109 protein-coding genes, 3 tRNA genes, 1 rRNA gene and 1 riboswitch (2 of these 114 running past the window's edge) are annotated in these 109,916 nt (G+C 68.4%); of the genes, 55 read left to right on the top strand and 58 right to left on the bottom strand.

The annotated features are described in order from the left end of the window. Nucleotides 1–681, bottom strand: the 5' portion of a protein-coding gene (locus ACZ48Y_RS08285; protein WP_464740266.1) for a single-stranded DNA-binding protein. The gene continues 102 nt to the left of window position 1, outside the view; 681 of the gene's 783 nt are visible here — the first part of the coding sequence; it begins with the start codon at nucleotides 679–681; its stop codon lies off the left edge, out of view. Nucleotides 682–691: 10 nt separating this feature from the next. Next, a complete protein-coding gene (gene rpsF, locus ACZ48Y_RS08280) occupies nucleotides 692–1,021 on the bottom strand; it encodes a 30S ribosomal protein S6 (RefSeq protein ID WP_464742896.1) in 330 nt (109 codons plus the stop codon). Between the two features lie 209 nt (nucleotides 1,022–1,230). Here rpsF and trpE point away from each other — a divergent pair, with 209 nt between their 5' ends. The 4 genes from trpE to trpD are packed head-to-tail and all read left to right on the top strand — an operon-like array spanning nucleotide 1,231 to nucleotide 4,698. Further along, nucleotides 1,231–2,655, top strand: coding sequence for an anthranilate synthase component I (gene trpE / locus ACZ48Y_RS08275; RefSeq protein ID WP_464740264.1), 1,425 nt, complete (start codon nucleotides 1,231–1,233; stop codon nucleotides 2,653–2,655). A 3-nt stretch (nucleotides 2,656–2,658) separates the two neighbouring features. Next, nucleotides 2,659–3,042 carry a four helix bundle protein gene (locus tag ACZ48Y_RS08270; RefSeq protein ID WP_464740262.1) on the top strand — a complete coding sequence of 128 codons (384 nt, stop codon included), beginning with the start codon at nucleotides 2,659–2,661 and terminating at the stop codon, nucleotides 3,040–3,042. After that, on the top strand, nucleotides 3,039–3,686 hold the full coding sequence (locus ACZ48Y_RS08265; RefSeq protein ID WP_464740260.1) for an anthranilate synthase component II: 648 nt from the start codon (nucleotides 3,039–3,041) through the stop codon (nucleotides 3,684–3,686). Before ACZ48Y_RS08270 ends, ACZ48Y_RS08265 begins: the two co-directional genes overlap by 4 nt. A gap of 4 nt (nucleotides 3,687–3,690) precedes the next feature. Next, on the top strand, nucleotides 3,691–4,698 hold the full coding sequence (gene trpD, locus ACZ48Y_RS08260) for an anthranilate phosphoribosyltransferase (protein WP_464740258.1): 1,008 nt from the start codon (nucleotides 3,691–3,693) through the stop codon (nucleotides 4,696–4,698). Here the strand turns inward: trpD and ACZ48Y_RS08255 are convergent. Next, nucleotides 4,679–5,077, bottom strand: a complete 399-nt coding sequence (locus ACZ48Y_RS08255) for a hypothetical protein (protein WP_464740256.1) — start codon at nucleotides 5,075–5,077, stop codon at nucleotides 4,679–4,681. The two genes, trpD and ACZ48Y_RS08255, sit on opposite strands and share 20 nt — an antisense overlap. Before the next feature lie 102 nt (nucleotides 5,078–5,179). Further along, nucleotides 5,180–5,267: riboswitch (cyclic di-GMP riboswitch) on the bottom strand. 226 nt (nucleotides 5,268–5,493) lie between these two features. Here ACZ48Y_RS08255 and ACZ48Y_RS08250 point away from each other — a divergent pair. The 5 genes from ACZ48Y_RS08250 to ACZ48Y_RS08230 are packed head-to-tail and all read left to right on the top strand — an operon-like array spanning nucleotide 5,494 to nucleotide 9,525. Next, nucleotides 5,494–6,306, top strand: a complete 813-nt coding sequence (locus ACZ48Y_RS08250; protein WP_464740254.1) for a hypothetical protein — start codon at nucleotides 5,494–5,496, stop codon at nucleotides 6,304–6,306. Nucleotides 6,307–6,318: 12 nt separating this feature from the next. Next, nucleotides 6,319–7,101, top strand: a complete 783-nt coding sequence (locus ACZ48Y_RS08245) for a hypothetical protein (RefSeq protein ID WP_464740252.1) — start codon at nucleotides 6,319–6,321, stop codon at nucleotides 7,099–7,101. Beyond that, entirely contained in the window at nucleotides 7,101–7,868 is a 768-nt protein-coding gene (locus tag ACZ48Y_RS08240; RefSeq protein WP_464740250.1) for a hypothetical protein, read from the top strand. Before ACZ48Y_RS08245 ends, ACZ48Y_RS08240 begins: the two co-directional genes overlap by 1 nt. Then, nucleotides 7,865–8,593: a hypothetical protein gene (locus ACZ48Y_RS08235; protein ID WP_464740248.1), complete on the top strand. Its 729-nt coding sequence runs from the start codon at nucleotides 7,865–7,867 to the stop codon at nucleotides 8,591–8,593. Before ACZ48Y_RS08240 ends, ACZ48Y_RS08235 begins: the two co-directional genes overlap by 4 nt. Beyond that, nucleotides 8,590–9,525: a hypothetical protein gene (locus tag ACZ48Y_RS08230; protein ID WP_464740246.1), complete on the top strand. Its 936-nt coding sequence runs from the start codon at nucleotides 8,590–8,592 to the stop codon at nucleotides 9,523–9,525. The genes ACZ48Y_RS08235 and ACZ48Y_RS08230 overlap by 4 nt, the downstream gene beginning before the upstream one ends. On the opposite strand, the gene ACZ48Y_RS08225 is transcribed toward ACZ48Y_RS08230, so the two are convergent. From ACZ48Y_RS08225 to ACZ48Y_RS08155, 15 genes are all read right to left on the bottom strand, one after another. Continuing rightward, the gene (locus ACZ48Y_RS08225) at nucleotides 9,522–12,440 is read right to left on the bottom strand and encodes an MSCRAMM family protein (RefSeq protein WP_464740244.1); all 2,919 of its coding nucleotides are present in this window, start codon (nucleotides 12,438–12,440) and stop codon (nucleotides 9,522–9,524) included. The two genes, ACZ48Y_RS08230 and ACZ48Y_RS08225, sit on opposite strands and share 4 nt — an antisense overlap. A gap of 7 nt (nucleotides 12,441–12,447) precedes the next feature. Next, a complete protein-coding gene (locus ACZ48Y_RS08220) occupies nucleotides 12,448–13,350 on the bottom strand; it encodes an ROK family protein (RefSeq protein WP_464740242.1) in 903 nt (300 codons plus the stop codon). Beyond that, the gene (locus tag ACZ48Y_RS08215; RefSeq protein WP_464740240.1) at nucleotides 13,325–13,570 is read right to left on the bottom strand and encodes a hypothetical protein; all 246 of its coding nucleotides are present in this window, start codon (nucleotides 13,568–13,570) and stop codon (nucleotides 13,325–13,327) included. The genes ACZ48Y_RS08220 and ACZ48Y_RS08215 overlap by 26 nt, the downstream gene beginning before the upstream one ends. Then, the gene (locus tag ACZ48Y_RS08210; protein WP_464740238.1) at nucleotides 13,567–14,646 is read right to left on the bottom strand and encodes a M20 family metallopeptidase; all 1,080 of its coding nucleotides are present in this window, start codon (nucleotides 14,644–14,646) and stop codon (nucleotides 13,567–13,569) included. Before ACZ48Y_RS08210 ends, ACZ48Y_RS08215 begins: the two co-directional genes overlap by 4 nt. Then, the gene (gene rlmB / locus ACZ48Y_RS08205; protein ID WP_464740236.1) at nucleotides 14,646–15,359 is read right to left on the bottom strand and encodes a 23S rRNA (guanosine(2251)-2'-O)-methyltransferase RlmB; all 714 of its coding nucleotides are present in this window, start codon (nucleotides 15,357–15,359) and stop codon (nucleotides 14,646–14,648) included. The genes ACZ48Y_RS08210 and rlmB overlap by 1 nt, the downstream gene beginning before the upstream one ends. 19 nt (nucleotides 15,360–15,378) lie before the next feature. Then, nucleotides 15,379–16,704, bottom strand: a complete 1,326-nt coding sequence (locus ACZ48Y_RS08200; protein WP_464740234.1) for a KamA family radical SAM protein — start codon at nucleotides 16,702–16,704, stop codon at nucleotides 15,379–15,381. A gap of 61 nt (nucleotides 16,705–16,765) precedes the next feature. Further along, a complete protein-coding gene (locus ACZ48Y_RS08195; RefSeq protein ID WP_464742894.1) occupies nucleotides 16,766–17,614 on the bottom strand; it encodes an NAD(P)H-dependent flavin oxidoreductase in 849 nt (282 codons plus the stop codon). 14 nt (nucleotides 17,615–17,628) lie between these two features. Beyond that, nucleotides 17,629–18,159: a hypothetical protein gene (locus ACZ48Y_RS08190; RefSeq protein WP_464740232.1), complete on the bottom strand. Its 531-nt coding sequence runs from the start codon at nucleotides 18,157–18,159 to the stop codon at nucleotides 17,629–17,631. Continuing rightward, nucleotides 18,146–18,883, bottom strand: a complete 738-nt coding sequence (locus tag ACZ48Y_RS08185) for an NTP transferase domain-containing protein (RefSeq protein WP_464740230.1) — start codon at nucleotides 18,881–18,883, stop codon at nucleotides 18,146–18,148. The genes ACZ48Y_RS08190 and ACZ48Y_RS08185 overlap by 14 nt, the downstream gene beginning before the upstream one ends. A gap of 9 nt (nucleotides 18,884–18,892) precedes the next feature. Further along, nucleotides 18,893–20,095 (bottom strand): PEGA domain-containing protein, encoded by a 1,203-nt coding sequence (locus tag ACZ48Y_RS08180; RefSeq protein WP_464740228.1) that lies wholly within the window; start codon nucleotides 20,093–20,095, stop codon nucleotides 18,893–18,895. Nucleotides 20,096–20,164: 69 nt separating this feature from the next. Next, entirely contained in the window at nucleotides 20,165–21,118 is a 954-nt protein-coding gene (locus ACZ48Y_RS08175; RefSeq protein ID WP_464740226.1) for an acetyl-CoA carboxylase carboxyltransferase subunit alpha, read from the bottom strand. Further along, on the bottom strand, nucleotides 21,108–21,965 hold the full coding sequence (gene accD / locus ACZ48Y_RS08170) for an acetyl-CoA carboxylase, carboxyltransferase subunit beta (protein ID WP_464740224.1): 858 nt from the start codon (nucleotides 21,963–21,965) through the stop codon (nucleotides 21,108–21,110). The genes ACZ48Y_RS08175 and accD overlap by 11 nt, the downstream gene beginning before the upstream one ends. Next, nucleotides 21,965–22,354 (bottom strand): bactofilin family protein, encoded by a 390-nt coding sequence (locus ACZ48Y_RS08165; protein WP_464740222.1) that lies wholly within the window; start codon nucleotides 22,352–22,354, stop codon nucleotides 21,965–21,967. The genes accD and ACZ48Y_RS08165 overlap by 1 nt, the downstream gene beginning before the upstream one ends. A gap of 9 nt (nucleotides 22,355–22,363) precedes the next feature. Further along, complete coding sequence (locus ACZ48Y_RS08160) at nucleotides 22,364–23,281, bottom strand: peptidoglycan DD-metalloendopeptidase family protein (RefSeq protein ID WP_464740220.1); 918 nt, start codon at nucleotides 23,279–23,281, stop codon at nucleotides 22,364–22,366. Nucleotides 23,282–23,306: 25 nt separating this feature from the next. After that, on the bottom strand, nucleotides 23,307–24,590 hold the full coding sequence (locus ACZ48Y_RS08155; protein WP_464740218.1) for a thymidine phosphorylase: 1,284 nt from the start codon (nucleotides 24,588–24,590) through the stop codon (nucleotides 23,307–23,309). Between the two features lie 80 nt (nucleotides 24,591–24,670). On the opposite strand from ACZ48Y_RS08155, the gene ACZ48Y_RS08150 reads away from it, so the two are divergent. Together ACZ48Y_RS08150 and ACZ48Y_RS08145 are read left to right on the top strand one after the other, a co-directional pair. Next, entirely contained in the window at nucleotides 24,671–26,161 is a 1,491-nt protein-coding gene (locus ACZ48Y_RS08150; protein WP_464740216.1) for a hypothetical protein, read from the top strand. A gap of 66 nt (nucleotides 26,162–26,227) precedes the next feature. Continuing rightward, nucleotides 26,228–27,547, top strand: coding sequence for a hypothetical protein (locus ACZ48Y_RS08145; protein WP_464740214.1), 1,320 nt, complete (start codon nucleotides 26,228–26,230; stop codon nucleotides 27,545–27,547). Nucleotides 27,548–27,620: 73 nt separating this feature from the next. Here ACZ48Y_RS08145 and fba read toward each other — a convergent pair whose 3' ends face one another. The 3 genes from fba to panC are packed head-to-tail and all read right to left on the bottom strand — an operon-like array spanning nucleotide 27,621 to nucleotide 30,506. Continuing rightward, entirely contained in the window at nucleotides 27,621–28,541 is a 921-nt protein-coding gene (gene fba / locus ACZ48Y_RS08140) for a class II fructose-1,6-bisphosphate aldolase (RefSeq protein ID WP_464740212.1), read from the bottom strand. Nucleotides 28,542–28,572: 31 nt separating this feature from the next. After that, entirely contained in the window at nucleotides 28,573–29,640 is a 1,068-nt protein-coding gene (locus tag ACZ48Y_RS08135) for a type IV pilus twitching motility protein PilT (protein WP_464742892.1), read from the bottom strand. Nucleotides 29,641–29,651: 11 nt separating this feature from the next. Then, nucleotides 29,652–30,506 carry a pantoate--beta-alanine ligase gene (gene panC / locus ACZ48Y_RS08130; RefSeq protein WP_464740210.1) on the bottom strand — a complete coding sequence of 285 codons (855 nt, stop codon included), beginning with the start codon at nucleotides 30,504–30,506 and terminating at the stop codon, nucleotides 29,652–29,654. Between panC and ACZ48Y_RS08125 the strand changes: the two genes are divergently transcribed. The 7 genes from ACZ48Y_RS08125 to ACZ48Y_RS08095 all read left to right on the top strand — a co-directional run bounded on the left by ACZ48Y_RS08125 (nucleotide 30,505) and on the right by ACZ48Y_RS08095 (nucleotide 39,116). After that, the gene (locus ACZ48Y_RS08125) at nucleotides 30,505–30,765 is read left to right on the top strand and encodes a hypothetical protein (RefSeq protein WP_464740208.1); all 261 of its coding nucleotides are present in this window, start codon (nucleotides 30,505–30,507) and stop codon (nucleotides 30,763–30,765) included. The genes panC and ACZ48Y_RS08125 overlap by 2 nt on opposite strands. Nucleotides 30,766–30,777: 12 nt before the next feature. After that, entirely contained in the window at nucleotides 30,778–32,232 is a 1,455-nt protein-coding gene (gene guaB / locus ACZ48Y_RS08120) for an IMP dehydrogenase (RefSeq protein ID WP_464740206.1), read from the top strand. Between the two features lie 5 nt (nucleotides 32,233–32,237). Then, complete coding sequence (menC, locus tag ACZ48Y_RS08115; RefSeq protein WP_464740204.1) at nucleotides 32,238–33,338, top strand: o-succinylbenzoate synthase; 1,101 nt, start codon at nucleotides 32,238–32,240, stop codon at nucleotides 33,336–33,338. 77 nt (nucleotides 33,339–33,415) lie between these two features. Continuing rightward, nucleotides 33,416–35,182, top strand: coding sequence for an ABC transporter substrate-binding protein (locus ACZ48Y_RS08110; protein WP_464740202.1), 1,767 nt, complete (start codon nucleotides 33,416–33,418; stop codon nucleotides 35,180–35,182). A 69-nt stretch (nucleotides 35,183–35,251) separates the two neighbouring features. After that, entirely contained in the window at nucleotides 35,252–36,289 is a 1,038-nt protein-coding gene (locus tag ACZ48Y_RS08105) for an ABC transporter permease (RefSeq protein WP_464740200.1), read from the top strand. Nucleotides 36,290–36,298: 9 nt separating this feature from the next. After that, on the top strand, nucleotides 36,299–37,312 hold the full coding sequence (locus ACZ48Y_RS08100; protein WP_464740198.1) for an ABC transporter permease: 1,014 nt from the start codon (nucleotides 36,299–36,301) through the stop codon (nucleotides 37,310–37,312). A 76-nt stretch (nucleotides 37,313–37,388) separates the two neighbouring features. Beyond that, nucleotides 37,389–39,116 (top strand): ABC transporter substrate-binding protein, encoded by a 1,728-nt coding sequence (locus ACZ48Y_RS08095; protein WP_464740196.1) that lies wholly within the window; start codon nucleotides 37,389–37,391, stop codon nucleotides 39,114–39,116. 44 nt (nucleotides 39,117–39,160) lie between these two features. On the opposite strand, the gene trmB is transcribed toward ACZ48Y_RS08095, so the two are convergent. Further along, nucleotides 39,161–40,102 carry a tRNA (guanosine(46)-N7)-methyltransferase TrmB gene (gene trmB, locus ACZ48Y_RS08090; protein WP_464740194.1) on the bottom strand — a complete coding sequence of 314 codons (942 nt, stop codon included), beginning with the start codon at nucleotides 40,100–40,102 and terminating at the stop codon, nucleotides 39,161–39,163. Next, nucleotides 40,099–40,902 (bottom strand): hypothetical protein, encoded by an 804-nt coding sequence (locus tag ACZ48Y_RS08085; RefSeq protein ID WP_464740192.1) that lies wholly within the window; start codon nucleotides 40,900–40,902, stop codon nucleotides 40,099–40,101. The genes trmB and ACZ48Y_RS08085 overlap by 4 nt, the downstream gene beginning before the upstream one ends. Nucleotides 40,903–40,938: 36 nt before the next feature. Here ACZ48Y_RS08085 and ACZ48Y_RS08080 point away from each other — a divergent pair, with 36 nt between their 5' ends. Together ACZ48Y_RS08080 and ACZ48Y_RS08075 are read left to right on the top strand one after the other, a co-directional pair. Continuing rightward, entirely contained in the window at nucleotides 40,939–41,286 is a 348-nt protein-coding gene (locus tag ACZ48Y_RS08080) for a phage holin family protein (protein ID WP_464740190.1), read from the top strand. Further along, entirely contained in the window at nucleotides 41,283–42,074 is a 792-nt protein-coding gene (locus ACZ48Y_RS08075; protein WP_464740188.1) for a YwiC-like family protein, read from the top strand. The genes ACZ48Y_RS08080 and ACZ48Y_RS08075 overlap by 4 nt, the downstream gene beginning before the upstream one ends. Nucleotides 42,075–42,191: 117 nt before the next feature. Here ACZ48Y_RS08075 and ACZ48Y_RS08070 read toward each other — a convergent pair whose 3' ends face one another. From ACZ48Y_RS08070 to ACZ48Y_RS08060, 3 genes are all read right to left on the bottom strand, one after another. After that, nucleotides 42,192–42,635 carry a hypothetical protein gene (locus tag ACZ48Y_RS08070; protein ID WP_464740186.1) on the bottom strand — a complete coding sequence of 148 codons (444 nt, stop codon included), beginning with the start codon at nucleotides 42,633–42,635 and terminating at the stop codon, nucleotides 42,192–42,194. Beyond that, entirely contained in the window at nucleotides 42,635–43,456 is an 822-nt protein-coding gene (locus tag ACZ48Y_RS08065; RefSeq protein ID WP_464740184.1) for a universal stress protein, read from the bottom strand. Before ACZ48Y_RS08065 ends, ACZ48Y_RS08070 begins: the two co-directional genes overlap by 1 nt. An 84-nt stretch (nucleotides 43,457–43,540) precedes the next feature. Next, a tRNA-Arg gene (locus ACZ48Y_RS08060) sits at nucleotides 43,541–43,617 on the bottom strand. 44 nt (nucleotides 43,618–43,661) lie between these two features. On the opposite strand from ACZ48Y_RS08060, the gene ACZ48Y_RS08055 reads away from it, so the two are divergent. The 6 genes from ACZ48Y_RS08055 (at nucleotide 43,662) to ACZ48Y_RS08030 (ending at nucleotide 48,004) form a co-directional block, all read left to right on the top strand. Then, nucleotides 43,662–45,512: a peptidyl-prolyl cis-trans isomerase gene (locus tag ACZ48Y_RS08055; protein WP_464740182.1), complete on the top strand. Its 1,851-nt coding sequence runs from the start codon at nucleotides 43,662–43,664 to the stop codon at nucleotides 45,510–45,512. A gap of 60 nt (nucleotides 45,513–45,572) precedes the next feature. After that, nucleotides 45,573–45,908: a hypothetical protein gene (locus ACZ48Y_RS08050; RefSeq protein ID WP_464740180.1), complete on the top strand. Its 336-nt coding sequence runs from the start codon at nucleotides 45,573–45,575 to the stop codon at nucleotides 45,906–45,908. Next, the gene (locus ACZ48Y_RS08045) at nucleotides 45,909–46,400 is read left to right on the top strand and encodes a MogA/MoaB family molybdenum cofactor biosynthesis protein (RefSeq protein WP_464740178.1); all 492 of its coding nucleotides are present in this window, start codon (nucleotides 45,909–45,911) and stop codon (nucleotides 46,398–46,400) included. Nucleotides 46,401–46,416: 16 nt separating this feature from the next. After that, a complete protein-coding gene (locus ACZ48Y_RS08040; RefSeq protein WP_464742890.1) occupies nucleotides 46,417–47,550 on the top strand; it encodes an aminotransferase class I/II-fold pyridoxal phosphate-dependent enzyme in 1,134 nt (377 codons plus the stop codon). Between the two features lie 72 nt (nucleotides 47,551–47,622). Next, entirely contained in the window at nucleotides 47,623–47,910 is a 288-nt protein-coding gene (gene rpsT / locus ACZ48Y_RS08035; RefSeq protein WP_464740176.1) for a 30S ribosomal protein S20, read from the top strand. A gap of 10 nt (nucleotides 47,911–47,920) precedes the next feature. Continuing rightward, nucleotides 47,921–48,004: a 30S ribosomal protein THX gene (locus ACZ48Y_RS08030; RefSeq protein ID WP_464742888.1), complete on the top strand. Its 84-nt coding sequence runs from the start codon at nucleotides 47,921–47,923 to the stop codon at nucleotides 48,002–48,004. A gap of 76 nt (nucleotides 48,005–48,080) precedes the next feature. Here ACZ48Y_RS08030 and ACZ48Y_RS08025 read toward each other — a convergent pair whose 3' ends face one another. From ACZ48Y_RS08025 to deoC, 16 genes are all read right to left on the bottom strand, one after another. Continuing rightward, nucleotides 48,081–50,105, bottom strand: coding sequence for a UvrD-helicase domain-containing protein (locus ACZ48Y_RS08025; RefSeq protein ID WP_464740174.1), 2,025 nt, complete (start codon nucleotides 50,103–50,105; stop codon nucleotides 48,081–48,083). Then, nucleotides 50,077–55,752: a DEAD/DEAH box helicase gene (locus tag ACZ48Y_RS08020; protein ID WP_464740172.1), complete on the bottom strand. Its 5,676-nt coding sequence runs from the start codon at nucleotides 55,750–55,752 to the stop codon at nucleotides 50,077–50,079. The genes ACZ48Y_RS08025 and ACZ48Y_RS08020 overlap by 29 nt, the downstream gene beginning before the upstream one ends. 107 nt (nucleotides 55,753–55,859) lie before the next feature. Next, entirely contained in the window at nucleotides 55,860–56,459 is a 600-nt protein-coding gene (locus ACZ48Y_RS08015) for a sigma-70 family RNA polymerase sigma factor (RefSeq protein WP_464740170.1), read from the bottom strand. Further along, complete coding sequence (locus ACZ48Y_RS08010) at nucleotides 56,460–56,900, bottom strand: helix-turn-helix domain-containing protein (protein ID WP_464740168.1); 441 nt, start codon at nucleotides 56,898–56,900, stop codon at nucleotides 56,460–56,462. It abuts the gene before it with no gap. After that, on the bottom strand, nucleotides 56,897–57,094 hold the full coding sequence (locus tag ACZ48Y_RS08005) for a type II toxin-antitoxin system RelE/ParE family toxin (protein ID WP_464740166.1): 198 nt from the start codon (nucleotides 57,092–57,094) through the stop codon (nucleotides 56,897–56,899). Before ACZ48Y_RS08005 ends, ACZ48Y_RS08010 begins: the two co-directional genes overlap by 4 nt. Before the next feature lie 350 nt (nucleotides 57,095–57,444). After that, complete coding sequence (locus tag ACZ48Y_RS08000) at nucleotides 57,445–57,660, bottom strand: PIN domain-containing protein (RefSeq protein WP_464740164.1); 216 nt, start codon at nucleotides 57,658–57,660, stop codon at nucleotides 57,445–57,447. Between the two features lie 33 nt (nucleotides 57,661–57,693). After that, the gene (locus tag ACZ48Y_RS07995) at nucleotides 57,694–57,855 is read right to left on the bottom strand and encodes a hypothetical protein (RefSeq protein ID WP_464740162.1); all 162 of its coding nucleotides are present in this window, start codon (nucleotides 57,853–57,855) and stop codon (nucleotides 57,694–57,696) included. Beyond that, nucleotides 57,852–58,331, bottom strand: a complete 480-nt coding sequence (locus ACZ48Y_RS07990) for a hypothetical protein (protein WP_464740160.1) — start codon at nucleotides 58,329–58,331, stop codon at nucleotides 57,852–57,854. Before ACZ48Y_RS07990 ends, ACZ48Y_RS07995 begins: the two co-directional genes overlap by 4 nt. A 3-nt stretch (nucleotides 58,332–58,334) precedes the next feature. Further along, nucleotides 58,335–62,570: an Eco57I restriction-modification methylase domain-containing protein gene (locus tag ACZ48Y_RS07985; protein ID WP_464740158.1), complete on the bottom strand. Its 4,236-nt coding sequence runs from the start codon at nucleotides 62,568–62,570 to the stop codon at nucleotides 58,335–58,337. Next, entirely contained in the window at nucleotides 62,567–65,293 is a 2,727-nt protein-coding gene (locus tag ACZ48Y_RS07980; RefSeq protein WP_464740156.1) for a helicase-related protein, read from the bottom strand. The genes ACZ48Y_RS07985 and ACZ48Y_RS07980 overlap by 4 nt, the downstream gene beginning before the upstream one ends. 103 nt (nucleotides 65,294–65,396) lie before the next feature. Next, nucleotides 65,397–65,945, bottom strand: a complete 549-nt coding sequence (locus ACZ48Y_RS07975; RefSeq protein WP_464740154.1) for a septum site-determining protein MinC — start codon at nucleotides 65,943–65,945, stop codon at nucleotides 65,397–65,399. Further along, a complete protein-coding gene (locus ACZ48Y_RS07970) occupies nucleotides 65,935–67,659 on the bottom strand; it encodes a penicillin-binding transpeptidase domain-containing protein (RefSeq protein WP_464740152.1) in 1,725 nt (574 codons plus the stop codon). Before ACZ48Y_RS07970 ends, ACZ48Y_RS07975 begins: the two co-directional genes overlap by 11 nt. Next, entirely contained in the window at nucleotides 67,643–68,131 is a 489-nt protein-coding gene (mreD, locus tag ACZ48Y_RS07965; protein WP_464740150.1) for a rod shape-determining protein MreD, read from the bottom strand. Before mreD ends, ACZ48Y_RS07970 begins: the two co-directional genes overlap by 17 nt. Then, nucleotides 68,132–68,908 carry a rod shape-determining protein MreC gene (mreC, locus tag ACZ48Y_RS07960; RefSeq protein ID WP_464740148.1) on the bottom strand — a complete coding sequence of 259 codons (777 nt, stop codon included), beginning with the start codon at nucleotides 68,906–68,908 and terminating at the stop codon, nucleotides 68,132–68,134. Then, on the bottom strand, nucleotides 68,909–69,463 hold the full coding sequence (locus tag ACZ48Y_RS07955; RefSeq protein ID WP_464740146.1) for a Maf family protein: 555 nt from the start codon (nucleotides 69,461–69,463) through the stop codon (nucleotides 68,909–68,911). Next, on the bottom strand, nucleotides 69,460–70,107 hold the full coding sequence (gene deoC / locus ACZ48Y_RS07950; RefSeq protein WP_464740144.1) for a deoxyribose-phosphate aldolase: 648 nt from the start codon (nucleotides 70,105–70,107) through the stop codon (nucleotides 69,460–69,462). The genes ACZ48Y_RS07955 and deoC overlap by 4 nt, the downstream gene beginning before the upstream one ends. A 35-nt stretch (nucleotides 70,108–70,142) precedes the next feature. Here deoC and ACZ48Y_RS07945 point away from each other — a divergent pair, with 35 nt between their 5' ends. Continuing rightward, nucleotides 70,143–70,979, top strand: coding sequence for a Rossmann-fold NAD(P)-binding domain-containing protein (locus tag ACZ48Y_RS07945; protein WP_464740142.1), 837 nt, complete (start codon nucleotides 70,143–70,145; stop codon nucleotides 70,977–70,979). Here ACZ48Y_RS07945 and ACZ48Y_RS07940 read toward each other — a convergent pair. Together ACZ48Y_RS07940 and ACZ48Y_RS07935 are read right to left on the bottom strand one after the other, a co-directional pair. Continuing rightward, the gene (locus tag ACZ48Y_RS07940) at nucleotides 70,976–71,101 is read right to left on the bottom strand and encodes a hypothetical protein (RefSeq protein ID WP_464740140.1); all 126 of its coding nucleotides are present in this window, start codon (nucleotides 71,099–71,101) and stop codon (nucleotides 70,976–70,978) included. The two genes, ACZ48Y_RS07945 and ACZ48Y_RS07940, sit on opposite strands and share 4 nt — an antisense overlap. Nucleotides 71,102–71,200: 99 nt before the next feature. Continuing rightward, nucleotides 71,201–72,322 (bottom strand): N-acetylmuramoyl-L-alanine amidase family protein, encoded by a 1,122-nt coding sequence (locus tag ACZ48Y_RS07935; RefSeq protein ID WP_464740138.1) that lies wholly within the window; start codon nucleotides 72,320–72,322, stop codon nucleotides 71,201–71,203. 107 nt (nucleotides 72,323–72,429) lie between these two features. Here ACZ48Y_RS07935 and ACZ48Y_RS07930 point away from each other — a divergent pair, with 107 nt between their 5' ends. From ACZ48Y_RS07930 to ACZ48Y_RS07870, 13 genes are read left to right on the top strand one after another with little or no spacing between them, the layout of a single operon-like run. Continuing rightward, nucleotides 72,430–72,807, top strand: coding sequence for an NADH-quinone oxidoreductase subunit A (locus tag ACZ48Y_RS07930; RefSeq protein WP_464740136.1), 378 nt, complete (start codon nucleotides 72,430–72,432; stop codon nucleotides 72,805–72,807). Beyond that, the gene (locus ACZ48Y_RS07925; protein ID WP_464740134.1) at nucleotides 72,795–73,349 is read left to right on the top strand and encodes an NADH-quinone oxidoreductase subunit B; all 555 of its coding nucleotides are present in this window, start codon (nucleotides 72,795–72,797) and stop codon (nucleotides 73,347–73,349) included. The genes ACZ48Y_RS07930 and ACZ48Y_RS07925 overlap by 13 nt, the downstream gene beginning before the upstream one ends. Next, entirely contained in the window at nucleotides 73,346–73,810 is a 465-nt protein-coding gene (locus ACZ48Y_RS07920) for an NADH-quinone oxidoreductase subunit C (RefSeq protein WP_464740132.1), read from the top strand. The genes ACZ48Y_RS07925 and ACZ48Y_RS07920 overlap by 4 nt, the downstream gene beginning before the upstream one ends. Further along, a complete protein-coding gene (locus ACZ48Y_RS07915; RefSeq protein ID WP_464740130.1) occupies nucleotides 73,807–74,931 on the top strand; it encodes an NADH-quinone oxidoreductase subunit D in 1,125 nt (374 codons plus the stop codon). Before ACZ48Y_RS07920 ends, ACZ48Y_RS07915 begins: the two co-directional genes overlap by 4 nt. Nucleotides 74,932–74,936: 5 nt before the next feature. Continuing rightward, complete coding sequence (gene nuoH, locus ACZ48Y_RS07910; RefSeq protein ID WP_464740128.1) at nucleotides 74,937–76,112, top strand: NADH-quinone oxidoreductase subunit NuoH; 1,176 nt, start codon at nucleotides 74,937–74,939, stop codon at nucleotides 76,110–76,112. Continuing rightward, on the top strand, nucleotides 76,109–76,669 hold the full coding sequence (locus tag ACZ48Y_RS07905; RefSeq protein WP_464740126.1) for a 4Fe-4S dicluster domain-containing protein: 561 nt from the start codon (nucleotides 76,109–76,111) through the stop codon (nucleotides 76,667–76,669). Before nuoH ends, ACZ48Y_RS07905 begins: the two co-directional genes overlap by 4 nt. Beyond that, nucleotides 76,666–77,142, top strand: coding sequence for an NADH-quinone oxidoreductase subunit J (locus ACZ48Y_RS07900; protein WP_464740124.1), 477 nt, complete (start codon nucleotides 76,666–76,668; stop codon nucleotides 77,140–77,142). Before ACZ48Y_RS07905 ends, ACZ48Y_RS07900 begins: the two co-directional genes overlap by 4 nt. After that, on the top strand, nucleotides 77,139–77,447 hold the full coding sequence (nuoK, locus tag ACZ48Y_RS07895; RefSeq protein WP_464740122.1) for an NADH-quinone oxidoreductase subunit NuoK: 309 nt from the start codon (nucleotides 77,139–77,141) through the stop codon (nucleotides 77,445–77,447). Before ACZ48Y_RS07900 ends, nuoK begins: the two co-directional genes overlap by 4 nt. A gap of 4 nt (nucleotides 77,448–77,451) precedes the next feature. Beyond that, on the top strand, nucleotides 77,452–79,377 hold the full coding sequence (gene nuoL, locus ACZ48Y_RS07890) for an NADH-quinone oxidoreductase subunit L (RefSeq protein ID WP_464740119.1): 1,926 nt from the start codon (nucleotides 77,452–77,454) through the stop codon (nucleotides 79,375–79,377). Continuing rightward, nucleotides 79,371–80,834 carry a complex I subunit 4 family protein gene (locus tag ACZ48Y_RS07885; RefSeq protein ID WP_464740117.1) on the top strand — a complete coding sequence of 488 codons (1,464 nt, stop codon included), beginning with the start codon at nucleotides 79,371–79,373 and terminating at the stop codon, nucleotides 80,832–80,834. Before nuoL ends, ACZ48Y_RS07885 begins: the two co-directional genes overlap by 7 nt. After that, nucleotides 80,831–82,237 (top strand): NADH-quinone oxidoreductase subunit N, encoded by a 1,407-nt coding sequence (locus tag ACZ48Y_RS07880; protein WP_464740115.1) that lies wholly within the window; start codon nucleotides 80,831–80,833, stop codon nucleotides 82,235–82,237. The genes ACZ48Y_RS07885 and ACZ48Y_RS07880 overlap by 4 nt, the downstream gene beginning before the upstream one ends. Before the next feature lie 39 nt (nucleotides 82,238–82,276). After that, entirely contained in the window at nucleotides 82,277–82,912 is a 636-nt protein-coding gene (locus ACZ48Y_RS07875; protein WP_464740113.1) for a hypothetical protein, read from the top strand. A gap of 2 nt (nucleotides 82,913–82,914) precedes the next feature. Then, the gene (locus ACZ48Y_RS07870; protein WP_464740111.1) at nucleotides 82,915–84,462 is read left to right on the top strand and encodes a hypothetical protein; all 1,548 of its coding nucleotides are present in this window, start codon (nucleotides 82,915–82,917) and stop codon (nucleotides 84,460–84,462) included. Here ACZ48Y_RS07870 and ACZ48Y_RS07865 read toward each other — a convergent pair. Further along, nucleotides 84,431–84,661: a hypothetical protein gene (locus ACZ48Y_RS07865; RefSeq protein WP_464740109.1), complete on the bottom strand. Its 231-nt coding sequence runs from the start codon at nucleotides 84,659–84,661 to the stop codon at nucleotides 84,431–84,433. The two genes, ACZ48Y_RS07870 and ACZ48Y_RS07865, sit on opposite strands and share 32 nt — an antisense overlap. A 67-nt stretch (nucleotides 84,662–84,728) precedes the next feature. Between ACZ48Y_RS07865 and ACZ48Y_RS07860 the strand changes: the two genes are divergently transcribed. Both ACZ48Y_RS07860 and ACZ48Y_RS07855 read left to right on the top strand, forming a co-directional pair. Continuing rightward, a tRNA-Ser gene (locus tag ACZ48Y_RS07860) sits at nucleotides 84,729–84,818 on the top strand. Between the two features lie 9 nt (nucleotides 84,819–84,827). Then, nucleotides 84,828–84,920, top strand: a tRNA-Ser gene (locus ACZ48Y_RS07855). Between the two features lie 28 nt (nucleotides 84,921–84,948). Here ACZ48Y_RS07855 and ACZ48Y_RS07850 read toward each other — a convergent pair. After that, entirely contained in the window at nucleotides 84,949–85,341 is a 393-nt protein-coding gene (locus ACZ48Y_RS07850) for a hypothetical protein (RefSeq protein WP_464740107.1), read from the bottom strand. A gap of 21 nt (nucleotides 85,342–85,362) precedes the next feature. Between ACZ48Y_RS07850 and tyrS the strand changes: the two genes are divergently transcribed. Beyond that, a complete protein-coding gene (tyrS, locus tag ACZ48Y_RS07845) occupies nucleotides 85,363–86,679 on the top strand; it encodes a tyrosine--tRNA ligase (RefSeq protein ID WP_464740105.1) in 1,317 nt (438 codons plus the stop codon). A gap of 10 nt (nucleotides 86,680–86,689) precedes the next feature. Here the strand turns inward: tyrS and ACZ48Y_RS07840 are convergent, their stop codons facing one another. Further along, complete coding sequence (locus ACZ48Y_RS07840; protein ID WP_464740103.1) at nucleotides 86,690–87,268, bottom strand: QcrA and Rieske domain-containing protein; 579 nt, start codon at nucleotides 87,266–87,268, stop codon at nucleotides 86,690–86,692. A 38-nt stretch (nucleotides 87,269–87,306) separates the two neighbouring features. On the opposite strand from ACZ48Y_RS07840, the gene ACZ48Y_RS07835 reads away from it, so the two are divergent. Further along, entirely contained in the window at nucleotides 87,307–87,684 is a 378-nt protein-coding gene (locus ACZ48Y_RS07835) for a DUF2203 family protein (protein WP_464740101.1), read from the top strand. Between the two features lie 36 nt (nucleotides 87,685–87,720). Here the strand turns inward: ACZ48Y_RS07835 and ACZ48Y_RS07830 are convergent, their stop codons facing one another. The 3 genes from ACZ48Y_RS07830 to ACZ48Y_RS07820 form a co-directional block, all read right to left on the bottom strand. After that, nucleotides 87,721–89,019, bottom strand: a complete 1,299-nt coding sequence (locus ACZ48Y_RS07830) for a TRAP transporter large permease (RefSeq protein ID WP_464740099.1) — start codon at nucleotides 89,017–89,019, stop codon at nucleotides 87,721–87,723. Beyond that, nucleotides 89,016–89,597: a TRAP transporter small permease gene (locus tag ACZ48Y_RS07825; RefSeq protein ID WP_464740097.1), complete on the bottom strand. Its 582-nt coding sequence runs from the start codon at nucleotides 89,595–89,597 to the stop codon at nucleotides 89,016–89,018. Before ACZ48Y_RS07825 ends, ACZ48Y_RS07830 begins: the two co-directional genes overlap by 4 nt. A 63-nt stretch (nucleotides 89,598–89,660) precedes the next feature. Next, nucleotides 89,661–90,641, bottom strand: a complete 981-nt coding sequence (locus ACZ48Y_RS07820; RefSeq protein WP_464740095.1) for a TRAP transporter substrate-binding protein — start codon at nucleotides 90,639–90,641, stop codon at nucleotides 89,661–89,663. Nucleotides 90,642–90,735: 94 nt separating this feature from the next. Here ACZ48Y_RS07820 and ACZ48Y_RS07815 point away from each other — a divergent pair, with 94 nt between their 5' ends. After that, nucleotides 90,736–91,743: a threonine aldolase family protein gene (locus ACZ48Y_RS07815; RefSeq protein WP_464740093.1), complete on the top strand. Its 1,008-nt coding sequence runs from the start codon at nucleotides 90,736–90,738 to the stop codon at nucleotides 91,741–91,743. Here ACZ48Y_RS07815 and ACZ48Y_RS07810 read toward each other — a convergent pair. Beyond that, nucleotides 91,740–91,943, bottom strand: a complete 204-nt coding sequence (locus ACZ48Y_RS07810) for a CDGSH iron-sulfur domain-containing protein (RefSeq protein WP_464740091.1) — start codon at nucleotides 91,941–91,943, stop codon at nucleotides 91,740–91,742. The genes ACZ48Y_RS07815 and ACZ48Y_RS07810 overlap by 4 nt on opposite strands. 97 nt (nucleotides 91,944–92,040) lie before the next feature. Here ACZ48Y_RS07810 and ACZ48Y_RS07805 point away from each other — a divergent pair, with 97 nt between their 5' ends. Then, entirely contained in the window at nucleotides 92,041–92,361 is a 321-nt protein-coding gene (locus ACZ48Y_RS07805) for a winged helix-turn-helix transcriptional regulator (RefSeq protein ID WP_464740089.1), read from the top strand. Here ACZ48Y_RS07805 and ACZ48Y_RS07800 read toward each other — a convergent pair. Together ACZ48Y_RS07800 and ACZ48Y_RS07795 are read right to left on the bottom strand one after the other, a co-directional pair. After that, nucleotides 92,321–93,511, bottom strand: a complete 1,191-nt coding sequence (locus ACZ48Y_RS07800) for a tetratricopeptide repeat protein (RefSeq protein ID WP_464740087.1) — start codon at nucleotides 93,509–93,511, stop codon at nucleotides 92,321–92,323. The genes ACZ48Y_RS07805 and ACZ48Y_RS07800 overlap by 41 nt on opposite strands. Further along, nucleotides 93,508–93,702, bottom strand: coding sequence for a hypothetical protein (locus ACZ48Y_RS07795; RefSeq protein WP_464740085.1), 195 nt, complete (start codon nucleotides 93,700–93,702; stop codon nucleotides 93,508–93,510). Before ACZ48Y_RS07795 ends, ACZ48Y_RS07800 begins: the two co-directional genes overlap by 4 nt. A 41-nt stretch (nucleotides 93,703–93,743) precedes the next feature. Between ACZ48Y_RS07795 and ACZ48Y_RS07790 the strand changes: the two genes are divergently transcribed. Genes ACZ48Y_RS07790 through ACZ48Y_RS07780 form a run of 3 tightly spaced genes read left to right on the top strand, consistent with a single transcriptional unit; the run spans nucleotide 93,744 to nucleotide 96,748 of the window. Continuing rightward, nucleotides 93,744–94,388: a YcxB family protein gene (locus tag ACZ48Y_RS07790; protein WP_464740083.1), complete on the top strand. Its 645-nt coding sequence runs from the start codon at nucleotides 93,744–93,746 to the stop codon at nucleotides 94,386–94,388. Nucleotides 94,389–94,391: 3 nt separating this feature from the next. Continuing rightward, entirely contained in the window at nucleotides 94,392–94,706 is a 315-nt protein-coding gene (locus ACZ48Y_RS07785; protein WP_464740081.1) for a ComEA family DNA-binding protein, read from the top strand. Beyond that, nucleotides 94,703–96,748: a ComEC/Rec2 family competence protein gene (locus ACZ48Y_RS07780; protein WP_464740079.1), complete on the top strand. Its 2,046-nt coding sequence runs from the start codon at nucleotides 94,703–94,705 to the stop codon at nucleotides 96,746–96,748. Before ACZ48Y_RS07785 ends, ACZ48Y_RS07780 begins: the two co-directional genes overlap by 4 nt. Here the strand turns inward: ACZ48Y_RS07780 and ACZ48Y_RS07775 are convergent. The 4 genes from ACZ48Y_RS07775 to mnmG are packed head-to-tail and all read right to left on the bottom strand — an operon-like array spanning nucleotide 96,717 to nucleotide 100,612. Next, the gene (locus tag ACZ48Y_RS07775) at nucleotides 96,717–97,520 is read right to left on the bottom strand and encodes a ParB/RepB/Spo0J family partition protein (RefSeq protein WP_464740077.1); all 804 of its coding nucleotides are present in this window, start codon (nucleotides 97,518–97,520) and stop codon (nucleotides 96,717–96,719) included. The genes ACZ48Y_RS07780 and ACZ48Y_RS07775 overlap by 32 nt on opposite strands. Beyond that, the gene (locus ACZ48Y_RS07770; protein ID WP_464740075.1) at nucleotides 97,507–98,253 is read right to left on the bottom strand and encodes a ParA family protein; all 747 of its coding nucleotides are present in this window, start codon (nucleotides 98,251–98,253) and stop codon (nucleotides 97,507–97,509) included. Before ACZ48Y_RS07770 ends, ACZ48Y_RS07775 begins: the two co-directional genes overlap by 14 nt. Then, the gene (locus ACZ48Y_RS07765) at nucleotides 98,250–98,795 is read right to left on the bottom strand and encodes a 16S rRNA (guanine(527)-N(7))-methyltransferase RsmG (protein ID WP_464740073.1); all 546 of its coding nucleotides are present in this window, start codon (nucleotides 98,793–98,795) and stop codon (nucleotides 98,250–98,252) included. Before ACZ48Y_RS07765 ends, ACZ48Y_RS07770 begins: the two co-directional genes overlap by 4 nt. Then, entirely contained in the window at nucleotides 98,792–100,612 is a 1,821-nt protein-coding gene (mnmG, locus tag ACZ48Y_RS07760; RefSeq protein ID WP_464740071.1) for a tRNA uridine-5-carboxymethylaminomethyl(34) synthesis enzyme MnmG, read from the bottom strand. The genes ACZ48Y_RS07765 and mnmG overlap by 4 nt, the downstream gene beginning before the upstream one ends. A gap of 53 nt (nucleotides 100,613–100,665) precedes the next feature. Here mnmG and dnaA point away from each other — a divergent pair, with 53 nt between their 5' ends. The 4 genes from dnaA (at nucleotide 100,666) to pyk (ending at nucleotide 106,049) form a co-directional block, all read left to right on the top strand. Continuing rightward, a complete protein-coding gene (gene dnaA, locus ACZ48Y_RS07755) occupies nucleotides 100,666–101,991 on the top strand; it encodes a chromosomal replication initiator protein DnaA (RefSeq protein WP_464740069.1) in 1,326 nt (441 codons plus the stop codon). Nucleotides 101,992–102,267: 276 nt separating this feature from the next. After that, on the top strand, nucleotides 102,268–103,356 hold the full coding sequence (gene dnaN, locus ACZ48Y_RS07750; protein WP_464740067.1) for a DNA polymerase III subunit beta: 1,089 nt from the start codon (nucleotides 102,268–102,270) through the stop codon (nucleotides 103,354–103,356). Nucleotides 103,357–103,375: 19 nt separating this feature from the next. After that, on the top strand, nucleotides 103,376–104,647 hold the full coding sequence (gene eno, locus ACZ48Y_RS07745) for a phosphopyruvate hydratase (RefSeq protein ID WP_464740065.1): 1,272 nt from the start codon (nucleotides 103,376–103,378) through the stop codon (nucleotides 104,645–104,647). A gap of 40 nt (nucleotides 104,648–104,687) precedes the next feature. After that, nucleotides 104,688–106,049 (top strand): pyruvate kinase, encoded by a 1,362-nt coding sequence (gene pyk, locus ACZ48Y_RS07740; protein WP_464742886.1) that lies wholly within the window; start codon nucleotides 104,688–104,690, stop codon nucleotides 106,047–106,049. On the opposite strand, the gene ACZ48Y_RS07735 is transcribed toward pyk, so the two are convergent. Beyond that, entirely contained in the window at nucleotides 106,050–107,957 is a 1,908-nt protein-coding gene (locus ACZ48Y_RS07735; RefSeq protein ID WP_464740063.1) for a DNA gyrase/topoisomerase IV subunit B, read from the bottom strand. A 279-nt stretch (nucleotides 107,958–108,236) separates the two neighbouring features. Between ACZ48Y_RS07735 and ACZ48Y_RS07730 the strand changes: the two genes are divergently transcribed. Then, a 16S ribosomal RNA gene (locus tag ACZ48Y_RS07730) occupies nucleotides 108,237–109,757 on the top strand. Between the two features lie 145 nt (nucleotides 109,758–109,902). Beyond that, nucleotides 109,903–109,916 carry the start of an NUDIX hydrolase gene (locus tag ACZ48Y_RS07725; protein WP_464742884.1) on the top strand. The gene runs 448 nt beyond the window's last position, so the window shows 14 of its 462 coding nt (coding positions 1–14); its start codon is at nucleotides 109,903–109,905; its stop codon lies off the right edge, out of view.

Genomic DNA, 109,916 nt, shown 5'->3' with positions numbered 1-109,916 from the left:
AATGCGCTGCGCCTCGACGCGGGTGGCGAAGCGCCGGCTGCCGTCGGCCGCGGTCCAGGACTCGTTGACCAGGCGGCCGAAGACCAGCACCGGGGTGCCCTTCTTCAGCTCCCCGGCCCACTCGGCGAGCTCGCGCCAGGCGACGACGTCGACGAAGTGGGTCTTCTCCTGCTCCTGGCCGCGGGTGGTGAAGGTCTCGTTGACCGCGACCCCGAGCTTGGCCACCGCGGTGCCCTGCGGCGTGTAGCGCAGGTCCGCGTCGCGGGTGAGGTTGCCGATCAGGACCACCTGGTTGACCGCGTCGGTCATCCGCTCCTGGCCCCGGGCGTCGGCGACGGTGCGGCCCTCCTTGGGCTCGAGCACCTCGATGCGGTCCACGCGCACGTCGAGGGCGCTGCGGCGCTGCCCCTCGGCGCTGTCCCAGCTGCGGTAGTCGAGCCGCCCGTCGACGAAGACCGGCACCCCGGCCTTGAGCTGCTCGGCAAAAAGCTCGGCGTAGCGCCCGAAGAGCTTGACCCGGTGGTACCAGGGGAACTCCCGGACCTCGCCGCCCTCGGTCGTGACCTTGTCCTGCCCGGCGACCGTGGCCTCGAGCACCGCGAGCCCCCCGGGGGTGTAGCGCAGCTCCGGGGTCTGGGTGACGGTCCCCAGGAGCATGACCCGATTCAGACCTTTGGCCATACCTACAACTCTACTGTTTCTTGGTCCGCCACTCCGGGCGATCCTTGACGATCATCACCCGGCGCACGTTGTCGCGGATCAAAAGCTCGGATTCCAGCGGCTTGACCTCGGCCCCGGGCATCTCCACGGTGTAGAAGATGTAGTAGCCCTCGGTGTCCTTCTCGATGGGGTAGGCGAGCCGCCGGTTGCCCCACTCGTCGACGGCCTTGACCGTGGCCTGGTGCTTTTCCAGGGCGCGCTCGATGATGTCCTTTTCCAGCTTGAGCTTTTCCGGTTCCAGGTTGGGGTTGAGGATCAACCCCACTTCGTACGTTGCGTTTGCCACAACACCACCTCCCATGGCCTGATGGCTTCGGGCCTTACCCGAAGCAGGAAGGGCCAAGCAAGGAGTATAGCACACCGCTTGCCAAAGCCCCGAGGCCTGAATAAACTGACGGCAAGATGCAGGCCCTCGCCCTTCGCCGCTGGTGGCCCGGGTAGCCCGGGGGCGGCGCGGGCGTGCCCTCGGGGCGTTGGGATCCCGGGGCCTTTTTCTTTTAGGAGACCGCGATGAAGACCACGATCGTGCACCGCACCCTGCTCGCCGACCTCGAGACCCCGGTCGGCGCCTACCTCAAGCTCGCCGAGAAGACCACCCCGAGCTTCCTTTTGGAGTCGGTCGAGGCCGGCAAGCGCTGGAGCCGCTACTCGATCATCGGGGTCGGCGCCCGCCGCACCTTCCGCCTCAAGAACGGCGTCTTCACCATCAACGGCGAACCGGTGGAGACCGCGGACCCCTTGAAGACGCTCTATACCGCGGTGCACCGGGAGGTCGAGGCGGCGCTGCCCCTGCCCCCCTTCTTCGGCGGCGCGGTGGGGTACGCGGCCTACGACCTGATCCGCCACTACGAGGCCCTCCCCGACGAAAACCCCGACGACCTCGCGGCCCCCGACCTGCTCTTCGTGGAGCCCGAGGTCACTGCGGTCTTCGACCACTTCAAGCAGGTGCTGCACCTCCTGGCCCCGGCGGTCGGCGGCGGCGTGAGCGCGATCAAGGAGGCCCGCGAGCGCCTGGCCTGGGCCGAGGCCCGGCTCAAGGGCCCCCTCCCCGGCGTCCCCGGCGAGCAGGGCGGGCGGCGGCACGCGTTTTCGCCCTGGATGACCCGGGAGGCCTTCCTCGAAGCGGTCGAGCGGGCCAAGGCCCACATCTACGCCGGCGACATCTTCCAGGTCGTCCCCTCGATCCGCTACAGCGCCGCGCTCGGGGTGCACCCCTTTGCGATCTACCGGGCGCTGCGCACCGTCAACCCCAGCCCCTACATGGGCTACCTGGACCTCGGCGAGGTGACGCTGGTCTCGGCGAGCCCGGAGAGCCTCTTGCGCTCGGACGGGACGAAGGTCGTCACCCGGCCGATCGCCGGCACCCGCCCCCGGGGGAGGACCGAGGCCGAGGACCAGGCCCTCGCCGAGGAGCTCCTGGCCGACGAAAAGGAGCGCGCCGAGCACGTGATGCTGGTGGACCTCTCGCGCAACGACATCGGCCGGGTGGCCCGCCACGGCAGCGTCAAGGTGCCGGAGCTGATGGTCGTCGAGCGCTACTCCCACGTGATGCACATCGTCTCCACCGTCGAGGGGGTGTTGCAGCCGGACAAGACCCCCCTCGACGCCCTGGCCAGCGTCATCCCCATGGGGACGATCTCCGGGGCGCCGAAGATCCGGGCGATGGAGATCATCGAGGAACTCGAGCCCCTGCGCCGCGGCCCCTACGGCGGATCCTTTGGCTACTTCGCCTACGACGGCCACATGGACATGGCGCTGACCTTGCGCACCTTGGTGATCAAGGACGGCCGGGTGCACGTCCAGGCCGGCGCCGGCATCGTCGCCGACTCCGATCCCGAGCGCGAGTACGAGGAGATCCAGAACAAGGCGAAGGCGATGATGCGCGCGGTCGCGATGGCGGAGCGTGGGGTGTGGGAAGTAGGAGGTGGGGGGTAGGTAATGGCGGAAAAGCGTGGCGGGCTCGCGAGCATCAACCTGGGAAACCTCGAGGTTTGGCAGGAGGCGATGGAGCTGGCCGAGGCCATTTACCGCATCACCCATGACTGGCCGGACCAAGAACGCTACGGTTTGATCGCTCAGAGCCGACGGGCAGCGGTATCGGTACCCGCCAACATCGCTGAAGGCGTGGGGCGCAACCGTCCCGCCGAGCGCAGCCGGTTCGGCCAGATCGCGCTCGGCTCACTCTACGAGCTCGACACCCTTTTGGAGCTCGCCTATCGCCTGGGCTTTATGACGGATATGGAATTCGCCGCCGTGGACCGGAAGATCGCACGCCTGGCAAAGCGTCTACAGGCTTACGTGCTGCACTGGAGGGAAACATGATCGAAAACCATACCCACACCCCATCCCCCACCTCCCATCCCCCACGCCCCACCCCCCACCTCCTCATCATCGACAACTACGACTCCTTCACCTACAACCTCGCCGACTACCTGGGCCAGCTGGGGGCCAGGCTCACCGTCTGGCGCAACGACGCCTTTGCCCTCGAGGACGTCGCCGCGCTCGACCCCGACGGGGTGGTGATCGGCCCCGGCCCGGCCACCCCGGAGGCCGCGGGACTCTCCATCCCCCTGATCCAGCGCTACTCCGGCACCTACCCGATCCTCGGGGTCTGCCTCGGCCACCAGGCGATCGGCGCCGCCTTCGGCGCCCGGGTGCGCCCCAGCGGCCACCCCATGCACGGCAAGACGAGCCCCATCTTCCACCAGGGCGGGCCGCTCTACGCCGAGCTGCCCAGCCCCTTTACCGCGACCCGCTACCACTCGCTGGTGGTCGAGGACCTGCCCCCGGCGCTGATCGCCGAGGCCGTCAGCAAGGACCCTTGGGGGGAGACGCTGCAGGGCCTCAGGCACCGCGAGCACTCCACCTTCGGCGTGCAGTTCCACCCCGAGAGCATCCTCACCGGGGTGGGGCTCAAGCTTTTGGAGAACTTTCTGGCCATCGTGAACGAGGCGAAGAGGAGGTAAGGGCATGGACGCGCTGAAAAAGATCTTCGAAGGCGAAACCCTCAGCGAGGACGAGGCCTACCGGCTGATGCAGGCGGTGATGCGGGGGGCGCTCGGCGAGGCCGAGCTCGCGGGGATGCTGATCGGGCTCAAGCTGCGCGGCGAGCGCGAGGCGGAGATCGCCGGCTTTGCCCGGGCGATGCGCGAGGCGGCGCGGCCGGTCGCGCTGCCCTTCCCCGTCCTCGACGTCGTGGGCACCGGCGGCGACGGCCTGGGCACCTTCAACATCTCCACCGCCAGCGCCCTGGTCGCCGCGGCCGGCGGCGCCAAGGTGGCCAAGCACGGGAACCGGGCGGCGAGCTCGCGCTCGGGCTCGGCGGACGTCCTGGAGGCCCTGGGGGTGGCGATCGAGCTCGGCCCCGAGGCCGTGGCCCGGGTCATCGAGGAGGTGGGGGTGGGCTTCCTCTTCGCCCGCAGCTTCCACCCCGCGATGCGCCACGTCGCCCCGGTGCGCGCGGCGCTCAAGGTGCGCACCGTCTTCAACCTGCTCGGGCCGCTCACCAACCCGGCCCGCCCCGCCTACTTCCTACTCGGGGTCTACGACCCGGCCCTGGTCAGGCCCATGGCTGAAGCCCTAAAGGCCCTCGGGGTGCGGCGGGCGCTGGTGGTCCACGGCGAGGGGGCCGACGAGCTGGTCCTCGGCGCCAACCAGGTCGCCGAGCTCAAGGACGGCGAGATCACCACCTACACCCTCGACGTCCGCGACCTCGGCCTTGCCCCGGCGCCGCTTTCCGCGCTCAAGGGAGGGACCCCCGAGGAGAACGCGGCCCTGATCCGAAAGCTCCTCGCCGGCAAGGCCCGGGGCCCGGCGCGGGACGTGGTGGCGCTGAACGCTGGGGCCGCCCTCTACGCCGCCGAGCGGGCCCCCAGCCTGGCCGAGGGGGTGCGGCTGGCCGGGGCGCTCCTCGACGCCGGCGCGCCGCTGGAGGTGCTCGAGCGCCTCGCCGCGGCCACTAAGGCCGCGCAAGGTTGAAGGTCAGCACGGCCCGGTAGCCGTCTTTCGGCTCCCCGGGACCGAGCGCCACCGAGAGCGGAAAGACGAAGCGCGCCGGCCCCCTTCCCTTCGCCACCCGCTGGGGCAGGCTGGAGAGCGGCCGGCCGCCCAGAGAGAGCCGCGAAGGCGGCAGGGTGATGGGCCCGCTGAGCGGGGTGGCCTGGACGAAGAGCGTCCAGGCGGTGTTGGCGATCACCCGCACCTCGACCTCGTCGGGGATCACCCGCCCGTCCTCGACCCGCACCGGCAGCCGCCCGCCGGGCTGGCCGTTGACGTAGAGCATCAACACCTCGGGAATCTTGACCCGAACCGTGGTGGTGGCGCTTGGCGAGAGCGCCCCCGATGAACCGATGACCAATAACGCGGCGAGTAAGGTTGCGATCCAATATGCCCGCACCCCGACCACCTCCTTTCGTGGACGGGGTGCAACCGGGCAGGGCACACGGGGAAGGAAACGTTCCGTGCGTCCGGCCGGTTGCACCACTGGCTCCCCGCGCCACCCTGGTGCCCACCTTTGGCGGGCGCGGATCATCGCCTCCGAACGCAGGCCTCGCCTTCGAGGCCCAACTCGAGGATACGCCCCAGACCTCCCGAAGGGACCCCCCATTTGGACCCCCCCAAATGGGGGGTGACGGCCTCCACCCGCCGCCCTAAGATGAGCCCCGATGAGCCGTGGGAGGCGATGACCCCCGGAATCCCAAGACGGGCGCCAAGGGACCGGGGCGAGCCAGTGGCGCGACCGGCTTACGGCCTCTTCACCGGAGGTGGGAGATGATGAAGAGGCTGTTTTTGCTTTTGGGGTTGATGAGCGCGAGCTTGAGCTTTGCAGCACCGTCAACAAATCAAAGCCATAACTGGAACATAACATTCGATCAGTTTGCCTACATTTGGATAAACGTGGGCGATTTGAGCTTCGATTTCACTCAAAACCCCCTTGGTACTATTAATGTAGGCAACTTGGCGAGCTTATCCGATGTTTACGAGGGCACGCAGTCTGGTTTTGAAGCGTGCATTAGCGCCCCATCTTTCGGAAGTAGCACAACCACCTACAACGCCACACTCTCTAATACAAGCTCTACAGCTACCTGTTACTTTGCACCCGTAATTGGTAGCGGCGGATCCAACTACGACGCCTCCTACGACGATCCAGACACGACCAGCGAAGATTTTGATAATGAGGCCGATGCGGACCTCTTGGTACTGACCTACGACACGGGGTGGACTCTTAGTGCAGAAGTGGATACCAGTGCGGGCGCAATCCCTAATGGCATTGATTTAATGTTGTACCCGTATGCTTGGGATCCAGAGGAAGGTACTGAAGGTACTCTTGAGGATACCACCGGGACTAATAAAGGTCTAAGCGATGGTAAAGCGCTTAGCTCCTCGACGACTTCAGTAACCATTTCTACTGGCTTCGGTAGTGGGTCTGATCCAAACGCTTACCGCGTCAAGCTCTCAAGTGGCATTTCTCCTTTTCTTTACATGCAGCCGCTTAACTTTGCACTCAAAGTGGATTTCGCAACCGCATTAAACTCTGGCAATGTTAATAACACGATCACCGTCAAGTACACGATCAGCAACCCGTAAAGGAACTCTGCCTTGAAACGAAATTTACTGGCGCTTCTGCCCCCCCTGCTCCTCCTCGCGGGGGGGGTTTCGCTCGCGCTCCAGGGCATCGGCGTCGCCCCTCCGCGCGACGAGCTCACCCTAGCCCCCGGGGAGCAGAAGACCGTTGAGGTCAAGGTCTTCACCACCGAGGACACCCCGCTCCGGGTCTTTGCCCAGTTCGCCGATTGGACGATGAAGCCGGACGGCACCGTGGTGCTCCTCCCCCCCGGGCAAAACCCTTACTCGGCCCTCAACTGGCTCCAGGCTGGCCTCGACCCGTTCGAGATCAGCGCGGCCCGCTACCACCCGGTCAAGATCACCGTACGCGTCCCCAACGATCCCGGGCTCTCGGGAAGCTACTGGGCCGCGGCCCACTTCGTCACCACCCCGCCGAATCAAGACGAAAAGAGCACGGTCTTGATCCGTGTCGCGGCCAACTACATCATCTACGTCACGATCGCCGGAACCGAGCAGCCCTCCGCGCGCATCACCCGCTTCGAGCGGGAAGCGAACCAGCTTGTACTCGACGTCGAAAATACCGGCAACACCTACCTCCGGCTCCAGGGGGCGTTGAAGTTTTTAAACCCTCAGGGCGCTGTGGTTAAGCAGCTTAAGCTGCCCGAGCGCGTGGTGCTCCGCGAGGGCCTGGCCCGTATGCGCATTCGTCTGCCCGAGGACCTTCCAGCGGAGGCGATACTTGCTGCAGTCGAGGTCTGGGCGGAAAAACCCGTCCCGCTCCCCGCGCGTCTCTACGCCGAGGTAACCTTGAAATGATGCCTCGCTGGGTTTTGCTCGCCCTTGCCCTGAGCGGCCTCGCGCTGGGGCAGCAAGCCACGCTCGACTTCGCCTACAAACCCTACCTCTACCTCGCACTGAACGTGGACCAGGTCAACTTCGATTTCGTCGCCGGCCCCAATGCTTCCCATCCCCCTGGTCTCCTGAGCACGCTAAACGCGAACCGGTACCCGGACTACGCGATGCCGGTGGCCGGTCCGAAAGGGCTTTCGACCTGCCTCGGGCTCGACCAGGCACCGAGCGGCACCTACCAGGGGACCCTTTCCCCGAGCTCGTTGCCAAACGGTTTGCCGGCCTGCCGGTTCGCGCCCAGCGCCGTGCTACGCAACCCGAGCTTCTCCGTGGTCTACCACGGCTGCGAGGGCACCGCCCGCGCGGATGGGGACCTTCTTATCTTGAGCAATGACCGCTGGCGGCTGGACGTTCGCATTCGCGGGGCACCGCCCCCCACCGGCGTCAACTTCTACGTGCTTCCATTGTCCCTCTCAGAAGCGGGAACGCTCTGCGCGAAAAAGCCTCTCGCCAACAACAAGATTAAGCGTTACGCCAAACCCCTCCGCACCCAAAGGCGCAAGCTCGCCGAGGACCCCAGCAAGAACAACAGCGCCGCCTACGAAAGCCAGTACCGATCGGTGTTCGCCGTCCCCTTACTCTATTTCATGGAGCTCGATCTCAGCCAGCTTGACCCCCGTTTACTGGGGACGGAAACAACCATCGAGGTGGAGTATCTGGTGAGGCCGAGATGAAGCGCTGGCTGGCAGTGCTGGGCATTTTGGCCACGGGGGTCTTCGCCAGCGGGTTTGGGGTGACGCCACCCGCGGTTTGGCTCAACCTGGCGCCCGGTCAACGCGCGCTCGGCGCGTTGACGGTGTTCTCGCGCGCGCCAACACGAATCGAGGCTCAGCTCATGGACTGGCAAATGGACCCGGAGGGCACAGTTCAACTTCTTCCCCCGGGCATGATTCCCGAAACCTTAAGCCCTTATCTCCAGATCGCAACCGGCATTTTCGAGTTTCAGGCCTCGCGCCGATTGCGCTATCAGCTGCAACTCCCCGAGAACGCCAGTGGCTGCTACTACGGCGCGCTCCTCCTGACGCCTTCCCCAGGTGGCGTCCATGCATCCGCGCTGCAGCTCAAGCCTAAGGTGCACCTGATGATCCCCTTCTTCGTCAACGTCGAAGGCCGCAGCGACCCGAGCTACACGATTGCCCACGCTCGGTTTGCTGACAACGTCTTTAAGGCGGAGCTCGCCAATACCGGCGATGCCTGCCTCCACGTCCGTGCCAGTCTGGAGTTCCTCGATGCACGGGGGCAGGTGCTGGCCGAACCCTTGCGCTTTCAAGACTTCCTTTTGCCCGGTGGCCGCCGCATGTTCTCGGCTTCCATCGCCTGGCCTGCCGAAGCCGTGATCGCGCGTTTTGTGGTTTCGGCCCCAGGCGCGGGCACCAGCACCTGGGAGGTGGGCCAATGAAGCTGGTCTGGATGGTGGGTCTGGGCCTTGCCGTCCTTGCGTTGGCGAGCCCGGCGTTGCTGCCGGATGGAAACCACGCCTGGCTTCCCGACACCGTCTATTTTTCCTACAGCGAGGAAAGCCTGCGCTGCGGCGCGCTCTACGATCCGCGTTCAGCACCCTCAAATGCGGCGCCTTACGCCGAAGTAAGCGTCAACCTGGATATGGATTGGGGCTGTCAGAACCCCCATCCTTACCCCGGGCCGGACCGAACCCATCGCGAGGTGGTTGTCCTCGGCCACACCCAGCCCGAGGGCTGGGGAGAAACGGTGGAGTATTTGACGCTGATTTTGGAGCTCTACGACCTTCAGCTGGTGGGTTCCAGCGAAGCAGAGGGGATCAAAGTTAATCCGGAACTCGCCATCCGCCAGGCGATCAAAGAGGCCTTCCGGTCCGAGGCGTTGCGCGTAGGGGTGAAGGTTCGCGGCATACCTCACGCCGAACTCGCCGACACCCTTTACGCGGCGAGCGCCCCCGAGGACGACGAACGCAAAGTGCCCGTGGAAACGATTCGCTGGATGCGGGCCGACTCGCCCTCGATCGACCTTAAGTTCGACGGCTACCCGTGGCTTTTCGGGTATTCGTATTTGCTGGAAGAAATTGATAACGAACGCTTCATCTGGGTCTGGCATGCCCAGGTTGCCTGGGGGCTGCCACTGAGAGCACGCGCGCATGGCTTTGAGGCCCCTGACCGCGGCATGAGGGATCGCATTCAACTCAGCGTTGAACGCCTGATTCGAAGAAGCGGCCAAACCCAAACGCTGCGGGTCGAAGGCGGACGCATCGCCAAGCCACTCTCAGAAGCGCTTCAAGCATCCCTCACCGAAGCCCTCAGGCAACGCCCGCTCGTGCCTACCAAGGACAGGCCCCCGGTCAGGCTTGACCTCTATTAACGCACCAGCACGTAACGCTCAATCACCACCACCTCTTTTGAGAAAAGTCGCGCCTTCAGCGTTAGCTTTAAGCGCCCTTTGGACGTTTGGGGAACGTCGAACTGCCCCTTCCAGTCGGCCCCCTGCCCTACCAGGGGGTGGCGTTTTTCCCCAACTTCAAGCCACGCCTCCTCAGCCACCGCATAAAGGTGAACCACGACCGGGACACCCTTTTGCCCGGGGTGCACCAGGGGCAGGGTCCGCACCACCCCCCATGGCGCGCGGCCATCCACGTTAAGGAAGAACGGAAACCGTGCAGCTTCCTGACCTGAGATCTCCGCGACCAGCTGTAACGGCAACGTCCCCTCGACGTTTCCGGGCACGACGACCCGGCCCCGCCAAGGCTTTCCTTCAGCTTGCGAAAGGAGCAATCCCAGGATGCGGTCGCGGTAACGCACGACAAGTCGCGAGGGACGTCCTTTTACCTCAGCAAACACCAGGGGCGCCGCGCCCGGTGGAACGGTTTCCACCTCTGGCTGAACGGAAACGATCTGGACCTTACCGGGTTTGAAGACCTGGCGCGGCGGGGCCTGAACGACAAGGGTCACGGTCTCGTTTTGCCCGGGGGATAGCCGCACCTTTACCTCGCCGATCAATGCCCGATACCCTGGCGGCAAATAGTCGGTGCGGATGCGTACAACGTAGGGGCCGGGCCTGAGCCCTGGCAGGTTAAAACGCCCGAGAGCGTCGGTAAACAGCACGATTTTTCGACCACGGGCATCCTCGACCTCGACGGCGAAACGCCTTGGAGCAGAAGCCTCGCCCCCCTTTACCTCGACCCGCCCCGCAAGCCGCCCACGGACCGAAAGCGGAAACACCACCCGAAGGGTTTCCTTCTCCCGCAAGGTGATGCGCCTTTCGGTGACCTTGGGCAGGAGCTGCGCAGGAAGCGTTTCCTCAAGAAGTCGTAAAATCCACGTTCCAGGGGGCAGTCGAAGTGTAAACTGCCCCGAGGCCTCGGACTTGACCCGGTAAGGGCCGGCCTGGACCACGATGCCCGCCAGGGAATCCACCGGCGCATCAGGACGCAGCTCGCCTAACACGGTGCCGGCCTTACGTCCTCCAAAGAAGCTTGCGACAGACTCCGGGACCTCCAGAATGATCGGGTACTTTGCGCCGAGCGAAGCGCCGAAATGCCCCTCTGGAAGGCGATAGTAGGCATTAAACGACCATGTCCCCGTGCCAATCACGCTTTGCGCCCCGGCAGATAGCCCCAGCGCGGGTTCAAACGGCCATGCCCTGGCGGTAAAGGAGATGTGGTTCGCCGTGGTCCCAAAGCGCAGCGCCGCGCTCAGCTCGCTTTGCTCCCAGGGATAGGCGAGCCGGGCGCCGAGGCCCAGCCAGGCGTCCTCCAGGGGCGGCTCGGCGCGGGCCGCGATCGCGGCCCGCGCCCGCCCGGCGTCGTAGCCCAACGTGGCGGAAAGCCGCCCAAAGGGCGGGGGAAGGTCGAGCACCCCCTTGGCGTCGAGGAAGGCCCCGCTGGCAAAGCGCCAGCCGGCGTCCAGGCTGGCGCTGAGCTCGGGGGCGGCGAGGGGCCTTGCCCAGGCGGAGAGGAGCAGGTGCTCGGGGTTGAGCTCGAGCCCGAAGCTCGAGGGCAGCGCCCCCTTCCCGAAGAGGGTCGCGCCGTCGGCCGCGACGGCGAGGCTCCAGTCGGACAGGGCACGGTCGGCGAACGCCAGCCGCGCCCCGGCGCTCGCGCCGCCCTCGCCGTAGCCCAGGGAGAGCCCCTGCGAAAAGGGCTCGGGCGGGGCGTGACGGGCCTGGTAGTCGAGGCTGAGCTGGCCCCGCGCGACCGCCCAGCTCGCCCCCAGGCCGAGGCTGAAGGCCGGGTCCAGCGGCCGCCAGCTCAGCGCGTAGCGGTAGTTCTCGCGGCTCCCGGCGAGGTTGCCGGAGAGGTCGAAGATCAAATCGTCGTCGGTGTAGACGCTGAAGGCGTGGGTCTGTCGGGGCAGGCTCAGGCGCACCTCGCCGCGCATCCAGGGGCCCGCGGTGGAACCGCTGAAGGTGACCGCGACCGGCCCCTCCCAGAGCGAGAGCCGGCCCGTCGCCTGAGTCGAGAGGTCGAGCCCCGTCGCCCAGCCCTCGCCCCGGAAGTTGAGGGAAGCGTAGGGCACCGCGCCCCGCGCCCAGGCCCCGTAGAGCCGGGTGCTGACGTAGTCGGAGAGGGCCCCGGAAAGCGAGAAGGTGGCCGCGGCGGCGTGGCCGGGGTAGGCGTAGCCGAGGGCGGCGGTGCCGGTCAGGCGAAAGGGGCCGAAGGGGGTGCGCTCGGGCCGGGTCAGGGTGAGGAGGGCTTCCTCGACCCTCCCCGCCCGCAGCTCGCGGAGCCTCAGCCGGTAGGTCCCGGGGGCGTCGAGGGCCAAGGTCAGCCGGGCCCGCTCGCCGGGCCCCAGGCGCAAGCGGTGGGCCTCGAGGACCTCCTTCCCCCGCAGGACCTCGAGCAGAAAGGCGTCGGGGCCGTTCCCCCGGTTTTCCACCGCGACCTCGACCAGCTTGACCGGGGGGACGAAGGTCGCGGTCTTGGGGGCCAAGAGTGCGAGGCCCGGGCGGAAGGCGACCCGGGTGCGCACCGCGGCGCGCGCGCCGTTGACCCGCACGGTGAGGACGTCCTCGGTGCCCTCGAGCGCGTCCTCCGGAACCCGCTCGGTGACCGCGATGAAGGCCGGCGGCCGCACCGGCCGGGGGCGGGAGAGGATGGGGAACCCGGCGCTGCTCTCGAAGACGGGCAGGTAGGGGCCGCCCTCGCCCTTGAGGCGGAAGACGTGGGTGACGACCTCGCCCGGGGCGGCAACCCGAACCTTCGGCGAGGTGGGGACGAGGGTCAGCGGCGCGGCCAGGGCCAGGGAGGCGAGCCAGGCCACGCCGAGCGTGCGTCGCACGAGGGCATTATTTCAGGTTCGCGTCCTCCAGGTGGAGACGGGCGGCCAGCGCCGCGCCGATCACCCCGGCCTTGCGCCCCAGCCGGGCCAGGCGCAGCGCTGCCGAGCGCCAGCCGGCCTGCCGTGCCTGAAAGTGGTGGTCGACCCGGAGCAGGAAGGCCTCCCCCCCGCCGAGCGCCACCCCACCGCCGAGGACGATGACCTCGGGGTCGAGCACCCGCTGCAGCCCGGCGAGGGCCAGCCCCAGGTAACGGGCCGCGCCCTCGACCACCGCCCGGGCCTTCGGGTCCTGGCTGGAGAAGAGCTCGGGCACGCTCACCGCCCGGCCCAGGGCGTAGGCCCCGTCCCGGGCCAGGGCCCGCCCCGAGGCCACCGCCTCCAGGCAGCCCCGGCTGCCGCAGCCGCAGACCGGCCCCTCCGGAGCCACGATCAGGTGGCCGATCTCGCCCCCCTGGCCGAACGCCCCGCGGTGCACCCGCCCGTCGAGGATCACCCCGCCGCCGATCCCGGTGGAGACGGTGACGAAGAGCGAGTGCCGGGCCCCCTTGGCCGCGCCCAGGTGGTGTTCGGCGAGGCCCGCGGCGTTGGCGTCGTTCTCGATCACCACCGGCCGCCCCAGCCGGGCCTCGAGCGCCGCCTTGAGCGGCCAGTCCCGGATCCCGGGAAGGTTCGGCGCAAAGCGCACCACCCCCCGCGCGAAGTCCACCGGCCCCGGGGTCCCCACCCCGATCGCGGCCACCTCCAGGGCCGGATCGGCGCGCCGGGCGGCCTCGACCAGGGCCTCGAGCACCGCGTCCGCCCCGCCCTTGGGGGTGGGACGCTCGAGGTCGTTCAAAAGGCGCGCCCCCTCGAGCACCCCGGCGGCGATCTTGGTGCCCCCCAGGTCAAGCCCCAGCGTCCGCCTGGCCAAGGAGCGCCTCCACCTCCTCGAACGTCGCCTCCGGCACCCAGAAGTAGACCATCTCCCCCATCGGCTCGATGCCCGCGTAGACCCGGGCCTCGGGGTTCAGGTCCTCCAGGTAGACGGGTAGCTGCCGTTCGCGCAAGAGCGCCTCGTAGCTGAGCGCCACCGCCCGCGGCAGGACCGCGTAGAGCCGGTAGCGATGACCGCCGATCACTCGGGTCTTCATCTCGCCCCTCCCAAGCCTACGGCAAGCCGGTGGTAGGCCGCCACCGCGGCCAAAAGCGCGTCGAGCTCAAGCCGCTCCTCGGTGGTGTGGGCGAGGGCCGGGTCCCCCGGCCCCAGGCCCAGGATCGGCGCGCCGGTCCGCGCCAGGTAGGGGGCGTCGGTGGTGAAGGGCCAAAGCCCCGCCTCGGCCTGCCCCAACAGGGCCAGGGCCCGGCGCAGCACCGGATCCCCGGCGGGCAGGACGTAGGGGGGAAAGTCCGCCGCGTAGCGCTGGCCCGCAACCTCGATCTCGGGCAGCACGAGCCGCCCCCCGAGCCCGGAGAGCCGCGTCAAGAGCGCGGGCACCGCGACGCCCGGCCCGTAGCGCACGTCCAGGGTCAGCTCGACCTCGCCGGGCACGACGTTGATCGCGTTGGGCCGGACCCGCACCTGGGTGGGCTGGAGGGTGTTGGGCCCGGTGTCCGGGTCCTCGCCGAGGTCGAGCGCGTCGAGCGCCACCAGGGCCCGCCCCAGGGCGAAGAGGGAGTTTTGGTCGTTGGGAAGCGCGGCGTGCCCCTGCCGGCCGGTAAAGACCAGGTGGGGCTCGATCCGCCCCCGGTGTCCGCGCATCAGCCGAAGCCGCGAGGGCTCCCCGAGGACGATCACGTCGGGGCTGAGGCGCGAAGCGGCGAACCGGCTCCCGGCGCCGCCCACCTCCTCGGCGACGACGAAAAGCAGCCGCACCCGCGCGGGATGGCGCTCGGCGACGAGGCGGGCCACCGCGGCGACCATCGCTGCCAGCGCCCCCTTCATGTCCACCGCGCCGCGGCCCCAGACCCAGCCCCCCTCGACCGCCCCGGAAAACGGCGGGTGGGGCCAGCGCCCGGGGTCCCCGGCGGGGACGACGTCCATGTGGCCGGTGAAGAGGATCTCGGGCCCCCGGCCGTCCTTCAGGGCCTCGAGGTTGCCCGCCGCGTCCACCTCGACGTCCAGGCCCAGCCGCCGCAACGCGGCCTCGAGCACCGCCCGGGCCGGAGCTTCGTGGCCCGAGGGGCTCTCCGCCCGGATCAGCTCGATGAGGAGGGGGAGGGGGTCCATCAAAGCCCCCGCCCCTGCTGGGTGCGGTAGAGCGCGATCCCCGTCGCCACCGCGGCGTTGAGCGAGGGGGTCGTCCCCTTCAGGGGGATCGCCAAAAGCTCGTCGCAGTGCTCGCGGACGATGCGCCGCAAGCCCTTCCCCTCCGAGCCCACCACCCAGGCCAGGGGGCGGGCGTAGTCGGCGTCCTCGAGACTGCGTTCGGCCTCCCCGGCGAGGCCGTAGACCCAGACCCCTCGGGCCTTGAGGCGCTCGATCTCCCGGGGAAGGTTCTTGACCTGCACCAGGGGAAGGCGCAACGCCGCCCCGGCGCTGGCCTTGATCACCGCCGGGGTGAGCGGGGCACTGCGCCGCGCCTCGCTCACCACCCCGTGCGCCCCCAGTGCCTCGGCGGCGCGGATGATCGCCCCGTAGTTGTGGGGGTCGGTGATCCCATCAAGGAGCACCAGGAGCGGCGGCTCACCGCGGGCCTCGGCGCGGCGAAAGGGGGCCTCGGGCTCGGCGTAGGCCGCGTCCTCGACCTCGGCGGCGATCCCCTGGTGGCGGGTGGTGCCGACGAGCTGGGCGAGCTCGACCCGGCTGGTCCAGTCGAAGGCCACCCCGGCGGCCTGGACCTCGCGCACCAGGCGGGGCTCGACGCCCCGGGCCAGCAAGACCCGCCGGACCCGCCCCTCCCGCGCGGCCTCGAGGACCGGCTTCCGGCCGTAGATCCACATGCCCCAAGCTTACCGGGGCCTAGCCGGAAAGGCCGGCCTTCGCCATCTCGGCGAGGGCGTCCTCGTAGAAGAACCTCTCCCCAAAGGCGGGCTGGAGCTGGTCCAGCCAGCTCGCCTTGGCGTCGTACCTGGCGAAGAAGGGGCGGCCCACCCAGCTGGGGTCGCGGGCCTGGAGGAACTCGAGCACGAAGACCTTCTCCCCGTTCACCTCGCTGACCCCGACGACGCGCACCTTTCCCGGAAAGGCGGACATGCTGGGGCCGCGCACCGAGCGGGCCAGGCCGGAGACCTGGCGGTAGGCCTGGTGGAAGATCGCCGCCGCCCGCGCCAGCGGCACCTCGAAGTACCGCTTGGGGCCGGTGTCGCGCTCGACGAACATGTAGTAGGGCACCAGCCCCAGCCGCACCTCCTCGCGCCACTTTCGGGCCCAGACCGCGGGGTCGTCGTTGATGTGGGCGACGAGCGGGGCCTGGGTGCGGATCACCGCCCCGACGTCGCGCAGGCGGGCGATGGCCGCGCGCACCGCGTCGGTCTCGAGCTCATTGGGGTGGGTGACGTGGGCCATGATCGCGAGATGGCGCCCGGAGGCGACGACGTTCTCAAAAAGCCGCAAGAGCGCCTCGTCGAAAAAGCGGTACGGCCAGTAGGCGAGGGCCTTGGTGCCGATGCGGATGTTCTGCACGTGGGCGAACTCCGGCGAAAGGAGCGGCCGGATGAACCGGGCGAGCACCGCGGTGTTCATCACCATCGGGTCCCCGCCGGTGAAGAGAACGTCGGTGACCTCGGGATGGGCCCTGAGGTAGGCCAAAAAGTCCTCGGTCTCCTTGGTCGCCATGCGCAGGTCGGGGTCGCCGACGAACTGCGCCCAGCGGAAGCAGTAGGTGCAGTAGGCGTGGCAGACCTGGCCGGGGGAGGGGAAGACGAGGACGGTCTCGCGGTACTTGTGCTGCAGGCCCTCGAGCCGCCTCCCCTCGAAGGTCGGCACGTTGTGGGTGAGCTGGCCAGCGGGGTGGGGGTTGAGGTCCCGGCGCACCTCGCGCACCACCGCCGCGAGCCGGGCGCGGTCGCCGGAGGCCAGGGCCCTGGCCACGGCCTCGAAGGCCTCGGGGTCGAGCATCTCCCGCTGGGGGAAGTTGAGGATGAAGATCGGGTCTTCGGGCACCCGCTCCCAATCGATCAAGGCCTCGAGCACGTAGGGGCTGGTGCGGAAAGGGAGGACCTGGGCGACGACCTCGACCGCGTGCTGGACCTCGGGATCGAGGCGCCGCCAGACGGGGTGCCGCTTGAGCTGGGCCAGGGTCAGGGGACGATAGGGCCTCGGGGCCTCAAGGGAAACGTTGGGCAAATGGATCTCCTTTCCCGAGGGGCTTTTCCCTCGTGTTTTTCGTAGTATACCAGTCGGTGATTTAGGGCAGATCCGCCTTGGCCGCGTGGTACTCGCGGGCGATCGCCTCGACGAGCGCCGCCGCCGGCCGCACCTCGCGGACGAAGGCCACCCCGTGCCCCGCGGAGTAGACCTCCTTCCAGGGCTTGCCGCCGGCGCGGAAACGCTCCAGGGAGGGCCGCAGGAAGTTCGCCGGCACCCCGGTGACCTCGGGGGTGTAGACGACGTCCTCGGGGCCCGAGGTGAGGAGCATGCGCTTATAGGCCTCCGAGGCCCCGGCCTCCTCGGTGGCGATGAAGCGGGTGCCGAAGTAGCCGGCGTCCCCCAGGGCCAAAGCGGCGAGGAGGTGCCGCCCACTGGCGAGCCCCCCGGCGATCAGCACCGGGAGGCCGGTTTCCTCCTTGAGCCAGGGGCCGAGGACGAAGGGGCTGATCACCCCCGCGTGCCCCCCCGCCCCGGCGGCCACCGCGACCAGGGCGTCGGCCCCCGCGGCCGCGGCCTTCCTCGCGTGGCGCAGGTTGACCACGTCGGTGAAGACCCGGCCCCCGTAGCCGTGGACCCGGGCGATCACCGCACTGGGATCGCCGAGCGAGGTCACCACCAAGGGCACCCGGCGCCGGGCCACCGCGTCGAGGTCCGCTTCGAGGCGAGGGTTGTCCTTGAGGATCAGGTTGACGCCAAAGGGGAGGTCCGGAAAGGTCTCGAGGAACCGGGCGAAGGCCGCGTGGGTGCGGAAGTTGAGGCTGGGGATGACCGCGATCCCCCCGGCGCGGGCGACGGCCTCCAAGAGCGCCGGGGTGCTGACCAAGAACATCGGCGCCACCACGATCGGGTAGCGCAGGCCGAGCATCCGGGTGATCGCGGTCTCGATGGGGGCGGGACGGCTCATGTCGCCACCAGCTTGATGAAGCGCTCCCGGGTGATCACCCCGAGGACCCGCGCGCCGTCGGCGACGAAGACCACCGGCTCGCGCCAAAACAACGCCCCGAGCTCGCTCGCGGCCACCTCCGGGGCCACCACCGGAACCTCCTCCCAGGGCACCAGCTCGCCATCGGGGTGGATCGCCGCCACCGGCCGGCCCTCCTCGAGGACCACCGCCAGGTGGCGCTCGGTCGCCGCGGGCCCCTCGACCTGGGGCACCGGCTCGACCAGCGCCCGCGCCGGATGCGGGGCCAAAAGCCCGGCGGAAAGCAGCGTCAGGCAGGGCACCCGCACCGCCTTCTTGGCCACCGCCAGGGCCAGGGCGAAGAAGACGAGGAAGACCAGCCCCTCGAGGAGCCCCCAGAGGTCGAAGTCCTCCCAGCCAAAGCGCCCCTTCACCAGGAGGTGGGCCAAAAAGGCGGCGAAGAGCCCGATCGCCAGCGCCGAGACGAAGGAGATCAAGCCGGCCAGCCGGAGTTCTTTAACCGTGCGCACGCATCGCCTCCAGTTCGCGTTCGAAGAAGGGCAGGTCCTCGGGTTTGTCGGCGTCCACGCCGATCTCCGGGTAGGGGGCGACGACCGCCTTGAGCGGCACGCCCAAGAGCCGCGCCGCCCGGGCCTCGAGCTCGGCGATGCCCAGCCGCCCCAAGAGGAGCTTCAAGAGCACCCCCAGCCCCACCGTCCTGGCCAGCGCGATGGGGGCCTTGCGCAGGGCGATGAGCCGCTCGGCGTAGGGCCGGGCCTGGAAGAAGAGCTCGGGGTCGAGCCGCATCAGGTTGCCGCCGGTGAAGGTGCCCTCCCTGAGCCGGGCGTAGGTGCGCCGCATCCCCGGCCAGCGGGCCTCGACCGCGGCCTTGGGCACGATCGGGTAGACGAAGGCCGCCTCCGGCGCCGCCTCGGCGACGAAGCGCACCGCCTCCCCGGGGATCAAGGGGGCGTCGGCGGCGGCCACCAGGACCGGTCCGGCAAGGCCGGAAAGCGCGGCCTTGAGGTTGTCCAAGAGCGCCCCGCGGTCCGCCAGGCGCCGCTCCACCGGAAGCGCCGGGGCCGCCTCGGGGGCTACCAGCGTCACCCGCGAAACCCCACCGGCGCGCAGGGCCTCGAGGACCCAGGCCGCCATGGGGCGGCCGGCGAGGGGAACGAACGCCTTGGAGGGGGCCCCGAAGGCCCGGGCCAGCGGGTCCTCGGGGCGCCCCCCGGCGAGCAAGACCGCGTCCACGCCCCTATGCTAGCGCACGCGCTCGAGCTCGACCTCCACCGTCTCCGTCTCGCCGGCCTCGAGCCGGATCCGCGCCACGTAGGGCGCGTACCCCGGCGCCAGGACCACCAGCCAGCGCCGGCCCGGATCGACCTCGGCGCGCAGCATGCCGCCCTCGGTCCAGCCGAGCTCGAAGCCGTCCAAGAAGACCCGGGCGCGGACGTTGGTGTCGACCACCAGGGTGGCCTTCTCCGGAAGCAGCCGGGCCTCGACCTCGGTCGTCCGCCCGGGGCGGACCTCGACGGTGTCCACCCAGGGCCGGTAGCCGGGGAGGGTAAGCCGCAGCTCGTAGCGGCCGGGGCGCAGCTCGAGCGCCAGCGGCGTGCGGCCGCGGTAGGCGTCCTCCAGGTAGAACCGGGCCCCGGAGGGGATCGAGCGGACCACCAGTCGGCCGGTGGTGACCTCGGGGACCAGCCGGGCGAAGACCCGAAGCCGCTCGCCGGGCTGGACCCGGACCGTCACCTGGTAGGGGCGGTAGCCGGCCTTCCTGACCTCGAGCGCGTGGCGACCCGGCGCGGCCTCGGCGCTCAGGGGGGTGAGGCCGAGGTAGCGGCCGTCAAGGAAGACCTGGGCCCGGCTGGGGTCGCTCTCGACCTCGAGGATGCCCCGGGACGGCGGGGGCGGGGTCTCGCCGACCACGTAGAAGCGGGCCCAGTCGCTGGCCCAGTCGCCGCCGGGCAGGGGCTCGACGACGATCGAGAGCGCCTTCGAAAGCGCCTTCAGCCCGCGCACCCTGACCTCCCCGCGCTCGATGTCCCCGATCTCCCGGCTGGAGAGGGGGCGCTTGGCGGCGACCGCCAGCACCAGCTCCTCCCCCGGCGGACCGTCGACGGTGAAGCGGTAGCGGGCCCCGGACGGGGGGAAGCGGCGCACCTCGCCGGCGCGCAGGAAGTTGTCGCGGTCGTAGGGGTTGGGCAGGAAGAGGCTGATCTCGCCGTTGGGCTTGACGTCGAAGAGGTAGACGTAGGCGTCCTCGGTGACGCTGACGTAGACCCGGATGGGCTCGCCGATGCGGTAGGTGGCGTCGCCCCGCTTCGCGGGGTCCTTGTCCACCCAGACCTTGACCCGGAGCGCCCCCGGGCTGGGGTTGACCACGATCCCCTGCGGGGTGATCTTGGCCCCGGCCAGCGCCAGCGGGACCAGCAGCACGAACGCGACAAGCCAGCGTTTCATCTCCCACCTCCCGTACCCTCACTCTACCCAAGCCGGATGAGGGCGCCGGAGAACACCCTGAAGGCCGCGTCAGGAAACCTCTTCGAAGGCCCCGAGGCGGCGAAAGCGCCGGTAGCGATCCTCCAAAAGGGCCTCCGGGGAGAGGGGGAGGAGGGCGCCGAGCGTCTCCTCCAGGGCGTCGGCGAGGGCCTGGATCGCGCCCTCGGGGTTGCGGTGCGCCCCGCCCCCGGGCTCGGGGACGACCCGGTCCACCACCCCCAGCGCCAGCAGGTCCTGGGCGGTGAGCTTGAGCGCCGCCGCGGCCCGTTCCGCCTCCTTGGCGTCGCGCCAGAGGATCGCGGCGCAGGACTCGGGGCTGATCACCGAGTACCAGGCGTTCTCCAGGATCAAAACCCGGTTCCCGACCCCCAGCGCCAGCGCCCCGCCGGAGCCCCCCTCGCCGAGAATGACCGCCACCGCGGGCACCCGCAGGCGGGCCATGCGCTGGATCGAGCGGGCAATGACCCAGGCCTGGCCCCGCTCCTCGGCGGCCACCCCGGGGTAGGCCCCGGGGGTGTCGATAAAGGTGATGAAGGGCCGGCCGGTGCGGTCCGCGAGGTCCATCATGCGCATCGCCTTGCGGTAGCCCTCGGGGTGGGGCATGCCGAAGTTGCGGCGGATGTTCTCCTTGGTGTTCTTGCCCTTTTGCTGCCCGGCGACGACGACCTCGAGCCCCCGAAACCGGGCGAGCCCGGCGACGACCGCGGGGTCGTCGGCGAAGGCCCGGTCCCCTTTAAGCTCCTCGAAGGCCTCGAAGGCCGTCTCCAGGACGTCGAGGGTCGTCGGCCGGCCGGGGGCGCGGGCCAGCTGCACCCGCTGCCAGGGGGTGAGGTGTTCGTAGATCTCCCGCTGCAGCCGCGCGAACTTTTGCTTTAGGAGCTCGATCTCCTCGGAGAGGTCGAGCCCCTGCTCGGCGGCGGTGGCCTCGAGCGCCCGGATCTTGGCCTCGAGCTCGACGAGCGGCCGCTCGAACTCAAGCGCCATCGCCGCCCTCCCCGGGGTAGAGGTGGGCAAGCACCCGCACCAGGTGCGCCTTGAGCTGACGGCGGTCGACGACCCGGTCGACCAGGCCGTGGGCCTCGAGGAACTCCGCCCGCTGGAACCCCTCGGGGAGGTCCTGGCGGATCGTCTGCTTGATCACCCGGGGCCCGGCGAAGCCGATCAGGGCGCCGGGCTCGGCGAAGATCACGTCGGCCAGGGTGGCAAAGCTCGCGGTCACCCCGCCGGTGGTGGGGTCGGTGAGGATCGAGACGTAGGGCAGCCCCTTTGCAAAGAGCCGCTCCAGGGCGAAGGTGGTCTTGGCCATCTGCATCAAGGAGAGCGCCCCCTCCTGCATCCGCGCCCCGCCGGAGGCGGCGACGACGACGAAGGCCCGCCCCTCCTCGGCGGCCCGCTCGGCGCCGCGGGCGATCTCCTCCCCCACCACCGAGCCCATCGAGCCCCCGGCGAAGGCGTAGTCCATGACGTAGAGCATCGCCGGGATCCCGCCGATCGCCGCCCGGCCGCCGTAGATCGCGTCCGGCCGCCCGGTCTTCTCCTGGTAGCGCTTAAGGCGTTCGGGGTAGGGCTCGGTGTCCACGAACCCCAGCGGGTCCACCGGGCGGAGCTTCCCGGTCAGGGGCTCGAAGCTGCCCTCGTCGGCCAGAATCGCCACCCAGCGCTCGACGGGGATGCGGGTGTGGTGGCCGCACTCCGGGCAGACGCCGAGGTTGTGCTCGAGGTCCTTCTTGTAGATCCGCGCCTCGCACGCCGGGCACTGCACCCAGAGCGAGGGCACCTCACGGCCCTCGCCGCGGGTGCGCCGGCGGCGGAAGAAGCGCTCGAGGGCCACTACTCCTCCTGGGGTGCCTCTAGGCTGGGCTCGAAGGCGGGCGCCGGTTCCCCGGTCGTGCTGCGGCCCACGAAGACCGCCCCGGCCTCGATGTCCAGCGCCCGGGCGACCACGTCGCCCTCGAGGCGGCCGCTCTTGGTCAACGCCAACCGGCCCTGGGCGGCCACCCGGGCCTTGACCTGGCCGTGGATCACGACGTCCCGGGCCTCGACCCGCTCGCCCTCGATCCGCCCGCCGGGGGCGACCTCGAGGTCCCCCGCGGTGCGTACCGAGCCCAGCACCACACCGTCGACGCGGACCGCCCCTTCAGCTTCCAGGTCCCCGCGCACCACCGCGTCGGGGGCCACGTAGGTCATGCTCTTGTTCACAGAACGCTTGCGACCCAGCACCCCTTCAGTCTAACGGGTGGCGTAGGTCGGCGTCTTCAGGTAGGGAAGGGGGTTCACCGCGCGGCCAGAGACGAAGACCGAGTAGTGCACGTGGGGACCGGTGGAGCGGCCGGTGGAGCCGACGTAGCCGATGACCTGGCCGCGCTTGACGTACTGCCCGCGGCGCACCGCGATGCGGCTCATGTGCCCGTAGAGGGTCTTGAACCCGTAGCCGTGGTCGAGCTTGACGTAGCGGCCGAAGACGCTGGACCAGCCGGCCTCGATCACCCGCCCCGGGGCAGTGGCGTAGATCCGGGTGCCGTACCAGGCCGGGAGGTCCAATCCGTTGTGGAACTCGTAGCCCCGGCCGAAGGGGTTCTTGCGCACCCCGAAGCCGCTCGCGATGTAGGTCTTGACGCGAAGCGGGAGCCCCCGCGGGGTCGCCGCCTCGCGCTTGAGGGTGCGCTCCAGAGCCGGGGCCACCCGGCCGGTCAGCTCGCCGCTGAGCGCGTTCAGCCGGGCCTCGGCGGCCTCGAAGAGCTCGCTTGGCTTGGCCGGGCGGCCCGCGCCGACCGGTTCAGGGCCCGGGGCTTTTTTTTCCACCGCCTTCAGCCCCGCGCGCTTTTTCAAGGCCGCGAGGTCCGACTCAAAGCGCTCCAGCCGCTCCAGGATCGCCGCCGCCTGGGCGGCGAGGCGTTGGTTCTCCTCTTCCTTGGCGAGCAACGACCGGTTCAAGCGGCGCACTTCCCCCTGCAAGCGCGCCACCTCCTGCTCGAGCACCCGGGCCTGGCCGGCGCGAACGACGAGCGCCGCGGTGGAGATCCCCCAGCCGATCAAAAGGGCCAGCACGATCGCCGGCACCAGCCAGGGCACGCCGATGCGCCGGGCGGGCCGGCCCGGCCGGGTGATCAAGACGTCATAGCGCCGGGGAAGCTTAATACGCCGCATCCAGGGCCCAGCTTGACACGCCCGGTTAGACCGGGTCAAGGATCTCCAGGACCAGCGGCGGGGCCTCGGCGGCCTCGCCGATTTCATAAGCCGCCGCGACGAGGGCGAGGGCCTCGTCGAGCCCCCGTTCCCGGTGGTGGACCCGGGCCAGGACCTCCCCGGCCGCGACCCGGTCCCCGATCTTCTTTTCCAGGTAGACCCCGACTCCATGGTCGATCGGCGCGCCCTTCGTCTCCCGACCGCCGCCGAGCCGCAGGACCGCGACCCCCACCCGGTAGGCGTCGAGCGCCCGCACCACACCGCTTCGCTTGGCCCGCACCACGGCCTCGCCGGGGGCCAGGGCCAGCCGCTCGGGGGCGTCGACCACCCCGGGGTCCCCGCCCTGGGCGGCGACGAAAGCCCGAAAACGCCTCAGCGCGGCCCCCGATGCCAGCGCCGGCCGCGCCCGGCCGGGATCCAGCCCGGCGAGCTTGAGGCCGTGCTCGGCGAGAACCAGGGCGAGCTCGGTCAGATCCGGCGGCCCCTCCCCGCGCAGGGTCGCGATCGCCTCTCGGACCTCGATCGCGTTGCCCACCGCCCGGCCCAGGGGCTGGTCCATTTGGCTGAGCACCGCTCCCACCCGGCGCCCGGCCCGGGTGCCGATCTCGATCATCAACCGGGCCAGGTCCCGCGCCTCCTCCAGGCGCTTCATGAACGCCCCCTTGCCGACCTTGACGTCGAGGGCGATGGCCCGCGCCCCCGCGGCCAGCTTCTTGGACATGATCGAGCTCGCGATCAGGGGGATGCTCTCCACCGTCGCGGTGACGTCGCGGAGCGCGTAGAGCTTGCCGTCGGCGGGGGCCAGGTCGGGGGACTGGGCGGCGATGACGAGCCCCACCTCCCGGGCCAGGCGGAAGAAGTCCTCCTTGGAAAGCTCGGCACGAAAGCCCGGAATGGACTCGAGCTTATCGATCGTCCCCCCGGTGTGAGCGAGCCCGCGGCCGCTCATCTTGGCCACCACCGCCCCGCTCGCCGCCAGGATCGGCCCCACCACCAGGCTGGTCTTGTCCCCGACCCCGCCGGAGGAGTGCTTGTCCACCGTCGGCCCCAGGTCGGAGAGGTCGAGGACCTCCCCGGAGCGGGCCATCGCGTCGGTCAGAACGAAGGTCTCTTGCTTGTTCAGGCCTTGAAAGAAGACCGCCATCAACCAGGCCGCGACCTGGTAGTCGGGGATCGCCCCTTCGGTGAACCCCCGGACCCAAGCCCTCAGCGCCTCGTCTGGGTGGGGGTGCCCGTCGCGCTTTTCGCGGATGAACTCGACCGGGTGCATGCCCCTAGCCTAGCGCCAATGACGCCTTGGTGACGCTTTGCAGTCGAAGCTGGGGCTGGAGGTGACAGATGCGCTTGTGCATGCGCTTTGGTCTTCTGGGTTTGATCGGGCTGCTTTCGGCCTGCCAGAGCGGTCCCGGCGCGTTCTCCTTAGGGGGCACGGTGACGGGCCTCCGGGGGACGCTGGTGCTCGAAAACGGCAGCAGTACGGTGCGGATCACCCAAAACGGCCCCTTTACCTTTCCCCAAAGGCTTCCGGACGGCGCCCCCTACCGGGTCGAGGTCCAGACCCCGCCGCGCTTCGAGCGCTGCGCGGTGACCCGCGGCGAGGGCGTCATCCGGGGGGCCAACGTCGCCAACGTCGAGGTCAACTGCAAGGACAAGGCCTGGACGGGGCCGGTGGGGCTCGAGCCCACCCTCGCCGGCAACGCCGCCCGGGTCCGCGCCGCGCTCGCCGGCGGGGTCGCGATCGTGGCCTGGGAGGAGGGCGCGGCCATCCACCTGACCACGCGCGGCTCGGAGGGCTGGGCCCTGCCCGCCCGGGTCAGCGTCGGGAACGCCGCCTACCCGGCCCTCGCGGGCAACCCCGCCGGCGACGCGATCCTGGCCTGGACCGAGGTCGAGGGCGGTCTGCGCCGCGTCTTCGCGCTCGGCGGGCACCGCGCGCGCTGGTCGGGCCCGGAGGCGGTGAGCACCGCGGGGCGGACGGTCCGGGGCGAGCCCCGGTTGGCGATCGGCGCCAGCAATCGGGCCGCGCTGGCCTGGGCGGAGGACGATGGAACCCACGACCGGGTGGCGGTGGCGCTCTATGACGGCCACCATTGGACCTCCCCCTATCTGGTGAGCCGCTCGGGCGTGGACGCCAGCCACCCGTCGGTGGCCGTCAACAACAGCGGCGACGCGCTGGTGGCCTGGAAGCAGGGGAGCCAGATCCACGCCGCCCTGCGCACCGGCGGCGTCTGGGGCGCGCCGAGCGCGCTCGACGCCGGCGGCTTGAGCACCGGCGCCCCCCAGGCCTTCCTCGACGACGCCGGCCGAGGCTACGTGGCCTGGGAGATCGGCACCCCGGGAAACAACGCAATCAACCTCGCCCGCTACAGCCCCAAGACGGCGGCGTGGCACACGGTGCAAAGCTTCGCCCTCGGTTCGTCCCCCACCCTCGCCGGCGAGGCCTCGAGCGGCCGGCTGGCGCTCTTCTGGCTGGAGGACGGGGTGCTATGGGCGCGCGTCCACGAAGACGGCGTCTGGCAGGACGCCGAAACCCTGAGCCCGGCGGGCAGCGGCCCAAACCGCCCCAGCGCGGCGATGGACGAACGCGGCAACGTGGTGGTCGCCTGGCAGCAAGCGGACGCCAGCGGTCACCGCCAGGTCTTCGCTGCCTTCCGTCAGTACGGGAACTGGATCAGGCCCGCCGACCGGGACGCCTTCCTGAGCTTCCCCGGCCGCGACGTGCGCTCGCCTTCCCTCTTCGGCAACCCCGCCGCGGCGATCGGGGAGGGGGAGGCGCTGGTCGCCTGGAGCCAGGACGACGGCAGCGGCCGTGACCGGGCAGGGGCGAACCGCTACCGCTGACCTTAGGACGCGCGTCCCTGGTGACGGTCGTTCTGCGGAAATAAACTGGGTTAGAAAGGAGGAACAATGCGGTCGTTTGCCCTTGGGCTGGTCGCGCTCGGCGTGGGGGCGTTCTTGTTCGCAAGCTGCAGCGCCCCGCCGAGCGGGACCAAGGTAACGGTTCGGCTGACGAGCCCCATCGACGGCCAGAGCCCGGCCACGGCCACGGTCGTCTATCAAGTTGGGGACGGACGCTGGCAGCTCGCCCGTCAAACCGACTACGGCACCTACGCCTTCACCCTCCCGCCCGGAGAAAAGCGCTACGGGGTGGCGGTGAACTGCCTGCCCAACATCCCCCTCCTCACCACGATCGGCTGGGCCTTCGTCTACCAGCTGACCACCGACGACGCCACCGAGCTCAACGTCGCCTGCTTGAACTTGAGCGACTTCGCGCTGACCTCCGTTTCCCTCGAGGCGGCCAAGGACACGAACGACACCGGCAGCTACGACCGGGCCTGGTTCTTTACCGACTTCGACAACGACAACGACTTCCTTGGCAGCTCCGTAGAGCTTGGCACCACCGCTGGAACCGGCAAGGACGTGTTGGTCATCGCCTACGACGGGAGCTACGCGCCGGACAAGATCCAGCGTATCCGCTTCCTGCGCGACTTCGACGCCAGCCCCGGCAACTGCTCATCAAGCCCCTGCACCATCACCTTGACGGCGAGCGACGCACCCGTGGCACGAAACGTGGATTCCTTCTCGATACCTTCGGACGCCACGAGCAGCTTCTTCGGAGTCGGCTTTATTTCCAAGAAAGGCCTGGTGGTGCCCCACGGCAGTCGTACCTCCGAAAACCCCGCCCTGGGCACCGGCGATGATGCTGGAGGCACGTACTACGCGATCCCCAACACCCAAAACGGCGACCTCTACTACGCCGAGGCCTCGGCGGAGAAGACCGGCTACCGGGTCAGCCAGGTCAAGCTTTTCGGGCCGACCGCGCGTGACCTGGACTTCGCACTGCCTCAAACTTGGTTCGACCCCGGTGTTCGAGAAGAAGCCCTACCGACCTTTTCGAATCTCGACTACAACGATCCTGACCTCGTCGGCTACGCCTTCGTGATCAACGTCTCGGAAACCTTCTTTGAGCTGGTCACGGTGAGCAAGGGCTGGCTGGGCTCAGCCACGCGCTACACCCTTCCCGACCTGAGCCAGGCCCCGGACTTTCGGGGCACCAAGCCCCTAACAGGCGACGCCATCACCTGGAACGCGATGGCGGTGATGATGAACCGAGACCTCGGAACGTTCCTCGGCGCCGATCCCCTCCCCAACCCCGTGCCCGTGCCCCGCGTCCCGGGCCTCTCGATCAAGCTGGCCTCCAAGATGGGGAGCTACACGCTCCCCTGAGCCCTGGAACGCTTCGGCGGCGCCCCGAGCCCCTTCCAGGGGCTCGGGGCACCGCACCCACTCCTCTTGGACTTTAGGCCTTGCCCGCCGAGCCAAAGAGCTGGATGCGCTCCGCCACCACCCGCTTCATCTCCTCGCGGGCCGGGCCCAGGATCTTACGCGGGTCGTAGACCTTGGGGTTGGTGTAGAGGACCTCGCGCACCGCCGCGGTGAAGGCCAGCCGCAGGTCGGTGTCGGTGTTGATCTTGCTGATGCCCTCCTGGATCGCCAGCCGGATGTCGTCGGGGTGGATGCCCTGAGCGCCCTCGAGGTCCCCCCCATAGCGGTTGATCTTCTCCACCAGCTCCTGGGGCACTCCGGAGGCGCCGTGCAGCACCAGCGGCATCCCGGGCAAAAGCTCGGCGATCTTCTTAAGCCGCTCGTGGTCGATGAAGGGCCGGCCCTTGCCCTTGTAAGGGCCGTGGGAGGTGCCGATCGCCACCGCCAGGTAGTCGATCCCGGTCCGCTCGACGAAGATCTGGGCCTCGCGGGGGTTGGTGAGGAGGGCATCCTTTTCGTCCACCGCGACATGCTCCTCGACCCCGGCGAGCTTGCCAATCTCGCCCTCGACCGAGACCCCGACCGCGTGCGCGGCCTCGACCACCCGTTTGGTCTCGCGCACGTTGGTCTCGAAGTCCTCGGAGGACTTGTCGATCATCACCGAGGTGAACCCCAGCCGCAGCGCCCGGAGGGCAGATTCGTAAGAGGAGCCGTGGTCCAGGTGGATGGCCACGGGCACCCGGGCGTCGCGGGCCATCTCGCGCACCATCGCCACCAGGTAGGCCCCGCCGTACTTGATCGCGCCTTCGGAGAGGGCCAGGATCACCGGGCTTTTGAGCTCCTCGGCGGTCTCCAGGATCGCCTGGGTGATCTCCATGTTGTTGGTGTTGAACGCGCCGACGCCGTAGCCCTCTTCCCGCGCCTTTTTCAGGATGTCCAAACCGGTAACGAGCACAGCCTCACCTCCAAAGGCCCATGCTACCCCGTCACGCCGGCGCCTCTCCGGTAGACTTGGCGAGCATCAGCCGGAACTCGTGGGGGCTGGTCGCGGCCGCGGTCGCGGCCTCCAGACTGACCAGCCCCTGGCGGTAGAGCTGCACCAGGTGCTGATCGAAGGTCTGCATCCCGCGGATGTTGTCCTCGGCGATCAGGTCCTTGATCTCGTAGGTCTTGTCCTCTTCCTTGATGTAGTCGCGCACCAGCTGGGTGGCGAGCAGGATCTCCATCGCCAGCACCCGGCCCTTGCCGTTGGCCCGGGGAAGGAGCCGCTGGGAAAGGATGCCGAGCAGGCTCTCCGCCAACAGGATGCGCACCTGCTGGTGCTCGTTCAGGGGGAAGAAGTCGATCAAGCGGTTGATCGTGCGCACCGCGTCCAGGGTGTGCAGCGTGGAGAAGACCAGGTGGCCGGTCTGGGCCGCTTGCAACGCCGCCTCCACCGTCTCCCGGTCGCGCATCTCGCCGATCAGGATGACGTCCGGGTCCTGACGCAGCGCGCGCTTGAGCCCGCTGGAGAAGGAGAGGGTGTCGAGCCCCACCTCGCGCTGCACCACCAGGCTCTTCTTGTTGCGGTAGAGGTACTCGATCGGGTCCTCGATGGTGATCACGTTGCGGGCGTAGGTCTGGTTGATGTGCTCGATGATCGAGGCCAGGGTGGTGGACTTCCCGGAACCGGTGGGACCGGTGACCAACACCAGCCCCCGCTGCTGGGCGGCCAGGTCCTCGAGGATCGGGCGCGGCAGCCCCAGGTCCTCGAAGGTGGGGATGCGGTCCGGCACCACCCGCATCACGATGCCCACCGAGCCCCGCTGGCGCAGGAGGTTGCAGCGAAAGCGGGCCAGGCGGGGCACGGTGTAGGCGAAGTCAAGCTCCTTTTCGGCGAGGAAGCGCTCCCACTGCTCGGGGGTGGTCAGGGCGCGGGCGATGCTTTCGGTGGCCTCAGGGGTCAGGGTCTTCTCGTCCACCCGGACGAGCTCGCCGTCGACGCGCATGATCGGCGGCGCGCCGGCCTGCAGGTGCACGTCCGAGGCCCGGGCGCGGACCATGGCCTCGAGCATCTCTCTTAGGGTCACGGGTAGACCTCCAGGTTGTCGATCAGGCGCACCTCGGGAAAGCGCCCGGCAAACAGCGCGCGGGCGCCCTCGACCCAGTGCGTCAGGGGTTCCAGCGTCCTGGGATGCACGATTTCAAGATACTCGACCAGGAGGTCGGGAACCTCGGCCAGCGCCTTCAGCCCCACCGCGCGGGCCTCCTCGACGCTGGCCCCGCCGCGGGCGGCCTCGCGCACCGCCAGAAGGGCCCGGTAGATCCCCGGCGCCACCCGGCGGTGTTCGGGGGTGAGGTAGACGTTGCGCGAGGAGAGGGCCAGGCCGTCGGGCTCGCGCACCGTGGGGACGCCGACGATCTCGATGCCGAAATCCAGGTCCTCGACGAGCTTTCTCACCACCGCGAGCTGCTGGTAGTCCTTCTCCCCGAAGTAGGCGCGCTCGGGGCGGACGAGGTGAAAGAGCTTGGTGAGCACCGTGGCCACGCCGCGAAAGTGCCCCGGGCGGCGGGCACCCTCGAGCCGCTCGGTGAGCGGTCCGGTGACCTCGACGAAGCTGGAGAACCCGGGGGGATAGAAGGCCTCGGCCTTTGGGGCGAAGACCAGGTCCACGCCCTCGGCGGCGAGCAGCCGGGTGTCGCGCTCGAGGTCCCGGGGGTAGCGGTCGAGGTCCTCGCCGGGGCCGAACTGCAAGGGGTTGACGAAGATCGAGACCGCGACGAAGGGGTTCTCCTCCCGGGCCCGGCGCACCAGCGCCAGGTGCCCCTCGTGCAGGTAGCCCATCGTAGGGACGAACCCCACCCCCGCCTGGGGCAGCGCCCCTCGCAACGCGGACGGCTCGGTGACCAGACGCACGCCTTCAGTATAGATTTGGGCCATGGGCAAGAAGCGGCGCCAGAAGAAGCTGGCCAGAAAGCGCGCGATCGAGGCCCGCCGGCCCACTCCCGGGAAGGTCTTGCGGCTGGCGCTGAAGACCTTTTTGCTGGTCTTCGGGATGACCCTCGTGATCGCCGTGGGCCTCAGCCTGGGCTTCGAAGCTCTGAAGAACCCCTGGGTCCAGATCCTCCTCTACGGCGCTGCCTACGCGCTCTTTTACCGCTGGCTGATGCGGGAGTTCCTTCCCCCGCCGGTGAAGTGATAGCCTCGCTCTATGGAGGCGAAGATCCTGCCCGAAGGCCTGACCTTCGACGACGTCCTGCTCGTCCCCGCCTACTCCGAGGTGCTTCCCAAGGACGCCGACACCCGGACCCGCCTGACCCGGCGGATTACCTTGAACATCCCCATCCTCTCGGCGGCGATGGACACCGTCACCGAGAGCAAGATGGCGATCGCCATGGCCCGCGAGGGAGGGATCGGCATCCTGCACAAGAACCTTCCCATCGAGGCCCAGGCGGAGATGGTCAAGCGGGTCAAGCGCAGCGAGGCAGGAATGGTCAGCGACCCGATCACCCTGCCCCCGAACGCCAAGCTCGAGGACGCCGAGCGCCTCTTCGCCGAGTACAAGATCGGCGGCCTGCCGGTGGTGGACTTTCACGGCCGCCTCCTGGGCCTGGTCACCAACCGCGACCTGCGCTTCGAGTCGGACCTTAGCCGCCCGGTCACCGAGGTCATGACCCCCTTCGAACGCCTGGTCACCGCCCCCCCCGGCACCACCCTGGAGGAGGCCGAGCGCATCCTCAAGGCGCACAAGATCGAGAAGCTGCCCCTGGTCGACGAGGATGGCCGCCTGGCCGGGCTGATCACCCTTAAGGACATCGTCAAGCGCCGCAAGTTCCCCCTCGCCGCCAAGGACGAACAGGGCCGGCTTCTGGTCGGCGCCGCGGTGGGGGTGGACAAGGAGCTGATGGAGCGCGCCGCGGTCCTGGTCGAGGCCGGGGTCGACGTGCTGGTCGTGGACAGCGCCCACGGCCACTCCAAAGGGGTCCTGGACGCGGTGCGCGCGCTCAAGGCACGCTTTCCCGTCGAGGTCATCGGGGGGAACGTGGCCACCGCCGAGGGGGCGCGGGCCCTCGCCGAGGCGGGGGCCGACGCGGTCAAGGTGGGGATCGGCCCGGGCTCGATCTGCACCACCCGGGTGGTGACCGGGGTCGGGGTGCCGCAGATCACCGCGATCATGGAGGCCTACCGGGGCATTGCCGACCTCGACGTGCCGATCATCGCCGACGGCGGGATCAAGTACACCGGCGACGTGGCCAAGGCCCTCGCTGCCGGGGCCCACGCGGTGATGCTCGGAAGCATGCTCGCCGGGACCTACGAGGCCCCCGGAGAGGAGATCATCAAGGACGGCCGGCGCTACAAGGTCTACCGCGGCATGGGCTCGCTCTCGGCGATGAAGCGGGGCTCGGCCGGGCGCTACTTCCAGGAGGAGGCGAAAAAGCTCGTGCCCGAGGGAATCGAGGGCATGGTCCCCTACAAGGGGCCGGTCGGCGACGTCCTCTACCAGATCGTCGGCGGGCTCAAGGCCGCGATGGGCTACACCGGCAGCCCGGACATCGAGGCCTTGCGCACCAGGACCCGGCTGCGCCGCATCACCATGGCCGGCCTGATCGAAAGCCACCCCCACGACGTCGCGATCACCCGCGAGGCCCCGAACTACTCCCGGTGATCGCCATGAAGATCGAAGCCGCCGAGCTCTTCACCCTCGAGCTTCCGCTCAAGTTCCGCTTCGAGACCTCGTTCGGGGTCCAGACCCACCGCCGGCTCTTCCTCCTGGCCCTGCACGGCGAGGGGCTGACCGGCTGGGGCGAGGGGGTGATGACCCCCCTCCCCCTCTTTCGCGAGGAGACCCTGGCCGGGGCGCTGGACGTCTTGGCCCAGGGAATCCTGCCCCGGGTGGTGGGAAGGGACTGGGCCAACCCCGCCGCCCTGGCGGCCACCTTCGCCCCGTTCCGCGGCCAGCGGATGGCCAAGGCCGCGGTGGAGATGGCCTTTTGGGACCTCTACGCCAAGGCCCTGAACGTCCCGCTCAAGGACCTCCTCGGCGGGGTCAAAGACCGGGTCCCGGTGGGGGTCTCCCTGGGCATCCAGCCCTCGATCGCGGCCACCGTCGACGCCGTCGGCGAGCACCTCCTGGCCGGCTATAAGCGCATCAAGCTCAAGATCAAGCCCGGCTGGGACGTCAAGGTCGTCGAGGCGGTGCGCGAGGCCTACCCCGAGGCCCCACTCTCGGTCGACGCCAACGCCGCCTACCGCCTCAGCGACTACCGCGTCTTCGCCGCGCTCGACGACTTCCACCTCGAGTACATCGAGCAGCCCCTCCACTACGAGGATCTCGCCGACCACGCGAAGCTCCAATCCCGCATCCAGACGCCCCTTTGCCTGGACGAGTCCATCGTCTCCAAGGAAACCGCCCGCGCCGCCCTCGAGGCCGACGCCACCCGGGTGATCAACGTCAAGGTGGCCCGGGTCGGTGGCCACGCCGAGGCCCGGCGCGTCGCCGAGCTCGCCGAGGCCTTCGGCGTCCCGGTCTGGATGGGCGGCATGCTGGAGACCGGCGTCGGCCGGGCCCACGCGATCCACGCCGCGACCCTCCCCAACTACCGCCTCCCCGGCGACACGTCTTCCTCCACCCGCTACTGGGAGGACGACGTGATCACCGCGCCCCTGATCGCCAAGGACGGCTGGATGCCGGTCCCCGAGGGCCCGGGGATCGGCGTCGAGGTGGACGCCGCCGGGGTCCGCGCCCGGGCGATCGCGGTGCAGCAAATCTGATGGTTTTGAACCCGGTATAGCCGTGCTATACTGTGGGCGGCCGCATGGCTTAAAGATTGATCCAGAAGGAGGCGCATATGAAGAAAACGCTACTGGCAGGCATCCTCATCGGGGCCCTTGGGCTCGCGTTCGCGACCCCTAAGGACACCTTCGTGCACATGGTCTTCGGCGAGGTCGACACCCTCGACCCGGCGCAGGCCTACGACACCGCCTCGAACTACATCATCGAGAACGTCTACGAGACGCTCTACACCTACAAGAAGGGCTCGTTGACCGAGTACGAGCCGCTCCTCGCCACCTCCTACGAGATCAAGGACGGCGGCAAGACCTACGTCTTCCACCTCAGGAAGGGCGTCCAGTTCCACTCCGGCAACCCCATGACCTGTAAGGACGCCGAGTACTCCTTCGAACGCGTCCTGGTCACCAACCCCGGCGACAGCTGGGGCTGGTTCCTGGCCGAGAGCCTGATCGGCTACGACGTCAACGCCAAGGCCGCGGCGGAGGAGGCCCTCGGAAAGAACCCCGATCCCAAGAAGCTCGAGGCCTTCCTCGACGACTACTGGAAGAAGATCGACCAGAGCGTGGAGTGCGAGGGCCTCTACACCCTGCGCTTCAACCTGGTCAAGCCCGACCCCACCTTCTTCGCCAAGCTGCTCTACGCCGGCGCCGCGATCATCGACTCCAAGTGGGCGATCGAACACGGCGAGTGGTCCGGCACCAAAAAGGACTGGAAGGACTGGATCGGCAAGGACCTGCGCCAGGGCTACCTGCACGCCCACATGTCCGGCACCGGCCCCTACAAGCTGGTGAAGTGGGATGGTAAGGACGTCGTCGCCGAGGCCTTCGACGGCTACTGGGGCAAGAAGCCGGCGATCAAGAAGGTGCTGGTGCAGGCGGTCGACGAGGAGACCACCCGCATCGAGGCCTTAAAGCGCGGCGACGCCGACCGCATCGCGGTCACCAGCCGGGCGGTGCTTGACTCCCAGGTCCGCGGCCTGCCCGGGGTCAAGGTCTGGGAGGACCCCACCTGGGCCCCCGCGGCCGCCGGCGCGGTCTTCTTCAACCAGGCCCCGGCCGCCGAGAACAACCCCTACCTGGGCTCCGGCAAGCTCGACGGCAAGGGCATTCCGCCGGACTTCTTCAAGGACGTCCACGTGCGCAAGGCCTTCGCCTACGCGATCGACCAGGACGCGATCATCGATGAGCTCTACCTGGGTAAGGGCGTGAAGCTGACCATGGCCCTGCCGCCCTCCTTCCTGGGCTACGACCCCAACCTCCCCATCTACTCCTACGACCCGGACAAGATGGAGGCCCACTTCAAGCTGGCCTTTGGCGGCGAGCTCTGGAAGAAGGGCTTCGAGATCACCATCCTCTACAACGAGGGCAACCGCGTCCGCCAGACGATCGCCGAGATGCTCAAGGCCAACATCGAGGAGATCAACCCCAAGTTCAAGGTCAACGTTCAGGGCGTGCAGTGGCCGGACTTCATCCGCGCCGTTTCCCGGAAGCAGCTGCCGGTCTTCATCCTGGGCTGGGGCGCTGACTACGCGGATCCGGACAACTTCATCTACACCTTCTACCACTCGCGCGGCTACTACGGGAACAAGATCGGCATCAAGGACCAGAAGATGGACGCGCTGATCGAGAAGGCGCGGAGCATCACCGACGCCAAGGAGCGCGCCAAGCTCTACTCCCAGGTCGGCAAGCGAGCCTACGAGACCGCCCCGCTGGTGCCCTACCCGCTGCCCTCCCCCTTCATCGTCACCCGCGACAACATCGAGGGCGTCTACTACAACCCCATGCTCTCGGGCACCTTCTTCTGGAAGGACATCGTGAAGAAGTAACCTCGGCTCAAGGCAAAAGGGGGGCCCGCTCGGGCCCCCTTTTGCGGTAAACTCCCCGGGGAGGACGACGTGCTGACCTTCACCATCCGCAGGCTTTTACAGCTTCCCCTGGTGCTCTTCGCGGTTTCGCTGATCATCGTGGGGATGATGCAGTTCCTTCCCCCCAGCGCGCGCGCCGCGGCCTTCGTCAAGAGCGAGCAGCAGCTCGCGCACATCGACCAGATCATCAAGCAGTACCACCTCGACGCGCCCTTTTACGTGCAGTACTGGACCTGGCTGCAAAACGCCTTGAGCGGCAACTTCGGCTTTTCCCGAGTGGCCAAGAAGCCGGTGCTTCAGGCCTTCGCGGAGAAGCTCCCGGTCTCCGCCGAGCTCGCCTTTTACGCCTTCTTTCCCATGCTCTTCCTATCGATCTGGCTGGGGACGCTGGCCGCGATCCACCGCGACAAGCTCCTGGACCAGGTGGTGCGGGTGCTGGCGGTGATCTTTTGGTCGATCCCTACCTTCGTCCTGGGCATCACCCTGGTGGCGGTGGTCTACGGCTACCTGCGCCTTTTCGGGATCGGCCGGCTGCCCAGCGACCTGATCATCGACCTGGCCCAGGCCTCCGCGGCCGGGAAGTTTCATTACTACACCGGCTTTCTCACCCTCGACGGGCTGTTGAACGGCCGCCTCGACGTCACCCTGGCCGCGCTCAAGCACCTGGTCCTCCCGGCCCTCACCCTGATCCTGGTCCAGGGCGCCCAGCTGGTGCGCGTCATGCGCTCCTCGATGCTCGACGAGCTGGGCAAGGACTACGTGCGCACCGCCCGCGCCAAGGGCCTGCCGGACCGCGTCGTCTACTACAAGCACGCGCGGCGCAACGCCCTGATCCCGGTGATCACCCTGGCGGGCCTGATGTTCGCCTTCATGATCAACGGGGTGGTGATCACCGAGACGATCTTTAACCTCCCCGGCCTGGGGCAGTGGGCGGCGCTGGCCGCGGTCCAGCTGGATCAGCCGGCGATCTTAGGGTTCGCCCTGCTCACCGCGGTGATCGTCACCACCGCGAACATCGTCGTCGACCTCCTTTATGCCCTGGTGGACCCGCGCATTCGCTACGAGTGAGGAAGGAAGATGGCCGAAATCGCTGCCCTCAAACCCAAACGCGAATCGTTCTGGCGCTCGCGGGCCTGGAAACGCTTCCGCCGCAACCCCCTGGCCCTGGTCGGTACCGCGATCGTCGTCTTCTACGTGGTCGTCGCTCTTCTGGCCCCGGCCCTGACCGCCGATCGCATGGGGCGCAACTGCTTGCGTGACCTCGGCCTCACCCGCAGCGAGGCCGCCCGGGTCCTGAAAAACCCCCTGCAGCCGGCCTTCTGGAAGGCCACCCTGGCCCCGCCGAAGACCTGCTACAAGATTCCCCGCAAGGGCTACTCCCCGGTGCCCAAACCTCCCTCGAGGAGGTACCCCCTGGGCCTCGCCGGGGGCGGCTACGACATCTACTACGGCCTGGTGTGGGGCACCCGCACCGCCTTTTACGTGGGCATTTTGGTGGTCGGCATCGCGCTTCTCATTGGGATCGTGATCGGCGGAGCGGCGGGGTTCATCGGCGGACGCACGGACAACCTCTTGATGCGCTTCACCGACGTGATCTACGCCTTCCCCGGACTGGTCCTGGTGATGGTGGTGGTGACGATCTTCGGGCGCAGCCTGACCACGATCATGCTGGCGATCGCGGTGGTGGCCTGGCCCACCTACGCTCGCATGCTGCGGGGGAACATCCTCAAGACCAAGGCCCAGGACTTCGTCGACGCGGCCCGGGCCCTCGGCGCCGGATCCTTGAGGATCTTCCTCAAGCACGTCCTGCCCAACGCAATCGGCCCCCTGATCATCCTCGCCAGCCTGGACATTGGCTCGGTGGTGCTCTCGGTCGCCGCCCTCTCCTTTTTGGGGCTGGGCCCGGAGGTGGGCTTCGCCGACTGGGGGCAGATGGTGAACTTCGCCCGCGGCTGGATCGTGGGCCCGCCCGGCGAGCCGCTCAAGTACTGGTTCACCTGGGTCTGGCCGAGCCTGATGATCGCCCTCTTCGTCCTCGGCTGGAACCTTCTCGGCGACGCGGTCCGCGACGCGCTGGACCCCCGAAGCTAGCCTCCATCCGCCACGACCACGCGCCCAAAAGGGCGCGTGGTATCTTGATGGGGCCAAGATGGCAAAAGGAGGCAAGATGCGTGTTTTTAAACTTGGAATCTTTATCCCTCTGGTCCTCGGTCTGGCCCTCGCCGCTACCCCCAAGGACACCTACGTCTACATGACCCACGGGGACATCGACACCCTCGACCCGGCACAGGCCTACGACACCGCCTCACTGCAGATCATCGAGAACGTCTACGAGACGCTCTACACCTACAAGAAGGACTCGCTGACCGAGTACGAGCCGCTCCTCGCCACCTCCTACGAGATCAAGGACGGCGGCAAGACCTACGTCTTCCACCTCAGGAAGGGCGTCCAGTTCCACTCCGGCAACCCCATGACCTGTAAGGACGCCGAGTACTCCTTCGAGCGCATCCTGGTCACCAACCCCGGGGACGGGCCGGGCTGGTTTTTCGCGGAAAGCCTGATCGGCTACGACGCCAACGCAAAAAGCGCCCTGGGCGAAGACGCCAGCCCCGAAGCCTACGCGCGCTACTGGCGCCTGATCGATGAAAGCGTGGCGTGCGATGGCCTCTACACCCTGCGCTTCAACCTGGTCAAGCCCGACCCCACCTTCTTCGCCAAGCTGCTCTACGCCGGGGCCGCGATCATCGATTCCAAGTGGGCGATCGAACACGGCGAGTGGTCCGGCACCGAGAAGGACTGGCTCGATTGGGCGGGTCGGGACCTTCGCCAGGGCTACCTGCACACCCACATGTCCGGCACCGGCCCCTACAAGCTGGTGGAGTGGGGCGGCAAGAACGTCGTCGCCGAGGCCTTCGACGGCTACTGGGGCAAGAAGCCGGCAATCAAGAAGGTGCTGATCCAGATCGTCGACGAGAAGGCCACCCGCATCGAGGCCCTAAAGCGCGGCGACGCCGACCGGGTGACCGTCGGGGACTGGGCGACCCTGGAGTCCCAGGTCCGCGGCCTGCCCGGGGTCAAGGTCTGGGAGGACCCGAACTGGGCCCCAGCCTCCGCCGCGGTGATCTTCTTGAACTTCAAGGTCGAGGGCGAGGACAACCCCTTCATCGGCGCCTCCACCCCCAGGGACCTCTTCAGCGACGTGCACGTGCGCCGCGCCTTCGCCTACCTGGTGGACCAGGACGCGCTGATCGAGGACCTCTTCTTGGGTCACGGTCTTAAGCTGACGATGGCCCTGCCGCCCTCCTTCCTGGGCTACGACCCCACGATCCCCGTCTACCCCTTCGACCCCGACAAGGCCCGGGAGGCGTTCAAGCAGGCCTTCGGCGGCGAACTCTGGAAGAAGGGCTTTGAGGTCACGATCACCTACAACCAGGGCAACGAGTTCCGCCAAACGGTGGCGGAGATGCTCAAGGCCAACGTCGAGGAGCTCAACCCCAAGTTCCGGGTCACCACCCAGGGGCTGCAGTGGCCGGACTACCTCAAGAGCGCGCGTCACAAGATGCTCCCGATCTGGCCGCTCGGCTGGGTCGCCGACTACGCGGACCCAGACAACTTCATCCATCCCTTCTACCACTCCAAGGGGGCCCTGGCCAAGCGGCAGAACCTGAACATCCCGGAGCTCGACCGGCTGGTCGAAGAAGCCCGCAAAACCGTGGACCCCAAGGCGCGCGCGGAGATCTACCACAAGATCGGCCGCCTGGCCCACGAGCTGGTGGTGAACATCCCCCTCCCTTCGCAAAACCCCTTCATCGTCACCCGTGACAACGTCAAGGGCGTCTACTACAACCCGATGCGCTCGGGCACCTTCCTCTGGAAGGACATCACGAAGAAGTAACCGCAAAGAAAAGCAAGCGGGGGCCCGAGTGGGCCCCCTCTTCGTCAAAAGGAACGGGTCTTGACCGTCAGGCCGGCCTCGCTCAACCAGTCCACCAGCGCCGCCACCGCCTGGCGCACGCCGGGGGTCACGATCACGTCGCCAAAGCGCCGCAGCCCGGCGTAGACCCCGCGGGCGCTGGGACGGACCTCGAGCAGGACGTCCTGGGCGAGGTCCGGCTCCTCGACGCGCGCGAAGACGTAGAGCCCCTCGGGCAGCCGGGGGGCGGCTTCGAGGAGGACCGCGGTCCCCTCGGAAAAGCGGCGCACCTGCTTGGTGAAGGCCTCGGCCGGGGGCAGGGGGCCTTCGAGGATCGCGTGGGGCATCTCCTTCCACCTCTCAATCGGTACAAACGACGTCGTGGCCTCGCCGATCTTGCGAAACACCGCGTGGTAGACCGGCCGGCCGGCCTCCCGCCACTTGAGGGCGTACTTGGTTGAAAGCGCCTCCGGCGGGGGCGGCGCCGGCTCGACGGAAAAGAACCCGGTCTGCTTGGCCGCCTCGATCGCGAAGGCGAAGTACTCGGCGTGGTCGGTGGTGAAGTAGAGCGCCCCACCCGGCGCGAGCCGGGTGGAGAGCAGGGCGAAAAAGGGCGCCTTCAGCAGCCGCCGCCCCTGGTGGCGCGTTTTGGGCCAGGGATCGGGGAAGTTGACGTAGACCCGGGCCAGGCTGCGTTCCGGGACCAGGTTGCGCACCACGAACTCGCCGGTGGCCCGCACCACGCGGACGTGTTCGATCCCCTCGCGGCGAAAGCGGCGAAGGGATCGGGACACGCTCGCCGAGGAGACCTCGGCCGCGAGCAAGTTCCAGTCCGGGTGGGCCTTGGCCAGAGCCGCGGTGAAGCGGCCGTCGCCGAAGCCGATCTCCAGGACCAGCGGCCCTGGCCGCCCGAAGACCCCGGGGAGGTCGAGGGGAAAGGGGACGTCGGACAGGCGAAGCAGGCTCACTCGAGGTCCAACCTCCGCGAAGCGAAAAACGTGTAGGCCGTGGGGGTGAAGGCCGCGCCCAGCCGCCAATCGGACCAGGTCGCGCGGAGGTCCAGCCGGATCGGGTAGCGGGCTTCGGCCTCTAGGCGATAGCCGCGGGTGTAGTAGCCGAGCTTGAAGGCGTTGTAGCCCCCCATGCGCAGCGTGACCTCGGCGGTGGCCGCCTCCAGGGGGCCGCGCCAGCCCAGCCAGGCGTAGGCCCGGGTGGGCTCGCGGTCCGCCCCGAGCCCCAAAAGGAAGCGGTTTTGGCCCTCGAAGACCCGCACCCCGGCCTCCAATCGCCCGTGCCGGTTGCGGTGCTCGGCCCGGGCCAGGAAGATCAGGCGCCGCCGCACCCGGTAGTCGACCCCCAGCGCCGCGTAGGGGCCGACGCCGTCCTCCGCCAGAGGCCAGAAATGGCTCGGCGGCCGGTTCTCGGTGTAGCCCAGCGCCACCCGGGCCGCCACCGCGCCCAGCGAGACCTGACCCCGGCCCTCGAGCCAGGACTGCCCGTCGAGCCCGGTGAAGGCCTGGATCCCGAGCGCCGCCCGGCCCGCCGGGGGCAGGCCCCAGGCGTGGTCCACCCCGGCGCCGATCGCGAACGCGTCGATCCTTGGGAGCTCGCCGCGGAAGTAGAGGTGGAAGGTCGTGTCGCCGCTCGGGACCGAGAGCGCGAGCGCCGGACCCAGCGCCAGCGTCGGCCCTCCCAGCCAGACACCCGCGTCCAGCCGCTGCGCCGGCGCCAGCGCGAGGAGAAACACGAGCCATGCCCAGCGTTTCATGCCCTTCACCTTACCGCCTGGTGATACAACAGGGGCATGCGTGCCTTCTTGCTGCGCTGGGTGCTCAACACCGTCGCGCTCTGGGTGGTTAGCGAGCTCTACTCAGGGGTCCGCTTCCCCCCGGACGCGGGGCTTGGCGACTACTTGCTGGCGGGGCTGACCCTGGGGCTGGCCAACGCCCTGATCCGCCCCGTTCTGCTGCTCCTGACCCTGCCTTTGAACCTGATCACGCTGGGGCTCTTCACCCTGGTGATCAACGCCTTGATGCTGCTCTTGGTCGCGGCGCTGACCCCGCTCGAGGTCCAGGGCTTCTTCGCCGCCCTCGTCGGTGCCCTTCTCCTCTCCCTCATCTCGTTTGCCCTTAACCTGCTCCTCGCGGAATGACGACGCAACGCACGCCCCCCCTGAAGTCCGTCGCCCTCCCCGCCGAACACGGTGGCTGGGGCTTCACCCTCGAGCCGATCTTCCTGGGCCTGGCGCTGGCCCCTAGCCTGGCCGGGCTCGGCGTGGGAATCATGGGGCTCTTCGCCTTCCTCGCCCATCACCCGATCAAGCTTGCCCTCTCCGACCTGCGCCGCGGCCACCGCTATCCCCGGACCCAGCTCGCGCTTCGGGTCGGGCTCGGCTACGCCCTTCTGGCCGCGTTGGGCCTGGCGCTGGCCCTGGCGCGCGCCACGAGGCCCTTCCTCGAGCCGCTGCTCCTCGGCCTGCCCCTGGCCGCGCTCAAGGTCTGGCTGGACAGCCGGGGAAAGGGGCGGAGCTTCTTCGCCGAGATGGCCGGGGCCCTGGGCGCCGCCACCCTGGCCCCCGCGGCGATCCTCGCCGGGGGTGGCCCCGAGACCTGGGCCCTCGGAGCCTGGAGCCTCCTGGCGCTGCGCAGCCTGGTTTCGATCCGCTACGCCCGGGCCGCGGTGCGTCGCGCCCGGGGGCTTGCGGTGAGCCTGACCTCGGTCGCCAGCACTGCCCTCGTCGGCGGCGGCCTCGCGGTCTTCCTCGCCGCGGCCGGGTGGCTTCCCTGGCTCGGCGCACTGGCGATCCTGGCGCTTGGGGCCTACGCCCTTTGGCAGCTCAAGCGGCCGCCCCTGCCCGCCAGAAAGATCGGCTGGGGGCAGATGGTCTGGGGCTGGGCCACGGTCGTCTTGGCCGCGCTCGGCTACTGGCTCGGGCTTTAAAAGATCCGCCCCCGCTACCCCCCGCCCTGGTGGCCTTCGCGCTCAACAAGAAGGCACGCCCAGCGCCTTCCTCGCCTCCGGTTCCGCCACGGCCGGGGGGGGAGGCGTTTGGGCCACTTAGCGGGGGGGCCGCCTTCGCTTTTCCCGTTCCTCGCGAAGGCGCCAGAGCATCTCGTTGGTGACCACCCGCCGGCTCATCGCGTAGACGAAGACCACCATCGCCAGGAACTGCAGCAGGCCGGAGACGGCGAGCAGGGGCCGCATCGGGCCGAACGGCCCCCCGAAGGGCTCCAAGACCACCCGTAAGAGCAGGCCGAGGTTCAGCGTCCAGTAGGTCAGGCGCTCGAGCCCCGGCTGCTTGATCTGCCCGGGGCGGGGCATCATCCAGTAGGCGACGCCGAAGACCATGTTCAGGAAAAACCCCACCAGCCCGGCGTGGACGTGGACGCTCTTGAAGGCTCCGAAGAGCCCCGGGTCGAGGTAGAAGAGGACCCCCAGCAACCCGGTCAGGAGCAGCCAGGCCAGGGAGGTGCGGACGAAGAGGTACTCGTAGTAGAACATCAGCGCACCAAGAGCACCGGCCCCACCGCCCGGCGCAGGACGAACTCGGTCGTCGAACCGAGCAAGAGTTCGATCACCCGGCCCCGGCCGAAGGCCCCCATGGCCAGGAGGTCGGTGGGCTCCTGGAAGGCGACCAGGGCCTCCCCGGGATCCCCGCTCAGGGCCTCGGTGCCCGCGTTCACCCCGTGGGCCCTCAGGTACTCCGCCCCCTCCGCGGCGAGCAGCGCGGCCCGCTCCATGGTCTCGGCGACGCTGACCACCACCACTTCCAGCCCCTTCGCCAGGTCGGCGACGAAGTGGAGCGCGCGCACCGCCAGATCCGAGCCGTCGTAGCCGACGAGCACCCGCTCCACCGGAACGAACTCGAGCGCGGCGACCATCACCGGCACCGGGCTGGTACGGGCCACCCGCTCCACCGTCGAGCCGATCCCGGTGGCCTCGTGCCCCAGCTGCTCCCCGGCCCGACCCAGGACCGCGAGGTCCGCGGTGCGGGCCTCCTCGGCGATCACCTGGTAGGGAACGCCGGTGCGCAGCAAGGCCTCGACCTTTTCCACCCCCGCGGCCGCGGCACGGCGCTTGAAGGCCTCGAGCACCGCCTGGCCGCGGGCCTCAAGGGCCTGGTCCAAGGCCTCGTGATAGGCGGGGACGGGGATGCTGATGGCCCCGAAGTCCAACAGCTCGGGGGCCCGGATCAACCGCACGTCCTTGACGAAGAGGGCGAGCACCTCGGCCTCTAGCCGCCTGGCCCAGAAAAGCCCCAGGGCCTCGGCGCTCTCGGCCGGTTCCGAGCCGTCGGTGGCGATCAGGATTCGCTTAATCATCGCCCTCATTGTAGACGTGCTACACTCTTCGGGCGATGCCAGCGTTCATCTCTGACTCAAGCTTTCCGCTTAGAAAAAGAAAAGTGGCGCGCCCGAGAGGACTCGAACCTCTGACCTTCGGCTCCGGAGGCCGACGCTCTATCCAGCTGAGCTACGGGCGCACTCAGCAAACGTCAGTTTATCCGTCCCCCATGGAGGTCGTCAAGTGAAACTCAGTCGCAAGGCCATCACCATCATCTTCGGCATCCTGGCGCTCTCCTTCGCGCTGGGCACGATCCTGCTCTTCACCCCCAAGGGGCAGCAGCAGAGCGCGGGCAAGCCGGTGCTCTGGGTCAACGGCCAGGCCATCCACGAGCTGGACCTGGCCCGGATGCAGCAGACCGACCCGCTCTTCGCCCTGAACCTCGAGGGGACGCTCAAGCCCCTGGTGGACACCTACTTCCTGGAGCGGGTGATCCTCCTCGAGGCCCTGGCCCAGGACGCCAGCCGGGTCAAGGTCTCCTCCGCCGAGGTCAAGCGGGAGGTCGACCGCATCCGCGAGCAGTTCGGCCTCAAGGACAGCAAGGCCTACGACCGCTTCCTGCAGCAGATCGGCTACACCGACTCCCTCTTGCGCAAGGAGATCCGCCGCCAGCTGCAGATCCAAAAGCGCCTCAAGCAGATCCAGGACAAGGTCAAGCTGAGCGAGGAGGAGGCCCGCTTCTACTTTGAGCTGCACAAGGCCGACTACGCCCCCGAGGACAAGGTCCTGGCGCGGCAGATCGTGGTCGACGACAAGGCCCTCGCCGAGGAGATCCTAAAGCAGCTCAAGGCCGGGGCGGACTTCATCGAGCTGGCCAAGAAGCACTCCAAGATCGGCGCCGACCAGGGCGGGGCCCTCGGCGCCCAGCCGGGTTCGATCGAGCCCGGTCCGGTGACCCGGGTGGTCTTCCCCGAGGCCGTGGCCAAGGCGGTCTTCAAGCTGAAGCAGGGGGGCCTAACCGACGTCATCGAGGCCGGCGGCCGCTACTACATCGTCAAGGTGGAGAAGTTCCTCCCCGGTGGCGAGGCCCGTTACGAGGAGGTCGCCGACCGGGTCAAGCAGGACGCGCTCAAGGTCAAGCAGCAGGGGGCGCTCGAGCGCTACATCGAGGAAGTACGTAAAAAGGCCAAGGTCAAGTTCGCCGAGGACATGCCCTACACCTACAAGAACCCGGTCGTGGCCAAGGTCAACGCCCACGAGATCAAGCTCGCCCAGGTCGCGGAGGCGGTCTTCTCCAACCCCCAGGTCCCCCAGCTCATCCAGCAAGGGTTGGGGCAGCTCGCGGTGCAGTTCTTCTTCCCCTCCTCCCTGGAGCAGCTGATCACCACCGAGCTCCTGGTGGACGCGGCCAAGGCCACCGGTAAGCCCTTCATCGGGCCCAAGGCCCAGATCGCGAACGACGTCCAGCTCTGGAAGACCCGCGACGTCACCGTAACCCCGGACGAGGTCAAGCGCTACTACGAGGAGAACAAGGACCGCTTTGCCATCCCCGCCAAGGCCGAGATCGCGCTCGCCGAGTTCGAGAGCGAGGACGCGGCCAAGGCCTTCCGCGAGGCGGTGCTCCAGGGCAAGGACCCGAAGCAGGCCGCCGAGGCGGCCAAGGGCAAGTACAACGAAGCCGGCGAGGTCCAGGAGGGCCAGCTCCCGCCGGTCCTGGCCGCGGTCGTCTTCGGCAAGGCGCCGAAGGAGGAGAGCCCCTTCGGCAAGGTCTCCGACGTGATCAAGGCCGGGAAGAAGAGCTTCCAGGTGGTGATCGTCAAGAAGGTCACCCCGCGCGTCGAGCGGCCCTTCGAGGCGGTCAAAGAGGAGGCCGAAAAGCTGGCCCTGGCGGCCAAGCGCGCCCAGGTCGCCCAGGCCTGGATCGAGGAGCTCAAGAAGTCGGCCACCATCGAAAACCATCTCAAGGAGGTGCTCGACGCCCTGGCCCCGAAGACGCCGAAGGAGGGCGCTGGCGAGAACGCTCCCAAAGGAAGCAACGAGAACGCTCCCAAAGGGGGCAGCGAGACCGCGCCCAAGGCCCCCGCGGGCAAGTAGCGCGCGCGGTTAGGTTAGGAGAGGGGGCCCGAAAGGGCCCCTTCTTGTTAGATTGATGGCATGCCGGAGCGATTGGAGGATGCCCTGGAAGGGCTCGAGGGCTACCTCAACGGCAACGAGCTCTACCCCGGCCTCCTTCCGGAGGACATCGAGGCCGGGTTCTATCAGGCGCCGGAGGGGGTTCGCTTTTCGCTCCGGGGTAAGCGCTTGGAGGCCGAGCTGCTGGCCCACCGCGTCCGGGTGAGCTTCGTCTGGCAGGGGTCTTTCTGGGCCCGGGAGCAGGACCAGGTGCCCCTGCCCGACCCCACCGGGCAGCTGCTCGACGAGGTGCGCCGGATCTCCGATCGTCTGGAGCGCATCGAGCGATTGTTGCGGGAAAAGCTAGGAGAGGGCTAGATGATACGCGTAGGCATTCTGACCGTTTCCGACCGCTCCGCGCGCGGCGAGCGCGCGGACAAGACCCAGCTCGCCCTGCGCGAGCGCCTGGACCCCGAACGCTTTCGCGTCGCCGCCTACGAAGTCGTCCCCGACGAGCCGGCCCAGATCCGCCGGGTGCTGCGCATGTGGGCGGACAAGGAGGGCCTCGAGCTGATCCTGACCAACGGCGGCACCGGCCTCGCCCCCCGCGACCACACCCCCGAGGCCACCCGCGAGGTGCTGGACAAGGAGGCCCCGGGGCTGGCCGAGCTGATGCGCCTGGAGGGGCTGAAGAAGACCCCGCTCGCGGCCCTCTCCCGGGGCACCGCGGGGGTGCGCGGCCGCACCCTGATCGTCAACCTGCCCGGCAGCCCCAAGGGAGCGGCGGAGTCGCTCGAGGCCCTGCTCCCGGTCCTGCCCCACGCGATCGAGCTGATCCGGGGCGAGGGAGGGGATCCCCATGTCAAATAAGTGGGCCTCACAGCGGGTGCGCCGCATGCCCCCCTCGGTCTTCCTGCTGATGGACCAGGCCAAGGCCGAGCGCCGGGCGGCGGGCGGGGACCTGATCGACCTCTCGCTGGGCTCGGCGGACCTGCCCCCGCCGGAGGAGCTGATGCGCACCCTGGCCGAGGCGGCCCTCGACCCCACCACCTACGGCTACTGCCTCAAGGCCTGCACCCGGCCCTTTCGCGAAGCGGCCACCGCCTGGTTGGCCCGCCGCTTCGGGGTCGACCTGGACCCCGAGCGCGAGGCCCTGGCGCTGATCGGCAGCCAGGAGGGCCTCGGCCACCTCCTGATCGGCGTCGCCGACCCCGGGGACGTGCTGCTCTTGCCCGAGGTCAGCTACCCCAGCTACTGGGGCGCGGCGGCGCTGGCGGGGATGGAGCCCTACCCGATCCCCCTCGACGAGACCGCGCGGCCCCGCCTCGAGGCCATCCCCCCCGAAGTCCTCAAGCGGGCCAAGGTGCTGCTCCTCAACTTCCCCAACAACCCCACCGCCGCCCCCGCCGACCGGGCCTACTTCGAGCACGCGCTGGCCTTCGCCGACGCCCACGACCTTTTGATCGTCCACGACAACCCCTACCTCGACTACATCTTCGAGGGCGAGGCGCTCCCCTTCCTGGCCGTCGAGGGCGCCCCCCGCCGGGTGATCGAGCTCTTTTCCTTCTCCAAGTCCTTCAACCTCGGCGGGGCCCGGCTGGGGTTCGCCCTCGGCAACGCCGAGGCGATCGAGGTCCTGGAGGAGGTCAAGGCCCCCCTGGACTTCAACCAGTACCAGGGGATCCTGCGCATGGGGATCGCCGCGCTGAACCTGCCCTTAGAGCGGGTCCGCCAGGACGTGCACGTCTTCAAAAAGCGCCGCGACGCGCTGCTCGCCGCCCTCAGCCGCTACGGCCTGCGCCTCCCCGCCCCCAAGGCCACCTTCTACCTCTGGATGCCCCTCCCCAGGGGCATGGACGACGTCGCGTTCGCCCTGCGGCTGGTGCGCGAGGCCGGGGTGGCCCTGGCCCCGGGGCAGGGCTTCGGTCCCGGGGGCCGCGGCTACGTGCGCTTTGCCCTGGTGCAGCCGCCGGAGGTGCTCGAGGAGGCCGCCCGCCGGCTGGTCGCTTTCCTCGACTAAAGTTGCAACCCCCCCCGCCTTTCGGTAGGATGGGGATTGCTTGCCCCATTTGGGGCACCCTAGAGGAGGATTATGGCGAAGAGCGCACGCACCCCATCGGCGATGAAGCGGCACCGCCAGTCGCTCAAGCGGCGGGCCCGCAACCGGGCGAAGAAGTCCATGATCAAGACCTTCAGCAAGAAGGCCCTGCTCGCGGCCGAGGCCGGCGAGAAGGAGAAGGCGATCAAGTACATGCGGGTCGCCGAGAAGCTGATCGACAAGGCGGCCAAGGGCTCGACCCTGCATAAGCGCACCGCGGCCCGCAAGAAGTCGCGGCTGATGTCCCGCCTGCACAAGCTGCTCGGCTCGCTCCAGGCCTAGGAGGTGAGGCATGGGTAAGGGCGATCGTCGCACCCGCCGCGGCAAGATCTGGCGCGGCACCTACGGCAAGTTCCGGCCGCGCAAGAAGAAGTAGCCCCCAGCGGTCCAAAAGCGCCCGAGCAACGGGCGCAAGCGCTTTCGTTTTTCCAGGCCAGGCCCCGCGCGTGGCCTTATTTGTTGACCGACGGCAGCAGCGGGCTAGGTTCACCCACGCCGCTTACCCAAAGCTTTTCGCGCGGGCGGGAAAGCGCGACGAAAAGGAGCTGGCGCTCGAGCTCGAGCGCCGCGTTGCGGTCGACCTCGGTTTCCGCTTGATTGAGCGCCACTTTCAAAGGAACAGTTCCCGCCTCCACCCCAATCACCGCCACAGCCCGGAACTCGAGGCCCTTGACCCGATGCATGGTTGCTAAGCGAACCCCGGTGCCGTCGCCCCCCTCTTCCAAGTACCAGTGGGGTAATCGGGCGCGCTCGGTCGCTTTCTGGCCACGCTTTTGAAGCAACCATTTGGTGCGTGCCACGATTGCAATTTCCTCGGGCCTGTAGCCCTGCTCAGCCAGCACCCGGAGCCAGTTCGCTAGGGCAGTCGTTTCCCCATTGGGATTAGCGAACATCTGAACGATCGGAGGCTCCCCCGACAGGACGCTTAAGGCTTTGGGGGCCACTTCCTCCCCCTCGGCTTCGGTTACTTTCTCCGGCAGGACTTTTTCGGCAAAAGCTGCAATTTCGCGGGTGGTCCGGTAGTTGATCCAGAGCCGCTGCGACCGGCCCACGGTTTCGATGCCGAGCCGGCGCCAAGGGACTCGGGTCTGGTAGATTCGCTGTGCAGCATCGCCCACGAGAAAGAGGTCGTCCTCACCCTCGGGGACGATCGCGCGTAAAAGTTTCAGCTGAACGGGACTTAGGTCCTGGGTCTCATCGACCACGATGTGATCGAATCGAGGGAGTCGATCTAGGGCTTCCAAGAGGGTTCGTGTCCGCCCTCCCCAGGTCTCGAGCCCGCGTGACGCAAGCAGCTCCCGGGTGTGCGCGAAGATGGGCCAAAGCTCCCGCCGCCGCGCCTGGTTGAGCGGCGTCCCCCGTCCCGTCCGGTCCACGGCAAGGTATTCGTCTAAATCGCGGATGCCCCAGGCATCGACCACGCGCGACCACTCGTTATAGAGGAAAAGGTCGCTCGCCCACTCGGGTGGGCCGACCCTTTGCGCTGCCTGCTTCAAGGCGGCCTTAATTTGATCTTCCTTTGCGATGGTGAGCTTTTTGCCTAGCAGCCCCGTGTACCAGCGCGTCAGCAGGCGGTCGAAATGTTCGACCTCGAGGTTATCGAGCGCTCCGACAAGGCGCAGAACCCCTTCCTTCAACGCATCGGCCAACGTCCGGGTGTAGGTGGTGAGCAAGACCCGCTTTTGAGGGTTTTCCCGGGCCAGCCGCACCGCGCGATGGATGGCCACCACGGTTTTCCCGGTGCCGGCCGCGCCGGTCACCTTGGCCGGGCCGCGGTAGTTTTGATCTACGACGACCCGTTGGACAGGATGCAGGAAGATCATCCAGTCGTCCCAGTCGCCCAAAAGCGCATGTTCTAATTCCTCTTTGCTCGAAATCAGCAGATATTGATAACGGTTCGAAGGGTGCAACATCGGCGTTAGCACCTTGACCTTTGGTGGCGGAGCCACGGGCTTGCCCTCCAAAAGCGCGAGAGCGCGCTCTTGCACCGGTTCAGGAAGCCCCTCGATGAGATCCAAGACCCCGTCTTCCGAAGCCATACGCAGGGGCTCAACATATTCCTGAGGGATTCCCAGCGAGTGAAGGTATTCAGCGGAATATCCCAAGAGTGGGGCCTCAACCTGTCTTTCGACCACTTTTTCTTGTTCGATCACCCGGTAGATCTGAACCTCCTGGGTCTCGGGATGTACCTTGACCTGCCGATTCCTGATCCACTGATACGCGTCGTCGTGCTCGCCCACGTAAACGACGACGAAAATGTTATCGACCTCGACGAGGATCGCCCTTCTTCCCTTGCTTAGGTCGAAAACGTAGAACCCTTCGTGCGGCTTGTACTCGAGCTTAGCCTCGGCTTTGGCGGGATCGGCGATTAACTCAAAGAGTTGGGCGTTGATCTCTTTCAGATCCTTGGGGCCGAAGGTTTTCTTCAGGCGCTTCAAAAGATTGCGGTCAAGCGCGATCTTGCGACCTAAGAGCATCATTTACCTCCTTCACCACATCCGCCGCAGAGCCTTGGAGCAGCACACAGACCATATGGGGTGGGCAGCCGGCTCCAGGCTCGATCAGAACCACCCGCCCCCAACGGGCGAGGGCTTGGCCCACCACCGCTCCGTCCGGCCCCACAAGATCCATGAGGACCTCGTTGGGGGACGGAATCCCAGCACCCTCGAGGTCACGCACCCAGGGCTCGAGGTCTGGCCGAAGCTCGAGAAGTCGCTTCCAGGAGCTCGGGCCCCTTGCCTCATTCAGCCAGGCTTGGAGGCGCCGGAACAAGGGCCCCCAGTCCTGGTCGTAGCGGAAAACCAGGAAACGTCGCCCCGAATCCGTCAGCACCCCTCGGCGGGCGGCATCGCCCTGGAGGCGGGTCGGGTCATCGTGTCCCGGACCGTCCACGAAAATACCCAGGTCGGCGTCGCGGTAGTAGAAATCGTAACGAACCGAAGTCCCACCCACAGACACGGTGTACTGGGCCTCGTCGGGCATGGGCAGCCCCCGGTGTTCCAGCTCGTCCAGAAACCGGCGCTCTAGCTCGCTCTCGGTGTGCCGGACGAGTCGCTCTTTTTTCCCCGTGGGCCGCGCGGGCGAAAAGGTGAACTCGCGCCATTGCCTCAGGTCCTCGAGCACCAGGCGGCGGTCGAGCAGGTGGTGCACGGACTGGTTATGGTAGCTGAGCAGACAGCGGTAACACGCCTTTTCGCAGGCATCGTCGGGCTCGTTGGCGTGCAGGAGATCGAGCGCCACCTCGATGAGTTGCCGCCAACGTGCGGGCTTGAGTAGCGACTCGAGCGCCCCCAGCCCACCCTCGACCCGCTCGTGGAAGACGATCCGGTAGGCTACACCGGAGGTTCCGCCGGGCTCGAGAAAGACCCCGAGCTCGCCTTCCTCGAGCTGGAGCGCCACCAGCGCCGCCCGCCAAAGCCCCCAGGCCAGGCTCTCGTAGTAGGCCAGAGCCTCTTTTTCGGGGAGGTTTTTTGGTACGTAGAGGATCAGGGCGTCCACTTCCGCCTCGTGGTAAAGGGAAAGCCCGTAGACGAGGTCTTCTTCGCCGGCGAACTGGGGGCACTCGCCGCGCTTGCCCTCGCGGTGCGGGTGTTTGCTGATGCGTTCCTCGCTGAGCAGCCACTCACCGCATTTCCGGCAGAGCACAAAGCCCGTGCGCTTTTCCGTGAGTGGGCCAAGGTTGCTTACGCGAACCACGGCCTGATGGTCGTAGTCGATCCGCAACGCCCCCGCTTCATAGCTCTCGGCCGAGCTCGAGGGCTGGTAGCTCTCGACGATCCGGTATCCCCGCCGCCGGCGCTCTTCCTCCTCGCTGGTCACACGGCGCCGGCGGCGCGCCCGCTGCCAGGGCATCGGGAGCGCCCGAGCCCGGGGCGCGGCGGTGAGGTCCTGCCCACAGCGCGTGCAGCGGCTGGGCAAACGTAGGTTTGCAGGATTGCGATGGTTTGGGATGCCGCAGTTGGGGCAGATGATCACTGGCACCAGATCCTCGTCGTGGGGGCTGTAGGCGACGCGGTTGACCTCGTAGGCCGCCTTGCCGTAGTAGACGAAGTTGCCGGGGGCGTACTCCCTGAGGGCAATGAGCGGTTCCCGGGTCAGCTGTCGCGGCCCCTCGGGGGTCAGGAGCTCAAGCTGAACCGCCTGGCTGCTAAAGGCGTAGTTGGGCACGAACCCTTCGCTTTCCAGTAGATCCCGGACCTGGAGCGGATTCTTGCCTTCGCCGCGCAGCTGGTCCAGGCGCTCGCTGAGCGTCTTGAGCTCATGGTGAAGGCTTTTTTTGACGTTTGGATTCTCCACGTATTTGATTCGCGCCTTGACCGCTTCGTGCTGTTCGACGAGGGTGGCAAAGGCCCGGCGCCAGCTGGCTAGCGCGCCATCGAGCGCGTCCACGAACCCCTTGACCTCGTCTTCAATGAAGGTGCGGTCGAGCCAGGCCAACCGGTGCATTTCCCGGGTGAGCGACCGGATCGCGGCTTCGATGACGGCCTTATGCTCCTGGTCGAGTGCGCGCTGGAGCCGCTCTCGGACCTCGGTGCGCATGGGAAAGGTTGGCTTCGCTTCGATATCCACCAAGTCCTGCATGCTCCGGGGGAACTCCCAGAGCGGTGCCAGGTGTTCGAGGACCACGGCGTGGATGTGGGCCCGGATCAGCCGCTTGTTGTCGAGCAGGAACCGTGGCGCGCGTACCTCACCCCGAATCATTTCCTCGGGGTGGCGGTAGAAATACTGGTCGTGGGGCCCGCGCCGGTAGCCCTGTCCGGCGAAGACCTGTACCAGCGCCGGTTGACCCCGGCGTCCGGCCCGCCCCGAGCGCTGGGCGTAATTGGCTGGTGATGGAGGCACGTTGCGCAGGTAGACGTTGGCCAGGGTGCCGATGTCCACCCCGAGCTCGAGGGTGGGCGTCGCCACCAATACGGCCAGCGGGCTTTTGGCATCGCGGAAGCTCGCTTCCAGGCGACGGCGCTCCTCGGCGGGAACCTGGGCCGAGTGCGGGCCCGCCTGGGGTGGGACCGCGAACCAGAACTCTTGGTAGATCTCCTGGAAAAAGCGGCTCGATGTGTCCTCGCGGAGCAAGACCGATGGAAACTCGGGGGAACGGTCGAGCACCTTCAGGTAAAACGGCACCCGGCTCTTCGGGCAGTAGCGCAGCCTCTTTTCCCGGACCCGCCGCAGGCGCACGCGGGTGGGGTTTAGCACGTGGCCCTCGATTGTCCCCTGCTTTTGGTAGGTGGGGAGGGCTTTTCGGGTAAGGATATGGGTTTCCTGGAGCCGAAGGTAGATTTCGCGCAGCCAGGCCTGGGCACTTTTCCGGTCCAGGCCCAGGGCCTGCATCACCCAGCGTTCGAACCGGCTGGGACGCACGTTGCCGATCAGGGGCACCGCCCGTCCCCGGCGCGGGGGGCGGGGCGGTTTTTCCTCCACCAGCACCACCGGTTCCCCAGGCTCAAAAAACACCGCCTCGGCGTAGCCCTCGTCCTCGAGCACCTGCCGTACCCGGTAGTGGAAGTCAAAGTTCATGGTGTCAAAGGAAAGCCCATCCCCCACGGCTTCACGGCGGCGAATGAGGTCCAAAAGCCCTCGCAGCACGTCGGCCCGAACGTCGGGGGGAGGGTTGCCAGCGTTTTTCCAGAGCGCCTCGTCCTCGATGAGGATTTCCAACCCCTTGTAGTCGTATCGAACGAGCCCGGCCTCCTCCAGGTTCGGGAAGTTCGGCTGGACGTTGCGCGCGGCGTCGGCGGTGGCAAAAAGCTGCAGCACGGCGGTGTAGGCCCGGGCGAGGTCGGGGTCCTTGTAGATCCCGGCCCCGCCTCGCTTCCAGTAGGAGAGCACCTCGAGCCCGGCCTCACGCAGTGCGATCTCGCCCCTTTCGTCCAGCAGTCGGAGCAACGCCTGACGAAAGGCGAGGCGGTGCGCCAGGTCGGAAAAATGCGCCGATTGAAAGTTGGCGTCCTGCACGTTGTCGGTAAAGGCGATGATCTTGCGCTCATCCTCCGCCAGCGCCCCTAGGGTAGAGAGCAGGATGAGGTCGGTGGCGGTGGAGCGCCCGACCAGCCCAAAGGGCGTGAGTTTGGCGTACTCGGCCGGCCTGCGGTCGTACTGGATGCCGCAGTGGGGGCAGAAGAGGAACGGGGCCCCGACCGCGATGAAAGGACGACCCCCCTCGCCCGGGCGCACCTCGCCGAGTTCCGGGTCCACCCGTAGGTTCCCGGGGGTGTGCCGGCGGTAGTCCCCCTTGACCTCGCCCCGGTTATTGAGCCAGTTTTCGGGCAAAGGCACGGCCTCGGGATCGTAGGCCCCGGGGCTGAGGTAAACCACGTTCCCGGTCTCCCCGAACTCGGCCGGAAGAAACCGGTCTCCGCTTCGGGTGGCGACGAAAAACTCGTTCTTGCACTGACGGCAGAAGACCACCGGGAACGCGGGGGCGCCTCCGAGCTCGAGCTCTCCCTGGCTGCTGAGCCGGGGTGGGTCGTGGAGCGTTCCGGTGAGCCCCACGTTCTGGCTGTAAAAACCATGGAGCTTGAGCTGTAAGAGGGGTTTGCCACCGGCCTCGGCGAACTGCGCAAGCGACATGAAGGCGAGCAGCTCCTGCCGGGCCTCGGCGGTCGAAACTCCCCGGCCCCCGGCGTAGGTCTCCACCAACTCTGGGAGCGGCCGGGGGCCACGACCAAGCTCGGCCCGGACCCACTTAAACGTGGGGTGGTGAGCGAGGGCCTCGCCGATCCTGGCCGGGTCGTCTTCTTCCTGCCCCAGGAAGGCTTGGGTGAGCTTTTGGATTTCGCCCTTTTGCACCGCGTTGGGCTCGGGCACCGGCCCGCTCGGGGCTTTCGGGGTAGTTTTTTCGGGGAGGGGGTCGGCGTAGGTTTCTCGCACCAGCTCGAACGTTTCCACGGGCGCGCCGAAGAGGCGGCTGGCAAAGGCCCGGGCCTCATCCTTTTCCTCTTCTTCCAGCGTGGCCGAGGTACCGATGAACTGCAAAGTGGACTCGGTGCCGGTATGCACCTTGAGACGGCGGATCAAAAGCGCGGTGTCCGCGCCCTTCAACCCGCCGTAGGTATGCAGCTCGTCGAGAACGAGGTAGCGGAGGGTGCCTCGGTGTTCCCTGGGAAAGAGGCTTAGGTCTTCCCGGCGGGTGAGCATAAGCTCGAGCATCACGTAGTTCGTCAGCAAGAGATCCGGCGGGGTCTCGCGGATCTCAGCTCGCGAAGCCAGCACAGTATTCCCAAGCGCGCCCTCTTCAAGACCGAGCTCGCGCTCGAGCTCTCGCCTGCGCTCCTCCCCTTCCTCCCGGGTGTACGGGGTGTCACCGGTGTAGAGCGCCACGGTGAGCCCGCTCCCCCGCAGGCGAAGGGCGAGGTCCCGGAACTGGTCGTTGGCTAGGGCGTTCATGGGGTACACGAGGATGGCCTTGGTGCCCCGCCGTCCCTGGTCCTGCTGGCGCAGCGCGTAGTCGATCACCGGCAAGCCAAAGGCAAAGGACTTCCCGGAACCCGTCCCCGTGGCCACCACCACGTTCTTCCCTGCCTTGGCCGCGCGCAAAGCCTCGACCTGGTGGCGGTAAGGGTGAATCGGGGGGCTTTCCGGGTCCTTGGGGTTTTGGCGGAAGATTCCCCGGGCATCGGGGTGCAAGAGGCCCTCCTCGACGAGGTCCTCGAGCGACTCCCCTCGGGCAAGCTCGCGCCTGAGCTCCACAAAGGGCTCGCGCCAAAGTAACTCGCCTTCCTCGACTTCCCGAGTCAAATAGTCGCGGATCACCGGATTCGCCGGCCGAACAAAGGCCTCGGCATACCCGCGGTAGACCTCCTGCACTCGGCGAATACGGGCGAAGGCATCCCGGGCAAGCAGCGGCGAGACCCCTTCGGCGGGTAGGTTGAGGACGCTCTCCGCCACCACGCGCCAGCGCGTAGGAAGCATGTCCAAGGCGAGCCTTCGCCGGAGCTCTTCCGGCTTCCAACCAAACGCAGCGAAAGGCCGAAGAAGCTCGGCAAAGCTCTCCGGACTTAGCTGCGTGAACTCAACCCCACTCCAATCGAGCGTCGCCCCGGTCACCACCCGGGGCAATACGCTGGAAAACCAGACCGCTGGCGTAAGCGCCCCTTCATGTTCAGCCAAACGAATCTTCGCCATCGCCCCTCCGTCGTTGGGCATTACTTTACGAGCTTTGGTGGAGTTTAACGAGAAAAGATAACCCTAATGGCCCCGCCCAAAGGGACGGGGCCAGTACCAGGGGGTATTCATCGGACGGTTTTAAACGCGGGGAGCACCAAACGGGGAAGGCCCATCTGTGCCGTGAGCTGGTCCACCTGAACGCGGAAGTAGGGCCAAAGGTTGACCGGCAGGTTTTGACGGACGAAAAGGCTGTAAATCGCCCCGGAAGGTTTTTCCCGGGCACGGTAGACGGCCCGCCAAACCGCCTGTATGTGTCCAAAGGCGCGTTCTTCGTCCCCCTCCCCTTCCCGCACCAGGAACTTGACCGTAAAGCGAAGCCCCGCGGAGAACCCGCCCTCCACGGGCACGGGCCGCTTGTCGGTCGGGTCCAGGCGGACCTCAAAGCCCAGCTGCCCCTTCGGCCGCTCCGCAACTTGAGCCTCGAGATGCTCCAGCAGAATCTCGCGCAGATCCAAGCCCCGGATGAACTCGGCGTAGGCTTTCGGATCTAGCGTAGAAGCCTTCTCCCTTTTGGACTTGGGCTTGTGAAGCCCCGACTTCACCAGCACGTTGTAGGCGTGCTGATAACGGATACCCAGCTCCTTCGCGATTTCGCCAATGCTCTTTCCTTGCTGGTAAAGCGCGCGGATCTGCTCGGATTTGGTGGGAGACGCCTTCGCCGTCATCTAGGCTGCCCAGACGAAGTCACCCGCGTCGCCGTCTCCGGTACGCACGGGGCCCTGCCAGTCCAGGGGGACCGGTCCCTGCCAGGAAGCCTCCTCACCCACAACGTCCATGTGGTCGAGGAAGTAGCGCACCGCCACTTCACCGCTCTGTTTGTCCACGAAATGGAGCTCGATCCGGTAGTCGAGCGCGTTGGCGTAGCGGGCGATGGTCTCGAGGCTCATTGAAAGCCCCTCCGCGCCCTCGATTTGAGAGAGCCGGCTCCGGTTCGCGTAGCCTAGCCTTCGGGCCAGCTCGGCCTGACTGAGACTGCGCTGTTCGCGGAGGTAGCGCAGGATCGCGCCAAGCTCCTCGGCGGTGACCTCGTAGTAGGCCCGCCGCTGCTTTTCATCGGCGAAGTCGTCGGCGAAAAACTCCTCGATGCTGGTGAGCTTTCTCTTCATGATGCCCTCCACTCTTCGTAGGCCCTAAGCGCGTACTCGATCAAGCTTTGATCAGCCTTGTCCCTCTGCTTCAACTCGCCGGCCGCTACTACAAAAAGTTTCTCCGATTCCCGCCAGTAGTAAAGGCGAATGCCACTGTAATCGCGAAGTTCCCAGATGGGCCCGCGGATGTGTTTGCACATGGGCGGTCGCATATCTGGCCCCTCGATCCCAAGCCGCTCAAGCAATTTCCGCACCCGTTGACGCGCTCGGGGGTTCGACATTCCTAACCGAACCAACCACCGTTTTATTTGAGAACGTCCTTGCTCATCCTCGTAAAGTACAACTTCGTATGGCCCCGGCACGTCACACCTCGATGTTAGAGCACGACCGTATGGTTAGTCAACCCTAACCTAGGGGATGAAGCTTAAAGTAGCCTACTTGCGGTTTTCCTGTACCATCGATCTTTAGAATAGCAGTCGATAAGGCATCCGCACCGCCTATTTACATGCCAAGGTCTTCCGAAGGCGGTCAATCTCACGCTGTGGAAGACGGCGACCGCTCATCATCCATCAAGCCACTCGCAAAGCTCCTTTGGGCTGATCGACCCCCTTTCCAGCGCATGCTCGGCCACCCAGATGGCACCGTGGACCTCCACGCCTTGCCGCTCGGCTTGTTTCCTGAGGGGGCCGTCGCTGGCGATAAGGATCGCCTTATTTTTCCTGGCGTAATAGAGAACGAGCGCATCGGCTACGCTCAGGGCCGCAGTCTTTAGCTCCATCGCTAGCAACACCCAGTCTTGGGAAACGGCGATCTACCGATAGCCTGCCGCGCGGATCTCCCCGGCGAGTTCCTCACCGCACTCGTTCAGTACAACGTCGAGCACGTGCACCGATTTAGCGAGCTTTGGCAGCAGGGAAACGCCGCTCGTGCTTTCCAGATCCAGTAGCGTGGAGGTATCCACCACCAGGATCAAGCGGGGACCTCCCGCCACTCCCGAAGCCGCCTATGAAGCTCGGGAACGGGTTTCCCGAGCACCTCGGCGGCGCGGCTCAGGGTGATCTGCTCGTTGAGCACCAACTTCCAAACGAGGCGTCCCAGGCGCCCGAGCGTCTGGAAAACTGACAAGGGCCCTTCGGGCTCCCAGAGCTGTCCAAAACGCTTGTTAATCCAGCCAAGCTGCTGGCCCATTTGCTTTTGGGGGATAAGCTTAAGCTGGGCCGCCCGCAAGAGGACCGTTCGTACGCTCACGCCGTAGCGAAAACGCAGGTCCGCGAGCAGAAGTTCGCGGTCCTGAAAAAGCAAGGTGCCGTTGGCGTAATAGGTTATGATCGCGTCCGAAAAGCTGACGCGCCAGACCTCGTGGGATCCCGGAGCATTGCGCTCCTCACCGCCGTGTCTAATAAGCCAGTCCTTGATGGTTTTTGCTTGCTCTGGAGTCGCCTTGATCATCCTTCACCTCCCGAACAACCGCTCCCAGGCTTCGAGCACCAGGCGGCGGGTGCGGTATTCGCCGTATTCGCGGAGTTCCTTGCGCTTGAGGGCGCTGAAGGTTTGGGAGGGGAAGGTGCTCACCTTGGTGCGGGCTTCGTAGCCAGCAGGGTCGAGGGGATCGGTGACCTCTTCCCAGTTATTGGCCACCAGGGTTTCGAGCTCGCGCTCGGTGAGGTCGGCGGGGTCCAGGATGTAGCGGAGCTGCTTGCGCGAGAGGCCGTAGAGCTTTGCGTAATAAGCATCGAGCTCGGCGCGGACGCGGGCGCGGCGGTCTTCGTCCCAGCCGAAGGGCGGGAAGGGGTATTCCCCCTCGAACCAGGAAGGCGGGGCGAAGCGGGGTCGTTTCCGGGCCTCTTCGAGGCCCACCCCGTGATGCTCGGCAAAGCGGCGGGCGATCTCCTGGCGGATGGCCTCGCCGACCTCGGGGGGAACAACGCTCGGGTCTGCGAGCTCCCGCCACACGTCGAGCGCGAAGGGCGCCAGGTCCCAGGCGGTGTAGACGAGCTCCAGAACGCGGGGGACGAGGAAGCGGAGGTGGTCGGGGGTGTAAGTGGAGGGAGGAAGGACCGAAAACTGCTTCAAATAGTGATAGTTCAACGTGGCGCTAGGAATTTTTTGGCGCGCGACGTAATCGAGCGCCATCGAATCCATCGAAGCCAGCAGGGTAAGCAATAAAACTGCCGGTAAATCAGAAAACAGCAAAGGAATTTTATTCCCCACCCCCACCCTCGGCACCAGCGAAAAGATGGCGGTACGCTCATTGGTGGCGTTTGTGATGTCACGGAAGCCGAGGAGCCACCCGCGCTCCCAGCGCCAGATTTCACGGCCATCGCGGTCGGTCCGCACCAGGCGGGCCTCGACCTCGGCGCGGGGGACCCAGTAGCGGGGCATGGGCTGGTAAGCCGGATCGGCTTGCTCCTCGGGACGGCTGTCACGGGTGCGGGAGGCGCCGGGATCGTAGGTAGCGAAGCGGTGGTCGAACTGCCAGATCATCTTCGCCTCGTAGAGGGGTAGGTAGACCTTGTCGCCCCTGACGAAGCGGTTGCCCTGGAGGGTAAAACCTTCGGCCTCGAGCTCGGGGCGGGTCTTGAAGAGGTGAGCGTCGTTGGACATGTGGAACATGGCCATGAACCGCACCCCCCAGGGATTTTCCTCGGGCACGGTGCGCGTTTTGGGCAGCAGGGGCCGGTCGTCGGGCAAAAGCATGCCCTCGGGCACGTAGGCTTCCTCGCGGGCCTCGCGCCAGAGGACCGGCACGCGACGGTAGATGGCCTTGGTGAGCTCGGCGTCGGCCTTGGTGCGGAAGGTGGGGCAGGTGCGGGTGTTGGGGTTCAGGAGCGCGAACTCTTCGGGGGTGAGTGAGAAGACGCGGCGCTCGTCCTTCAGGTGCTCGACGCGCGTGGCGAAGAAGAGCAGTCGCGCAGGTTTTTCGGGGTGTCCAGGCTTTCGAATGCTAAAAATAACGAATGTCATTAAACTTGTCACGTCGGGGAAAAGATTTTCGCGGTTTTGGAAGCCCAATAGCGCTGCCAATTCACCACTTTGCACTACCTCAGCAAAGAACTCTTTGTTGGTGTCGTCGGTGGCGATGCCGGTGGGGATGAGCATCCCCGAGCGCCCCCGGCCCAGCAGGTCGCGGGCGTGCTCGGCGAAGACCGAGTAGGTGTTGACGTCGCCACGGCCGGTCAGGGGATAGCGGCCGGAGGTGTGGAGGAAGTTGCTTACCGCTTCGGCGTCCGCGCGCGCTTGCTGATAAGCGCGGTAAAGCTCGGGGTTCGTTTCCTTGAGCGCTTCGATCTTGCGACGGCGAACAGCGGCATTGGGCGCTTCAGCGATCTCAGGGGCCAGGCCTTGGAAAAACTGCCTATCTTCCAGCTTGACCCGCTCCCACGGCGGATTCCCGAGCACCGCGTCGAAGCCGCCGTCTTCCTTGAGGCGGCCGGAGGCGTCGAGGAAGACCTCGGGGAACTCGAGCCACCAGTGGAAGAAGCGATGACGCCGGGCCTGGGTCTCGATCTCGGCGAGGGTCGGGGGTGTCAGGTAGGATCTTGCTTCCAACTGGGCGAGGCTTGCTCCCCGTGCCTGGCTCACCAGCCATTCCAGCCCCTGGTGGTCGGGCAGGCGGCGGCCGGGGGCGGGTTCGGCGAACCAGGCGGCGGTCCAGTAGTCGGCGATGCGCTGCCACTTCCTCACCGGTTCGCTTTCCCGCCAGCGGGCGTAGGCCTGGTGGGCAGCTTCGACGTCGGCAACGGTCTCCTGGGTTTCGGGAAGGCGGGGCAGGCTGGCAGCGAAGTCGAAGAGGGCCCCGTTTCTTGCGTGTTCTTCACGCCAACGCTTGAGGGACCTGCCGGTAAGCAACTCCAGGCCGGACAACACCTCGCCCTTAAGCCCGCGCTTGGTATACGCGTCTTTAGGGATTCCCAGGGTATAGAAGTCGGGCGGCGCACCCACCAACGAGTTCCCCACCTTGAGATGATGATCGAGGAACGAAAGCGGCCGGCCCCGGGCGGAGGAGGCGATCCAGATCGAGAGCTTGGCCAGCTCCACCGCCATGGGATTTAAATCCACACCGTAAAGACAATGCTCCGCCACCTGGTGGCGGGCTTCCGGAAGGGCCTCGGCAACGCCGGGATAACGGCCGGATTCCGCCCAGACCTCCGCCAGCGTCTCGGCCAGGCGTTCCAAGGCTCCGATCAAAAAGGCCCCCGAGCCCATCGCCGGGTCCACGACGCGGATCGAGAGGATGGCGGCCGCTTTTTTCTCTGGGGTGGTTGCGCCCTTGAGCCGTTCCTCGATGAGCGGTCCCAGGCTTTCTTCGATGACCGCACCCACCAGTTCACGGGGGGTGTAGTAGCTCCCCGAAGCCTTCCGACCGGTGGGGTCTTCGGTGAGGAAAAACCGCTCCCCGTCGAACCTGGGCACCAACCCCAGTAAGCCTTCGTAGATATGGCCAAGCTCCTCAACCCCGAGATCGCGGTAGTTGATGCGCATGAGCCGGCCCTCACGCTCGGTATGGGTGAGGAAGCGAAGGGCTTTTAAGAGCGCGGCATTCTTGGGGTGGGGAAGCCTGTCCCAATCCCTGGCTCGGTCAGCCGGGAGGCGCAAGCCGCCGGTGAGCATGCGGATGTTTTGGGCACCAAAGAGCTCACTGCCCAGTGCTGGCAAGCCGAGCCACGGATCACCCCGTTGGACGAGCTCAAAGGTGACGAGCAACCGTTCGAAGAGGTCCTGCTCCGAATCGTCGTCGAGGTCGTGGCGCTCGGAGAGATCGCGAAGGCCCAAGATCGAATAGCCTTCGTGGTAGACGCTGGCGCCCTCCGCGTCGGGATTGGGCAGCAATTCCCGCGACTCGGCGTATAAAAGAAAGATGAGCCGGTAGAGCAAATTTAAAAGGTTTTGGTAATACGCGTTCAAGGCCTGGGTCTCGGAGAGTTCGCGGGACAGCGCGGGCGTCAGAAACGCGTTTCCAAGGATCTCAACGGCCTTCCGCGCCCCCTGGCGCAGGGCTTCGGCGTCCCGTGTGCCCTGCTCCGCGGCCAGGCGATGATAGGCGTCGAGGTGCCTCGTAAAGCGGCTTCGATGCAAGAGCTTGAACAGCACGCGAAACGCCGACAACGCCGCCTCGCGCCCGGCGTCAAACAGGCCCCAAAGGTCGAATTCGATGAACGCGGGGCGGGGATGGAAGTTCTGGCCGAGCAGCCTGAGCTCGCGACCGTTGGTCACGACACCCCAGTTCGGCGTATCCGGGTGGTTGAGATAGCGCTGGACCAAGCCATGGGGGCTCGGCTTGCCCCGCGCCGGCTTTTCGTCCAACCCCTGTGAGACCATGTGCAGGGGCGGCGCCGATGGGTCCTGCCAACCCAGGTGGGAAATGCAAAAACGTTCCTCACCCACCCTCAGGCACTCCCGCTGATAGGCCGGGTTAAAGTCGAGGGCTTCGAACAGCGGGCGCAACCAACGTCGCCGAAGCTCGCCGTTGGTGAGCTGGCCGCCGATCAACTCGGCGCGAATGCCCGAAAAGCGCTCCCGCAAAGCGTCGAAGCGGCGAGCTGTTTCGCTGAGAAAGGCCTCCTCGGTTTTGAACCCGAAGCTCCGCAGGCTGTAGGGGCGGTCAGGCGAGGTGTCATGCGTCTGCAACCTTTGAACAAACTCTTCGGTCAGCAAACCCCCGACCAGGCGCACGAATCCAAGGCTCACGCGCCACCTCCCACCACCACGGCCATGCCCAACCACTCCGGCGGCCCCGCGACTCTGAGGTCGTCCAGCCCCTCAAAGGCCGCACTCGGGCCGTACCGATGGGTCAGTTGCGCGACCAGGTTTGCACGGGAGGTGCGAAGCGCCTCCAGAATGACCTGGGCGCCGTCCTCACCGCTAGGCGCACGCTGGCGCGCCTCTTCCAAAAGGGCCTGGCTCGTGAGGGCATCGAGACCGGGATCACGGGGCCCGGCGGCCAGCGCATTAAAGAAGAGGGCCTCCGCGTCACGCATCCCTAGGACGTTGCCCCCTCGGGTCCGACCCTCGACGAAAAGCCGTTCGGCAAGCTCGCCCGGCCGCTCGAATCGGGCGCGAAACAGGTAAAGGAAGACGGGCTCCGAAACCGCTCCCAGCAGGAGGGCGCTCCGGGCTCCTTGTTCGGGGTCCCACGCAAGGCGCAAGATGGCCTCGATGGCAGCCTCCACCGCGGGATGCGCGAGGTCTAACCGCTCCGCCTCAGGGTCCGTGCTCCAGGGATCGAAGGTCAAGCGGGTGCCCACCGATGGGTCGAAGTCTGCCAGCGGACGCCCTTTTCTAACCACCGTCAAGGTGGCCCCTTCCCCCCTTGTCACCCAGCCGAGCACCGCCAGGGCACGGTGGAAAACGTCAGCAAGCGCCGTTGGCTCAAGCAAACCCGAGTAAGCCTGCTTGAGGGTTTCCTCGACCTCGCTGAGGTCGAGCGGCGCTTGGCCATAGAACCCTTCGGAGCGCGCGCGCCGGGCTACTTCCTCGTCTTGCTCTTCGAGGTCCTCGAAGAGGCCGACCTCCCTACTTTGGGGAAGGTAACCCTCGGCGCTCAGCGCATCCTCGACGACCTGGCGGACATAGCTTTTGTCTCCAAAGTAGTTAGGAACAACGCCAAAGGCTTGCTTAATGCGCATCGCCTTCTCGATCAGCCGGCGGAACACCAAAGCGTCGAGCGACCCCTCGTAAAACAGAAGGCGGATTCGCACCACCGGCTCCGGCTGACCAAAACGGTCCACCCGCCCGTTCCGTTGCTCCAAACGGTTGGGGTTCCAGGGAAGCTCGTAATGCACCACTTGCGACGCGTGATACTGCAGGTTGAGCCCCTCGCTAATCACGTCGGTGGCCACCAAAACAGCACGTTCGGCGCGGGAAAAGCGCGCCAGGACGTCTTCCCGCTCAGCTTCGGTATGGCCCCCGTGAACGGCGAACACCTCAGCGTTCTTGAGGTGCTTGGGTAGCCGCTCGACGAGGTAATCCAAGGTGTCCCGGTAGCGAGTGAAGATTAAGGTTCGTGCAGGGGCCAGCTCTCCGGTGAGCAGTGCGACGAGCTGGCGAAACTTAGCATCCTCCCGGCGTGCCCTGGGCTCCACCGCTTGGAGAAGCGCCCGAAGATAGGCAAGCTCCCCTTCCGCTCGCGCTTTTTGGAGAAAGGCGACGTCTAGGGCGCGGTCGCGTTCTTCCTCCATGCCCCGCTCTGCGGGTTCGTCGACCACCGAGGCCAGAAGGGGCGCGGAGTCCACGGTGATCTCTTCTCCGGTGGCCAGCCATTCCTCGATGCGGCGAATGCGGTTTTGGAGACTGCGAAGCAAGGCCAAAGGGGAGCTAGCGGCTCGCCTGGAAAAGTGCATGGCCAGCCAGTGGACCGGGCCGTCGTGGCTCGCCTCAAGAAAGCGCGCGTAGTCGGCAACGGCGGCAAACAGCTCCGCTTCCTTGCGGGTGGGGCCAACCGGCACCGGCCGCACCTCGCGCTCAGGGAAGGGGGCCTTCTTCCCCTCGCTTTGGTACCAATCCACGACATCGGCGCGGGTGCGTTGAATCACGTGATGTCGGGCGCGCTCACGACGGATTGCGTCACCCGCCACCAGGCCCAGCTCACCGCTTGGATCGAGATGCGCGATCAAGCTGCGAAACGACTCCGGATGCCCGCTATGGGGGGTAGCGGTCACCAAGACGAGGTGGGGTGCTTTCTTCGCAAGTTCGCGGACGAGGCGAAAACGCTCATGCCGACCCCGGTGATGCGCGGCGAGGTGCGCCTCATCCACCACAACCAGGTCCCAGGGCGTGGCCAGAACCTGAGGCCGCTGATCCGGCGTTTTGGCGTAGTCGATGCTGGCCACGACCCGCTCGAACACGTGCCAGGGGCTTTTACCCTGGGGGAGGTGCCGGGTTGCGTCGCGGTCCACGATTTGGAAGGGCAAATGAAAAAAGCGGCGCAAGGCATCCCGCCAATCGGCCTTGAGGTGGGCTGGAGTAAGCACCAGGATCCGGCGTGCCGCCCGGCGCAACACCAATTCCCTCAGAATCAAGCCAGCCTCGATGGTCTTACCAAGACCCACATCGTCGGCAATCAGCAGTCGCACGCGCCCCGGATTTTGAAGCGCCATCAAAAGGGGGACGAGCTGGTAGTTATGGGGGACGACGCGTGAACGCTGCAAGGCGAGGAACGGGGCGTCGGCGTTCAGCGTGCGGAGGCGTTCGGACTCTACGTAGAGGCGAAAAAGCTGAAGGTCCACCGCAGGCTGGACCGGTGGCTCTGGAGAGCGCCGCAACTGAAGGGCGTCCCTTTCCAAAGGAAGGTAGAAAACCGCCTGGCGGCTGGAATCCAAAAGCTCGGCGCGCAGATGGCGTTCTCCGACCTCCTTGATCCGCCAAAGCTGGCCGCGGGCCTCGACAATCGCCCCAATGCGAAAGGACTCCACGAAACTCAGCATAACTGGAAGGACCAAGGGCTTTGCCGAATTTAACTCCTATGGACGATTATGGACGATGCAGACCGATCTTCCGAGCCAAAGCTCAGGAGCCTCAACCGCGGCCCTTGCCCCAGGGCTCGAGGACGATCTGCCCCTCCCGGATCACCGCCCGCTCCGGCCCCTTGCCGGCGAACCCGGCCTCCGGCGCCCGGGCCACCAGCTCCGCGATCCTGAGCTGCTTGGCCTCGACGGAGAGGGCCCAGATCGCCGCCCCGGCGTTGCCCCCGGCGCCGGCGTGGGCCAGGCCGCGGAGCTTGCCCACCACGATCACGTCGCCGCCGGCGACGACCTCGCCGCCCGGGTTGACGTCGCCGAGGATCACCGCGGTGCCCTCGGCCACCACCCGCGTTCCGGCGCGCACGGTCTGGGGCACGACCAGGCTGCGGGGGGCCAGCGAGGTCCCCCGCGGGGGGCGGAAGACCACCCGCCGGGGTCCGGCGGCGGCGAGGAGGGCCGCGACCACCTCGCCGGGGACGCGGCCGGCGATCTCGACCTCGAGGTCCATCTCCGGAAGCCTGGCAAGCGCCGCGGCGATCTCCTCCGGCCGCTCGTCGCCGTCGAGGCGCACGGCGAGCGCATCCTTGGTGGCCCTAACGCGCATCGGGCCCCTTTATACCCCAAAAGGCGGCCATCACCTTTTTCACCACCGGCAGCGCCGCCCGGCTGCCCTCGCCGCCGTTCTCCACGAAGGCCACCACGATCAACGGGGGCCGGCCATCCCCCGGATAGGGCCCGAACCCGACGTACCAGGCGTGCTCGAACCCGGCTCGCTTCCCTGGGGTCTCGGCGGTGCCGGTCTTGCCCGCGGTGGGGACCGGGAAGTCCTTGAAGCGAAAGCGCGCCGTGCCCTCGGTGACGGTCTTGCGCAGCCCGCGGCGGATGACCCCCCAGTAGCGGCCGGGGACGGCCTCGCTCTGCCCCTCGCCGAGGACCAGGTGGAGCCGCGGCCGGCGCCCGCGATAGATCGTCGCGTAGGCGCGGGCGATCTGCGCCGGGCTGGCCAGGACCGGCCCCTGGCCGATCGCCACCGAGAGCGTCTCCCCGGGGTACCAGGGCTCGCCGTAGACCTCGCGCTTCCAGGCCTCGCTGGGAATCAGCCCGGTCTTCTCGGCGATCTCCAGGCCGGTGGCCTGGCCCAGCCCCAGCGCCCTGGCCCGGTCGTGGATCGCGGCCAGCGCGCGCAGCGGCCCGGCGTCGATCACCGCCTGATAGAACCAGGTGTTGCAGGAGTAGGCGAGGGCCTCCTCCACGGTCATCGGTCCCATGTCCCGGGACGACCAGTTGCGCCGGCGCTGCCCCCCGTAGACGATGTAGGGCACGCAGCGATAGGTCTTCGCCGGGGGGATCAGGCCGCGCTCGAGGAGGGCCGAGGCGGAGACCGCCTTGAAGGTCGAGCCGGGAGGGTAGGCCTGTACCGCGCGGTTGAGCATCGGCTTGTCCGGATCGACGATGAGGCGACGCACCGCCTCGCGGTCCACCGGCAGGTGCACGAAGAGGTTGGGGTCGTAGGCCGGCGCGGTGGCCATGGCCAGCACCGCACCCTCGGGGTCGATCGCCACCACCGCGCCGCGCACCCGACGGATCGGGGGAAGCCCCAGCTTCTTGCGCCCGGCGTTGACATCCTGCACCGCCTCCATGAGGGCCTTCTCGGCCGCCTCTTGCAACCCGTAGTCCAGGGTCAACCGCACGTCCTCGCCGGGGACCGGGGGGCGGATCACCTCCTCGCGGACGACGTTGCCGCGCACGTCGCGCTCCACCAGCTTGAGCCCCCGCCGCCCGCGCAACCGGGGCTCGAGGGCGGCCTCGAGCCCGGCCTTTCCCACCAGGTCACCGGGCTCGTAGCCCCGCTCGAGGTCGGCCTTCGTCGGCCCCTGGACGTAGCCGATCACCGGACCGGCGATGGGGTTGGGGTAGCTGCGCTCGACGCGAACCCGGATCGAAAGGTTGGCCTGGCCGGCGGCGAGCTCCTCCAGGGTGGGGACGAGGTCCGGGGGGAGGTTGGGGTAGAGGACGACGGGCGCGTCGGTCTCGGGAAAGGCCTCGAGCCCCAAGAGGTCGAGGATGCGCGCGCCAAAGCGCACCGGCCCCCCTTTGTAGATGAGGTCGTAGGCCAGGCGGTTCTCGGCGAGGACCACGCCGTTGCGGTCCAGGATCCGTCCCCGGGGAGCGGGGATGGACTCGGTCTTCAGGTAGTTGCCCTGGCTCTCGGTGACGTAGCGGCGGTGCTCGAGGACCTGCAGCTGCCAAAGGCGCACGCCAAAGACCAGAAAGCCCAGGTAGACCAGCGCCAGCATCCACCTAAGCCGACGTTCCATGCCCCTCCTCGCCCAAAAGCCCCTCGGCGATCCGGAGGAAGAACGGGGCGATCAGGAAGGTGCTTAAAAGCTCGCTCCCGAAGGCCCCCAAAAAGACCAGCGGCCCCACCCCAAACAGCCCCAGCCAGTAGACGACGAGCAGCACCCCCACCCACTTGGCGAGGTAGGCCCCGGCGAGGATCGCCCCCCGCCCCAGGACCTCCTCCCAGTGCAACAGCTGGCCGAGCCGCTGCTCGGCGAAGACCGCGAACAGGTAGCCGACCGCGTGCAGGCCCAGGTAGCCGGCGGAGACCAGGTCCCAGAGCAGCCCCAGCAAGAAGGCCGCGAGGAGCCCGGGAACCGGGGCCAGCCGGGCGCCGAGGGCCGCCGCCAGGAGAAACCCCAGGTCCGGCGGGGCCAGCTCCTCCGGCCAGAGCCCGGAAAAGAAGGCGGCGAGCAAAAGGGTCAAGAGCACGGTCAGCGCCAGGCGCACCTAAAGCCTCCTCAAGACCACGACCTCTTCCAGCTCGAAAAAGCGCACGAAGGGCTCGGCCTCCACGTAGTAGACGAGCTCCCCGGGGCTTTTCGGCTCGACGCGCACCACCCGCCCCACCGGGATGCCCTCGGGAAAGAGCCCTCCAAGAGCCCCGGTGACCAGGGTCTCGCCGACCTCGACCTGGACCTCCGCGGGAAAGCGCACCCGGAGCCGGTGCGGGGGTCGGCCATAGGCCACGCCGCGCCCCGGCCCCCGGGCGCGGCGCACCCCCACCGCGCTCTCGGGGTCGACGATCGTGCGCACCACCGCCCGTCGCTTGGTGGTCTCGACGATCACCCCCACCAGCCCGTCGGGGCTGGTCACCGGCATCCCCTCCCGCAGACCCTCGTCCTCGCCCATCCCCAGCACCAGCCGGCGGAAGAGTCCGGAGGGGTCCTCCCCGATCACCGGGGCCACCGCCACCACCGCCGGGGCCTGAGTCTCGCGCACCTTGAGGGTGCGGCGCAGGCGCTCGTTCTCCAACCGGAGGCGCAAGAGCTCGCCCCGCGCGGCCTTGAGCTCCCGGGCCAGCGTCAGGGCCTCGCTGCGCCAGTCACGGCGGTCGCGTAGGGTGAAGTAGGCGGCCTTGAGGTTCTGCCCCAGCCGCTGGGGCAGGTAGAAGAAGGGCGCGGTTCGGGCGGTCACCTCGGCGGGCAGCGCCGGGGCGACGCGGGCGGTGAAGAGGGCCAGCACCAGCCCCAAGAGCAAGAGCGCCACGAAGACCGCGCGGTCCACCTAGACCAGACCCTCCTCCTGCAAGAGCGCCCAGAGGCGCGCCACGGGAAGGCCGATGACCGCGTAGGGGTCGCCCTCGATCGCCTCGACGAGGGTCATCCCCCGCCCCTGCAGGCCGTAGCCCCCGGCCTTGTCCAGGCCCTCGCCGCTTTTGACGTAGTTCAGGATCTCCGCCTCGGAAAGGGGGCGAAAGCGCACCCGCGGGGCCTCGAGCAGGTAACGCCGCCGGGGGCCATCGAGGAGCACCGCCCCGGTGTAGACGGTGTGGGTGCGGCCGGAGAGCCGCCGCAAAAAGGCGCGGTTTTCCTCGGCGTCGCGAGGCTTGCCCAGCACCTGGTCGCCGATCGCCACCACCGTGTCCACCCCCAGGACCGCCTCCCCCGGCCGGGCCACGGCGGCGGCCTTGGCCTCGGCGGTGGCGAGGGCGTAGGCCCCGGGCGGGGAGAAGGGGGGTGGCTCGGGCACCGGGCTGGGGCGGACGACGAAGGGAACCCCGAGCCGCTCCAGAAGGGCGCGCCGGCGCGGGCTCTGGCTAGCCAGGACCAGGGGCTTCATTCGCGAACCAGCGCGGCCCCCGCCGAGGCCCCGATGCGGTCCGCCCCGGCCTCGATCAACGCCCAGGCCTGGTCGCGGCTGCGGATCCCGCCGGAGGCCTTGACCTTGGCCCGTCCCGCGGCCACCTCCTTGAGCAGCCGCACGTCCTCGACGCTGGCCCCGCGGGGCCCGAAACCGGTCGAGGTCTTGAGGAAGTCCGCGCCCCCGCGGATCGCCGCCTCGGCCACCGGGCGCAGGGCCTCCGGCGTGAAGAAGCCGGTCTCCAAGATGACCTTGAGCACCGCGCCGGGGATCGCCTCGCGCACCGCGCGCACGTCGGCCTCGACCGCGTCGAGGTCCCCCGCCAGGGCGCGCCCGATGGGGATCACCATGTCGATCTCGTCCGCCCCCTGGGCCACCGCCAGCGCCGCTTCCGCGGCCTTGATGGCGCTGGCGTTGGCCCCCAGGGGGAAGCCCACGACCGCGGCCACCCGCAGGGGGGCGTCGCCCTTTTTGGCCATGACCTGGGGAACGAAGGCGGGGTTCACACAGACCGCGTAGAGGTAGTGGTCGAGCGCCTCCTCGACCAGTTGGTCGATCGCCTCCGGCGTGGTTTCGGGCTTGAGGCGGGTATGATCGATGTAGCCGGCCAGACGGTAATCCATGACCTTACTTTAAGGCGCTTTAGTCTTAGGAAGGGATGAAGCTACCGGGCTACCAGAGCGTCGCGAACGCGATCCGCGAGGTGCTGCTCGAAGGGATCGAGGTCCCGCCGCGCACGGCGCTCGCGCTACCGGAGGGGCAGTTCTTGGTGATGCCCGCCGCCGACGACCGGGTGGCGCTGACCAAGCTCGTCGTCGTCCAGCCCGGCCGCACCCCGGCGGTCCGGGCCGAGCTCTGGGCGATGGACCTCGAGACCGGCGAGGTGCACCACCTGCCCGCGGAGGCGCTGACCGTGCGCCGCACCGCCGCCCTCAGCCTGCTCGCCGCCCAGACCCTGGCCCCGAAGCAGCGAGGGGCGCTCCTCCTCGTGGGGGCCGGGGCCCAGGCCCAGGGGCACCTCGAGGCCTTCGCCGAAGGCCTGGAGCTAACCGGGGTATGGATCAAGGGCCGGAACCCCGAGCGCCAAAACGCGCTCTTGGCCCACGCCCGCGCCCTGGGGCTTAAGGCCGCCCCCTTCACCGGCGCCTACCCCGAGGACCTGGCCTTCGTGGTCACCGCCACCACCAGCCCCACCCCGGTCGTCGGGGACGACCTGCCCGAGGGGATCTTCGTCGCCGCGGTGGGGAGCTTCACCCCCGACGCCCGAGAGCTGCCCCGGTCCCTCCTCGAGCGCGCCGCGCTCGTCGCCGCCGACACCGAGGACGCCCTGACCGAGGCCGGGGAGTTTTCGGACCTGCCTCGCGCCCGGGTGCGGCGGCTCGCCGACCTCCTCACGCACCCGCCGAAGCCGCAGGGCACGGTGGTCTTCAAGTCCACCGGCCACGCGCTCTTCGACCTCGCCGCGGTACGCGCCCTGCTCACGTCCCCGCGCTAGCACGGGGCGTTCGCCTGGATCGCCGCCGCGCTCGGGGTCCTGCGCCCCACCCCGACCAACGGGGCGCTGGCGAGCGCGTTGCTCTCGGTGGCCCGGGTGATCGGCCAGGCGGTGGGCAGCACCGGGACCGGCGGGCTGCTCGAGGCCGGCGCCCGCCGCTGCCCTTGCCCTGGGAACGCCCCTTTTGCCCCTGCTCGCGGTCCCCCTCCGGCCGCGACGGGCTACTTGAACGCGTAGGCCCCGGAGCTCAAGAACTGCAAGATCCCCTCGGCGATCCCCTCGGCGACCTTGGCCTGATAGGCCGCCCGGGCCAGGGCCCGCCCCTCCTTGGGGTGGTTGATGAAGCCGATCTCGACCAGGATCGCGGGGATCCGCGCGTAGCGCAGCACGTAGAGCGGAGCCTGCTTTACCCCCCGGTCGGGGGAGCCGGTCCTTTTCGAGAGCCCGGCCTCGACCATCCGCGCGAGCTGCTCGGAGAAGGCCAGGTTGGCCTGGGCCAGGAGGTCCTTGAGGACCTGATCGGAGAGGGTCTCGGTCTCCCGGGTCAGCCGCTGCCCCACCTCGCCGCCGCCGTTCTCCCAGACCGCGAGCCGCAGCGCCTCGGGGTCCGCGGCCCGGCCGAGGAAGTAGGTCTCGATCCCCCGGGCGGGCTTGGGGGCGGAGTTGACGTGGATGGAGACGAAGAGGGTCTTCTTGGGATCGGCCATCTTCGCGCGGCGGTCCAGGTCGATCAGCTTGCGCTTCCAAACGTCCTTTTCCTCGGGCGGCGCGAGGTCGGTGTCGCGGTCGCGGGTAAGGATCACCCGCACCCCCTTGGCCTCGAGGATCGCCTTGACCTTCTTGGCCACCGCCAGGGTGAGGTCCTTCTCCCGGACCCGCCCCAGGCCGGGGAAGGCGTGGTTCGCCCCGGGGTCCGGGCCGCCGTGGCCGGGGTCGAGGACGACGACCGGCTTGGGGGGCTCGGGTTTCGGCGGCGGGGGCGGCGTGGCCTCGGGGTCGGGGGCCAGCAGGTCCACGACCAGCCGGAAGGTCTTGGGGGCGAGGCCCTCGAGGACGAAGGCCTTGGCCCGAACCCCGCGCCTGGTGTAGAGGCGCACCCGGGTCGCGCCGGCCTCGGGGAGGAGCTGGTAGCTTGCGAGCTCGGGGCTGCCGACGCGCACCTCCGCGGCCTCCAGGGTCAGCCCCTTGAGCCGCAAGACGTAGCCGCCCGGCGCCCGGCTCAGCGCGTAGGCCGTCCCTTCGGGCAGGTCGAAGACCAGCCGGGTGAAGCCCTCGTGCAGCCCCAGCCGCGGGGCGGCGAGGGCGAGGGCACCGAGGAGGACGAGGACCAGCGCGCGGCGCATCGGCGTGTTTCATTTTAGGGGTTTGTGTCCCGATCCGGGGCAAACGGCCCTCATCTATGGCTAAGATGGCAGGGGATGCCCTTTAGGGCGACGAAAGGGGGTAGGGAGTGAGCGTTCAAGCCGACCTCTATGGCGCCTTGATGGTCGCGGTCTTCGCCGTGGTGGGGGTCGTCATCGTCTACGCCACGATCGGCCTCAGCCGGCTGCTGGTGGGCGTGCGGCCGAAGACCGGGGCCAAGCTCGAGGTCTACGAGTCCGGTGAGGTCACGATCGGGTCCACCGACGTCCGGGTCAGCGTCCACTACTACATCTACGCGCTCTTGTTCCTGATCTTCGACGTCGAGGCGGCGCTCTTGTTCCCCTGGGCGCCGGCCTTCGACAAGCTGGGCTGGCTCGGTGTCTTCGAGGTCTTGGTCTTCGTCCTGATCCTGGCCGGTGGCCTGGCCTACGCCTGGCTGAGGGGGGTGCTGGAATGGGTCTACTAGGCGCGGAAGACCGGCCCCAGAACATCATCCTGGGGACGCTAGACGACGTGATCAACATGGCCCGGAGCCGCAGCCTCTGGCCGCTCACCTTCGGGATCGCCTGCTGCGCGATCGAGATGATGGCCGCCTGGACCCCGAAGGTCGACGCCGACCGGCTGGGGATGTTCTTCCGCAACAGCCCCCGCCAGGCGGACCTGATGATCATCTCCGGCACCGTCAACAAGAAGATCGCGAAAAGGGTCAAGCGCCTCTACGAGCAGCTCGCCGAGCCCAAGTGGGTGGTCTCGATGGGGGCCTGCGCCAACCAGGGCGGCCCGTTCCGCCAGGGCTACTCGGTGGTCGAGGGGGTGGACAAGATCGTCCCCGTGGACGTCTACGTCCCCGGCTGCCCGCCCCGGCCGGAGGCGCTCTTACAGGGGCTGTTGCTGCTCCGCGACAAGATCGCCGACCCCAAGCTGCGCTACCGCCGGCCCGAGGTGGTTCCGGTCGACTACGACGTCTTCGCCGAGCCGGGGAAGGACGGGAGGCTGCCGGTGCTATGAGGGTCAAGCGGACGGAGAACTTCAACGAGGAGACCTACGCGGTCCATCCCGAGGACTACCGGGCCCTCTTGGAGCAGCTGAAGGCCGAGGGCTTCGACTACCCGATGAACCTCACCGGGATGGACACCGGCTACGGGCTGCGGGTCGTGGTGCACCTCTACGCGATGGCAAGCGGCCGCCGGGCCACGGTCTTCACCGAGGTGCCCTACGACGCCCCGGAGGTCGAGAGCGTCACCGACCTCTGGCCGGGGCTGGAGTGGTTCGAGCGCGAGGCCTACGACCTGGTGGGGATCCGCTTTAAGGGCCACCCCGACCTGCGGCGGATCCTGACCGAAGAGCACTGGACGATCCACCCCCTGCAAAAGCGCTACGACACCGGCGGCTACCCCATCCCGGGCTGGACGCCCAAGCCCTGGCCCGAGACCATGCCCTGGGAGGAAGAGGAAGGAGGCGAGGCGTGAGGGGCCCGACCCAGATCCTGCCCACCGACCGCGCCGACGAGATGCTGGTCAACATGGGCCCGCAGCACCCCGCGACCCACGGGGTGCTCAAGGTGGTGATCGGGCTCGAGGGCGAGCGCATCACCCGCGCCGTGCCCCACATCGGCTTTCTGCACCGCAACCACGAGAAGATCGAGGAGGCCCGGACCTACGTCCAGATCATCACCTACACCGACCGCATGGACTACGTCTCCGGGCTGCAAAACGAGCTCCCCTTCATCCTCGCGGTGGAGGACCTGCTGGGGGTCGAGGTGCCGGAGCGGGCGAAGAAGCTGCGCACCATGTTCTTCGAGCTCTTCCGCATCGCCAGCCACCTGGTCTGGCTGGGGACCAGCATGCTCGACCTCGGCGCGATCACCCCCTTCCTCTACACCTTCCGCGACCGCGAGCGCATCCTGGAGATCGTCGAGAAGACCGCCGGCGCGCGCATGCTCCCCAACTACTTCACCTTCGGCGGGGTGCGCCGCGACGTCCACCCCGAGTTCTTCAACGACGTCGCCGACTTCCTAGACTTCTTCGAGCGCCGCCTGCCCGACTACTACGCGTTGGTCCTCGACTCCCCGGTCTTCCAGGCCCGGGCCGTCGGGGTGGGGGTGCTGAGCAAGGAGCGGGCGATCGCCCGCGGCGCCTCGGGGCCGGTGCTCCGGGCCAGCGGGGTGCCCTACGACGTGCGCAAGGCCGAGCCCTACGACGCCTACCCGGAGCTCGAGTTCGAGGTCCCGACCCGGGAGGAGGGCGACGTCTACGCGCGCTTTTGGGTGCGCTTCAAGGAGATGGAGGCCTCGGTGAAGATCCTGCGCCAGCTGCTGGAGAAGACCCCGAAGACCGGGCCCTACAAAGGCAAGGTCCCGCCGCGGCTCAAGCCCAGCGGCGAGCGCTACCGCGCCGCCGAGATCAGCCGCGGCCACCTCGGGGCCCACGTCGTCGCCGACGGCAGCGAGCGCCCCTGGCGGGTCAAGCACCGCTCGCCGAGCTTCGCCAACCTGCAGCTCATCCCCGACCTCTTCGTCGGCGCCCGCTTCGCCGACGCGGTGGCCATCCTCTCGTCCCTGGATCCGGTGTTCGGGGAGGTGGACCGATGAGCCGCATGCCGCTGCCCGTTGAGCGCCACATCCTGCCCAAGAAGGTCGGCTACGACCCCACCCGGCCGCGGCGGGGGCTAGAGATCGCCAGCTACGTGCTCTTCTTCTCCTCGCTCTGGGTGATGCTGCTCCTCGCCTTCGGGCTCGTCCCCTGGGTCTTCGAGCGCTACGGCTGGCTGAACACCGGCCTCGGCTACCTGGCCTACGCCGCGGTGGAGGCGGTGATGGCCTTCCTCATCGCCGCGGTGGTGGCGCTGATCCTGATCGTGGTGCTGCGCAAGTACCTGGGCAAGGTCCAGGAGCGGGTGGGGCCGATGCACTACGGCCCCGCCGGGGTGCTGCAGACCGTCTTCGACGCCCTGAAGCTCCTGGCCAAGGAGGACTTCGCCCCCGCCCACGTCGACCCGGTGATCTTCCGCCTGGCCCCGGCGATCACCTTCGTCAGCGCCTTCATGCTCCTGGCGGCGCTGCCGGTGGCCGGGGGCTGGGTGCTCGCGGACCTCAACGTGGGGCTGCTCTACATCATCGCCGCGAGCACCCTGGGGGTCTACGGGGTGGTCCTCGGGGGCCTCTCCCAGGGGAACAAGTGGGGGCTTTTAGGCGGCTTTCGCGCCGGCGCCCAGCTGGTGAGCTACGAGGTCCCGCTGGCCCTGGCGCTGCTCGCGGTCGGGGTCTACTCCGGCTCGCTGCGGCTTGCCGACGTCGTCGAGCACCAGCGCGGCCTCTGGCACGTCGTGCCCCTCTTCATCCCCTTCGTCGTCTACCTGATCTCCAGCATCGCCGAGCTCAAGGCCACCCCCTTCGACCTGCCCGAGGCCGAGAGCGAGATCGTCGCCGGCTACAACACCGAGTACTCGGGGATGAGCTTCGCCTTCTTCTTCCTCGCCGAGTTCGTCGAGCTCTTCGTCCTTCCGGCCTTCGTGGTGATCTTCTTCTTCGGCGGCTGGCACGGGCCGCTCTTCGGCCTGAGACCGGGGACCTTCGCCGCGGGAGCGCTGGAGAGCCTCTACTTCCTGATCAAGACCGCGGTCTGGGTTTGGATCTACCTCTGGATCCGGGCCACCCTGCCGCGCTACCGCGACGACCAGCTGATGAACCTGGCCTGGAAGGGGTTGATCCCCCTCTCCCTCTTCGGTCTCCTCTTCGCCGCCTTCCTGCGGATGTTCGTGGAGGTGCTATGAGCCTGCTGGCAGAAGTGTGGGACGCGGTCAAGGCCATCGGCAACGGCCTGGCCACGGTCAACAAGCGCATCGCGGCGCCGCCGGCGACCGAGTTCTACCCCTACCAAAAGCCCAAGATCCCGCCGGTGAGCGTGCAGTTTCTGGCGCTGATCCAAAACGAGGACGGCTCCGATCGCTGCGTCGCCTGTCTGGCCTGCGAGCGGGTCTGCCCCAGCCAGGTGATCAGCATCGAGCGCAAGCGCAACCCTGAGGGGAAGGGGTTCGTGCTCGAGCGCTTCGACCTGGACTTCGCCAACTGCATGCACTGCGCCAACTGCGTCGAGGCCTGTCCGGTGAGCGCGATCGTCACCGTTCCCGACTTCGAGCACGCGACCTACGACATCACCATGCTCAAGGCCGACAAGGCCTTCCTCGACCACGTCGGGCAGAAGGCCGAGGCCTGGTACAGCCCCAAGTTCGGGGTGGAGATCCGCACCCCCGACGGCCGCATCGAAAAGGCCCCGCCGGAGATGCAGCCCGGGGGCCTGGCCGAGCTCTTGAAGGAGGCGGACGCATGAGCATCGGCCTTATTCCCTTCGCCATCCTCACCGCGCTGACCCTGGCCGGGGCGCTGATCGTGGTGCTCGCGCGCAACATCATCCACGCCGCGGTGGCCCTGGCCTTTACCTTCTTCTTCATCGCCGGGCTCTACGTCCTCCTCGGCAACCCCCTCCTGGCGGTGATCCAGTTCGCGGTCAACGCCGCGGCGATCCCCATCCTCACGATCTTCGTCATCATGACCACGCAGACCCGCAGCGCCCGGCCGGCGAACGCCGCGCTGATCGCGACCGCGCTCTTGAGCGCGGTCCTCTTCCTCTGGGGCCTTTGGGCCTACCTGGGCTTTGCCGACGCGCGGGTCACCCCGGTCCCCCCGGCGGGGTTCGGCGGGCGGCTCTTGGGCTACACCCTGCTGCCCTTCGAGGTGGCCTCGGTGCTGCTCCTCCTGGCCATGGTGGGCGCGATCGTGCTCGCGAGGAGGCTGGAGAAATGATCACCCTCGCCCACTTTCTTACGCTCTCCGCGATCCTCTTTGCGATCGGGCTCTTTGGCGTGCTCACCCGGCGCAACCTGATCGCCATCCTGATGTCCGTGGAGCTCTTGCTGAACGCCTCGGCGCTGGCCTTCGCGGCGGTCGCCGCCTACCGCGACCCGGCCTTCTTGTCCGGGCAGCTCTTCGCCCTCTTCGTGATGGTCGTCGCTGCCGCCGAGCTCTCGATCGGCTTCGCGATCTTCCTGAACGTCTACCGCCACGCGGGCACCCTGGCCACCGAAGCGGTCGAGGAAATGAGGGGGTGAGGCGATGTACTTAGACCTCGCGTACTGGACGGCCCTGCTGCCCTTCCTGGGCTTTGCGATCCTGATCCTCCTGGGCCCCCTCTTCAAGGGGCGGAGCGCGGGCTGGTTCGCCACCGGGGTGATGGCGATCAGCGCCTTCATCGGCGTCGGGGTGCTCCTCGACGCGCTCCAGGCCTGGAAGCTCCCGGTGGTCCAAAGCGTTCCCTGGCTCAGCATCCAGGGAGAGCAGGGAATCGAGCTTTCGCTCTACATCGACCCCCTGGCGGCGGCGATGGTGGCCATGGTCACCCTGGCCTCCCTCTTCATCCACCTCTTCTCGATCGGCTACATGGACGGGGAGCCGCGGTTTGCCACCTTCTTCGCTTACCTGCAGCTCTTCACCGCGGCGATGCTGGCCTTCGTCCTCTTCGGCAACCTCTTTTTGGCCCTTCTGGCCTGGGAGGTCATGGGGCTGATGAGCTACCTGCTGATCGGCTTCTTCTTCAAGAAGAAGTCCGCGCAGCAGGCGATGAAGAAGGCCTTCATCACCACCAAGCTGGCCGACCTGGGCTTTATGCTGGCCCTCTTTTGGCTGTATCAAACCGCCGGCCGGCTGGACGTCACCGCCCTTCCGGCGATCGCCCAGAACCTCGCCGCCCCCACCGCGCTGGCCATCGGCCTGCTCTTCTTCGTCGCCGCGGTGGGCAAGAGCGCCCAGTTCCCGCTCCACGTCTGGCTCTTGGACGCGATGGAGGGCCCCACGCCGGTGAGCGCGATGATCCACGCGGCGACGATGGTCGCCGCCGGGGTCTTCCTCACCGGCCGGGTCTACCCCCTCTTGGAGGCCGGCGGGGGCCTGGCCTACGTGGCCTGGATCGGGGCCATCACCGCGCTCTTCGCCGCCGTGCTGGCTCCGGCCTTCGCCGACGTCAAGAAGATCCTCGCCTGGTCCACGGTCAGCCAGCTCGGCTACATGTTCTTGGGGCTCGGGGTCTTCGGCTGGGCGGCGGCCTTCTTCCACCTCCTGGCCCACGCCTTCTTCAAGGCCCTGCTCTTCCTGGGCTCGGGCTCGATGATCCACGGTGCCAAGACCCAGGACATCTTCGAGATGAACCGGCTGGCCCGCTACATGCCCTGGACCTACGCGACCTTCTGGGTGGGGGCCGCGGCGCTGATGGGCCTGCCCCTGATCGGCGGGTTCTGGTCCAAGGACCTGATCCTGCATGCCGCCGAGGAGCACGCCCCGGTGCTCTGGCTGATCGGCCTGGTCGCCGCCTTCTTCACCGCCTTCTACACCACCCGGTTGATCGTGATCGCCTTCCACCATCCCAGCCTGCCCTCGCCCTGGAAGGCCGCGCCCTGGAACAAGGGCTGCCCGGCCCTCAACCTGGGCCCCGAGGACTGCCCCGAGGAACCCGCGCCGGGCCCCGACCACCACCCCCACGAGGCGGGCTGGGAGATGCGCACCGCGCTCGTCGCCCTGAGCGTCCTGGCGCTGGCGGTGGGCTTTTGGGGCAGCCCGCTCTTCGACCAGGGGCTGCTGCGCTTTTTGGGCGGCCCCGAGGCCGAGCTCACCCCGCCGGCGAAGCTTTTCGGCGGCTACCTGCTGGGCACGCTGATCGCCCTCGCCGGGCTGGGGGTGGCCTGGGCGATGTACGCCAAGGACCCCCTGACCCAGCGGGCGCCGGTCTGGCTCACCCGGGCCCTGCAGCGGCGGCTTTACATCGATGAGTTCTACTACAAGGTCGTCGGCCGGATCGCCCAGCTCCCCACGGAGCTCCTCTGGATCGTCGACACCTACGTCGTGGACCTTCTGGTCGACGCCGTCGGCTACGTCACCCTGGTCACCGGCCAGGCCCTGCGGGGGCTGATGGGTGGCCGGGTGGCGCTGTACGCGCTCTATCTGGTGGTCGGGATGCTCGCGCTGATCCTGGGAGGTGCGCGGTGGTAAGCCTGCTGATCGTGCTGCCCTTCTTGGCCGCGCTGGTCGTCGCGCTGATGAACGACGACCAGGCCGAGACGGCCAAGCGCCTGGCCCTGGCGGTCTCGGGGCTTTCGACCCTGGCCGCGCTGGGGCTCTACTTCGCCTACCCCGGTCAGGGGTTCGCCTTCGAGGAGCGGCTGGGCTGGATGCCCTTCCTGGGCTCGAGCTACCACGTCGCCCTGGACGGAATCTCCCTGCCCTTCGTGGTCCTCACCGCGCTCTTGACCGCGGTCAGCGTCCTCGCCAGCTGGCGCAAGCGGGAGCGGGCCTTCTTTGCCCTCCTCTTGCTCTTGCAAGGGGCGCTGACCGGGGTCTTCGCGGCGCTGGATCTGATCCTCTTCTTCTTCTTCTTCGAGATCGTGCTGGTGCCGATGTACTTCCTGATCGCGGTCTGGGGCTACGAAAACCGGCGCTACGCGGCGCTCAAGTTCCTGCTCTACTCGCTGGTGGGTTCGGTCCTGATGCTGGCGGCCATGCTGGGCACCGCCTTTCTTGCCCAGGACGCGCTCGGCCGGCTGAGCTTCGACCTCTTGACGCTGCAGCGGGCCGCGCCCTACCTGGCCTCGCTGCCGGCGGCCGGGCTGCTCTTTTGGGGGTTCGCGATCGCCTTCTTGATCAAGCTGCCGAGCGTGCCCCTGCACACCTGGCTGCCCCACGCCCACACCCAGGCCCCGACCGCGGGCTCGATCCTGCTCGCCGGGGTGCTTTTGAAGATGGGGGGCTACGGGCTGATCCGCTTCAACCTGGGGCTCTTTCCGAGGGAGCTCGAGCGCTTCGCCTGGCTGCTCGCCCTGCTGGGGTTCCTCTCGATCGTCTACGGGGCCTACGTCACCCTGGCCCAGCGCGACCTGAAGCGGCTCATCGCCAACTCCTCGGTCAACCACATGGGCTACGTGCTGCTGGGGATCGCCTCGATGACCGCGATCGGGCTCCACGGCGCGGTCTACCAGATGGTGGCCCACGGGGTGATCACCGGCTGGATGTTCTTGATGGTGGGCCTCCTCGCCGACCGCACCCACACCCGGGAGATCGCCGAGATGCGCGGCATCTACGCCTCAATGCCGGTGCTCGGGGGGTTGCTCTGGCTGGCCCTGCTCGGGGGGCTCGGCCTGCCCGGCCTGGCCGGGTTCCTCGGCGAGTTCCAGTCGCTCTGGGGCGCCTTCCTCGGCGAGGCCACCCACGGCTGGGTCTGGGTCTCGGTCTTCGGCATCTTGATCCTCGCGGGGGCGATGCTCTGGACGATCCAGCGGGTGCTCTTGGGAGACAAGGAGAAGGACTACCCCGACCTGAACCCGATCGAGCTCGCCGCCGCCGCCCCGCTGGTCGTGCTCGCGGTGCTGCTCGGGCTCGTGCCGGCGCTGCTCACCCCCTGGATCGACGGGGGCGTCCAGCCGCTGCTCGCGTTCATTAGGGGGCTTCTATGATCACGCTCGCGATCCTCGTCCTGCTCGCGGTGGGAGGGCTCTTGGTGGCGCTCGCCGCCCCGCTGCTCGACGATCGGCCGGAGGCCGTCGGCGGGGCCACGATCGGGCTCTTCGCCCTGGTCGGCCTGCTCGGGTTTTTGGCCGGTGGGGAACAGGTGCGCATCTACGGCTCCTTCGACGCCTCTAGGATCACCGCCCTGGCGGCGGTCTTCCTGGCCCTGGCCGGGGCCCTCGTCACCTGGGGCAACCTGGCCCGGCCGCGCAGCCTGCGCGGGGGGCCCGGGGAGTTCTTCGCCTTCCTGCTCTGGGGTGCCCTCGGGGGGCTGTTGATGGTCGGGGCCAACAACCTCTTGCTCTTCTTTTTGGGCCTCGAGCTCGCGAGCTACGCCGGCTACGTGATCGCCGGCTACGACCGCGAACGCCGGGAGAGCGCCGAGGGAGCGGCCAAGTACCTGGTCCTCGGGGCGGTGGCCTCGGCGATCCTGCTCTACGGCATGGCCCTGGTCTACGCGGCGACCGGGCAGATCGCCTTCGACCGGATCCACGCCGTCCTGGCCCACGCCACCCCGCCCCTGGCCACGCTGGGGCTGGCGCTGATCCTGGTGGGGCTGGGCTTCAAGCTGGCGCTGGTGCCCTTCCACGCCTGGGTGCCCGACGCCTACCAGGGGGCGCGCCCGGTGGGCGCGGCCTTCCTGGCCTCGACGCCCAAGGTCGGGGTCGCCCTGGGGACCGCGGTCCTCCTGGCCCGGGCCTTCGGCCCGATCGGCGAGGTGAAGGGCTGGCTCCTGGGGTTGGCCTTCCTCTCCTTCGTCCTCGGCAACCTCTGGGCGATGCCCCAGACCAACCTCAAGCGCCTGCTCGGCTACTCGACGGTCGCCCACATGGGCTACCTGACCCTGGGCCTGGCGGCGGGGGGGAGCCTGGGGTTTGCCGCCGCGGGGTTCTACCTCCTGGCCTACCTGGTCTCTGGGGCGGGGGCCTTCTTCGCCCTCGAGGCCACCGAGGCCGCCGGCCTGGCCCCGACGCTCGAGGGCTGGAAGGGCCTCTTTAAGCGCGCCCCCTTCTTCGCCGTCGCCGCCGCGTTGCTCTTCCTCTCCCTGGCCGGGGTGCCGTTGATGAGCGGCTTCTTGGCCAAGCTCTACGTCTTCGCCGCCGGGGTCCAGGCGGGCTGGATGGGGGCGGTGGTGGTCGCGGTGCTCACCACCGTCGTCGGCTACTACTACTACTTCCGGGTGCTCGCCGCCGCGTTCCTCGAGGCCCCCAAGGATGCCGCGCCGCTCGCCCTCTCCCCCAACCTGGTGGCCCTGGTCGCGGTCCTCGCGGCGCTGAGCCTGCTCTTTGGGGTCTGGCCCACCGGGGTCATGCAGGCCATCCAGGCGGCGATCGCCCAGCTCCTCGGCTAACGCCCCGGAATTCTCACCCGCGCTTGCTAGGCTAAGGCCATGCGCAGCGCGGGTGCGATGCTTTTTCTCTTCGGCCTGACCCTGGCGGCGGCGTTCGCCGCGTTCACCGTGGAGCCCGCCGGGGACCAGGTCGTGGACCTGACCACCGGGGTCACCACCCTCCCCGACGGCGGCCGGCTCGTGGACAGCGAGAGCGGGCTGGCGCTCGAGGCCCCCTACATCACCTATCGGGAAGGGGACTTCGTCCGCGCCAAAGACGCCCGCCTCACCACCGAGGAGGTCCGCTTCCAGGTCGGCGAACTCAGCTACGACGTCCAGGCGGGAATCGCCCGCCTCTCGGGCGGGGTGCGCTTTTCCAGCCCCTGGATCGAGGGGCTGCGCGCGGAGACCGGCCGCTTCTACCCGGAAGCCCGGATCGCCGTCCTGCGCGGCAAGGTGGCGGCCAAGCGCCCGAACCTCAGCGCCGAGACCCTGATCGCCGACCTCGACGCCCGCAGCGCGCTGATCCTGGGGGCCTTCCGCTACGAGGACCCGGCGCTCGGGGTGGTGCTCACCGGCAAAGGGCCCTCGGCCCGGCTGCTCCTGGTCTTCGAGGAGGGCGGCGAGGTCCGCGCCGAGACCGAGGTGCCCAAGGCCCTTGAAGCCAGGCTGAGGGCCTTCCTGCCCGGGGACTAGCCGTGCGCCGCGGGTTCTGGCTGCTGGTGGTTTTGGGCCTGGGCCTGGCCCTGGCCTGCCAGGACAAGCCCTACACCCTTGAGGCGCCCTTCGGCGTGGTCGGTGGCGCGGCGCTGAGCCTCAACGGCGGCCGGCTGGTCTTCAAGGACGCCTGCTTCGAAAGCCGAAGGGCCCGCTTCCTTGCCCCCCGCATCGTCTTCGACAAGGCCCGAAACGCCCTCACCGCCGAGGACGCCCGCGGCACTGTCCTGGGCCATCCCTTCCGCGCCGCGCGGGTCGAGGCCAACACCCGGCGGACCGAGCTCCAGGCCCTTCGCCTCGAGGCCGGAAAGGTCCGCCTCGACGCCCAAAGGGCCCGCGTCGAGGGCGAGCGCGTCCTGCTCTTCGAGCTTCGCGCCGACACCCCCCGCTACCGCTTCAAGGCCGCGCGGGGAGAGGTGCAAAACGACCGCTTCATCGCCTACGACGTCTGGGCGACGCCCTGCCGGGCCGGCGAGGTCCTCACCCTCGAGGGGGCTCGGGCGGTCTTCTCCCTGCCCGAGGGGCGGCTCGAGGTCGAACGCGCCGCGGCCCGCTACCGGGGCTGCACCCTGGCCCGGCCGAAGACGCTCCTCTTAGACACCGAGCGCACCCCCAAGCTCACCCTTCCCCTGGTCCTCGGCTACCAAGATGGCTGGAAGGCGGGGCTCGACGGCGTTCCCCTCCCCAAGCCGGGCGAGCCCTTCGGGTTTTGGACGACCCGCGGCACCCTGGTGGCCGAGGGGCTGGGGGGCCGCGCCCCGGCGCTGACCGTGGGGGTCACCGAGGGCAAGACCGCCTTCTCGGTCAAAATCGCGCTCGGCGACGCCGCGATCAGCCTCGCCGCCCCACCCTTCTTTGGCGAGCGCCGCCTCGGCGGTCAGGCCTACCTCAAACTGGCCCCGACCTACCGGCTCGGGCCGATCCGCTTAGCGCCCTTCCTCGGCGTCAGCGACCAGGGCTTTGGCGGCCTCACCGCCCGGGTGTCCCTCCGCCCCCTGCCCGGGCTCGCCCTCACCCTCTGGGGGAAGGGGGTGGGCTACGCCGTCGCCGATCCCTACGTCGCCGGAGGGGTGGCCGTTTCCGCCAAACAGGGAACGTTTCGCCTCAGCTACCGCGGCCAGCGGGACCTGGGAACGGCGGCGCTGGGGCTTGAGGGGGTCGCCGCAGAGGACCACCTCAGCCTCGGCTACGCCGGGCTCGGCCTGCGCTTCGACCGCAACCTCGACGGCGGCTGGAGCCGCCTCGGTCTCGCGCTCGAGCAAGGCCCCTACCGGGCGGCGCTGCGCTACGGGGTGGAGACCGGCCGCGTCGAGGCCACCCTGGCCTACCGGGCCCCGAAGCCCGCGCTCGGGCTGCGGCTCAGCCCCCGCGTCGGCTGGACCTTCGGCGAAGGGCCGAGCCGGGCCGGGCTGCGGCTGGACTACGGCGACGGTTGCTTCGTCTACACCCTGGAGCTGAACGCGGTCTTTCGGCCCTGGCCCGACGAGGCCGAGGGGGTCAGCTGGCGCTTCGGCCTGGACCTGCTGTAGGCCAGCCCCCGAGCAGGAACCCTGCGGCAAGGAGCCCCAGGCCCAGCGGCAGGGGCTTGACCAAAAGGGCCAGGACCCCTCCGGCGAGCAAGAGGCCGGCGCGCACCCGGCCCGGCCGCGCCCGCGCGGCGAGGAAGGCCAAGAGGAGCGGGAAGAGCCAGAAGAAGGTGCGGAGCAGCCCCACCGCGAACGGCGTCACCCCCAAAGCCTACCGCGGCCAGGCTTGACAGCCCAAATCCCCGGCCGCATCATAGGTAATGCGGCCCGGAGGGTTGGCCGAGCGGTTGAAGGCGGCGGTCTTGAAAACCGCTGTGGGCGAACGCCCACCGGGGGTTCGAATCCCTCACCCTCCGCCAACGGAGCACGGAGAGGTGGCCGAGTGGTCGAAGGCGGCACCCTGCTAAGGTGTTGTGCGGGTGACCCCCGCACCGCGGGTTCGAATCCCGCCCTCTCCGCCAGAACGCCCGCGGACGCGGGCGCTTTTTCTTACCAGGGCTGGAACTTCGTCGAGACCCAGTCGAGCCGCACCCAGCCCTCGGCGTCCTTGAAGGCAAAGCGCACCCGGTAGCGCCCGGGGGTCAGTCGCTTTTTGATCTCCTGGGCGAAGGTCCCGCGAAAGCGCCGCGACAAAAAGGTGCGCGCGTCGCGGGTGACGGTGATCTCGAGCTCCCCTTGCGTCAGCGCCCCCTGAACCTTGAGCTTGATCCCCTCCCCCTCGTCGCGGACCAGCACCTCGACCTCCCGCACCCCGTCGTAGTCGTAGACGAGCGCCGGGGTGAAGGGGGGAAAGCCGAGGAAGAGCCCATAGGTCACCGCGTACCAGTAGACCAAGGCCGCCACCGCGGCCCAGGTCAACAGGGTCCGCAAAAACGGGGGCACGGTTTCACTATACTAGAGCGCATGACCGCCGAAGAGGCTTTTTCCTGGCTGAAACGCGGGGTGCTGGAGATCATCCCCGAGGACGCGTTCAAAGAAAAGCTCCGCTCCCAAAAGCCCCTGGTGGTCAAGCTGGGAGCCGACCCCACCCGGCCCGACCTGCACCTGGGCCACGCGGTGGTGCTGAGGAAGATGCGCCAGTTCCAGGAGCTCGGGCACAAGGTGGTGCTGATCATCGGCGACTTCACCGGGATGATCGGCGACCCCTCGGGGCGCAGCAAGACCCGTCCCCCGCTGACCCTGGAGGAGACCCGGGCCAACGCCAAGAGCTACGTCGAGCAGGCGGGAAAGATCCTGATCACCGACGACCCCGAGCGCTTCGACCTGCGCTACAACTCCGAGTGGCTGGAACCCCTCGCCTTCAAGGACGTGATCTTCATGGCCAGCCAGCTCACCGTGGCCCAGATGCTGGAGCGGGAGGACTTCAAGACCCGCTACCAGCAAAACTCCCCGATCCGCCTGCACGAGTTCCTCTACCCCCTGGCCCAGGCCTACGACTCGGTGGCGATCGGCGCCGACGTCGAGATGGGGGGCTCGGACCAGAAGTTCAACCTGCTGGTGGGCCGCGAGATCCAGCGGGCCTACGGCCAGCCGCCCCAGGTGGCCTTCCTGATGCCCCTTTTGGTGGGCCTCGACGGGCGCGAGAAGATGTCCAAGAGCCTCGACAACTACGTGGCGATCGCCGAGCCCCCGGAGGTGATGTTCAAGAAGCTGATGCGGGTTCCGGACGCGGTGCTCGCGGAGTACTTCGATCTGCTCACCGACTTCGACCCCAAGACCGTCGAGGCCCTCCTCGAGGCCGGCGGTCCGGTGGGGGCGCACCGGGTCCTGGCCCGGGTGCTCACCGCGGCCTACGCCCTGCCCCGGATCCCGGCCAAGATCGACGAGGCCTTCTACCAGGCCCTGGGCTACGACCTCGCCGCCGCCGGCCGGGACCGCGAACCCCGCGGATCGAGCCAATACCCCGAGGTCAGCGCGAAGGTCCGCGCCGCCGAGGCCCGCTACGACGCGGTCGCCAAGGGAGCAGTCCCCGAGGACCTGCCCGAGATCGAGCTCCCCGCCTCGGCGCTCAAGGAGGGGCGGATCTGGGTGGCCCGGCTCTTCACCCTGGCCGGGCTCACCAAGTCCAACGCCGAGGCCAAGCGGCTGATCAAGGACCGCGGGCTGCGCATCGACGGCGAGGTCCTCACCGACCCCATGCAGGAGGTCGAGCTCGATCGGCCCCGGGTGCTGCAGCGCGGCAAGGACAAGTTCGTCCGGGTGCGTCTGGGCGAGGGATGACCGGTCGGGGTCAGAACCCCCGGGCGGTGACCCGGCCCTCGAGGGGCCGGAGGGGGACCTCGTAGCCGGTGGCGAAGACGCGCGTGCCCTCTACCGCGAGGCGGATCCGGGGAAGGGGGAAGCGGGGCGGGCCGAAGACCGCGGCCCCGGCCTTTAGGGGGTCGTAGGCCCCGAAGTGACAGGGGCAGCCGAGGAAGGGGTGGTCGCTGCGGTAGTTGTAGGCGATCGCCCCGGCCTCGGGATCCGGAACGTAGTTCACCGTGCAGCCCTGGTGGGTGCAGATGCGGGAAAAGGCGATCAGGTGCACCTCGCCGACCGAGCGCCCGCCGGGCTGCGGCACAGGAACCCGGAGCGCCACCGCCTTCAGCGCCCCCACGGTGAGGGGGTAGGTGAAGTAGCGGAAGCTCCAGACCTTGGAGAACGCGGCCAGCTCGCCCACCGGCACTCGAGGGCCGTCCTTAAAGACCGGCTCCCCGGGCCGGACCTTGGTGAACTGGATGCGGTAGGCGCGCAGCCCAAACCAGGTGAAGAACCCCGCGGTGGCGGCCACGGGAACGGCCCAGATCAGGTCGCGGCGGCTGAGCTTCACGCCTTCAGGCTACTACTTGAGCGTGCTATACTCAAGGTATGGGAAGCGGCATGCGCGTCTACTCGCTGGATGAGGCCACCCGGCTCGTTCCCGAGCTGGAGCGGGCGCTCGGCCAGATGCAGGAGGCGGCGCGCGGCATCCGCGAGGTCAAGCGCCGCCTGGCCTCGGTGCGGCCGGGCACCCCGGAGCACCGGGGGCTGGAGACCGAGCTGCGCTTCTTGGAGCGAGCGCTCGAGGCCGACCGCCGCTGGCTCGAGGCCCAGGGGGTGCTGCTCCGGGACCTCGAGGCCGGCCTGGTGGACATCCCCTTCAAAAAGGAGGGCGAGCTCGTCTACCTGACCTGGAAGCCCGGCGAACCCGCCCCCCGCCACTGGCACGGGGTCAACGAGGACCCCAACACCCACCATCCCCTCTAAACGACGAAAAAGGGGGCCGCGCGGCCCCCTTTTCTCTTAAACGCCGCCCTTCATCAAGGAGGGCAGCCAGAGGCTGATCTGGGGGAAGAGGATCAAAAGCACCAGCACGAAGACCAGCACCGCGTAAAAGGGGAGCACCCCCCGCACCACCTCGCCGAGCGGGGCCTTGGTGATGCCCGAGATCACGAAGAGGTTCAGCCCCACCGGCGGGGTGATCATCGCCAGCTCCATGGAGATCGTCATCACCACCGCGAAGTGAATGAGGTTGATCCCCACCGCCTCGAGGATCGGCTGCAGCACGGGCAGGGTGATGAGGATGATCGAAACCGCCTCCAGGAACATCCCGAGGATGATAAAGAGCACCGAGGTCACGGCGAAGATCTCGTAGCGCCCGAGCCCGTGGGAGACGATCCACTCCGCGGTCAGAGCGGGGATCTGCTTGTTCGTCATGTAGAGGGAAAAGAGCATCGCCGCCGAGACGATGAGGTAGATCATCGCGGTGATCGAGACCGACTCCCTGAGCATCTTCACCCAGTCCGCGAGGCTGGCCTCGCGGTAGACGAAGAGCGAGACCAAGATCGCGTAGAAGAGGGCGATCACCGAGGACTCGGTGGGGGTGGCCACCCCGGTGTAGATCGTTCCCATGATCAGCACCGGCAAGAAGATCCCCGGCAGCGCCCAAAAAAGGGTGCGCCAGCGGGTCGGCCAGGTTTCCCGGGGCAGCTTGCCGTAGCCCGCGCGCCGGGCGTACCAGATCGCAAAGGCGATCAGGCTGCCGCCAAGCAAAAGCCCGGGCAGGATGCCGGCGATGAAGAGCTTGCCGATCGACTGGTCGGTGGTGATCCCGTAGATGATCATGGTCACGCTGGGGGGGATGAGGATGCCCAGCGTTCCCGAGGTCGCGACCAGCCCCATCGCGTAGCGCCGGTCGTAGCCGTTGTGGATCATCGCGGGGATGGTGACCGAGCCGATCGCCGCCGCGGTCGCCGGCGAGGAACCGGAGATCGCGGCGAAGATCATCGAGGAGATCACCACCACCACGCTCAACCCCCCGGGCACGTGGCCCACCCAGGCGCGCACGAACTCGACCAGGTAGCGGGCGATCCCCCCGTGGGCCATCACTACCCCGGTGAAGACGAAGCCGGGAATGGCCAGAAGGGCGAAGGAGTTGATCCCCTCGAACATCCGCGAGGGGACCTGGAGGACGTTGAAGCCGGGCTCGAGGGCGAAGGCGATCAGGGAGGAGAGGGCGAGCGAGACCCCGATCGGCACCCGGAGCAACAAAAAGAGGGCAAAGAGCCCAAAGAGCACGAGCATCGAAAGCCCCACGCTCATACCCCGCTCACCTCCTCATGAACCTCGGCCCGGCCGGTGTAGAGGTCCCAGAACCCGAGCCCGAACTGCAGGGCGAAGAGGGCAAACCCCAGGGGCAGGATCAGGGTCAAGAGCCACTCCGGGATGTCGGTGTAGATCGAGCGCAGTCCGAGCTGCTTCAAAAACATCACGTAATACCACCCGGCGACGGTGATGAACGCGGCAAACCCCAGCCCGATCAGGTAGGCCAGGAGGTCCAGCCGCCGCTTTCCCGCCGGGCCGAGGAGGCTAAAGAGGATGTCCACGGTGATGTGCCGCCGCTCCCTAAGCGCCACCGTGAACCCGAACATCGCCCCCCAGGCGACGAAGATGCGGGCGAACTCGTCCGCCCACCCCGGGGGGTTGTTCAGGACGTAGCGCATGAAGACGCTGATCAGCACCACCGCCAGCCCCGCAGACAAAAAGGTCCCGGCCAGGACGTCCGAGAGCAGGTAGAACGCGCGGCGAAGGGCCGGGGCCTCGGCCAGGGCACGGGCACCGGCGAAGACCAAAAGGGCGAGGAGCACGGATTGCCAGAGAAGGGTGTCCAGCGTGACCATGGCGTTCCCCCAAACAACGCGAGGCCGGGGACCCGCCGCCCCCGGCCTCGCGCCGGCGAGCGGCTACCGCAAAGCCTTGATCGCGTTGATCAGATCCCAGCCCACCTTGTCGCCGTACTGGTCGTAGACCGGCTTGAGCGCCTCGGCCAGGGCTTCCCGCTCGGCGTCGGTGAGGTCCACCACCTGCATCAGGCCGCGGAGCTTTTCCAGCGCGTCCTGGTTTAGCTTCTCGGCCTCGTTGAAGGCCACCTCGTTGGCGTGGGCGATCCCCTCCATGAAAATCTTCTTCTGCTCCGGGGTGAGGCTGTTGAGGAAGAGCTTGTTGGTGATGACCACGTAGTCCAGGCGGTGATGGCGGGTCAGCGAGAGGTACTTTTGCACCTCGTAGTAGCGCTGGGTGTAGATGTTGGAGAGGGTGTTCTCTTGGCCGTCTACCACGCCCTGCTGCAGCGCCTGGTAGACCTCGGAGAAGGCCAGCGGCACCGCGGTGGCGCCGAGCGCCTTCATCATCGCCTCCAGCACCCCGGAGGTCTGGGTGCGGAACTTCAGGCCACGGAAGTCCTCGGGCTTCCTCAGCGGCTTGTTGGCAGTGAAGTGCACGAAGCCGTTGGGCCAGAACCCGAGCCCCACCAGCCCCGCCTTATCCAGGCTGGCGAGCAGCTTCTGCGCCGCCTCGGACTGGGTGAAGCGCTTGAAGTGCTCGGTGTCCTTGAAGAGGTAGGGCATGTCGACGAACTGGAAGGCCGGGTTGTAGCCCTTGAGCTTGGTCGCCGAGGGCACGAGGAGCTGGATGTTGTTGAAGATCAAAGCGTTCAACCCCTCGGCGTTGTCCTTGTAGAGCTGACTCGAGGGGTAGAGCTCGACCTTCATCGTGCCGCCGGACTTCTCCTCGATGTAGGCCTTGAGGGCCTGGGCGGCCTTGCCCTTGGGGGTGTTCAGGGTGGTGACGAAGGAAAATTTAATCACCACCGGGTTCGCGGCCAGCGCTAGGGAAGCGCCCAGGGCCAGGGCCAAGACGGCGATCAGGGGACCGACTTTCTTCATAAACATCACCTCCAGATGCGTTTTGCGCGCGTATTCTACCGATATCCCCCGTGGGGGTACAAGGGCAAGCGTCCCGGCACGTATCCTGGACGCGATGCGAACGATCGACCTGCGCTCCGACACCCTGACCCGCCCCAGCCCCGAGATGCGCCGGGCGATGGCCGAGGCCGAGGTGGGCGACGACGTCTACGGCGAGGACCCCACGGTCGCCCGCCTCGAGGCCACCCTGGCCGAGCTGCTCGGCTTCGAGGCCGCGCTCTTTTTTCCCTCAGGTACGATGGCCAACCAAACCGCCCTGCTCCTCCATGCCCCCCGGGCCAGCGAGGTCCTGGCCCCGGAGGGGGCCCACGTCTTCGAGTTCGAGCTCGCCGCCCCGGCGATGCTCGCCGGGGTGCTCGTCCGCTCCCTGGCCGCGCCGCTGGGGCGGCCCGATCCGGCGGCGCTCGCGCGCGCGGTCCACGCCTCCCCCCACCAGGCCCCGACCGCGGCCTTCTGGCTGGAGAACACCCACAACCTGGCCGGGGGCACGGTGGTGGACCCCGGCTTGAGCGCGGCCCTGCTCGAGGCGGCCCGCGCCCACGGGCTCAGGGCCCACCTCGACGGGGCCCGGATCTGGAACGCGGCGGTGGCCCTCGGCGAAGATCCAGCCACCCTGGCCCGGGGCTTCGACACCGTGATGGTCTCCCTCTCCAAGGGCCTCGGGGCCCCGGTGGGCAGCGTGCTTTTGATGCCCCGGGCGCTGTACGCCGAGGCCCGGCGCTACCGCAAGGTGCTCGGCGGTGGGATGCGCCAGGTCGGGGTCCTCGCCGCCGCCGGGCTGGTGGCGCTCAAGGACTGGGAGGCGGTGATCCGCGCCGATCACGAAAAGGCCCGCCGCCTCGCCGAGGGCATGCGGGCGCTCGGGCTCACCCTGGCCCCCGAGCCGGAGACCAACATGGTCTACCTCGCGTACCCCGACGCCCCGGGCCTGGTCCGGCGGCTTGAGGAGAAGGGGGTGCGGGCGCTTGCGCTGGGACCGGACCGGGTGCGCTTCGTCCTACACAAAGACATCGCGCCCGAGGACGTCGACGTTGCCCTCGAGCGCCTCGAAGCGGTGCGCTAGAGCTCGACCTCGATCTCCGCGGCGGGGGCGGTGAACCCCGCGTCCTTGTGGCTGCCGTCGCAGAAGGGCTTGTTCTTCGACTGACCGCAGCGGCAGAGCGCCACCGTCTTGCCCTCGTAGGTCTGCCCGCAGCAGCGGTAAGTCCCGTTCGCGGGCACCAGGTAGGGGCCGTTTTCCAGCGCCGTGATCTTGAGCTCCATAGCTTCCCTCCCTCCACCCCTACGCTAGCCGGCAGGGCTATGCTTTGTCAAGCGCTTTGGATTCAAAAGCCCCTTGGGCTTTTTGTAGTATAAGGGCGTGATCGACGACGACGCCTTCTGCCCGGTCCAGGCGGCCCTCGAGCTCTTGCAGCGCAAGTGGACGCTGCACATCATCCGCGCCCTGCTCGAGGGCCCCCTGGGGTTCAACGAGCTCTCCCGGGCGGTCGGCGGGGCCAACCCCGCGACCCTCTCGGAGCGGCTGCGCCAGCTCGAGGCCGCGGGGATCCTGACCAAGGAGGTTCAGTCCACGATGCCGCCGCGCACCCGCTACCGCCTGACCCCGGCGGGAGAGGCGCTTGAGCGGGTGATCGACGCGATCAGCGACTGGGGACGTCGCTACCTGCAGCCTGGGCCTTGAGGAAGGCGGTCCAGGGCGCGTGGCGGGCCTTTTCCGCCTCGATCAGGGCCATCTCCAGCGGTCCGGGCTCCCCGCTCGCCAAGTGCATCGCCCAGAGCGCGCGCGAGGCCCCGTAAGGGTCCCTGAGCTCCCGGGCCCGGCGGAAGGCCTTTTCCGCTTGCGCCTGGGCCCGGGTCTTGCCCTTACCCCAAAGCGCCTGGGCCTCGGCCAAGAGGGCCAGGCTGATCGGCGAAAACGGCCGGCCCTGCATCTCCTGGAAGCCGAGGGCCATCGGCAGCACCCGGGCCGCTGCCTCCTTGGGACGGCCGGCGCGGATCAGGGCCTCCCCCTCGAGCAAGAGGCTCATCAGGTAGAGCTCGGCCTCGCCCACCCGCTCCGCGACATCGCGCACCTCCCGAGCACGGGCGATCGCCTTTTCCGGGGCCCCGGTCAGGGCCTCCAGCCCCCCGAGGTGCAAGAGCGCCCAAAAGCGCTCGTCGTACTCGGTCTCGACCAGGGCCTCGAGCAGGGCCCGGCCGCGCTCGATCGCCCCGGCGCGGATCAACGCCGCCCCCAGGTTAAGCTCGGCGCGGGGGCGGACGCGGGGGTCGATGCGCTCGAGCACCGCCTCCAGGACCCGCGCGGTCTCCTCCGGGCGGTTCATCCGCCAGTAGAGGTCGGCGAGGTCCAGCGCGGTGCGCGGCTCCAGCGGGTAGGCGGCCTCGGTCTCCTTGAGCACCGCCAGGGCCTCGTCGAGCCGCCGCTGGTCGGCGAGGTAACCGGCGTAGCCGATCGCCGTGCCCCAAAGCCCGCGCAGCGTCTCCTCGCGCTCCTTCTCCAGCCAGGCCTGAAAGGCGGGGATGGGGCTTTCAAACCCCCGGGCGAGCTCGTCGTAGAGGGCCTTGACCTTCTCCAGGTCGCGGTAGGCGAGGTCCCAGTACTCGAGCAGGTCGCTCTCCACGTTCAGGCGCAGCTCGGTGCCCTGGGCCTCGAGCGCGGCGTCGTAGGGGGTCCCCTTGATCGCCGCCAGCGCCGCCGCGACCTCGGGCACCACCCGCCGCACCTCCTCCAAGGAACGCCAGCCCGGACGGGCGGTGAGGTAGATCAAGAGCTCCGCTCCGGGGCTCTTCGGGAAGTCCTCGGGCAGGGGCCCGAGCAGGTTGATCCTCACGCGTCCCAGGCCTCCACCTTCTTGAAGTAAAGCAGCGCCGAGTAGGTCACCCGCTCGCCTTCGGCGGCGGTGGAAAACTTCACGTCCACCAGGACCATCCCCTCGGGCAGGTCCTCGACCGCGCGCGCGAGCCGCTCCTGAAACAGCTCGGGATCGCTGCCGGTGACCAGGCGGAAGGTCAGCTCGCTCATATCCCCACCTTATCAGGGCCGAGCCGGTAGAATGGGGCATCATGGACGATGAAACCCGCTTGCTCGAGGCCACCGACGAGCCGGTCTTGGCCAAGCTGAAGGGGAAGCACGGGCTGTTCGCCATCACCCCTTCGGCGCTTTGGTACGTCGGCGCAGACGAGGTTACCTCCGCCCCCCTGAGCAAGATCCGCAAGGTCAGCGGCAAGGGAGGCACGCTGCTGATCGCCAGCGAGACCGAGACCCTGATCGAGGTGCCCATCGCCGGTTTCGACCTCGGCGAGGTGAAGAAGTTCTTCCAGGCGCTCAAGGGCTACATCAAGGAGGCCCGTAAGGAGACCCGGGCCACCGAGGTCCCGCCGCCCAGAGAGAGCGCCCCGATCACCCCCCCGGAGGAGCCCGAGCCCGCGCCGCCCCCGACCCCCGAGGAAAGCCCCCCGGTCGTGCCCCAGCCCGAGGAGACCCCGCCCGAGGCCGTGGCCCCCGCGGCCGAGCCCGCGCCGCCCCCCGCGCGCCCTAAGTCCGCCTCGGCGCTCGGCCTTTTGCTCAAGGTCTTCTCGCTGCTCACCGGCCTCTACGCGATCGCCCTTTACTACCTCTTTCCCGAGGCCGACCCGGTGATCCTCGGCGGGGCCACCCTCGCCGGCCTGGGCCTGGCCCTGGTGGAGTGGAGGCTCGCCGACCTCTAGCACATGCTGGACGAACGGCGGCTCAGCTTGCTCCTCGCCGGGATCATCCTCCTCGGCGGGGGGCTTTCGCTCTGGCCGCGGGTGCGCGTCGCCTTCGCCCCCTTTCAGCTTGAGGTCAACCCCTACCTCAGCGACGACGGCCGGATCTCCCTGAACCGGGCCTCGCTGGCCCAGCTCGAGGCTCTGCCCGGGGTGGGACCGGTCCTCGCCCGGCGCATCGTCGCCCACCGCCCCTACCTCCGCGTCGAGGACCTCAAGCGCGTGCCCGGAATCGGCGAGGCGCTCTTTTCCCGGCTCAAAGACCGCGTGCGCCCGTGACCGCGCCGCTCGCGTTGGCCCTCGGGGCCTTTCTCGGGGCCCGCTTTGGGGCCCTCGCGCTGTTGGCCCTGCCCCTGGTCCTCTACCGCCGCGCCCTCTGGCCCCTCGCCCTGGGGCTCGGCCTGACCCTGCTCACCCAGGGTCTCAGCCCCGCCCCCTTCGCCGCTTCCTTGGGGCGGGCGCTGGTTTTCGAGGGGGTGCTGGAAAAGGGCTTTTTGCACACCCCTGAGGGGACGCTCTACGTCCGCGCCTACCCGCCCCTGGCCGACGGCCGCTACCGCCTGGCGGGCCGCGTCCTGCCCCCTAAACGCCCGAGAAACCCCGGGGGCTTCGACGAGGCCGGCTGGCTGCGGGGGCTCGGCGTGGCCGCGGTCCTGGCTTCCCCAAAGGTGATCACGTACCGTCCTCGACCCAAGGGGCCGCGGGACTGGGTCGGGGCGCACCTCGAGGCCGGCCAGAGCCCCAGGGTCGCGGCCCTGGCGAAGGCCCTGGTCCTCGGCGATCGCCGCCCGCTCGGCGCCCAGGCGGGGGTCTTTCGCGACGCCGGGCTCGCCCACCTCATGGCCCTCTCCGGCCTGCACCTGGGGCTCGTCGCCGGCGCCGCGGCGCTCATCTTCGCCCCGCTCGGACGCGGGCGCTACCTCGCTGCCCTGGCCGCGAGCGCCCTCTACCTGGCCCTCGCCGGCCCCAGCCCCAGCCTGGTCCGGGCCTTTTTGATGCTCTTGGCCTGGGCCGGGCTGGGGACCTTGGGGCGGGGCCGGCCGGACCCCCAAAAGGCCCTCTTGCTGGCTTTTTCCTTGCAGCTCGTCCTCTTTCCCTACAGCGTCTTTGCGCTGGGCTTTTGGCTCTCCTACCTCGCCGTGGCCGGGCTGGTCCTTGGCCTCCCCCTCCTGCCCGGGCTGCGCCCGCGCTGGCTCTGGTTGGGCCTGGCGACCCCCATCCTGGCGACGCTGCCGATGGTGCCCCTGCTGCTCGACCGCTTTCACCAGCTCCCCCTAGCCGCCCCGCTGGCCAACCTGGTCGCGGTGCCGCTCGCCGGCGCCTTCCTCGGCCTGGCCTTTTTGAAGGGGCTGGGGCTCGTCTGGCTGGCGGGGCCGCTCGAGGCCCTTGGCCAGGCCCTCTTTTTCCTCGCGCGAACCTTCTCCAAAGGACCCGTCCTCAGCTGGGGGACGATCGGCCCGGGGGGATTCGTGCTCTATTACGCCGCCCTGGCGGCGCTCTACCTGACCGCCCGCGGGCGGATCCGGCCGCATCGGGGCCTTGGCCTCGCCGCCCTCGCCGCCGCGCTCAGCCTCCTGGCCAGCGCCTTCCCCCTGCTCGAGGTCTGGCAGCTCGACGTCGGGGAGGGTCACGCCACCCTGGTTCGCCTCGACCCCGGGCCGGCGGTCCTGATCGACGCCGGCCCGGACTGGGCGGGGCAGCGGGTGGTGCGGGCGATCCGGGCCCTCGGCCTCAACCACCTCGACCTCCTCGTCCTCACCCACCCCGACCGCGACCATGCCGGCGGGGCCCAGCGGGTCCTCGCCGAGCTCAGGGTGGGGCGGCTCGTGGTCGGCCCCGGCCACCCGAAGGACGCCCTCTTGCGCCGGGCAGCGCTGAACGACATCCCCGTCTACCGCGCCGGCTTTGGGGACCACGGCGCCTTGGGGCCGCTTCGGCTCTTCTTCTGGAACCCGCCCCGCCCCCTACCGAAGGGGGACAACGCCCAAAGCCTGGTCGTCGAGCTCGCCTGGCGGGGGCGACGGGTGGTGGTCCTCGGCGACCTGCCCGCGCGGCACGAGGACCGGCTGCCCAAGCGGCCCGCGGACGTCCTCGTCGCCAGCCACCACGGGGCAAAGAACGGCACCGGGGAAGGGGCGCTAAAGGCCTTCGCCCCGAGGCTGGTGCTCGTCGGGGTGGGGAAGAACCCCTTCGGCCATCCCAGCCCAAAGACCCTCGCGCGAATCCGGGCCGCCGGCGCCAGGGTGTACCGCACCGACCGGTTGGGAGCCATTCGGGTGCGGCTTTGGCCTAGAGCCCGAGCCGCTCCAAGAGCGCCTTGAGCTCCTCCTCGCTCTGGTAGAAGAGCTCGAGCCGTCCCCGGCGGCGGCCGGTGAAGCGGGCCTTGACCCCGAGGCGGCGTGTCACCCGCTCGGCGAGCTCGGGGTGCGCCTCCCGCGGCCGCGAGGGGACGGTGCGGGCCTTGAGCCGCTCCGCCTGGCGCACGGTCAGGCCGTGGGTGAGGATCTGCTCGAGCCCCCAGAGGCGGCGGCCCTCGGGGAGCATCAGGAGCGCCCGGGCGTGCCCGGCGCTGATCTTTCCCTCCCGCAGGGCATGGAGCGCCGCCTCGGGCAGGGTCAGCAGGCGGAGGGCGTTGGCCACGGTGCTGCGCGCCTTGCCAACGCGCCGGGCCACCTCCTCCTGGGAGAGCCCGGCCTCGATCAGGCGGCGGTAGCCCTCGGCCTCCTCCACCGGGTCGAGGTCCTCGCGCTGGAGGTTCTCGACGAGCGCGACCTCGAGCGCCTCGCGGTCGTCGAGCACCCGGATCACCGCGGGCACCTTCTTGAGGCCGGCGCGCCTGGCCGCGCGAAAGCGCCGCTCGCCGGCGACCAGCTCGTAGCCGTCCCCCCGGGGACGGAGGACCAGGGGCTGCAAAAGCCCTTGGCTCCGGATCGAGGCCGCGAGCTCCTCGATCGCCGCCTCGTCAAAGGTCTGGCGCGGCTGAAAGGGGCCGGGCTCGATCAGGTCCAGGGGGACCTCCAAGAGCCGCCCCTCCTCGATCTGCGGCAAGAGGGCGTCGAGCCCCTTGCCCAGGGGCTTCTTACGCTTCGACACGGGCGATCACCTCCTCGGCTAGGCGCTGGTAGGCGCGGGCCGCCGGCGAGCCCGGGGCGTAGTGCAGGACCGGCAGGCCGTGGCTCGGGGCCTCGGCGACGCGCACCGAGCGGGGGACGACGGTCTTGAAGGCGCGGGGGCCGAAGTAGCGAACCACCTCCTCGGCGACCTGGCGCGAGAGCAGGGTGCGCCGGTCGTACATCGTCAGCAGCACCCCGAGCAGCCGCAGCTCGGGGTTCAGCCCGGCGCGCACCCGACGCAGGGTTCCGGTTAGGGCGGCCAGGCCCTCGAGCGCGAAGTACTCCGCCTGCAAGGGGACGATCACCCCCTTCGCCGCCCCCAGCGCCCCTAGGGAGAAGGGGCCGACGCTGGGCGGGGTGTCGATCAGGACGTAGTCGTAGCCCTTGGCCGCGGCCCTTAGCCCCTTGCCGAGGACCTCGGGGGCTTCGGTCAGCACCACCAGGGCGGAAAAGAGCCCCTCCCCGGCGGGCAGGAGGTCCAGGTCAAAGGCCCCCAGGCGCTGCCGCACCCTCGCCAAGGGCGCCTCGCCGAGCAGGTAGGCGCCGACGTCCGCCCCCTCGGCCTGGGCCCCGAGGCCAGAGGTGGCGTTGGCCTGGGGGTCGAGGTCCACGAGCAGCACCCGGCGCCGGCGCTCGGCCAGCGCCACCGCCAGGTTGACCGCGGTCGTGGTCTTGCCCACGCCCCCCTTCTGGTTGGCCACGGCGATGATCATGGCGCCTCCACCCTGACCCCGACGAGCGTTCCGGCCTCGAGCGGTTTCACGTGAAACACCTCCGCGGGCACCCTCTCCTTCAACCGCGCCACCTCTTCCTCCCATCCCGGCCCCTTGTGCGAGATCAGTGTAAGCGGGTAGGCGGCGAGGGGGCGGACCACATCGTAGATCCGGTCGAAGGGGCCCACCGCCTGGGCGGTGACGTGCCGGACCGGACGGTCGAGCTCGCGCAGGTCGCCGGCGAAAACCCGGACGTTCTCCAGGCCCAGCCGGGCCCGGGCGAGGTCCAAGAACGCCGCCCGCTTCTTCCGGCGTTCGACCAGGATCAGGTCGAGGTCGGGGCGCAGGATGGCGAGCGGAAGGCCCGGCCAGCCGCCCCCCGAGCCCAGGTCCACGACCTCCGCCCCCTCGGGGAGGGCCTCGGCATAGGCCTCAACCGCAGCGAGCTGCCGCGCGGGGTTCTCGAGCACCGCCTCGGAGGAGAGGTCGAGCACCCGGCCGTAGGCCTTGAGCAGGGCCAGGTAGGGCTCGAGCGCGGTCATCCCGCCCTCCTGACCCGGGCCAGGTGGACGAGCAACGCGGTGATGTCCGAGTCCCGCACCCCGGGCACCCGGGCGGCCTCGGCCAGGGTGCGCGGCCGGACCCGGGAGAGCTTCTCCACCGCCTCGCGGGAGAGCGAGGGCACCCCTTCATAGGCGATCCCCTCGGGCAGGCGGTAGGCGGAGAGCGACTTAAGCCGCTCGCGCAGCTTCTTCTGCCGCTCGATGTAGCCGGCGTACTTGGCGCGGATCTCCACCTGGGCCATCTCCGCCTCACTCAAGGGGACCTCGGGGGGACCGATCCGCTCCAGCAGCTCGCGGTAGCGCACCTCGGGCCGGCGGAGGTGGTCGAGCGCGCGCACTCCGTCGACGCGCAGCCGCTCCAGCCGCGCGAGCTCGGCCTCGATCCGGGCGTACTTTTCCCGAACCTCCAAGCCCCGCTCCTCGGGCAGGAGCCCCCAGGCCACCCCCAAGGGGACCATCCGCTCGTCGGCGTTGTCCCCGCGCACCAAAAGCCGGAGCTCGACCCGGGAGGTCATCATCCGGTAGGGCTCGTCGACCCCCTTGCCCACCAGGTCGTCGACCAGCACCCCCAGGTAGGCCACCTCGCGGCTGAGGTAGACCGCGTCCTCGCCCGCGGCGTGGCGCGCCGCGTTGACCCCGGCCAAAAGCCCCAGCGCCGCGGCCTCCTCATACCCCGAGGTGCCGAGGATCTGGCCGGCGAAGAAGAGGCCCGAAAGGCGGCGGGACATCAGCCCCCAGGTGGCCTCGGTGGGGTCCACCGCGTCGTACTCGACGGCGTAGGCGTAGCGCTGGATCACCGCCCGCTCGAGCCCGGGCAGGCTGTGCACCATCGCCTCCTGGAGCTCGGGAGGAAGGCTCGAGGAGAACCCCTGCAGGTAGAGCTCCGAGGTGTAGAGCCCGTCCGGCTCGACGAAGAGCAGGTGGCTCTCCTTGTCCCGAAAGCGCACCACCTTGTCCTCGATCGAGGGGCAGTAGCGCGGCCCGATCCCCTCGATCTCCCCCGCGTAAAGCGGGGAGAGGGCGAGGTTGTCCAGGATCAGGCGGTGCGTGTGCGGGGTGGTCCGGGTCATCCAGGTGGGGCGCGCGGTGGCGTGGGGCCCGGGGCGGCCGCTGAAGCTCGAGGGCGGGTCCTCCGCGGGCACCTCGACCAGCCGGTCGTAGTCCACGCTGTCCGCCCGCAGCCGCGGCGGGGTCCCGGTCTTGAAGCGCATCAGCCGATGGCCGAGGGCCAGGAGCGCCCGCGATATGTGCCGGGCCGGGGGCTCGCCCTGGCGGCCGGCGTCGCGGCTGCTGCGGCCGTACCAGACCTTGCCGCGCAAGAAGGTCCCCGCGGCCAGGACCGCGGCCGGGGCCCGGTAGACCCTTCCGTCGGCGGTGCGCACCCCGCCCAGGCGGCCCCGTTCGACGACGAAGTCCGCGACCTCCCCGCGAACGACGGCGATGTTCGGGTGGGCGAGCAGGCGCTCCTGGACCGCCAGCGCGTAGAGGTCGCGGTCCACCTGCACCCTGAGGGCGCGCACCGCGGGCCCCTTGGAGCGGTTCAGCACCCGGGTGTGGATCGCCGCGGCGTCCGCGGCCTCCCCCATCAGCCCCCCGAGGGCCACCACTTCGTGAACCAGCTGGCTCTTGCCCGGCCCGCCCACCGCGGGGTTGCAGGGCATCGCGGCGATGCGCCCGGGGTCCAGGGTCAAGAGCCCGACCCGGGCCCCCATCCGGGCCGCGGCCCAGGCCGCCTCCACCCCGGCGTGCCCGCCCCCGATCACGAGGACGTCGAACGTTTCACGTGAAACGCCCATCCTTCCCAGGCTAGCACGGGGGATCGCTTACAATGAACCTTCCTGGGGGTGCGATGTTGAAAGGCGAGTTGGAGATCTGGGAAGAAGCCCTGGAGCGGATCAAGGAGCGCGTCAGCGAGGTGGAGTTCGCCACCTGGTTCGAGCGCGTGCGCCCGCTCGAGGTCAAGAACGGGGCCCTGGTCCTGGCCGTGCCCACGACGTTCGCCGCGGAGTGGATTCAAAAGCACTACCGGCCGTTGATCCACGAGGTCCTCACCGAGCTCGGGGCCAGCCAGCCCAAGTTCGCGCTTCAGGTCGTGCCCGCCAAACCGGTGCAGGAGACGATCTTTCAGGATCCGCCCCCGGCCGCGCCCGCCGCCGAACGCCCCAAGCTCAACCCCAAGTACACCTTCAAGAACTTCGTCGTCGGCCCCAACAACCAGATGGCCCACGCCGCGGCGCTGGCGGTGGCCGAGGCCCCGGGCAAGGCCTACAACCCCCTTTTCGTCTACGGCGGGGTGGGGCTGGGCAAGACCCACCTGATGCACGCGGTGGGCCACTACGTCCTTGAGAAGAACCCCTCCCTCAAGATCGCCTACGTCTCCACCGAGACCTTCACCAACGACCTGATCAACTCCATCCGCGAGGACAAGATGGGGCTGTTTCGCGAGCGCTACCGCTCGGTCGACCTCCTGCTCGTCGACGACATCCAGTTCATCGCCGGGAAAGAGCGCACCCAGGAGGAGTTCTTCCACACCTTCAACGCGCTTTACGAGAGCAACAAACAGATCATCCTCTCCTCGGACCGCCCCCCGAGGGAGATCCAGACCCTGGAGGCGCGGCTAAAAAGCCGCTTCGAATGGGGCCTGATCACCGACATCCAGCCCCCGGACTACGAGACCCGGGTCGCGATCTTGAAGATGAACGCCGAGCTCCGCGGGGTGGAGATCCCCCAGGACGTGCTGGAGCTGATCGCGCGTCTGGTGACCTCCAACATCCGCGAGCTCGAGGGCGCGCTGGTCCGGCTCATCACCTACGCCTCGCTGAACAGCGTGCCGATCAACAAGACCACCGCTCTGAGGGCCCTTTCCAACGTCTTCACCGAGGATCAGGCGGCGCCGACGATGGAGGACATCCTGCGCCTCGTCGCCCGCCACTTCGGGCTCCGCGCCGAGCAGCTCAAGGGCAAGGGCCGCTCCAAGGAGGTCGCCTTTCCTCGCCAGATCGCGATGTACCTGATCCGCGAACGGACCGAGGCCTCCTTCCCGGAGATCGGCCAGTTCTTCGGGGGCCGGGACCACACCACCGTCCTCTACGCGGTGCAAAAGATCCAAAAGGCGCGGCGCAAGAACCCGGAGCTGGAGAAGACCCTTTCCGAGCTCGAGCAACAGCTGGGATGAAGCTGTGGATAAGTTTGGGGATAAGGTGTGGATAACCCTGTGGAAGGCGCTGTGGAAAACCCCCGCCTGGCCGGGTCTGGGGATGACGCGCCCGGTTATCCCCAACCCGTCCCCAAGGGCCTTCTCACTTATCCCCAGCCCTTTCCACAGGCCCCGCGGGCGTCCTTCGCGCTCCCTTTGGACTTTTCCACAGATTCCACAGCCCCTACTACTCCGGTGACGATCTTTAAGTTCTTCATAAAAAAGACGCACCCCTTCGTTTAAATAGGAGGCAACATGTCCGTGATCCGAATGCCCAAGCGCACCCTGGCGGAGGCCGCGAGCACCCTCGAGCGCATCGCCCCGAACCGCCCCAGCCAGCCGATCCACGCCCAGGTCTTTTTGCAAGGAGAGGAAGGCCTCCTCACCCTGCGCGCGACCAACGGGGAGCTGGACCTCGAGCTCAAGGTTCCGGCGGAGACCGAGGGGAAGCTGGCCACCCTGGTCCCTGCCCACCTCTTTGGCCAGCTGGTGCGGTCGCTCCCCGGGGAGCTCGCCGAGCTCACCCTCTCCCCCGAGGGACTGGTCCTGGAGAGCGGGCGGTTTCGCACCCGGATCGCCACCGCCGACCCCGAGGCCTTCCCCCCGCTGGACCTCGGCGAGGGGGAGGCGGTGGAGCTTCCCGCCGAGGTCCTGGCCAAGGCCCTGGCACGGGTGCGCTACGCCGCGGCGAACGAGGAGTACCGGGCGATCTTCCGCGGCATCCAGCTCGAACTCGGGGAAGGGCGGTTTCGCGCCGTCGCCACCGACGGGTTCCGCCTGGCGCTCTACGACGCCGCGCTCAGCGCCTCGGCCGCCTTGAAGCGGGTCGTCCCCGCGCGCAGCGCCGACGAGCTGGTGCGGCTCTTGAAGGCCGGGGAGGAGACCCTCAAGCTACGCTTTGCCGAGGGGCGCTTGGGCGTGGAGGGGCCGCGCTTTCGCATGGGGCTCTCGTTGATGGAGGGCACGCTCCCCGACTACGAGCGGGTCATCCCGAAAGACGCGGTCTTCGAGGCCCGGGCCGACGCCGAGGCCCTGCGGCAGGCGATCGAGCGGGTGCGCGTCCTCGCCGACAAGCTGACCCAGCGCATCGACTTGCACTTTGGCCCCGGTCGGCTGGAGCTCGCCGCCGAGGGCGAGTACGGCCAGGGTCGGGAGGAGCTCGAGGTCCAGACCGAAGGCGAGGGACCCCTGCTCGCGGCCTTCAACGCCCACTACCTGGCGGACGCGCTGAAAGGGCTGCGCGGCGAGGTGCGGCTGCGCCTGTCGGGGCCCACCACCCCCAGCGTGATCACCGGGGAGGAGGAGCCCGGCTACCTCGCGGTGGTGGTGCCGCTCCGCGTGTAGGATGACTCAGGAGGTGGGTATGACGACGATCGTCGAGGTGCGCGCACGCGAGGTCTTAGACTCCCGGGGCAACCCCACGGTGGAGGCCGAGGTCGAGCTCGAGTCCGGGGCGCTGGGGCGGGCGCTGGTCCCCAGCGGGGCCTCGACCGGGACCCACGAGGCGCTCGAGCTCCGCGACGGGGGGCCGCGCTATGGGGGCAAGGGCGTCCTACGCGCGGTGGCCAACATCAAGGACCGGATCGCGCCGGAGATCATCGGCCTCGACGCCCTGGACCAGGGCAGCGTCGACGCCACGATGATCGAGCTCGACGGCACCCCGAACAAGGCCGGGCTCGGGGCCAACGCCATCCTCGCGGTCTCCCTGGCCAATGCCCGGGCCGCCGCGAACGCCCTTGGCGTGCCGCTTTGGGCGCACCTCGGCGGGGTGCAGGGGGGCGTCTTGCCGGTGCCCTTGATGAACGTGATCAACGGCGGGGCGCACGCGGACAACGACCTCGACGTCCAGGAGTTCATGCTCGTGCCCCTGGGCCTGGCCTCGTTCGCCGAGGCCCTGCGCGCGGGGGTCGAGACCTTCCACGCGCTCAAGGCGGTCCTGAAAAAGCGGGGGCTTTCCACCAACGTCGGCGACGAGGGGGGCTTTGCCCCTGCCCTGGGGTCCAACCGCGAGGCCTTGGACCTGCTCGTCGAGGCCATCGAAAAGGCCGGGTACACCCCCGGCAAGGAGGTGGCCCTGGCCCTGGACCCCGCCGCTAGCGAGTTCTACGAGAACGGCGTCTACCGCTTCGAGGGGAAACGCCTCGACGCCGACGAGCTGATCGAGGTCTGGGCGGAGTGGGTCGAGGCCTACCCGATCGTTTCCATCGAGGACGGCCTGGCCGAGGACGACTGGGAGGGCTGGAAGCGGCTGGCCGCGCGCCTCGGGGACCGGGTGCAGCTCGTTGGCGACGACCTCTTCGTCACCAACCCGGCGCGGCTCGAGCGGGGGATCCGCGAGGGGGTGGCCAACGCCATCCTGATCAAGCCCAACCAGGTCGGCACCCTGACCGAGACCCTGGACACGATCCGCCTGGCCCACCGCGCCGGCTGGCGCGCGGTGATCTCCCACCGCTCGGGGGAGACCGAGGACACCTTCATCGCCGACCTCGCGGTCGCGGTGAACGCCGGGCAGATCAAGACCGGTTCGGCCTCCCGGGGCGAGCGGATCGCCAAGTACAACCAGCTCCTACGCATCGAGGAGGCCCTCGGCGAGGGCGCGCGGTTCTGGGGGCGGCGTGCTTTCGCGGCGCACTAAGATTGTCGCCACCCTGGGGCCGGCGAGCCGCTCCCCGGAGATGATCGGCCAGCTCATCGACGCGGGGGTCAACGTCTTCCGCCTCAACTTCTCCCACGGCGAACGCAAGGACCACGAGGCCGCGGTCCGGGCCATCCGCGAGGCGGCCCAGGCCCGGGGGGTGACCCTGGCCATCTTGCAGGACCTGCAGGGGCCGAAGATCCGCATCGGGCGCTTCAAGGCCGGGAAGGTGCGCCTTGAGCCCGGGGCGACCTTCGTCCTCACCGCCGAGTCGGTCGAGGGCGACGAGAACCGGGTTTCGGTCTCCTACAAGGGCCTGCCCGGGGACGTCCACCCCGGGCAGCGCCTCCTCCTCGACGACGGCAAGCTGGTCCTCGAGGTCGTCGAGGTGCGCGGCCCGGAGATCGTCACCCGGGTGGTCGTCGGCGGTGAGCTCTCCGACAACAAGGGGATCAACGTCCCCGGAGCGGAGCTCTCGATCCCCGCGCTCACCGAGAAGGACATCGAGGACCTGGAGTTCGGCGCCCGGCTCGGGGTGGACTGGGTGGCGGTGAGCTTCGTGCGCAGCCGCGACGACCTCCTCCTCGCCCGCCACTACATGAACCGTTTCCAAAGCGAGGCCAAGCTCCTGGCCAAGATCGAAAAACCCCAGGCGGTCGAGCGCTTCGACGCCATCCTGGAGGAGGCCGACGGGGTGATGATCGCCCGCGGCGACCTCGGGGTGGAGATGCCGCTCGAGGACGTCCCCTTGGTGCAAAAGCGGCTGATCCGCCGCTGCATCCACGCCGGCAAGCCGGTGATCACCGCGACCCAGATGTTGGAGTCGATGGTCCAAAGCCCCTCCCCCACCCGGGCCGAGGTCTCCGACGTGGCGAACGCGATCTTCGACGGCACCGACGCGGTGATGCTCTCCGCGGAGACCGCGGTCGGGGCCTACCCGCTGGAGGCGGTGGCGGTGATGGACCGGGTCGCGCGCCGGGTCGAGGCCAGCGCCGAGTACCTGGAAAAGCAGCGGTTTTTGCGCCCCGAGCCGCTGCACACCACCCCGGACTCGATCGCCCTGGCCTCGGTGGACGTCGCCGAGAGCCTCCCCGCCAAGGCGATCGTGGTCTTCACCGCCAGCGGCCGCTCGGTGCGCCACGTCTCGCGCTTCCGCCCGGCGGTGCCGGTGCTCGCCCTGACCCCCAGCGCGCGGGTGGCCAACCAGATGGTCCTGGTCGGTGGGGTCTACCCGCGAACCGCTCCGGACCCCAAGGACACCGACGACATGGTGCGCCTGGCCCTGGAGCGGGCGCGGGGAATGGCGGTCGGTGCCCCCGGGGACCGGGTGGTGATCACCGCCGGGGTGCCCTTTGGCGTCAGCGGGACCACCAACATGCTGCGGGTCGAGCGGCTCGCCTGATCAGACGTCGAGCTCGGCGAAGCGCGCGTTCTCCTCGATGAACGCGCGGCGCGGGGCGACCTCACTGCCCATCAGCCGCTCGAAGGTCTCGTGGGCCTCGAGCGCGTCCTCCACCGTGACCTGCTTGAGGATCCGGGTCTCGGGGTTCATCGTGGTCTCCCAGAGCTGCTCCGGGTTCATCTCGCCGAGCCCCTTGAAACGCTGGATCTCCAGGTTCTTGCCGGCGTACTGGCGGCGCTTTTCCTCCAGCGCGGCGTCGTCGTAGACGTACTCCGAGCGCTTGCCGACGCGGATGCGGTAGAGCGGCGGCTGGGCGATGTAGAGGTAGCCGGCCTCGATCAAGGGGCGCATGTAGCGGTAGAAGAAGGTGAGCAGCAGGGTGCGGATGTGGGAGCCGTCGACGTCGGCGTCGGTCATCAGAATGATTTTCTTGTAGCGCACCGCGCTGAGGTCGAAGTGGGCGGCGTCACCGGTGCCCTGGATGCCGGCCCCGATCGCGGCGACCATGGCCCGGATCTCGTTGTTCTTGAGGGCCTTGTCCAGGTTGGACTTCTCGACGTTAAGGATCTTGCCGCGCAGCGGGAGGATGGCCTGGAAGCGGCGGTCGCGGCCTTGCTTGGCCGAGCCCCCCGCGGAGTCCCCCTCGACGATGAAGAGCTCGGCCTCGTCGGGGTCCTCGGTCTGGCAGTCGGCGAGCTTGCCGGGGAGGTCGTCGGACTCGAGCGGGTTTTGCCGGCGCACGAGCTCGCGCGCCTTGCGCGCCGCCTCCCGGGCCTGGGCCGCGCGCTGGGCCTTTTCGTAGATCGCCTTGCCCACCCGAGGGTGCTTTTCCAGGTAGTCCAGAAGCTGCTCGTAGACGACCTTGGAAACCGCGCTCTGGGCCTCGGGGTTGAGCAGCTTGCCCTTGGTCTGCCCCTCGAACATCGGCTGCGGCAGCTTGACCGAGATCACCGCGTGCAGGCCTTCCAGGAGGTCGTCGGCGCTGGGCTTGGGGCCCTTGTTCTTCTCCAGCCCCGCGCGCTTGGCGTACTGGTTGAGGGCCTTGGTGTAGGCCGAGCGGAAGCCGGAGACGTGCACCCCCCCGTCCCGGGTGGGGATCAGGTTGGCGTAGGAGAGGAGCTCGCTCGCGTACCCCGAGGAATGGAGCATCCCCACCTCAACCTCGATCTCCCCGACCTTGCCCTCGAGAAGGATCGGCTTGTCGTAGAGCGGCTTCTCCTCGCGGGCCAGCGCCGCGGCGAAGGCCCCCACCCCGCCCTTCTCCTGGAAGACCTCGGTCTTCTCCCGGGCCTCGTCGACGAAGCGGATCGAAAGCCCCCGGGTGAGGTAGGCGAGCTCCCGCAGGCGCCGGCGCACCCGGTCGTGGTTGAACTGCTGCTCGCCGAAGATCTCGGCGTCCGGCTTGAAGCGCACGTGGGTGCCCCGCTGGCCCTTGGCCGGGCCCACCTCCTCGAGCGGGGCCACCACCTTGCCGCGGGAAAAGCGCAGCCGGTGGTGCCGGCCGTCGCGGAAGATCTCCACCGTCATCCACTCGGAGAGGGCGTTGACCACGCTCGCCCCCACCCCGTGGAGGCCGCCGGAGACCTTGTAGGCACCTTCCTCGAACTTACCGCCGGCGTGGAGCTCGGTGAAGATCACCTCGGCCGCGGGCCGGCCCTCTCCGGGCATCACGTCCACCGGGATGCCCCGGCCGTCGTCGCGGACCCCGGCGGAGCCGTCGGCATGGAGGGTGACCTCGACGTTCTTGGCGTAGCCCGCCAGGGCCTCGTCGATCGCGTTGTCCAGGATTTCGAAGAGCAGCTGATGGTAGCCGTCGGGGCCGGTGCCGGCGATGTACATCGCCGGGCGCTTGCGCACGCCCTCGAGCCCCTTGAGGACCTTGATGCTGGATGCGTCGTAGTGCTTCATGCCCTCCTATTATACCACCTGGAGCATCGAAGTTTAACCCGCCGGCATCGCAAAAACGCGGGCTCACCGCCATCTATTTTTTGAAATGATTTCGTTCTGTTTTCCGCGTCCAAGGGGAGGGGAGTTGACAAACCCTTCCCCCCTTGCTAGACTGCTCGTTGCTGCGGGTTTGGCGCCCGCGCGGTCCATGAAAAGCGGGGAGGCAGTACGAAGCTCAAGAAGCCTTGCTTTTTTTCTTTGCATGAGCGAGACAAGCACTCCACGCGCGATAGCGCGGATGAGATGGAGAGTTTGATCCTGGCTCAGGGTGAACGCTGGTAGCGTGCCTAAGACATGCAAGTCGAGCGGGGGCTGGCTGGGACGTTTTGTTTCGGCCAGCCCCAGCGGCGGACGGGTGAGTAACGCGTGGGTGACCTACCCGGAAGTGGGGGACAACCCGGGGAAACCCGGGCTAATCCCGCATGTGGACGCGTCCTTTGGGGCGTGTTCAAAGCCGTTGAGGCGCTTCCGGATGGGCCCGCGTCCCATCAGCTAGTTGGTGAGGTAAGGGCTCACCAAGGCGACGACGGGTAGCCGGTCTGAGAGGATGGCCGGCCACAGGGGCACTGAGACACGGGCCCCACTCCTACGGGAGGCAGCAGTTAGGAATCTTCCGCAATGGGCGAAAGCCTGACGGAGCGACGCTACATGCGGGAGGAAGCCCTTCGGGGTGTAAACCGCTGAACGGGGGACGATGATGACGGTACCCCGGTAATAGCACCGGCTAACTCCGTGCCAGCAGCCGCGGTAATACGGAGGGTGCGAGCGTTACCCGGATTTACTGGGCGTAAAGGGCGTGTAGGCGGTTAGGCGCGTCCGGCGTTAAAGACCACGGCTCAACCGTGGGGCTGCGCTGGATACGGCCTAGCTAGACGGACGGAGAGGGGAGCGGAATTCCCGGAGTAGCGGTGAAATGCGTAGATACCGGGAGGAACGCCGATGGCGAAGGCAGCTCCCTGGACGTCTCGTGACGCTGAGGCGCGAAAGCGTGGGGAGCGAACCGGATTAGATACCCGGGTAGTCCACGCCCTAAACGATGGGTGCTGGGTGTCGGGAGTGAATCTCGGCGCCGAAGCCAACGCGTTAAGCACCCCGCCTGGGGAGTACGGCCGCAAGGCTGAAACTCAAAGGAATTGACGGGGACCCGCACAAGCGGTGGAGCGTGTGGTTTAATTCGAAGCAACGCGAAGAACCTTACCAGGCCTTGACATGCCGGGGACCCTCCCGAAAGGGAGGGGTGCCCCCTTTGGGGGAGCCCGGACACAGGTGCTGCATGGCCGTCGTCAGCTCGTGTCGTGAGATGTTGGGTTAAGTCCCGCAACGAGCGCAACCCCTGTCCCTAGTTGCCAGCGGGTGAGGCCGGGCACTCTAGGGAGACTGCCCGGGAAACCGGGAGGAAGGCGGGGACGACGTCTGGTCAGCATGGCCCTTACGGCCTGGGCTACACACGCGCTACAATGGGCCGGACAGAGCGCTGCGACCCGGCGACGGGGAGCGAATCGCGGAAACCGGCTCCCAGTTCGGATTGCAGTCTGCAACTCGACTGCATGAAGGCGGAATCGCTAGTAATCGCGGATCAGCCACGCCGCGGTGAATACGTTCCCGGGTCTTGTACACACCGCCCGTCACGCCATGGGAGTGGGTTCCACCTGAAGGCGCTGGCGGCCCGATAATGGGCAGGCGCTCAGGGTGGGGCCCACGACTGGGGCGAAGTCGTAACAAGGTAGCTGTACCGGAAGGTGCGGCTGGATCACCTCCTTTCTAAGGAGCACGTCAACCTCCCCGCTTTTCATGGACCGCGCGGGCCAAAATCCGCTGGCGAGAAAGCACCCTGATGGGTGCTTTTTTCTTTTGGGATGCCCGCTTTCGCCGCGCTGACTGGGGTATCGTGGAGCGCGTGAAGGTGCTGCGCCGACGCGT

The sequence above is a fragment of the Rhabdothermus arcticus genome (assembly GCF_055382915.1).
The sequence above is the reverse complement of the archived record's forward strand: the minus strand, read 5'-3'. Positions and strand labels throughout refer to the sequence as shown.

Bases quoted from the DNA above. Each gene is read 5' to 3' on its own strand.
- ACZ48Y_RS08125 (WP_464740208.1), top strand. From the start codon at position 30,505: ATGGGCAAGAAGCGGCGCCAGAAGAAGCTGGCCAGAAAGCGCGCGATC.
- rlmB (WP_464740236.1), bottom strand. From the start codon at position 15,359: ATGTGGATCTACGGCCGGAAGCCGGTCCTCGAGGCCGCGCGGGAGGGG.
- ACZ48Y_RS08080 (WP_464740190.1), top strand. From the start codon at position 40,939: ATGCGTGCCTTCTTGCTGCGCTGGGTGCTCAACACCGTCGCGCTCTGG.
- ACZ48Y_RS07765 (WP_464740073.1), bottom strand. From the start codon at position 98,795: ATGACCGCGCTCGAGCCCTACCTGGCCCTGCTCAAGGCCTACGGCCGG.
- nuoL (WP_464740119.1), top strand. From the start codon at position 77,452: ATGTACTTAGACCTCGCGTACTGGACGGCCCTGCTGCCCTTCCTGGGC.
- ACZ48Y_RS07830 (WP_464740099.1), bottom strand. From the start codon at position 89,019: ATGAGCGTGGGGCTTTCGATGCTCGTGCTCTTTGGGCTCTTTGCCCTC.
- menC (WP_464740204.1), top strand. From the start codon at position 32,238: ATGAAGATCGAAGCCGCCGAGCTCTTCACCCTCGAGCTTCCGCTCAAG.
- trpE (WP_464740264.1), top strand. From the start codon at position 1,231: ATGAAGACCACGATCGTGCACCGCACCCTGCTCGCCGACCTCGAGACC.
- ACZ48Y_RS08015 (WP_464740170.1), bottom strand. From the start codon at position 56,459: ATGACGGCGAAGGCGTCTCCCACCAAATCCGAGCAGATCCGCGCGCTT.
- ACZ48Y_RS07790 (WP_464740083.1), top strand. From the start codon at position 93,744: ATGGACGATGAAACCCGCTTGCTCGAGGCCACCGACGAGCCGGTCTTG.
- tyrS (WP_464740105.1), top strand. From the start codon at position 85,363: ATGACCGCCGAAGAGGCTTTTTCCTGGCTGAAACGCGGGGTGCTGGAG.
- ACZ48Y_RS08070 (WP_464740186.1), bottom strand. From the start codon at position 42,635: ATGTTCTACTACGAGTACCTCTTCGTCCGCACCTCCCTGGCCTGGCTG.
- ACZ48Y_RS08135 (WP_464742892.1), bottom strand. From the start codon at position 29,640: ATGCTCGAGGCCATGGTCCGCGCCCGGGCCTCGGACGTGCACCTGCAG.
- ACZ48Y_RS07880 (WP_464740115.1), top strand. From the start codon at position 80,831: ATGATCACGCTCGCGATCCTCGTCCTGCTCGCGGTGGGAGGGCTCTTG.
- ACZ48Y_RS07875 (WP_464740113.1), top strand. From the start codon at position 82,277: ATGCGCAGCGCGGGTGCGATGCTTTTTCTCTTCGGCCTGACCCTGGCG.
- ACZ48Y_RS08270 (WP_464740262.1), top strand. From the start codon at position 2,659: ATGGCGGAAAAGCGTGGCGGGCTCGCGAGCATCAACCTGGGAAACCTC.
- ACZ48Y_RS08000 (WP_464740164.1), bottom strand. From the start codon at position 57,660: ATGGAGCTAAAGACTGCGGCCCTGAGCGTAGCCGATGCGCTCGTTCTC.
- ACZ48Y_RS07795 (WP_464740085.1), bottom strand. From the start codon at position 93,702: ATGAGCGAGCTGACCTTCCGCCTGGTCACCGGCAGCGATCCCGAGCTG.
- ACZ48Y_RS08030 (WP_464742888.1), top strand. From the start codon at position 47,921: ATGGGTAAGGGCGATCGTCGCACCCGCCGCGGCAAGATCTGGCGCGGC.
- rpsT (WP_464740176.1), top strand. From the start codon at position 47,623: ATGGCGAAGAGCGCACGCACCCCATCGGCGATGAAGCGGCACCGCCAG.
- ACZ48Y_RS08010 (WP_464740168.1), bottom strand. From the start codon at position 56,900: ATGAAGAGAAAGCTCACCAGCATCGAGGAGTTTTTCGCCGACGACTTC.
- ACZ48Y_RS08150 (WP_464740216.1), top strand. From the start codon at position 24,671: ATGCGCTTTGGTCTTCTGGGTTTGATCGGGCTGCTTTCGGCCTGCCAG.
- ACZ48Y_RS07900 (WP_464740124.1), top strand. From the start codon at position 76,666: ATGAGCATCGGCCTTATTCCCTTCGCCATCCTCACCGCGCTGACCCTG.
- ACZ48Y_RS08110 (WP_464740202.1), top strand. From the start codon at position 33,416: ATGAAGAAAACGCTACTGGCAGGCATCCTCATCGGGGCCCTTGGGCTC.
- ACZ48Y_RS07835 (WP_464740101.1), top strand. From the start codon at position 87,307: ATGGGAAGCGGCATGCGCGTCTACTCGCTGGATGAGGCCACCCGGCTC.
- ACZ48Y_RS07925 (WP_464740134.1), top strand. From the start codon at position 72,795: ATGGGTCTACTAGGCGCGGAAGACCGGCCCCAGAACATCATCCTGGGG.
- nuoK (WP_464740122.1), top strand. From the start codon at position 77,139: ATGATCACCCTCGCCCACTTTCTTACGCTCTCCGCGATCCTCTTTGCG.
- ACZ48Y_RS07990 (WP_464740160.1), bottom strand. From the start codon at position 58,331: ATGATCAAGGCGACTCCAGAGCAAGCAAAAACCATCAAGGACTGGCTT.
- ACZ48Y_RS07970 (WP_464740152.1), bottom strand. From the start codon at position 67,659: ATGGAACGTCGGCTTAGGTGGATGCTGGCGCTGGTCTACCTGGGCTTT.
- ACZ48Y_RS07825 (WP_464740097.1), bottom strand. From the start codon at position 89,597: ATGGTCACGCTGGACACCCTTCTCTGGCAATCCGTGCTCCTCGCCCTT.
- ACZ48Y_RS07820 (WP_464740095.1), bottom strand. From the start codon at position 90,641: ATGAAGAAAGTCGGTCCCCTGATCGCCGTCTTGGCCCTGGCCCTGGGC.
- ACZ48Y_RS07810 (WP_464740091.1), bottom strand. From the start codon at position 91,943: ATGGAGCTCAAGATCACGGCGCTGGAAAACGGCCCCTACCTGGTGCCC.
- ACZ48Y_RS08095 (WP_464740196.1), top strand. From the start codon at position 37,389: ATGCGTGTTTTTAAACTTGGAATCTTTATCCCTCTGGTCCTCGGTCTG.
- ACZ48Y_RS08025 (WP_464740174.1), bottom strand. From the start codon at position 50,105: ATGCTCTTAGGTCGCAAGATCGCGCTTGACCGCAATCTTTTGAAGCGC.
- ACZ48Y_RS08180 (WP_464740228.1), bottom strand. From the start codon at position 20,095: ATGAAACGCTGGCTTGTCGCGTTCGTGCTGCTGGTCCCGCTGGCGCTG.
- ACZ48Y_RS08045 (WP_464740178.1), top strand. From the start codon at position 45,909: ATGATACGCGTAGGCATTCTGACCGTTTCCGACCGCTCCGCGCGCGGC.
- rpsF (WP_464742896.1), bottom strand. From the start codon at position 1,021: ATGGGAGGTGGTGTTGTGGCAAACGCAACGTACGAAGTGGGGTTGATC.
- ACZ48Y_RS08230 (WP_464740246.1), top strand. From the start codon at position 8,590: ATGAAGCTGGTCTGGATGGTGGGTCTGGGCCTTGCCGTCCTTGCGTTG.
- ACZ48Y_RS08215 (WP_464740240.1), bottom strand. From the start codon at position 13,570: ATGAAGACCCGAGTGATCGGCGGTCATCGCTACCGGCTCTACGCGGTC.
- ACZ48Y_RS08250 (WP_464740254.1), top strand. From the start codon at position 5,494: ATGAAGAGGCTGTTTTTGCTTTTGGGGTTGATGAGCGCGAGCTTGAGC.
- deoC (WP_464740144.1), bottom strand. From the start codon at position 70,107: ATGGATTACCGTCTGGCCGGCTACATCGATCATACCCGCCTCAAGCCC.
- ACZ48Y_RS08100 (WP_464740198.1), top strand. From the start codon at position 36,299: ATGGCCGAAATCGCTGCCCTCAAACCCAAACGCGAATCGTTCTGGCGC.
- ACZ48Y_RS08020 (WP_464740172.1), bottom strand. From the start codon at position 55,752: ATGGCGAAGATTCGTTTGGCTGAACATGAAGGGGCGCTTACGCCAGCG.
- guaB (WP_464740206.1), top strand. From the start codon at position 30,778: ATGGAGGCGAAGATCCTGCCCGAAGGCCTGACCTTCGACGACGTCCTG.
- ACZ48Y_RS07735 (WP_464740063.1), bottom strand. From the start codon at position 107,957: ATGAAGCACTACGACGCATCCAGCATCAAGGTCCTCAAGGGGCTCGAG.
- ACZ48Y_RS08265 (WP_464740260.1), top strand. From the start codon at position 3,039: ATGATCGAAAACCATACCCACACCCCATCCCCCACCTCCCATCCCCCA.
- ACZ48Y_RS07785 (WP_464740081.1), top strand. From the start codon at position 94,392: ATGCTGGACGAACGGCGGCTCAGCTTGCTCCTCGCCGGGATCATCCTC.
- ACZ48Y_RS08240 (WP_464740250.1), top strand. From the start codon at position 7,101: ATGCCTCGCTGGGTTTTGCTCGCCCTTGCCCTGAGCGGCCTCGCGCTG.
- eno (WP_464740065.1), top strand. From the start codon at position 103,376: ATGACGACGATCGTCGAGGTGCGCGCACGCGAGGTCTTAGACTCCCGG.
- dnaN (WP_464740067.1), top strand. From the start codon at position 102,268: ATGTCCGTGATCCGAATGCCCAAGCGCACCCTGGCGGAGGCCGCGAGC.
- trpD (WP_464740258.1), top strand. From the start codon at position 3,691: ATGGACGCGCTGAAAAAGATCTTCGAAGGCGAAACCCTCAGCGAGGAC.
- ACZ48Y_RS07905 (WP_464740126.1), top strand. From the start codon at position 76,109: ATGAGCCTGCTGGCAGAAGTGTGGGACGCGGTCAAGGCCATCGGCAAC.
- ACZ48Y_RS07955 (WP_464740146.1), bottom strand. From the start codon at position 69,463: ATGAAGCCCCTGGTCCTGGCTAGCCAGAGCCCGCGCCGGCGCGCCCTT.
- nuoH (WP_464740128.1), top strand. From the start codon at position 74,937: ATGCCGCTGCCCGTTGAGCGCCACATCCTGCCCAAGAAGGTCGGCTAC.
- ACZ48Y_RS08175 (WP_464740226.1), bottom strand. From the start codon at position 21,118: ATGGCGCTTGAGTTCGAGCGGCCGCTCGTCGAGCTCGAGGCCAAGATC.
- ACZ48Y_RS08005 (WP_464740166.1), bottom strand. From the start codon at position 57,094: ATGCGACCGCCCATGTGCAAACACATCCGCGGGCCCATCTGGGAACTT.
- ACZ48Y_RS08160 (WP_464740220.1), bottom strand. From the start codon at position 23,281: ATGCGGCGTATTAAGCTTCCCCGGCGCTATGACGTCTTGATCACCCGG.
- ACZ48Y_RS07945 (WP_464740142.1), top strand. From the start codon at position 70,143: ATGAAGCTACCGGGCTACCAGAGCGTCGCGAACGCGATCCGCGAGGTG.
- ACZ48Y_RS07920 (WP_464740132.1), top strand. From the start codon at position 73,346: ATGAGGGTCAAGCGGACGGAGAACTTCAACGAGGAGACCTACGCGGTC.
- ACZ48Y_RS08235 (WP_464740248.1), top strand. From the start codon at position 7,865: ATGAAGCGCTGGCTGGCAGTGCTGGGCATTTTGGCCACGGGGGTCTTC.
- pyk (WP_464742886.1), top strand. From the start codon at position 104,688: ATGATCGGCCAGCTCATCGACGCGGGGGTCAACGTCTTCCGCCTCAAC.
- ACZ48Y_RS08085 (WP_464740192.1), bottom strand. From the start codon at position 40,902: ATGAAACGCTGGGCATGGCTCGTGTTTCTCCTCGCGCTGGCGCCGGCG.
- ACZ48Y_RS07815 (WP_464740093.1), top strand. From the start codon at position 90,736: ATGCGAACGATCGACCTGCGCTCCGACACCCTGACCCGCCCCAGCCCC.
- ACZ48Y_RS08155 (WP_464740218.1), bottom strand. From the start codon at position 24,590: ATGCACCCGGTCGAGTTCATCCGCGAAAAGCGCGACGGGCACCCCCAC.
- ACZ48Y_RS08210 (WP_464740238.1), bottom strand. From the start codon at position 14,646: ATGGACCCCCTCCCCCTCCTCATCGAGCTGATCCGGGCGGAGAGCCCC.
- ACZ48Y_RS07935 (WP_464740138.1), bottom strand. From the start codon at position 72,322: ATGCGCCGCGCGCTGGTCCTCGTCCTCCTCGGTGCCCTCGCCCTCGCC.
- ACZ48Y_RS08145 (WP_464740214.1), top strand. From the start codon at position 26,228: ATGCGGTCGTTTGCCCTTGGGCTGGTCGCGCTCGGCGTGGGGGCGTTC.
- ACZ48Y_RS07975 (WP_464740154.1), bottom strand. From the start codon at position 65,945: ATGCGCGTTAGGGCCACCAAGGATGCGCTCGCCGTGCGCCTCGACGGC.
- ACZ48Y_RS08065 (WP_464740184.1), bottom strand. From the start codon at position 43,456: ATGATTAAGCGAATCCTGATCGCCACCGACGGCTCGGAACCGGCCGAG.
- panC (WP_464740210.1), bottom strand. From the start codon at position 30,506: ATGGCCCAAATCTATACTGAAGGCGTGCGTCTGGTCACCGAGCCGTCC.
- mnmG (WP_464740071.1), bottom strand. From the start codon at position 100,612: ATGGGCGTTTCACGTGAAACGTTCGACGTCCTCGTGATCGGGGGCGGG.
- ACZ48Y_RS08075 (WP_464740188.1), top strand. From the start codon at position 41,283: ATGACGACGCAACGCACGCCCCCCCTGAAGTCCGTCGCCCTCCCCGCC.
- ACZ48Y_RS07770 (WP_464740075.1), bottom strand. From the start codon at position 98,253: ATGATCATCGCCGTGGCCAACCAGAAGGGGGGCGTGGGCAAGACCACG.
- dnaA (WP_464740069.1), top strand. From the start codon at position 100,666: ATGTTGAAAGGCGAGTTGGAGATCTGGGAAGAAGCCCTGGAGCGGATC.
- ACZ48Y_RS08050 (WP_464740180.1), top strand. From the start codon at position 45,573: ATGCCGGAGCGATTGGAGGATGCCCTGGAAGGGCTCGAGGGCTACCTC.